Below are 115,343 nucleotides of genomic sequence, written 5' to 3' on the forward strand. Positions count from 1 at the left end.
AGCGTTCAATCTGAGCCAGGATCAAACTCTTCAGTTCAATTCCTGTGCTAGTTTAAAACCAGCTTCTTTACTTCTTTATACTTCTAAGCACTCAAAGGTTATTCAAAGTGCCCACACAGTTTGTCTTCTCTCTTCTTAATGAACCTGCCCCGAAGGCGTGCTGCGTATTCTACTGATTTCACCCTCAGTGTCAAACACTTTTTTCATTTTTTTTAAAAAAAATACCAGGTGTTCTAGTTCCGTTCGAGAGAGGAATATATATTAATGAGTGATAAATTAGTATTTATTATCAATGAGAACTCATAATTTGATTTACAGCGTTAATACTTTTTAATTTCTTCCCATTCCTCACACCAAGCTTGTACACTCTATTTGACTCGAATTAAAACCTGGACAGAGGACTCTATAAATTCTCTAGATGATATTATTAAACATAGTTATGGTAGAAAAGCAGGTTATGGCGAACGAACTAAATCTTCATTAATTGAATTAGGATAAGTTACTGAGGGCAAAAATGGAATATTGAGCCCTACCTTAAGCTCCTGCCGATTTTCGTGAAGCACTAATCAGATATGATGATTTTGCTAAAGTTGAACAATTAATAAAGTTATCTAAAGAAAAAACTAGTTTTCTTTCTCTTAATGCACATCATTTTTTTGATGATAACCCAGATTATGAGACCGCTGTTCAGCGACTTAAAGATCAAGCAAAACGCAATCCTAATGGTGCATCAGCAAAAGTTCTTAGCGACATAAGTGACGCCCCCTCTGTTGATGATTATAGGCCTGAACTGAAAAGAGGCCGTGAATTACAAAGAGAACGTGAGAAAATACCATTAAAAGAAGATAGTGAATTTGAACAGTCTAAAACATACCCAAAGCGGCTTGCATAAAACTATTTGGTTTCACATTTCGCAGAGAACACCGGATTCTTTAATTAAGATATTATTCTTATGACTCCTCTAGGTATCCCTAATACATACATTTTTAATAAATTATTTTTTGCCAAGTCTGGCTAATCCTCCTTTTTTTTGTTAATCTTCGCGATTCAACTATGGTGGCTCTATTGGTCCCTTCGCGGCGATAGATCGTGAACCCCGTCAGGCCCGGAAGGGAGCAGCGGTAGCGATTGATTCGAGCGCCGGAGTGTGGCTCTTAGAGCTGCCGCCCAACTCGTGAAAACATGTATGAGCTATCTGGCACTTGCCCGTAAATGGCGACCACGCACATTTTCCCAACTGGTTGGCCAAGACCATATCAATAAGGCATTGATAAATGCGCTGAATCAACAGCGATTACACCATGCCTATCTATTTACCGGCACTCGCGGTGTAGGAAAGACCAGTATTGCTCGAATTTTAGCCAAGTCTTTAAATTGTGAGAAAGGCATTAGTTCAGAACCCTGTTTGCAGTGCACTATTTGTAATGCAATAGAACAGGGACGATTTATCGACTTAATCGAAATTGATGGTGCATCTAAAACTCGAGTTGAGGATACCCGTGATGTATTAGATAACGTCCAATATGCACCCGCTATAGGTCGTTTTAAAATCTATTTAATTGATGAAGTTCATATGCTCTCGCAGCATAGTTTCAATGCGCTGCTCAAAACGCTGGAAGAGCCCCCGGAACATGTCAAATTTATTTTAGCTACAACAGATCCACAAAAGCTTCCTGTAACTGTCTTATCTCGTTGCCTACAATTTAATCTGAAGCATTTGGCGACAGAGTTAATCAGTCAGCATTTGCAGCTGATTCTTAAAGAAGAACAACTAGGTTTTGAAATTGAGGCTGTTGATATATTAGCTAAAGCTGCGCGCGGCAGCATGCGCGATGCATTAAGTCTTTTGGATCAAGCTATTACTGGTTGTGATACCCAATTATGTGCAAATGATGTCAAAATGATCCTGGGTTATACCCAACAAGATTATGCCCTGCAATTAATAGATGCCTTAGCAGAACAAAATGCAGCTGCTGTATTAAAAATTAGTCAATGGATTTCAATTGAAGGCGGACATTTTCAGTATGTATTAGATGAATTACTTAACTATCTTCATCAAATAGCTGTATATCAAGTCATTGGAGACAATAATCCTCTAATTAGTCCTTCATCACAAATCAGGACTCTAGCGCAACACATTTCAGCCGAAGACACTCAACTTTTTTATCAAATTGGTCTTAAAGGGCGCGAGGAAATTCATCTTGCTCCTACGTTAATCATCGGCTTTAATATGACCCTGTTGCGTATGCTAACGTTTAGACCTGCCCTTAAAGAAGCCCGCCCTCCTTTAGCACCTTATAAAACATTGTTACCCTCTGAGCAGCAACAACCACCTCTTTTGCTACAAGAGATTCCGGAGAAGGTTTCAGAACAACAATCTCAGGATTTATCGAATCTTCCAGCAAATCTAGATAACCAAGTAAAAGAAGAACAACCGCAGGTTACTCATCAAGAAGCAAACGATTGGGCGAGTATTATCCCGCACCTAAAGCTCACTGGTTTAGCACTCAATGCAGCAGAAAATGCTGAATTAGTCGCTAAAGATGGACGAGAGGTAACTTTACGTGTGGCCAAAGGACATCAATCTCTGTTTACACCAACGATACTCTCGCGCATTGAAACAGCACTGAGCCAATATTACCAAAATCAAGTAAAAATTATTTTAAACAGTGATGAATCAGTTCAATCCTCTCCTGCACAGCAAAAAGAGCAGGCAACTCAACAGAAACAACTGAAAGCAGAAGCTGCATTAAAAAATGATCCTATGTTCCAACAACTTCAGCAAGAATTTTCAGCAGAATTGGTCAAAAATTCTATTGTCCCGCTGAAAGATGACTTATAATATATCGAATTTAAATCTAAACATATGAGGCCTTAATAATGGATATGAATCAAAATCTTGGCAACCTGATGAAAGAAGCGCAAAAAATGCAACAACGTATGCAAGAAGCGCAACAACAATTAAGTCAATTAGTTGTTACAGGTGAAGCTGGTGGTGGCATGGTAGTTATTAAAATGAATGGCCGACATGATGCCACTGAAGTTAAAATCAAACCTACTATGATGGAAGAAGATGTAGAAATGTTGGAAGACTTAGTTGCTGCAGCAATCAATGATGCTGTACGGAAAATTGAAAAAGCATCTAAGGAAAAAATCAGTCAATTAACAGCTGGTCTAAATATTCCAACTGATTTAATGGGCGGCGACAAGGGTGATAAGGAATAATCCTAACGATGGATATGCTAAACCGCCTGGTAGAAGCGCTCCGCTGTCTACCAGGCGTAGGTCCAAAATCAGCACAACGCATGGTGTTTCACTTGCTTCAGCATCAAAGACAGAGAGGATTAAACCTTGCATCATGTCTTGAGCAAGCAATGAATAACATTCACCATTGTGAGCGTTGTGCTAACTATACAGAACAAAAAATTTGTACCCTTTGCCAAAATCCAAATCGGGATTCTTCCTTGCTTTGTGTTGTGGAAAGTCCAGCTGATGTATCTGCTATAGAACAAAGCAATGCTTTTCAAGGTAAGTATTTTGTTCTCATGGGAAAAATATCTCCGCTTGATGGCTTAGGCCCAGAAGATATAGGGTTACCCCGACTAAAAAATCTCATCATTCAAGAAGAAATTAAAGAAGTTATTTTAGCGTTAAGCCCCAGCGTAGAAGGACAAACTACCATTCATTTTATCCACCAGCTTTTGCGTGATTTATCAATAAACATTACTCAATTAGCGCATGGAATTCCCTCTGGAGGAGAATTAGAGTTTTTGGATGGAAATACTATAGGGAACGCCCTTCGCAATAGAGCAATAATTCATGTTTAAAACAGTGTACCGCAATAAATACATTTTCATATTAATGCTTCTCATTTCCGGACTGGCCAATGCCTCTTTTTATAAAAGTTTATGGCCCAAATGGGAGGTAAATAGCCCGCTATCAAAGGAAGTTATTTCGCATCAACTTTGGCAAAATTTCCTTAATCGACGTATTGTGACCAATGAAGAAAACATCAACCTAGTTGATTATGCTCATATGACACAAATAGATTTAAACTTGCTTAAAGACTATTTAAAAAACATGGCTGAAATTGATATTAATAATTACAACCGTAATGAGCAATTGGCCTATTGGATTAATCTATACAATGCTTTGACGGTTCAAGTTATAGCCAATTATTACCCAGTAACTACAATTCAAGAAATTAATATCTCCCCAGGATTATTCAGCATAGGCCCCTGGGGTGCAAACCTCATTACTGTTAAAGATACTTCTTTAACCTTAGACGACATTAACAATCGCATTATTAGAGCGATTTGGAATGATCCGCGTACTCATTATGCTCTAAGCAACGGCACCATTGGCGCTCCCAATTTAAGTAGAAAAGTCTACCAGGGTAAACTTATTGAAGAACAATTAAACCAAGCTGCCGCAAATTACATTAATTCTCTTAGAGGAGTAAGCGTCATTGAGGGAAAACTGATCATCTCTAAATTATATGATTGGTTTGAAGAGGATTTTGGTGGCACCAAGCAGGATATCATTTTTCATTTATTGCAATTTGCAAAAGAGCCGTTGCAAAGTCAACTTAAGCACATAAATACCATTGATAGTTACATCTATAATTGGCATATAAATAGCCCATCCACTGATCACGAATAAAAGCATAATAAAAAATTTTGGAACTCCTAAACCGAGTAAAACAATAGTATACTCACCCATTTATCCTAAGGGTTAGAATAATGAATCGTGGTGGATTTTCATGGAAAAGACTTATTGGAATCTCTGCTCTTAAAGCTAAAATTTCACGAAAGATCGGCATTCCATTGACACAATCGGGAAGAGAACGAAAACTCGGTGCTTTAATCATTAAACATTTACGCTCATTCCTTTTAGAAGGGAAAAAGAAAGAGCGTTAGCTTAATCAACTAGTCTTCTACAGACTGGAATAACTGCTCAATAGCATTGCCATGGATTACATGCGTGGGCTTATAAAGTGTCATCACTCTAAATACTGCATCTCGATTACGATAACTTATTTCTATGTTTGAAATCGCTAAATCATACATATAGGGTTCAGTGAGAAAATGCCTATTCCCTAATTCGATACGCAAAGCATCCATAACACAGCGCAATGCATCAAAAACCTCTAGAACTGCTATTTTTTCGTCATCATTAAGTAAAGGTAACCAATCAAAAGTACCCCCACCGGTGATATTAAAGAAAGTATACAGTAAATTGTGCGTATCATTGTTGGCAAAGTAGCCATATAAATCTAAACATTCGGTGGTCGTAAGCTGATTGTATAATGCCAACATTTTTACTTGGAAAAGCATTGGATTCTTTTCTTGCTCTACTACACCTGACAACATATTTTGTTGAAGTACCATCACCGCATCAATTAAACGATTCGGGTTAAACCAGAATTTGTAAGCGCGCTTCAAATCCGATATGTAATCAACGTTATTTCGTTTTGCGGAGATTGGATTTGAGTTAAGTTTTAGGCTTTTTACTGCTGATTGAATCATTTGTCTAAACACTTCATTGGTTTCAATCCTAATACCCTGAGGTAACTCTTCATCATGCAAAAAATAGTCCACCCCTAACTCTAATTCTTTCTGTAAAGCAATCTCATACAGTTTTTGTTGCATTAATTCGATATAAGAATGCAATATCTCTAGACGCATCTGCACCGAAACTAATTTTTCAGGATGAATTACATCCGCGAATAATTTATCTGGATGTATCTTATAGAGGAAAATTGCATTCACCAAATCAGCAAATTGAGGATTAGCAAAAAAATCCAATGCAACTTGTTGTTGTTGAACATTCCAGTCATAAAAAAATGCTACCCATGCACACTGCCCACTATCACTTTTATTCACAAAATCAACGAATCCTTCCAGCCATAAATTCAATTCTCGCTCGGAAAATAATTGTTTTAATTGTGACTGAAGATGAACCTGACTAGACACTGAAGATTCAATAGATGGAGCACATTGATATAAAGAGATAATTTGCAATAAAAGCTCTTTTTGTTCTTCAACATCTAGAGACGAAGCCAATTTTTGTTCTAAAAGAGTGATCTGATTAAAACGTTCAGACCAAGATAATTCACGCTCTAGTTTTTTTCGGGTATACGCTACTGCTTTCTGATCCAATAATTGCAAATAATCTAGATATTTATTTGCTATAGAGCGACACAATAACTCAACTTTAGGATGCATTTCTAACTCGTAAGAATCTTCTATATATCCATGAAGATCATTTTTCATCAATTTAAGTTCGTGTTTGACCAAGGTTTTTGCTCGATCATTGTCTGTTACAAACCAACTTGAAAACTGATTTCTGTTTTGAGTCATCCCTACTCCTCAAGCATCGTCCTGGTATAATTGTATTCGCTGGAGAAATTGTATCCTACCTATATGTTATAAGATTAAAGATAGTCATGGTTCCGCGAAAGACAGCAAATAAATATCAATAACTCATAGAATAATATCGAAAATAATTGCAAGTCGATACTAATCTTGCCAAAATTATGACGAATACTGCTCAAAAAAATGGGAATAAATTAATGCCACAACCCAGTTATCTTTTATTCATTGATAACGATCCTGTGAGTGAGGATCTCAAGAAATATTTTGCACAATTTAACATCAACATTGTACAGCAAAACCAATTAGTTACACCCATTCAAAGTGGGGTAGGGAAACCTATTGCCATTCTCATTCATTGGTCAATTTTAAAAAATGACCTTCAATCAATTCACCAATTTTATACAAATTATCCTGTACCTTTATTGATTTTAAACGACACGCCGGATGAAGATGCCTGCATTAAAGTCCTCGAAGCGGGAGCAGATGATTTTATTGTAAAGCCCTTATTACCCAGGGAGCTACATGCTCGAGTCAGTGCAATAAACCGACGTGTCTTACGTGCAAAACCACAATCTGATCATGAAAAGGAAGTTCTAGTTTTCTCCAACTGGAAGCTCTATCCCGCTTCCAGGCAAGTATTTCATGATAAGACCCATGAAGAATTATTATTAAGTGCAGGGGAATATGATTTGTTACTTACTTTTGTACTGCAACCCCAGCGCATCCTAGATAGGGAGCTCCTGTTACAAATCACTAAAAATAGTGATCTGAATCCATTTGACCGAAGAATCGATGTGCAAATAAGTAGACTACGTCAGAAAATTGAAGTGGATGCAAAAAAACCGGCATTAATCAAAACCATTCGCAATGGAGGTTATATGTTTACCGCACACGTATCCACTTTAAAAGAAAGCGATACAAAATAGACTTATTTGCGCTTCTTACTTATTTTGAACATCTTGACACTTTTAATTGTGTTGTCGCCGACTTTTAATATTTCCATCCGATAGTTTTCTATTGTCAAGCAGGAATCAGCTGGCGGAATATAACCAAGATGTTCAACAATTAATCCACTTAACGTTTTTGGCCCTATCATAGGTAATTGCCAACCCATTAAGCGATTTAGATGACGTAATGTTAAACTTCCATCAACAATAACTGAACCATCGCTTTGCGGGGTGATATCTCGACTTAGAGCAGCCACATCAGTAGTAAACTCGCCTACTATTTCTTCAAGTATATCTTCCATTGTCACTAAACCCTGAATATCGCCATATTCATCCACAACAAAAGAACTACGTCGCTTCATTTTTCTGAAATTTAAAATTTGAATATTAAGCGACGTAGCCTCAGGAATATAATATGGTTTATCGGCTGCTTTCAGTAGACTATCAAGATTTAACTCATTTTCTATAGCCAGATTTAGCACATCACGTACATGAATCATTCCAACCAGATCATCAATTGAATTACGGTATAATGGCAAGCGTGTATGTTTTGCTGTTTCTAATTGATACAGAATTTCTGACCAAGGCTCTTCGATATCGATACCAACAATATCCGATTTAGGAATCATTATATCTTCTACAGTAGCTTGTTCTAAATCCAGAAGACTAATCAGCATACTTTTATGCTCGACTGGTAATAGCCCCCCTGCTTCATGCACCACTGAGCGTAATTCTTCATTCGTTAACAATTCCTTTTGTATTTTGTCAATTGAGATTCGAAATAAACGTAGTACGCCGTTAGACATAGAACTGCTGATGTAAACCAAAGGAGCAAAAATCAATTGGAGTATTTGTAAAGGTAATGAGGTAACAAATGCAACTTGTTGTGGATAAATTGCTGCAAATGTTTTAGGTATCATTTCAGCAAAAACCAAAATCACCAGCGTCAAAATGACGGTGGCTATCGCAATACCTGCATCACCATAAATGTGCTGGCCAATCAAAGTTGCAATTGTTGACGCAAGAATATTAGCCAGAGTATTACCGATTAAAACAACACTCAATAGTCGATCAGGTCGAGAGAGTATTTGATTCACTCGCGAAGCTTGTTTATTCTCTTTCTTGACTAAATGTTTTAGCTTATAACGATTGATCGACATCATACCGATTTCAGTGGCTGCAAAAAACGCCGCCAACAGAATTAAAAAAAATAGTATGATAAACAATGTAGAAAGATGGTATGTCACCGAATTTCCTCAGCTTTTATAACACGAAATAAAGTATCATATGGTTTCAAAGAAAGCGAGAGAGGGACAACCTTGAACGTCTTAAAGATACAATTCGGATAGTACAACAATGGGCTTAGTTGTAGGCTTTATGCCTTTCTCCCAAGCCCAGAAATTTTTCAACAGAATGAAATTTATCTATTTTTGTTCTTTATTATAACGAGCTACGCTAGACTTAATCTCTTCGAATGCAGCTTCTGGACCAACCCAACCATCCAGTTTAACCCATTTACCTTCTTCCAAATCTTTATAGTGACTGAAAAAGTGTTCTAAAGAATTTAATAGATGCTGCGGCAAATCTTCATGTGACTCAACCGATTCATAAATTTTAGTTAGCTTATTCGTTGGAACAGCTAATATTTTAGCATCTATGCCTGACTCATCAGTCATCTTTAACATACCAACTGGTCGGCATGGGATAACCGAGCCACCAACAAGAGGAACAGGAGTCACCACGAGAACATCAACAGGATCCCCATCCTCAGATAAAGTATGAGGAACATAACCGTAATTGACAGGATAAAACATGGGGGTTGTTAAAAAACGGTCAACGAATAATACTCCAGATTCTTTATTTACTTCATACTTTACAGGTTCGCTATGCATAGGGATTTCAATAATTACATTAATTTCTCTTGGTAAATCACGACCACTACTAATTCTCATTAAACTCATTTATTCTTCTCCCCTCTTAATCGAATAAAAATACATGTAAAACGCTAAGTATATAAGCCTTTAAAACTCAACAACCTTTCTCCCTTAAGGCACAAGCCTTCTATAGGAACATACAACTCTCATCAATATCACTTTATTTTAAATAATAATCTTGGCTCTAATGCGAAATTACAACATAAAGCCGCTATTATGCGAAAAAACACATTAAAAGGCAAAGAGAAGCTGTCGCATTATAAGCAATGCAATGTATAATAGCCTTTTTTAATCAAAATGAGATTGCTTATGAATTGCTTGTTTTGCAAAATTGCACAAGGTGCGATCCCTGCATCAGTAGTTTTTGAAGACGATGAGATAATGGCTTTTCGTGATCTCAACCCGCAAGCTCCTAAACATCTGCTGATTATTCCGAAGCAACATATTGCTACGTTGAATGATGCCAGCGATGAAGACCAGGCCCTGTTGGGAAAAATGATTTTAGGGGCAAAGAAAATTGCTCAAACTGAAGGAATAAGTGACGCAGGATATCGATTAGTTTTCAACATTAATCCCGATGGTGGCCAAACAGTATATCATATTCATTTACATTTACTGGGCGGACGTCGTATGACATGGCCCCCTGGGTAGGAAAAAACAATGGAAAAACTATATAAAGAACTGCTAATACAATTAGGCGAAGATGTAGATCGACAAGGGTTGCTTGATACTCCTGCACGTGCTGCCAATGCCATGCGTTATTTAACTAAAGGGTACAATGAGAGCTTGGAAGATATTATTAATGACGCGCTTTTTGATTCGGACATGAGTGAAATGGTTATCGTCAAAGATATTGAAATGTATTCCATGTGCGAACACCATTTACTTCCATTTCTTGGCAAGTGTCATGTTGGATACATTCCTAATGGAAAAGTAATAGGATTATCGAAAATAGCCCGTATTGTTGATTACTTTTCGCGACGTTTACAAATTCAAGAGCGGTTAACCTCAGAAATAGCAACCTGCTTAGAATCAATTACCGGAGCACGTGGTATAGCTGTAGTCATTGAAGCAAAACACTTATGTATGATGATGCGTGGTGTCGAGAAACAAAACTCAATAATGACCACCTCAGTAATGCTTGGTGATATGCGCAATAGTCCAACGAGTCGAGCCGAATTCTTAACCTTAACTCAGAATAAGTAATCCTGCCTTTCCGTCTCCATTTTTAGCCTAATTGCCTGGGTGAAGTAGCGTGTAACCCGGGTAAAGTATCTTTTTCTCACCCAGGTTAACAACTAAAATCCTTCTTCCACACTATGCATGTGGAAGAACGATTATTCCTTATTCTTCTTCTCCGTCACGAATACTCTTTTCTGCTTCATTATGTTCTTCTTCATGATGAGCTTCCTCAGCAGGAGCAGCTGTTTCTTCTGCTTGGGGTTTATCTTTCCACTCAAGCTTCACACGACCTTGCTTATCGATACCAGCAACAAATACGGCGATCTCTTGACCCTCTTGAAGCACCGACTCGACCTTTTGTGATCGATCGCTGCAGATTTGAGAAATATGGAGTAATCCATCTTTACCAGGCAAAAGATTTATAAAGGCACCAAAATCAACGATTTTACTTACTTTACCTTGATAAGTTTGGCCAACCTCAATTTCTGCAATTAATGCCTTAATTTGTTTTTGCGCTTCTTCTAAAGCATTCATATCGGGAGAAAATAATTGAACAACACCCGTATCATCTATATCAATAGAAACACCCGTGCTATCAATTAATCCTTTAATCGTTGCGCCGCCTTTACCAATAATTGTACGGATTTTGTCTTCAGCAACTTTCATAGTAGTAATTCTTGGTGCATGCTGGGATAATTCTTCTCGATGCTCTGATAATGCATTATTCATTACACCCAGGATATGTAAGCGACCAGCCAATGCTTGGTCTAAAGCTTGCTCCATAATTTCATTAGTAATTCCCTGGATTTTAATGTCCATTTGTAATGCAGTGATTCCCTGCTCGGTACCTGCTACTTTGAAATCCATATCACCTAAATGATCTTCATCACCTAAAATATCCGTTAACACCGCATAACGATCGCCTTCTTTAATTAGGCCCATTGCGACTCCAGCTACAGGTGCTTTTAATGGAACACCAGCATCCATCAACGCAAGGCTAGTACCACATACTGTTGCCATCGAGCTTGAACCATTTGATTCAGTGATTTCAGAAACAACTCTTAGTATATAGGGAAATTCGTTGGCTTCAGGCAAAACAGCGATGATTGCACGTTTTGCTAAGCGACCATGCCCAATTTCTCTACGCTTGGGACTACCAACCATGCCTGTTTCCCCTACTGAATAAGGAGGGAAGTTATAATGCAACATGAATCGATCTTTTGATTCACCAGTAATGTTATCTAGGATTTGTGCGTCACGCTCATTACCCAAAGTAGCAACAACAATCGCTTGGGTTTCGCCGCGAGTAAACAACACAGAGCCGTGTGTTCTTTCTAAAAGTTTTGTGCGAATGGAAATTGGGCGAACTGTTTTGTGGTCACGGCCATCAATTCGAGGCTCGCCATCAAGAATTCGATTTCGTACAGTAGCACGCTCTATTTCAACAAACATATTACCAATAACATCAGCTTTTAACTCATCATTTTCTGCTTGCAAAGCTGATATTGCTTGTTCTTTTAACACATCTAAACGTTGATAACGTTCTTGCTTGTCTTTAATCAGATAGGCTGCCTCAACGTCTTGTTTCACCATATCAGAAACGCGTTCTTGTAAAGATGTATCTACTTCAGGCGCGGTCCATTCCCACCGAGTTTTCCCACCTTGTGCTGCGAGATCTTCTATTCCTTTGATCACATTTTTCATCATTTCATGACCAAACATAATAGCGCCGCGCATAATGTCTTCACTTAATTCTTTAGCTTCTGACTCGACCATCAAAATAGCATCTTTAGTGCCTGCTACGACTAAGTCAAGTTTGGATTGCTCCAGTTCCTTACGGCTTGGGTTTAATAAGTAAATGCCGTCCTTATAACCTACACGAGCAGCGCCAATGGGACCATTAAAAGGGACGCCCGAAAGAGCTAATGCTGCAGAGGATGCAACCATTGCAACGATATCTGCAGAAACTTCTGGGTTTAAAGAAAGAACGGTAACAATGACTTGTACTTCGTTACAAAATCCATCTGGAAATAAAGGACGAATAGGGCGATCTATAAGTCGGGAAGTTAACGTTTCATTATCTGATGGCCTGCCTTCACGTTTATTAAATCCACCAGGTATTTTACCTACTGCGTAAAATTTTTCTTGGTAATTTACCGTTAATGGGAAAAACCCATTTTCATCGCCACCTTCTTTTTTACCAACTACTGTAGCTAATACTTGAGTGCCATTCATACTGGCTAATACTGCTCCATCCGCTTGTCGCGCAATTTCACCTGTTTCCAATATAAGCGTGTGGTCACCGAATGCTATTTCTTTTGTAAACTTAGCCACGTAATCTTCCTCATTAAGTAATTATAACGAAAAAAAGGCGCAGAAAATTGCGCCTTTATTTAAAGTATTTTTTTGTAAAGTACATTCGTAAAGAAATGTATTTGCTCAGCAATCAATAAGAATCTCTCAGTTCCAAACTTTGGATCAATGTTTGATAGCGAGCTTCATCGTTACGCTTTAAATATTTCAACAGCTTACGACGCTTATTAACAAGTTCTTGCAGTCCACGTCGAGAATGAAAATCTTTTTTGTGTTCTTTAAAGTGCTCAGTTAAATATTTAATACGACCAGTAATAATAGAAACCTGAACTTCAGGCGAACCAGTATCTTTATCGGAACGCTTGTATTCTTTAACAATTGCTGCTTTATCTGCGCTGCTTAGCGACATTATACACTCCCGGAACTACTAAGTATTCATTTAAAGGCGAACATTCTACCAAGGCATGTCCAACGAAACAAGTACTGAAAATTATTTTTGTGCAAAAAATTTCATATTTTACGTGCTCACACCTTTCTTATGTGAAAATGATCAAAAAGAAAGTAATCGTTTCGCTTTAATATCACCCTGGATATTTCGTTCACCTAACCCAATAAACTGTGCTTTCTCGTCATAAAGACGAACACAATCTGCTTTTTCTACATCTATTTTATTTGTTACTACTCTACCTTGACGAATGCTAATAATTTCATCATTCAGAAGAGTCACTTTCTCCAAATGACTGACGGCTCTATCCATAGGAATCAAGCAAGCTGTTCGTTCGGAACTAGACATTGCCTCTAATTCATCTAGAGAATACATAGGCATATTCTCTAAGCCTGAGGTATAAACCCGATGTAAGCGAGTTACATGAGCCCCAACACCTAAAACATCGCCAATATCTTCAACCAAATTGCGAATATAAGTTCCCTTACTGCAGGTTACTGTTAATGAAAATCGAGTACCGTCAAATGCATCAAGTTGCAAAGTACGAATCAGAATCTCACGTGCCTTCCTCTCAATGTGGATCCCTTCTCTAGCCAAACGATAAAGAGGTGTTCCATTATGTTTTAAAGCGGAAAACATGGAGGGAATCTGCTGTATATGACCTGTATGTTCTTTTAATACATCAAGCAAATTTGTCTCAGAAACTGTAAATCCTTCAACACGAGCAATTATTTCACCTGTTGCATCAGAAGTATTCGTTTTAATACCTAACAAACCCGTAGTTTGATAACACTTATCTGCATCAAGCAAAAATTGACATACTTTTGTGGCTTCGCCGAAGCAAAGAGGCAACATACCTGTAGCGAGCGGGTCTAAACTTCCAGTGTGACCAGCTTTCTTTGCGCCTAACAACCTTTTTGCTTTCTGCAACGCCGTGTTGGAAGTCATTCCCTCTGATTTATTTAGTAATAAAATTCCATCTAATGCTAAAAGATCAATTGCTTTCATTATCATCGGAAACTGGCGGATTTACTTCATCAATGAGACGACTTAAACGTTGCCCATATTCTATTGACTCATCATATACGAAATGAAGCTGAGGAACTGTACGTAAAGTAATACTTCGTGCCAAAGCGCTACGCAAATAGCTCGCAGCAGCATTTAAAATAGTCGCTGCAGTTTCTTTATCATCATTCAGCACAGTAAAATATACCTTAGCATGGCCCAAATCAGCAGCAACTTTTACAGCAGATATAGTGACGAACCCGGTTAAGCGCGGATCTTTTACTTCCATAGGTATTATCTGCGCTAACTTTCGCTGAATCATCTCAGCGACTCGATCTGTACGTTTAAAATTATGACCCATCTTTATAAATCACGCTTAATTTCAACTGTTTCATATACTTCAATTAGGTCGCCTGGTTTAACATCATTGTAATTTTTAACTCCAATTCCACATTCAAACCCTTGGCGAACCTCAACCACATCATCTTTAAATCTTCGTAGTGATTCCAAAGTTCCCTCATAGATAACCACATTGGCACGCAGGACACGAATAGGATTATTACGTTTAATAACTCCTTCGACAACCATACAACCTGCAATCGCGCCAATTTTAGGTGATTTAAATACATCACGAACTTCAGCAATACCAATAATTTCTTCTTTAAATTGCGGAGCAAGCATACCCGTTAAAGCGCCTTTAATCTGATCTACAATGTCGTAGATGACGCTATAATAATGCAGCTGCACTGACTCATGCTCTGCCAATTTCTTAGCGCTGCTATCAGCTCTTACGTTAAAGCCTACCAAAATAGCATTAGATGCTATGGCCAAGTGTACATCGGACTCAGTAATACCACCCACACCGCTTGAAATAACTTCAACTTTAACTTCATCAGTCGATAACTTCACTAAAGCATCTGAAATTGCTTCTAAAGAACCTTGAACGTCTGCTTTAAGTACCACATTAAGTACTTTAGATTCTCCAGCTGCCATATTTTCCATGATGCCTTCAATGGTGGATTTCTGGCGTCTGGCAAGTTTCACATCTCGGAATTTACCTTGACGGAACAAAGCAACCTCTCTTGCTTTTTTCTCATCAGGAACAACAACCGCTTCATCTCCGGCATGAGGAATAGCTGATAAGCCAAGTACTTCAACTGGAATTGATGGGCCTGCAAAATCAACCAGATCACCATTATCACCAACCAAAGCACGTACGCGACCATACTGGAACCCAGCAAGTAAGATATCGCCTTTATGTAGTGTTCCACTTTGTACTAATACAGTAGCTACAGGACCTCTTCCTTTATCCAAACGCGACTCGATAACTACACCTTTCGCAGCACCGTCAGTTACTGCGGTTAACTCTAAAACCTCAGATTGAAGTAAAATTGCATCGAGAAGCTCATCAATACCCATGCCTGACTTAGCCGAGATATTGATAAACATAGTATCTCCACCCCAAGCTTCTGGAATTACTTCATGTGTCGTTAATTCATTCATGACACGATCAGGATCTGCATCGGGCTTATCCATTTTATTAATTGCAACAATAATTGGCACTTTCGCTGCCTTGGCATGTTGAATTGCTTCTACAGTTTGTGGTTTAACCCCATCATCTGCAGCAACGATCAACACCACGATATCAGTGACCTTCGCACCACGCGCTCTCATTGCGGTAAACGCAGCGTGACCTGGAGTATCTAAGAATGTAATCTCGCCTTTAGGAGTACTAACATGATAAGCACCGATATGCTGGGTAATACCACCTGCTTCTCCAATAGCAACTTTGGTTCGACGAATGTAATCAAGTAACGAAGTCTTACCATGATCTACGTGCCCCATAATCGTGACAACAGGCGCTCTAGATTCTGTACGACTACCCTTATTAATCGACTCGCCTAATCCTACTTCAATTGCATCTTCTTTAATAATACGTGCCTTATGGCCCATTTCTTCAACAACAATAACGGCGGTTTCTTGATCGATAACCTGGTTAATGGTTGCCATTGCTCCAAGAGTCATCATTACCTTAATTACTTCAGCAGCTTTAACAGACATTCTTTTTGCTAATTCAGCGACCGTAATCGTTTCAGGTATTAAAACTTCTTTTACTACAGGAGCAGTTGGCAATGCAAAACCATGTGTTAGAGACTCTTCAGCTTCTTTAAGCTTATCTGATTTCTCTATACCCTTACGCTTTTTAAATTTGCTACGCCCACCACGTCTATGGCCTTCTTGATCTTCTTCGTCACGATCATAAGAAGTTTGTTGATATTTGGGTTTTTTCTTAACTTTTCTAAAGTCTCCAGCATCCGATTCAATTGTTTGCTCTACATGTTTCTTTTTAGGTTGCTTTTCCAATTTATGCTCTTCTTTTATGGAAATCTCTTCCATAACTTCAATTGCACTTGTACTTTCAGGAACTTCTGTTGCTAAGCTTTCAGGGGCTTCCTCAGTTTTTTCATCCTGTGGATTGGCTTCGACTTCAGACTCTTGATTTTCTACTATTATTTCAGAAGGTTCAGCGATTTGCTCCACTGATTCAGTAGGTGTTTCAGATACCTGTTGGATCTCTGAAGCAACTTCCGCAGAATGCTGATCAGGAATGTCCTGATTTTCTTCAGATAGAATAGGTTCTTCAGCATCAGGCAACTCTACTATTGGGGTACGTTTTACAAAAACTTTTTTCTTACGTACCTCAACACTTACAGTTTTGCCACTATGAGCATCATGGCCAACGGTGACTTGCGATAAGCTTTTTCGCCTTAAAGTAATTCGTTCAGGCGAAACATTCACATCACGCAGAGAGGTTCTCTTCAAATGATTGAGTAGGATCCGCTTTTGCTCTTCATTCACAGTCTGTTGGTCATCAGTAAAAGACAACCCTGCTTCCTGTAACTGGTTCAATAAGCGTTCAACCGGAATACCAACGACTTGAGCTAATTGTTTAACCGTCACATCCGCCATATTTTAATCCCCTTTCAGCAGTTATATACTTTATCTGAAGATAACTGCGTATTTGCACTACATTAATTTATAATAAATCCATAGTCTTATAAAAACCATGGTTCTCTGGCCTTCATAATTAAAGCACCGGCCTTTTCTTCAGTCATTCCTTCAATTTCTAACAGCTCATCTACAGATTGCTCAGCTAAATCTTCCATGGAAGTAATTCCTTTTGCAGCTAATTTGTTAGCTAACTCTTCGGTCATCCCTTCCATTGAGAGTAATGTTTCATCAGGTGAACCAGATAGCCCTTTGCCTGAAGAAAGAGCCATTGTGAGTAATTTATCGTTTGCTCTATTTCGTAGTTCTTCAACAATTTCTTCGTCAAATTCCTCGATAGCCAGTAATTCTTCTTTGGGAACATAAGCAATTTCTTCTAGAGAAGAAAAACCATGCGCTACGAGTAATGTAGCAATTTCTTCATCAATTTCCAGTGCAGAAGTAAATAACTTAACAATTTTACTAGATTCTTCCAAATTCTTATTTTCGAACTCATCTGTAGTCATAACATTCAATGTCCAGCCAGTTAATTGACTTGCTAAACGAACGTTTTGACCATTGCGACCAATTGCCTGGGATAATTGATCTTTTTCTACAGCTAAATCCATAGTATGACTGTCTTCATCTACAACAATAGAAGAAATTTCTGCAGGAGCCATGGCATTAATCACCAATTGAGGTGGATTATCGTCCCATAAAATAATATCCACACGCTCACCACCAAGTTCGCTAGAAACAGCTTGAACCCGAGCGCCGCGCATACCAACACAAGCCCCAACAGGATCAATTCGTCCATCATTGGTTTTGACTGCAATTTTGGCCCTATTACCAGGATCTCGTGCCGCAGCTTTCACTTCAATCACATTCTCACCAATTTCAGGTACCTCAATACGGAACAGTTCGATGAGCATTTCATTACGAGTACGGCTTACAAAAAGTTGTGGTCCACGTGCTTGCGGAGTGATTTCATATAAATAAGCACGGACTCTATCATTCGGGCGAAACATTTCATGTGGAAGCATTTCTGTACGGGGCAAGAAGGCTTCTGCTTTCCCACCTAAGTCAATTATAATATTATCACGGGTAACTTTCTTAACAGTTCCATAAATTAATTGACCTAACTTGCTTCGGAATTGATCAATTACTAGCTCACGTTCCGCTTCTCTAACCTTTTGCATAATCACTTGGCGAGCTGCTTGTGCCTCAATTCTTCCAAATTCAATTGAAGGAATTGACTCTTCTATACGATCATTAATTTTTGCAGCTGGGTTGCGTTCTTTTGCTTGTTCAACAGTTAATTGGCGATCTGGATGCTCTATCTCATCTTCATTGACTACATCCCAATATCTAAACGTTTCATAGTCGCCTGTGCGGGAATCTAATTTTATTCGTACCCCTATATCTAAACCAAAGATCTTGCGAGTTGCGGACTCCAATGCAGCCTGAATGGCAAGTATAATAACATCTTTACTTACACCTCTTTCGTTTGATAACGCCTCTGCAACCAGTAACAATTCTTTGCTCATTGTTCGCCTCTCTATACTGTCAAACTTGCTTTCACAATATTTGAAAAAAGTAATTCTTGATCTTTATTATTTATTTTAAGTACTAAAGTTTCCTCAGATGCTGAGACAATAGTACCAAGTAATTTACGCTTACCCTCAATTGGCTTAAAAGTTTTTACTTGTACTTCATGGCCTATGTAACGCTGATATTGCCAATTTTTAAATAAAGGTCTTGGTATACCTGGTGATGATACTTCCAAGCTATAATTTCCTGAAATTGGATCTTCAACATCAAGCAAAGCACTGACTTGATGACTTACTGCTTCGCAGTCTTCAATCCCTATTCCATCAGCCTTATCAATGTATATGCGCAATAACGAATGCTTACCCTGTGAAAGATATTCACATCCCCAAAGCTCATAGCCCATGTCATTAAGTGTCGGAGCTAATAAATGTTCCAATTCATCTTGTATCATAGTATTAACAAACTAAAAAGGGCACGGATGCCTAATACAAATACGGTACAGTAACCTAAGTTCGGGCAAGAGCTGAAACTCTGAAAGTGATTTCTATAAAACAATTAATTCCGAGCGCGATCTTTGCTTCACTGGCTACTACTATCTTTAGTGCAGTTACAAATTATACATAATAAAAAACCCCATAAATGGGGTTCTTAATAAGTGGTAGCGGGGGCAGGATTTGAACCTACGACCTTCGGGTTATGAGCCCGACGAGCTACCAGGCTGCTCCACCCCGCGTCAACTGATGGCAAGTATACTGAGAGTCAGTACGCTTAGCAAGTACTTTCGCTTAAGAATATAAATAAATATGTATTCTGCATAAGAAAAATGGGTGATTTTCTAGTGCAGAACAAAGATTAATCTATCTTAGGAACCGAAAGCATTCATACACGCTACAATTAAGGCACCTGGAAATATACCTAAATACAGTAACGATAAGCAATTAAGAGAAAGTACTATGACATTTCCCTTATTCATAACAACTGGGTCAACATGTGTTGGTGCATCAAAATACATGATTTTAACAATTCTTAAATAGTAATAAGCGCCAATCACTGTAAACAATAAGCCCAGCACGGCAACCCACATCATTTGAGCATCAACTAAGGCCTTTAGTACAAGCAATTTAGTAAAGAAACCAACTGTAGGCGGAACACCCGCGAGAGAAAACATAATGATTAGCATCAAAAATGCGAGCCAGGGATTTCTTTTGTTAAGCCCTTTTAAATCATCAATGCTATCTATTTCCATCCCATGGTTGGACATTAGCACAATTAAACCAAAGCCTGCGGCTGAGGTTATTGAATAGACGAGAATATAATAAAGCGCTGCAGAGTATCCCGAAGCGGTCGCCGCTAAAACACCAAATAAAGCATATCCAATATGCGATATTGCAGAATAAGCTAATAACCGTTTAACACTGGTCTGTACTACTGCAAATAAATTCCCCAAACCAGTAGAAAGTAAAGTCATCACCAATAAAATATGTTGCCACTGCGAACTAACATCGACGAGGCCAATAGTCAGTAATCTAAATGCCATTCCTAAGGCAGCAACTTTTGGTGCAGCACTAATGAATAAAGTAACTGAAGTTGGTGCTCCCTGGTATACATCAGGTGCCCACATATGGAAAGGTACGGCTGCTAATTTAAATGCTACTCCACATAGGATAAAAACCATAGCAAATGCGAGTAGCGTACTTTGCTGTTGCCAGTTCGCAGCTATGACATTGGCCACTTCGAGTAAATCTAATTTTCCAGTTGCTCCATAAATTAGAGAAATACCATATAAAAGCATGGCAGAAGCAATTGAACCCATCACAAAGTATTTCATTGCTGCCTCAGAAGCATCACTATCAGTTCTACGAATAGCAGTCATAGCATATAAAGGTAGTGACAATAATTCTAAGCCAAGGAAAATTGTAAGTAGTGAATGTGCTGAAACAAGAAGCATCATTCCTAAAGTAGAAAATAATCCTAAAATATAGTAATCACCTGAAGGCATTTGACGCTCATCTATATAATTTTTTGAATAGATAAAGCTAAGCAGCACAGTAATGTATATAAAGAATTTCATTAAATTGGCTACATCATCACTAATGAATAAACCATTGAGTGTAATAACCTTATACATACCAATATAAAGAAAACTTACAACAGCAGCTAAAACTAAACCGAAACAGGAGATAAAATAAGAAATTGATTTATAGCGATGCCGTAAAAATAGGTCAGCAAGCAATGCAATGCATGCGGTGGCGAGCACAATCATTTCCGGAATGGCTACATGGATATTTTCAAGTAATGCTGTCATATTGATTAACCTTGATTACAATTTTGATTGACTTGCTAATGCTAGAGTATGGCTTACTGTTTGATGAATGTACTCTAAGAACGGCTTAGGATATACACCCATAGCGATCACCATCAAAGCAAGTAAAATATAAGCACTTAACTCATAGCCCGAAAGATCTTTTAGTTCCGCAACTTTTTCATTTGCTATAGGTCCAAAAATTACTCGTTTATACATCCAAAGATTATAACCTGCTGCGGTTATAAGTGTGGTAGCAGCCCAAAATGTCACCCAAAAACCGGCTTTAAGTGATCCAAGAATGACCATGAACTCACCAACAAAACCTGAAGTACCTGGTAAGCCAGCATTCGCCATGCAGAAAAGCATGAAGAATGATGCAAAAACAGGCATTGTATTCACTATCCCACCAAAATCAGCTAAACGACGGGTATGCATACGGTCATAGATATAACCCACACCGGCGAAAAGTGCACTTGAGACAAAAGCGTGCGAAATCATAACTACAATAGCACCTTCTAAGATTAGGCCAGCGGCGCTTAATCCTGATTGTTTTGCAATAGCAAAGATGGCAAAACAACCTAATGTCACAAATCCCATATGTGAAATTGAAGAGTAAGCAATTAAACGTTTCATATCTTTTTGAATAATTGCGACTAAAGCAATATAAACAACTGCAATTAAAGATAAGGCAATCATAATCCCGGCATAACGACTACATGCATCCGGAACTATGGGTAAGGAGAAACGGATAAACCCGTACGCTCCAAGCTTTAGTAAAATTGCTGCTAATACAACTGAGCCACCAGCTGGAGCCTCAGTATGTGCATCAGGCAACCAAGTATGGACTGGAAACATCGGAATCTTAATTGCAAAACCGAGGAAAAATGCGATAAAGATCAATGTTTGTGCTGTCATGCTCAGTTTAATGGCATAAAAAGCTTCAATACTAAATGTACCTGCAATGTAGCCCATGTATAAAAAGCTAGCTAACATGAGTACTGAACCTAAAAAGGTATATAAGAAGAATTTAATCGCTGCATAAACACGATTATCTGATCCCCAAATACCAATAATTAGGTACATGGGAATTAGCGTGGCTTCCCAGAAGATATAAAATAAAATGGCATCTAAGGCCGAGAAAACTCCAACTAATAGTCCCTGCATGATCAAAAATGCAGCTAAATACTGAGAGACTCTGTTAGTAATACTTTCCCAAGTTGCTAAGATCACCACTAAATTCGTAAAAATGCTAAGCACAATTAGGAGTAACGACATACCATCGATACCTAAGCTATAGCTAATGCCTAGTGACGGCATCCATGAAAATTCCTCCAAATATTGCATTCCTAGAACTTTAGGATCGAAGCCTGCAACAAGAGGGATACAAAGTAGTAAACAAAGTATTACCGTAAATAATGCCAAATAACGCGAAATATTCGGGCTACGATCATCTCCAGAGAGAAGAACAAAAACACCGCCTATTACTGGCAACCAAATTAGTAAATTGAGCAAATAATGCATACCTTCACCCTATATTCAGCCGAGTATCAACCAGCATAAAAATCCAAGCAATCCAAAAATCATTACTGTAGCATAATGATACAGATAACCACTTTGTATAGCGCGACCTTTAGCTGATAACCATCTAACTAGTCGACTGCTGCCATTCACAACCATTCCATCGATCAACTTTTGATCACCCACACTGTAAAATACAGTTCCTATACCCTTAGAGCCTTTTACAAAAACTATATTGTTAAACGCATCAAAGCCGTATTTATTGACGAGTATTTTATAAATGAGTGAAAAACGTCGTGCCAAATAGCCTGGAATTGATGGAACAGCTATATAACAAATCCAAGCAATCGCAATTCCTGCCAAAGTAATCCAGAACGTAAGCGAGTAGACTGAATGCAACATACTTGCAAAAGGAGACGTAATTTCATGTGCAAGCTCTGCCAATACATTATGCTGAGGAAGAACAAATAAAGAAGGACTTAAAATAGTTGGATTATCAAAAAGCATAGGCATGTACAATACGTAGCCTAATATAATTGAAGGAATAGCAAGGAGAACGAGTGGCAACCAAACTACCCATGGCGACTCATGAATATGGCTTAGAGTATGTTCGTCCATGCGAGGCTTTCCATGGAACGTCATAAACAAAGATCTAAAGGTATACATGGCAGTGACACCAGCTCCAAGAACTACACAGAAATAGGAATAACCACTTCCAGGGATCTGTGACAATTGGACCGCTTCGATTATTGTATCTTTTGAATAAAACCCTGCGAGCGGAGGAATAGCACAAAGAGCTAAAGATCCAATTACAAACGTTATATAAGTAATGGGCATTTTATTCCATAAGCCACCCATTTTTCGCATGTCTTGTTCATGATGCATTCCGATAATTACAGAACCAGCCCCTAAGAATAAGAGGGCTTTAAAACATGCATGAGTCAGAAGATGAAACATGCCTGCACTATAAGCTGATGCACCCATCCCAACCATCATATATCCCAATTGAGACAATGTTGAATAGGCGACAACCCGTTTAATATCGTTCATTGTGAGTGCTAAAATTCCTGTAAAGAGTGCACCTGTTGCACCAATCACAAGAACTACACTTAATGCTGTTGTGGAAAATTCGATTAGAGGTGAAATACGTGCAATCATAAATACCCCAGCGGTAACCATGGTTGCAGCATGAATCAATGCAGAAATAGGTGTCGGACCTTCCATTGATTCAGGTAACCACACATGTAACGGTACTTGTGCCGACTTACCCATGGCACCAACATATAGGGCTAAACAAATTACTGTAACTAAAGACCAAGGATGACCTTGAAATAGTTCAATATTTTGGGTTGTAAGATAGTTAACGCTTTTGAACACAGTTTCGTAATCAATACTACCCGTGTAGGCAAAAACCAATGCAATACCTATTAGAAAACCAAAGTCACCTACGCGGTTGACAATAAATGCTTTAAGGCTACCTTCAATAGCTGATTCTTTTTGATACCAGAAACCGATAAGTAAATAAGAAACAAGACCTACGCCTTCCCAGCCAAAAAATAATTGTAAGAAATTATTGGCACTTACTAACATCAGCATCATAAAAGTAAACAAGGAAATGTAGCTAAAAAAACGTTGGTATCCATCGTCATCAGCCATATATCCAATACTATAAATATGCACCAATAGAGAGACGAAATTAACAGTCACTAGCATCACGGCACTTAAAGGATCAATCAGAAAACCGATATTAAATTCAAACGGAAGAATTAATCCACCAGTTGCCCAATGGTAAAGCACCGTACTCTCAGTGGGCATGGCGCCAGAAAAGACTTGCCAAGCTACATACAGCGAGGCAACAAAAGATATTGCAACGCCTAAAATAGTGGCTGAATGTGCCCCGACTCGTCCTATTTGATTACGGAAAAAACCAGCAATTATGGAGCCAGCCAAGGGAGTTAAAACGATTATTAGACAAAGTTGTTGAATACTCACAATGTTAACCTTTTAAATGATTCATCTTATCTACGTCAATGTTACCTCTATTTCTGAAAAGCAACATCACTATGGCTAATCCTATTGCTGCTTCTGCCGCAGCAACCGTTAAAATAAAAAAGACATAAACTTGACCGCTAATTTCGTTATAATAATGTGAAAATGCGATAAAATTTGTATTCACTGCAAGTAACATCAATTCGATACAGACCAGCAATAAAATGATATTTCGACGATTCATCATTATGCCAATAAGACCAAAACCGAATAAAATGGCCCCCAGAATTAAGTAATTATTAACAGGTATCATTTAGAATTCCCCAACCTTATTTTTCTGCTTTCATATTAATTAATTCAACCCGATCATTTCTACGTGTCAGGATCTGTTGTTTGATATCCTGTCTTTTCGATTTTCTGGGACCTCTATGTACTAAGGTAATTGCTGAAATAATTGCAATTAATAACAGCACTGCTGCAATTTCAAAAGCCAGTAAATAATCTGTATATAGAACCATACCTAAAGCTTCAGTATTAGACCGAGGTGCATCAGGATTGTTTTGGTTTCCATCCATTAACTGTGTACTAATTACAGTATTGCTTTGGGTCTCAACATTCGACTTAAAAGTACCTGCTGGAATAGATACCATTAAAAGACCGGTTAACAGAGCAACAAGAATTAAACCAAATGGTAAATAACGACGGTAATGATTTTTAACCACTTCCACATCAATGTTAAGCATCATTACGACGAACAGGAACAGTGTCATTACCGCACCCACGTACACCAGTACCAAAATTAGTGCAAGAAACTCAGCTTCTGCAAGGATCCATAATCCTGCGCTTGCAATGAAGGTAAGTACAAGAAATAAGACGCTGCGTACGGGATTATCTTGAACAATAACCATAAAGGCAGCACCAACGGCTATTGCCGCAAAAATATAAAAAATAGTTTGAACTAATAATTCATGCATGCTGCACCCCGTTATCGGTATTTTTCATCAGCAGCTCTATCTGCTGCAAGTTTAGGCTCCAATAAATCACCAAGGGCAAGGAGCTTTTCTTTCGTCATAATATTTTGACCGCGTTCACTGATATGATAATGATGCACCGGTGTTACTACGATGGAATCTACAGGGCATGATTCTTCACATAAGCCGCAATTAATGCATTTAAATACATCAATATCATATCTCGTTGTGCGACGAGATCCATCTTCACGTGGTTCTGATTCGATGGTTATAGCAAGTGCAGGACAAACTGCTTCACATAATTTGCAAGCAATGCAACGTTCTTCACCATTTGGATAACGTCGCAAAGCAAGTGCTCCTCTAAAACGAGGTGAAATTGGAGTCTGTTCTTCAGGAAACTGTACAGTTATTTTTTTCTTAAAAAAATATTTACCAGTTAACTTTAAACCCTGCAATAATTCTATAAAAAGAAAACTGCGTACGTAGTATCTAATAAATTGATATGCTTTTTTCATCGGCTTCTCTATTAATCATTAAAACCAAGGTTTAACATGTGTAACAACCATTAGCGCAGTTACAATAATCCAAACAATGGTGACCGGAATAAGTACCTTCCAACCTAAACGCATAAGCTGGTCATAACGATAACGAGGAAAAGTGGCTCTTATCCATAAATATACATATAGGAAAAAGCAGACTTTCACGATTAACCAAACAAACCCGGGTACAATAAAAAATATATTTTCTAAAAATGGAATACCTTCAAATGGCGACATCCACCCACCCAGAAACAGGATACTGAGCAGTATAGAGATAAGAATCATACTCGCATATTCTGATAAGAAAAATAATGCGAAGCCTATTCCTGAATATTCCACATGGAAGCCAGCAACAATCTCGGATTCCCCTTCGGCCAAGTCGAATGGTGCTCGGTTGGTTTCAGCAATGCCTGCAATCCAAAATACGAAAAACAGAGGAAGGAGAGGAACAAACCACCAATGTAAAATTCCGCCTCTTTGTGAGTTCACAATCTCTGTAAGGTTCATACTTCCAGCAGCCAACAGCACTCCCACCAACGCAAACCCCATTGCAATTTCATAGGATACGGTTTGTGCTGTACTTCTTAATGCACCAAACATTGCGTATTTGGAGTTGGATGCCCATCCTGCGATGAGCACTCCATAAACTCCAAGAGAACTCATTGCAAAAATATAAAGAACCCCTGCATTAATGTTTGCTAAAACCATTCCTTCCTGAAAAGGAATTACCGCCCAGCCTGCCAAAGCAGGAACTAAAGCGAATAACGGAGCAGCTATAAAAAGGTATTTATTCGAGCGGGTAGGGATAATAATTTCTTTAGTAATTAGTTTAATCAAATCCGCTATAGGTTGAAGCAACCCGCGTACACCCACACGGTTGGGTCCTATACGGACTTGTATATATCCAATAACTTTACGCTCTGCATAGATTAAATATGCAACACATAATAGTAATGGGACTACGATTACTAATATTTTAATGATGACCCAAATTAATATGCTAATATCTTGCAGCATTTTTTTACCTGCCTAGCGCTTAATAGTTATTGCAGCAAATGAATGGCCCAAATCCACGGTTTCAGGCATCGCGTTTGCTACCCATACAACATCTGCCGCAATGCGTTCATCACGTTTAAGCGGCAATGTTATCTCAATATCTCCCTGAGATACAGTAGCAACATCTTCTAATTTCAATCGATCAGCTGTTGTAGGATTAATACGTATACATGCTACTTCCGCCGCAGCGCATAATTGTAACTCTTTGGCATTCCTAACAATTGCATCGCTACGATAAAGTGGCCACTCACCAACACGAATTAATGATTGATTAATTAGAGGCAGGCTCTCAGGATAATAAGGCTTATATTCTTGCTCCATAGTGATTGCAACACTATTTTTAATTTCTGACAGAATATCTTCAGTCGATAAATATTCAAAACCTTCACAATGCAGTAAATTAGCAAGAACCCTCAATACTTTCCAGGCTGGTCGAGCTTCTCCGTGAGGCGATAACGCGCCTTTTACTGTTTGCCATGTATTATCAACATTAATGTAGGTTCCTGACGTTTCAGCATATGGGGCTATTGGTAAAATCACATCTGCATAATCGAGCATTGACTCATGATTGAAAGCAGACATTAATACAACAAATTCTGCGCCGAGCATTGATTGTCTTGCACCATAAGGATTTGCAAAATCAAAACCAGGTTCTACTCCCATTAAGAAATATGCTTTGAGTTTGGCATTTAGAGCTGCTTGTACATCCATTCCTGGTGTTGAGTCTGATTTGCCTGCAGTTGTTCGATGCGGCACCATTCCTGCGATCCAAGCACCAGCAGAGTTTGCCCCATGAGTCAGGCGCAATACTTTAGCTCCACTTAATTTTTCAATATGGAACATTAAGGTACGTAATAAAGCTGCGTCAGGATGATTTTCACAAAGGGCACCAGTAATTAAACATGCTTTTTCTTCTTTTAATGCTTTGGCAACTCGTTGAGTTGCTTTATCCAACTCAAGACCTATTAATAATTTTTGCACTTCTGCGGGTAAAGTTTTAATGTCACTAGTCAGTGCTAAAGCAAGCTTGGCAAGTTGCATTGGCATTTCTAAAGGTGAAACAATGAAGCGCTCTTCAAGATCAAAACGATATTCAAAATCTACAGGATTTATAGCATAAATTTTTGCTCCATTACGGAACGCCTTACGAACCCGAACTCCTGCTAGAGGAACTTCACGATCAACATTACATCCGATCAGGACTATGGCATTTTGATGCTCTACTTCGGCATATGGCAAGGAACTTATAGGAGTAGTTGCTTGATTTTCTTGATCTCTAAAATCTACCTGTTGCAATCTGTGGTCGATATTATGGACACCAATTTCACGCATTAATTTTTGCAATAAATACAGCTCTTCTAATGTAGAAGAACTTGAGGCAAAAGCCGCAACTTGCTCAGCACCATTTTGCTTTATAACTCGAGCTAGCCCTTCTGCTGTAAATTTTAATGCAGTCTCCCAATCCACAACTTCCCATTGTCCATTGCGCTTAATCTGTGGTTGACTTGCTCTTAACGGACTATTTAATCCTAAATAGCTAAATCGATCTCTGTCAGCCAACCAGGTTTCGTTAATTGTTTCATTCTCTTTAGGAACAACACGCATTAACTGATTTCGACGTGTATGTAGATAGATATTTGAACCGAGGCAATCATGTGGTGCAACACCATCATGCTGGGTTAGTTCCCATGCTCTAGCGGTAAAGCGGTAGGGTTTTGAAGTTAATGCCCCAACCGGACATAAATCAATAATGTTACCGGATACTTCTGACTTCATGCTGTGTTGCACATACGTCCCAATTTGCATGTGCTCACCACGGCCAGTCGCACCTAACTCTCTCAGTCCAGCAATTTCTTCACCAAAGCGGACACAACGCGTACAATGAATACAACGGGTCATTTCAGTTGAAATCAGTGTACCTAAATTATCATCATCCACTGAACGTTTGTTTTCTGTATAGTGGGATTCATCTTCCCCATAACCCATGGATATGTCTTGTAATTCGCATTCTCCACCCTGATCGCAAATTGGACAGTCGAGCGGATGGTTAATAAGAAGGAATTCCATAACTACTTTTTGTGAATGTAGCGCTTCCTTCGATTTAGTAAATACCTTCATGCCGTTGGTAATTGGAGTTGCACAAGCAGGAACTGGCTTACGGCCATTTTCAACTTCAACTAAGCACATGCGACAGTTTGCCGCCACAGATAATTTTTTATGGTAACAAAAACGTGGGATATGAATCCCCGCTTCATCGGCAACTTCAATGATCATTTTGCCGTTTTCTGCTTCAAATGTTTTACCGTCGATTTCAATAGTAGTAGTCATGGGTCAAACCTTTTAATTATGCTGCGACGATTGAGCGTTTATGCTTCACGAAATATTCAAATTCATCGCGGAAATGCTTAACAAAACTTTGTACCGGCCAAGCAGCTGCTTCACCTAATGCACAAATAGTGCGTCCTTCGATATTGTTCGCAACATTGACTAGTTTCTCTACATCTCCAGGTTCACCATGGCCATCCTTGATGCGATGTAATAAACGGACTAACCAACCGGTACCCTCACGACATGGGGTACATTGTCCACAGGACTCATCCATATAAAACTCGGAAATGCGATATAGTGCATCAACCATACAGGTTGTCTCATCCATAATAATCACAGCCCCAGAACCTAATCCTGAACCTGCTTTTTGAATACTGTCATAATCCATATCAAGGCCCATCATTACCTCACCAGGTAAAACAGGCATTGAGGTACCTCCGGGAATTACTGCTTTAATTTTTCGACCTTTTGTAACCCCACCGGCTAATTCGAGAAGGGTTTTAAACGGTGTTCCCAAGGGAATTTCAAAATTTCCGGGCTTATTGACGTGACCACTTACACTAAAACATTTAGCCCCGCCATTATTAGGTTTGCCTATTTTTAAAAACCACTCGCCACCCTTTTCCATGATGACTGGAACAGAGGCAAAAGTCTCTGTATTATTTATTGTTGTAGGCTTCCCGTATAAACCATAGTTAGCAGGAAATGGGGGTTTAAATCTGGGTTGTCCTTTTTTTCCCTCAAGGGAATTAAGCAATGCAGTCTCTTCGCCACAAATATATGCACCAGCACCTAAATGATTATATAAATCGAAGTTAATGCCTGAACCTAAAATATTCTTACCCAACAAACCCGCCTCGTAAGCTTCTTTTAATGCGGCTTCTGTGCGCTCATAGGGCAACCAAAACTCGCCGCGAATGTAGTTATATCCCACAGTAGCACCCATGGTATATCCAGCAATTGCCATGCCTTCTATTAGTTGGTGTGGATTTAATGTAAGTATTTCTCGGTCCTTACACGTGCCTGGCTCACCTTCGTCCGAATTACAAACTACGTATTTTTGTACTGGAGTATTACGATTCATAAAACTCCATTTTAATCCAGTTGGGAATCCAGCTCCCCCTCGACCACGTAAGGCAGATGTTTTTAATTCATCAATTATTAATTGTGGAGAAGTTTGCTCTTTTAATATTTTTCTCCATGCACTATATCCACCAACACTTTCATAAGCAGATAGTGTCCAAGGCTCTGGTAGATGAAATGTTCGATAACAAACTTGATTTAATTCAACCACGGCAACCACCTCTATCTTTTATTGGTATTGTTCCAACACTTTATCTATAGATTCAGGAGTCAGATTCTCATGATAATCCTTGTCCACCTGCATCATTGGTGCATTAACACAAGCACCTAAACACTCAACGGATCGTAATGTAAAGCGCCCATCATCTGTGGTTTCACCTATTTTTATACCTAACTTTTTTTCCAAGTGTTCAACGACCGCAGCTGAATCACGCAGCATACAAGAAATATTGGTACATACATTTACAGAATGTCTGCCGATCTGTGTGTGTTCGTACATAGTATAGAAACTTGCAACCTCATATACTGAAATGGGAGGCATCTCAAGGTAATCAGCTACAGCATCCATTAATTCTGTAGTCAGGTGACCATGCTCTTCTTGGACTATTCGTAGCGCACTCATTACAGCTGATTGCTTTTGATCTTTTGGGTATTTTGCTATCCAATGATCGATGTCCTTTATTCTCTGAGCTGACACCAACTGATTTAATATTTTTGCTGAATTATCAGACATTTCTAAACCTTCATTAATTTAAATTGCAATTTTCTGGAATGTCATTTTAAAAATCATAAATTGACAGATCAAAAATTAACGATCTATTTCACCAAATACTATATCCTGACTCGCTAAAATCGCGACACCATCAGCGATCATATGTCCTTTAGTCATTGCATCATAGCTCGACAAATGAGCAAATCCAGGAGCACGAATTTTCATTCTGTAAGGTTTATTCGCCCCATCAGATACCATATAAATGCCAAACTCACCTTTAGGAGCCTCAACGGCACTATATACTTCACCACGCGGCAAACAAAAACCTTCTGTAAACAGTTTAAAATGATGGATTAATGATTCCATATCTTCTTTCATTTCTACGCGGCGTGGTGGTGTAATTTTGTGATCATCAATACGTACTGGACCAGGATTTGCTCTGAGCCATTCGATACATTGCCTAATAATTCGATTTGATTGCCTTAACTCTTCAACACGAACCAAATAGCGATCATAACAATCTCCAGTTTTGCCTACTGGGATATCGAAATCAACGCGATCATATGCTGCATAACTCTGTTTTTTGCGTAAGTCCCACGCTACTCCAGAACCACGAAGCATTGGCCCTGTAAAACCCCATTGCAATGCTTCTTCTGGTGAAACAATACCAATGTCTACTGTACGTTGTTTCCAAATTCTATTATCGGTTAATAATGTTTCATATTCGTCAACACAATGAGGGAATCGCTCAGTAAATGCCCAGAGGAAGTCCAACAGACTGCCACTGCGTTCCTCATTAAGCTTTTCTACTTCACGTTCATTATGCCATCTTGAAGCCTTATACTTAGGCATACTATCAGGCAAGTCCCGTGCAACACCACCCGGTCTATAATAGGTAGCATGCATTCGAGCACCAGATACTGCCTCATAGCAATCGAATAAATCTTCACGCTCTCTGAAGCAATATAAAAATACGGTCATTGCACCGATATCTAATGCATTAGCTCCCATCCAAAGCAGATGATTTAAAAGACGCGTTACTTCATCAAACATTGTACGGATATATTGAGCTCGTATTGGCGCTTCGATACCTAAAAGTTTCTCAATTGCACGTACATAAGCATGCTCATTGCACATCATGGACACGTAGTCCAGTCTATCCATATAACCAATATTTTGGATATAAGGTTTTGTTTCTGCTAATTTTTCAGTTGCTCTATGCAGTAATCCTATATGTGGATCGGCACGAACGATGGTTTCACCTTCAAGCTCAAGAACTAAACGTAATACCCCATGTGCTGCAGGATGTTGTGGACCAAAGTTTAAGGTGTAATTCTTTAATTCAATCATTCTTCGCCCCTTTTATCACCAATATACCGGTTATCATTACGAATAACCTTGGGCACCAAAACTCTGGGTTCAATATCTACTGGAGCGTATATGACCTTTTGTAATTTTGCGTCATAGCGCATTTCAACATGACCACTGAGTGGGAAATCTTTACGGAATGGATGTCCGATAAATCCATAATCAGTCAAAATACGTCTTAAGTCTGGATGGCCTTCAAATAAAATACCGTATAAATCATAAGCTTCGCGCTCAAACCAATTCGCGCCTTTCCACAAATGATGCACTGAAGGAACAATTAAATGAGACTCATCAAGGAATACCTTGACACGTAATCGATGATTCAATTTTGTTGAGAGTAAATGATAAACTACAGCAAAACGAGGTTTATTTAGAGCGTAAACTTTTGCTTCTTGGCGTTCTACACCTCGAGAAAACCCACTTTCAGTTGCTGAATCTGTTTCCCAATCATACTCACCATAAAGCAAATAATCCACGGCGCAAAGATCAATCAGCTGGTCAAAACAAAAAGCTTCCAGATCACGTAGTTCCAACATTATTGCTTTTAAATTTGATACGTCACACTCAAGAGTTACTTCATTGTAAGCGACACTAATATCATTAAATTGATTCGCCAATTCACGTTTGAGTTGTTCAACCAAATAATCATTTTTTGTTGTCATCTATTTGCACCTTTGATGATCTTAAGCTTCTAGGATTTTTTTGTGCCTGATTTTATTCTGCAATTGAATAATGCCATACAGTAGGGCTTCAGCAGTTGGCGGGCAACCTGGTACATATACATCTACTGGGACAATACGATCACATCCACGAACTACGGAGTAAGAGTAATGATAATACCCACCGCCGTTCGCACAAGAGCCCATAGAGATAACCCAACGAGGGTCAGGCATTTGATCATAAACTTTACGCAAAGCAGGAGCCATTTTATTGCACAAGGTTCCCGCAACAATCATTACGTCTGATTGTCGTGGACTTGGACGAAAAATAATTCCGAACCGGTCCAAATCATAACGTGCGGCACCCACATGCATCATTTCTACAGCACAACATGCCAATCCAAAAGTCATAGGCCACATAGAACCACTACGTGCCCATCCGAGAAGTTTCTCGACTGAAGTCGTTACAAAGCCACTTTTTTGCAATTCTGCAACCGCCATAGCTAGCCTCTAAGCAGTTAAATATTAATAAAAAAGGTACCACCTCTGTTTGTTTTCTTCTTTTGAAGTAACAATCAGAAGTGAATTTATTGCGCACACTTAAATTATTCCCACTCTAGTGCGCCTCGTTTCCATTCATAAATAAAACCGATAACCAATAATCCTAAAAATAACATCATTCCAGCAAAACCAAACCAACCAATTTTACGTAATGCTAATGCCCATGGAAAGAAAAACGCAGTTTCCAAATCGAAAATAATAAATAAAATGGCAACTAAATAAAAACGAACATCAAATGGGATATGAGAGCTCTCGAATGCACCAAATCCACATTCATAAGGAGAATTCTTAGCGCTATCAGGATTATGCTTTGACAAAAGGGAACCAGCCCCTATCATTGCTACGCCCAATGCCAATCCGATAATTATGAAAATAAGAACAGGTAAATATTGAGATAGCATTTTTTCACCTTGCACGGATTAAAATGGTGCCGAAGGCCGGACTCGAACCGGCACGGCTTTCGCCACCGCCCCCTCAAGACGGCGTGTCTACCAATTCCACCACTTCGGCATATTCTTTTTATTAGTAATTACTTACTTTTCCTAATCTTCTCTCTGTACTTAAGCACGGAGATAGGATGTTTATTTATTTCTTATTACTGTTATCAACAGGTACTGGAACTGAATTCGCCGGTACACTAGTTTGTTGAGGAATTATTTGCTGATCTGCTTTTTGATATTGGACAGACACCAAATAAGATAACAATAAGCTGGTGATAAAAAAGGTTATTGCCAAACCACCAGTTAATTTAAATAAAAATCCACCTGTCCCTTGGCTTCCAAATAAAGTATTCGAAGCGCCTGATCCAAAAGCAGCACCGATATCGGCACCTTTACCATGTTGGATAAGAACTAAGCCTATTAAGACTACAGCAACGATTACATGAATCATTAATATCAATTGATACATTTCACAATTTCCACAAACTGTTTCGCGTTCAACGATGCGCCTCCTACCAAGCCACCATCTATATCAGGCATGGTAAATAATGCTCTGGCATTTTTTTCATTCACACTTCCCCCATATAAAAGGGGTAAACGTGCAGCATCGCTATGATTTATCTCTGCAACCAGCTTTCTAATAAACTGATGTACTTCCTGTGCTTGTTCAGGTGATGCAGTTTTTCCTGTGCCAATTGCCCAAACCGGTTCGTAAGCTACAATACAATCACGAAAACAATTTTTGTCTTGTTGACTTACTGCGAGCAATTGTTTGGCAATTACTTGCTCTGTCTGCCCTTTTTCACGTTCAACTAGCGTTTCACCGACGCAAAGAACGGGTATCATATCATGTTCTTTTACATGGTGGAATTTTTGCGCCACAAAATTTTCATCTTCATGAAAACAATGTCTTCGCTCGGAATGTCCCACCAAAACAAAGCGACAGTTAAAATCTTTTAACATAGGCGCAGATATTTCTCCAGTGTATGCTCCAGAGTCCTTCGGATATACATTCTGGGCACCTACGCCAATTTTACATTCAGCAAGTATGTCTCTAACTTGTGGAATATAAATAGCTGGAGGCATTACTATAACTTGGACATTATTAATAGTATTAAGTGCTTCTTTAAGTTCATTACTTAATTGAATCACTTGCTGCAGCTGACCATTCATTTTCCAGTTGCCCGCAACTATCTTGTGTCTCATTAGTACACCCCCTCGCTTTCAACTGCGGACTATACCCAAACTCATTGCCGATGTGTAGTCTTATCGCGATTTTTTTATTAAAAGGTTCTGTAGAACAAAAACCAAACGTTTAACTTTATTGCTGAGCGCCCAAACTTCTCTCAATTTGACTAATATCATCGCATAGCTTTTTTGCATGCTGTTTGACTATACTCTCATCCATGCCTTCTACCATGACACGTAATAAGGGTTCAGTTCCTGAAGGTCTGAGTAACACTCTTCCTTCACCTTTTAAACTTGTTTCTAAAGCCCTTACAATTTCGATTACTTGTGTATGCTCAGCAAGTAAGGTGGCATAATTAGTTTTTAAATTCATCAAACTTTGGGGTAATAAATTTATTCCTTCAATTAATTGCTGTAAGGTTTTACCTTGCTTGACCATAATTGACAATACTTGCAATGCAGCAACAATCCCATCACCGGTGGTAGTTTTATCCAGGCAAACAATATGTCCTGAGGTTTCGCCACCAATCTTCCAATCCTTTTCTCGTAAAGCCTCTAAAACGTATCGATCCCCTACGCGTGTTCTAACAAATGGGATACCCAGACTCTTTATAGCCATTTCCAGGCCATAATTACTCATTTGCGTACCCACGACCCCACCATTTAAAACGCCTCGTTGATGTCTGTCTTTAGCGATAATATAAAGGATTTGATCTCCATCAAGTAAACGGCCATCTGAATCGATTAATACAACACGATCTCCATCACCATCTAGACCAATACCAATATCTGCACCAGTAGTTATTACTTTCTGTCTTAACAGTTCAGGAGATGTTGAACCACAATCTTCGTTGATATTAAACCCATCCGGACGATTACCAATTGCAATTACTTGGGCTCCCAATTCAGCAAATACATTAGGGGCAATATGGTAGGTTGCACCGTTTGCGCAATCAACTACAATTTTTAAACCGGATAATCGTGTTAGTGAAGGAATTGTTGATTTACAAAATTCGATATAACGCCCACTGGCATCATTAATTCGTGTTGCTTTACCCAAATTTTGCGACGGCACTGTTTGCATTTTCTTTTCCAGTTCCGCTTCAATTGCTAATTCGACGCTATCGGGTAATTTCCCCCCATCGGAGGAAAAAAACTTAATTCCATTATCTTCAAACAGATTGTGCGATGCACTAATCACAATGCCGGCATTAGCTCTCAGTGTTTGAGTCAAATAAGCAATGGCTGGTGTGGGCATAGGACCTAACAAAGCGACATCAACACCAGCAGCAGATAAACCCGCCTCCAGAGCAGATTCCAGCATGTAACCCGAAACTCTTGTGTCTTTTCCAATCACTACTTTTTTGCGATGACCATTAGCCAGTACTCGGCCTACTGCCCAACCCAACTTCAACACAAATTCAGGATTAATATTTGATAAACCTACGTGTCCTCTTATACCATCAGTACCAAAATATTTACGTTGACTCATCCTTAACCACCTCTATCAAGAATTTTAGCTTGCGTGAGCTGATATACATCGGCCTGACTAATCATGGTAATCATGTGCAGCGCTTGATTTGTTTCATCTACATCATGCGTTCTGATGATTCCCACCCCTTTCAGTGCTGCATAAACAGCTGCCGCTATACTTCCTATCAAACGCTCACCCACCTCTTTAGCAAGTACCGTCCCTATAGTACTTTTACGTGATACCCCTAAAAGTAAAGGCATCCCCAATGATGCAAAACTATCAAGATTCTTTACCAAGAGCAAATTATCTTGTACTTGTTTTCCAAATCCAAATCCTGGATCCAGAATTATATTGTTTCTTTTAATGCCTCCACGCTGACACTCAGTAATACGTTCCATAAAAAAACGAGTTACTTCAGAAAGTACACCATCTGGATAATATGGAGCATGTTGCATCGTGTGTGGCTCTCCTTGCATGTGCATTAAGCAAACAGGAACAGCCAGTTTTGCTGCCATTTCAAGAGCCCCTTCAGTGCGTAAAGCATAAATATCATTAATTACGTTAGCACCTGCACTTATAGCAGCTTCCATGACTTCAGGCTTATTTGTATCAATCGAAATACAAATATCTGAAGTAGCCCTGATTTTTTCAATAATAGGTATAACTCGATTCAGCTCCACTTCGAGTGAAACATCTTGTGCACCTGGTCGGGTTGACTGCCCGCCAATATCGATTAAATCAGCACCTTGACTTATTAATTCATTGGCATGTTCGCAAGCCTTATCAATGGATAAAAATTTGCCACCATCAGAAAATGAATCTGGAGTGACATTTAATATCCCCATAATTAAAGGCTTGTGGAACGAGTTACCTAAGGAAGGTTGGCATTGAAGCTCAAGCCAACCTGAAAATTGCGTTGGATTCACCTGCTTTTCTCACTAATAATCTCAGTGCTCTTCAGCAGGATTTACAATAACCTCATGCTCTGTTGGCTTTTCTGATGGGTGATTACTCACCTCAGCGCCATCCAGAGGCTTAGACGAATCCCAATCTTCTGGTGGCGAAGGTTCCTTACCAGACATAATTTCTTTTATTTGATTGAGGTCTATCGTTTCATATTTAATTAAGCTTTGTGCCATTAAATGCAATTTATCCATATTTGAGACCAGAATTTCTTTAGCTCGCTTATAGTTTCGGTCAATAATCGCACGTACTTCATCATCAATTTGCTGCGCTGTTCTGTCTGACATTTCTTTATGTTTATTCATTGAACGCCCTAAGAACACCTCTTCTTCCTCTTCACCAAAAGTAAGTGGGCCCAAAGTTGAAAGTCCCCAAGTTGTAACCATTTTACGCGCTATTTCAGTAGAACGCATGATGTCATTAGATGCACCCGTCGTCACGCTTTCAGGACCAAAAATGAGCTCCTCAGCAATACGGCCACCAAACAAACTAGATAATTGGCTTTCAAGACGACGCTTACTATGGCTGTAGCGATCCTGCTCCGGCAAAAACATCGTTACACCAAGAGCACGCCCACGTGGGATAATAGAGACTTTGTACACCGGATCATGTTCGGGTACACATAAACCAACAATCGCATGACCTGCTTCATGATAAGCAGTCAACTTTTTCTCATTATCATCCATCACCATGGAGCGTCGTTCAGCTCCCATCATAATTTTATCTTTTGCTTTGTCCAACTCGCTCGTATTGACTTTACGTTTATTTGCACGTGCAGCAAATAAAGCCGCTTCATTCACTAGATTGGCGAGATCTGCTCCAGAAAACCCTGGAGTTCCCCGAGCAATTGCCATGATGTCCACATTGCTATCTACTGGAACTTTTTGCAAATGCACTCTAAGTATTTGTTCACGACCACGAATATCCGGTAATGGAACTACCACCTGACGATCAAAACGACCTGGGCGCAATAGTGCCGGATCTAAAACATCTGGACGGTTCGTAGCTGCAACAACAATAACTCCTTCACTCCCCTCAAACCCATCCATTTCTACAAGCAATTGGTTTAACGTTTGCTCACGCTCGTCATGACCACCCCCGAGACCAGCGCCTCGATGACGACCTACTGCATCAATTTCATCGATAAAAATAATACAAGGAGCATGCTTTTTCGCTTGTTCAAACATATCACGGACTCGCGATGCACCAACACCGACAAACATTTCAACAAAATCAGATCCCGAAATAGTGAAAAATGGCACTTTCGCTTCACCAGCGACAGCTCGAGCCAAAAGGGTTTTACCTGTTCCAGGAGAACCAACTAATAATACACCCCGGGGAATACGTCCCCCAAGATTTTGGAATTTGGTAGGATCCCGAAGGAAGTCAACTAACTCTTTAACTTCTTCTTTAGCCTCATCGACTCCCGCAACATCAGCAAAAGTCACTTTTACTTGATCTTCGCCGAGCAAGCGTGCACGCGAACGGCCAAAAGACATGGCACCTCGACCACCCCCGCCTTGCATCTGACGCATAAAAAATACCCAAACCCCGATTAAAAGCAGCATTGGGAACCAATTGATAAATAAATGGAGAAGGAAACTTTCTTGTTGTTTTTCTTGGCCGCTTACTTCGACTTTACTTTTTAGTAACTCGCCTAACAAAGCATTATCTTGCATAGGCATGTACGTTACAAAACGCTTATTATTTTTAGTCATCCCCTTGATGATTTTATCGTCCTCAATGGTGACTGAATTAACCATACCTTGATCGACTTCTTTCAAAAACTGGCTGTAAGAGAGCTTCTCAGCAACCGAGTTTCGAGGGCCGAAATTACTGAAAACTGAAACAAGCACGATCGCTATAATCAGCCATAAAAATAAATTCTTAACCATGTCGTTCAAAGTATTAACCTCGTTAGTGACGTACAGCTTTTATATTATGATCGAATTCTTAAATCATAAAGTTACTATAAATTGTATCCCTTTGCCAGCAAATAGGTTTCTTTTGAGCGAGAGCGAGAAGCTGAGGGCTTTCGAATCACTACTTTCTCAAAAGAAGCTCTTGCTTGTCTTACTAAATCATCAAAACCAGCGCCATGAAAGATTTTAATTAGCATGGAACCTCCTGGTTTTAGCATTTTTTCTGCAAAATCAAAAGCCAATTCAACTAAATACATCGCTCGTGGAATATCAATTGCAGTTGTACCACTCATATTTGGGGCCATATCTGATAATAACAAGTCAACACTATGTTCTGGGATTAAATCTTTTAACTTTTGCAGCACTTCATCTTCCCGAAAATCCCCAAGAATAAAATCCACATCAGGTAAGGCATCCATAGGCAAAATATCGAGGGCAATGATACGCCCGCGACCTTGCAACCGCTCAGAAACATACTGTGTCCACCCGCCAGGAGCTGCCCCTAGATCAACTACAGTCATCCCTGGTTTGAGCAAAGACTCTTTCTCGTCTACTTCTTTTAACTTGTATATAGCGCGACTACGATAGCCCTCTGCTTGTGCTTTCTTAACATAAACATCATCAAAGTGCTCTTGCAACCATCGCTTACTGCTTTTAGTACGCTTCATAAATTTATATAGAGTATCAATTTGACCTATGATACTGAATTTCACTACCTTTTCCCAGCAAAACGTGCAATAATTTACCATTTTATCATTCAGTCTCCAAATAGCTATGTTATTGGAGTGTATTTAAGGAACATTACAGTGGATACTGCACTCAAAAAATCGCTTAAAGCCCAAGCACATCATTTAAAACCCGTCGTGCTTCTTGGAGCGAAAGGATTAACTGAAGCCGTTATTGCGGAAACGGATATTGCATTAATTTCGCATGAACTAATAAAAGTGAAAATTAACGGGGCAGAAAGGGAAGACAGAATTATTATGGCAGATGAATTATGCCAGCAATTACAAGCCGAACTCGTACAAATGATTGGCAATACATTAATTATGTATCGTAAAAATGAAGAGAAACATAAGTGACAGAACTACGAGTATTGTATACACTAGACTTTACAGTTTAGCAAAAACATATATCCCCTTCTAAGCCATTCACCTATTTAAGGTGCTGAGCAAATGAGGGTAATTAAATCATCGTATGGCCTATGATCCTAAAATACATACCAAATGCTCTAACTTTATTGCGTCTATTACTAATCGCACCTTTCCTATTTTATTTATACCGTCATGAGTACGTTATCGCTTTTTATTTATTTATATTTGCCGGATTAAGTGATGGCTTGGATGGCTTTTTAGCCCGTAGTTTTAACTGGCAAAGCTTTTTTGGATCTTTTGTTGATCCGCTGGCAGATAAATTATTAATTGCTTCCAGCTTTATCTCTTTAGCTTTAATTGGTCTGTTGCCTTGGTGGCTTGTCATTTTGGTTTTCCTAAGGGATTTAACAATTTCTTTGGGGGTAGTTGCCTGGTATCAATTTGTTCGCCGCAAACTTGATTTTCAACCCACATTGCTCAGTAAAATCAATACTGCATTACAACTCATTCTAGTTACTTCCTGTTTATTTGAATTAGCTTATTTTGAATTTCCTTCTTATTTGCTCAATGTTCTAATCATTTTGACAACGTTTACAACAGCGATTACTTATATTGATTATATATGGACTTGGGGCAAAAAAGCGTATCCCAAAAAAGAACCATCATAATGAATAAGCAGTTGGCATTAGCGATAAAATTAAACGATGAGGCAACCCTTGTTGATTTCAATTGGGGAAGTAATAAACTGCTGCAACAGCAATTACATCACATGCTCACTCATAGAGAAGACCGATTGCTTTACCTTTGGGGAAATTCAGGGAGCGGCAAAACCCATTTATTACAAGCGTGTTGTCAAGCCATAGATTCTCAATCTGCAATCTATCTCCCTTTGACTTTTCTCAAAGAATGGGGTCCACAAGCCATAGAGGGCGTTGAAGACCAAGAGCTGATCTGTATTGATGATATAGACGTTATAGCCAAAGATCCTGAGTGGGAAGAAGCTTTATTCCATTTGTATAATAAAATCAAGGACATGGAAAAAAGTATTTTAATCATCTCCGGAAACCAATCCCCTACCACCATTCCGATTCAACTGGCTGACTTACGCTCGAGATTAAGTTGGGGTTTGGTAATTCAATTGATGGAATTAAGTGACGAAGATAAAATTAATACTTTGAAATTGCATGCACTAAAAAGAGGATTTGATTTACCAGAAAGTGTGGGTCAGTTCCTGCTGAATAGATGCTCTCGAAATATGCATGACCTACATCATTTGCTTAATCGCTTAGATGACGCATCTCTTGCTGCACAGCGAAAAATAACCATCCCCTTTGTAAAAGATATCCTGAATATTTAACTTTAAAAAGTCGACACATTCAATATTATCTATATCGATTATATATTACATAAAACAGCACGACGGATCTATATGTTCCTGCTCACAAGAAATTTTCGGTCGTACGGCGGAAGGCTCCTGGGGTTTAAGAAAAGAATAATAATTTCCACTGGTTCGTATATCGATAGCAATTCGCTCATGAACAGAATCATCAATAACCAGTTCCTCATCAACATCCATGTGCCCTCCAGCTTGAGTTAATCTCTTAGCTAATCGAGCAGCATCAATAACTTTTGTTTTTAGACGCTCTAATTTATGAATTTCTCTATTTATTAAACTCTTATCACATAATTTCTGGATATTCTCTTCATTTAGACCAAACCAACTGCTTACTAATTTGTCCAGTCCAGGACGCTCAACATACCAATAAATGCTAAATGCCGCTAATCCAACCAAGGCACTAAAAAGTATTACAGGCCAAAAAGCAGGAGTTAATGGGTTTATTAGAAGACCAGACATGAAAAGAGCTACTGATTGGCCCGCGAAGAACCCTCCACCAAAGAACAAAATCCCCGAAACGCCCGAAATAAGAGCCTTAGCTATACTCATGTTCTCACTTGTGAGGGCCAACTCAAATTGCTTACTTTCTTCAGTGAGAAAAGTAAAACGATTTTCCAGCATAGAAATGATGTATTCCAGTTGTTTTAAATTGTCTGGAGATAAATCTGAAAGTGAATATTCATTTATTTTTTTTCTAATGGATTTAATCATTTTTAATTGCAAAAAGTATGCATCTAATAACTTATAGGCTTCACTAAGTTTAACTCCAAAAGCTTTCGAGACTTTTACTAAGTCAAATCCACAAAAAACAATTACGGAAAGAAAGGAGAATGCAAATCCAGCGGCAAGAATCATTGAGGAAGATAGGTTGAAAATACTCAACATCGTCACAATGCCATCAAATCCCTGGCATGCTGCGACCAAAATACCTGCCATAGTGAGCAAAGTGAATTTAATTTTGTCGATCGGAGTATTATGCTCCTCTTTTTGAGGAAGCTTAACATCATCCCCTTTCATAGCAAGAAATAAATCCTGCATTAATGCCGTTCGTAATGATACAAGAATAAACTCAATTTTTTGGTGTTGTTCCTTTGATTTCCTGGGGTATTTGGGCTCTTTATTTAACCAAGATATCAACGTCAGAAGATCACCAGATGTAGCAATAGTTCTAAGCTCACGTGAGTGAACTTGAGCCTCTGATAAATATTTCTTTATTAATTTTTGAGAATGCAGATTGATTGGGATACTCATTTTTCGTAACTGCTTTCAACTTTACTCCATAATTACACTGCATAGTACAATAGAACTCTCCGAGATGAACATAGTTTATCCAAGCCATCTTAAAAAATGTCTTAATAAATAAACAACTTACCCGATGCCATTTGCAATTGAAATTCTTTTTGATCAATTTATATTCATATCGTATAATTAATGTGCGAACATTGAGTAAGGAAGCGAACATGAAAAAAATTATTATCGCAGTATTAGTGTTTGTACCTACACTTTTTTTAAGTGGTTGTTATGTCACTGCAAATCCCAATAATGGCTACTACTATTCAGGCTATTATCCAAACAACTATTATTATTCAGGATATTACCCTAGTCGTTATTATTACCCTGGACGTTACTATTATTCTGGTTTGGGCTTAGGACTGGGGGGTATAGGTTTGGGCTATTGGGGTGGTCGTAGCTGGAACAGAGGCTGGCATGGCAATTGGCATCGAACTGGTTGGCACGGTGGTTGGCGAGGGGGTCGCGGTCACTGGAGGTAAATAAATTTCGTCAACCTAAATTCTGTACGGATTTAGGTTGACGCATCTTCAATAACTAAGACTTAAATGAAATACGAATTCTAAAAATCCTGTCTCTTAATGTTGTTCAAATCCTGACTGAATCATAAAACATTTAGATACAGAGTATTCAGCCTCTTTTGCCTCTTGCTGCACGTCTGTTTTTTTTCCTGAAATATAACGACTTAGTCGTGGTGACAATAACCACATAAGGAAAGCAATAATTAGGGTGACAATACCGATACAAGCAAATACATGAGTATAAATCATTAATGAGCCGACTCCAGGTTTAATTTGCTCAGGGAGTGCGGTATAGGATGCGACGGTAGCACCAATAAATCCGGCGATTGCAGAGGTTAAAAACCACATCCCCATCACAAATCCAGCAATTTGGGGAGGTACCAATTCTGCAACCATAGCCACCCCCAGTGCTGATACCAATAATTCACCAATACTTTGAAATAGATAGCTAATAATTAACCACCAAGAAGAGACCATCCCCTGATCGGTGTAAAAATAGCGCGCAAAAAAGAGCATTAAAAAACTAATTCCGCACATCGTCATTCCTAAAGAAAATTTATAAGGAATAGAAAACTCTATGCCTTTTCTATGAAGGAAACTATAAAAATAGGCCAAAACAGGACTCATCAATACAATCCAAATAGGATTTAGCGCTTGGAAGCTTTGGGCATCAATCGTAATTCCAAAGAAAACGGGAATTACATTATGCACTGCAAACAAATTTAAAGATGTTGGCATTTGTTGATACAAAGTAAAGAAAATGATGGCTTCTAACATCAAGGCCAAAGCAACCAACATACGCATCTTAATCATTTTGCTTTCATTACGAATCATGAATAAGTAATAAGCGATTACCACAATGGTAATAAACCAGAACAAATTTTTTGTAAGCATCACATGTTGTAATAAATAAGCAGACCCCTCGGTGAGACAGACTATCCCAATCAATATCAACAACCAGTGGACAAACGAAATTCTTCGTTTGTCCGCATCAGTATTGATATGAGCAACAAATTGATGTTGAAGCCAATAATTTGCCAAACCAATTAATAAACCAATCGCACTCATCAAATAAGCATAAGAATAACCATAACGACTTGAAATTGCTGGGCCAGCAAATAATGCAATCATACTTCCCAAATTGATTGCCATATAGTACAAGGTAAAACCACCATGCAAACGCGGATCATTTTCCTCATAACACTTAGCGAGTAAATTCGATGGATTTGCTTTAAACAAGCCATTTCCAACACAAATTAAACCCAGTGCAAAAAATACATGCTCTTTATCAGTAAGTGCCAAAGAAAAATAACCTGCTGCCAAAACAATAAGCCCCAGAACAATGGTACGTTTGGTGCCTAATACTCTATCCCCTAAATACCCACCAATAACTACCATACCGTAAACTAAAGCTGAATAGGCACCAAAGGTATAATAAGAAACCATATCGCTGTAACCCAAATAGCGAATAAAAAATAAAGTTAAAATCCCTTGCACAGTGTAAAACCCAAACCGCTCCCATAATTCCAACATAAAAATCATGTGAAATGCACGGGGTTGCTCGCGAAGTATATTCACCATGAGTTTTTCCTTTTGGGGGGTAAATTTTTAAGTTAAAGGAGTTTTTAGTTTTTTGCAATGAACTTCGGATTAAAAATAAGTGTCTCCAAAATCTCATGATAAAAGAAAAAGCTATTTATTAATAGGTACTTATCTCGTGCTGTGAAAATCAAGTTTAAGATGAATAGATTTAATTCAGAACTAATCGATTTTCCTTTTCGACTTTATTTAGCGAACTTTTCATAGGCTGAAATAGTGGACTTGTACTTTTGAATGATAAATCCGCATCGTCTTTAGATACATTTTGCGCGGACTCATTTGCCTCTTTCCCCCCCCCAAAAAAACATCCTAACATCAAATCGGTTGAGTACTCTTCCTTAGGCTTATACGTTTGCGTTAAATCATCGACGCTATCGCTAACTAAAGAGCTAATTTTGTTAACTACCCATTTTCCTAATTGTATAATCGGTACAATCAATCGCGCTACAAGGTATGCAAGTGAAATGACGGATACTGCGGTTAATATCCCCAATCCTACCAGCGGAAAATATAAGGACACAATTAAGCCGATTAAAGCCAATGCAGACAAACTAAAACCAACTCCCTTATCCATGATTTGTACAAATCCTGCATTTTTTATTTTGTTGTTCAAATCCAACTCTTTTAACTTAAGTTTAATCAGATGATCTTTTTTTGGATTAAAACGAGCTTGTAACGATGAAATCTGGTCACATAAAAAGATAAGCTCCTGTTCATTAATTCCATCACTTAATGCATTTCTCAGCGTTATTGCTTCTGTCTGAATCAATTTTATTTTCTCTTCAGCCTCGACAATTAATTTTCTAGTTGCTCTTCGTTCTTTACCCAAACGCCAACGTTCCTGGATTGTTCTACCTAATAAAAATATGCTTAAAAGAAATGCTATTGACGATGAAGTAAAGCCAATTGCTAATGCAATAGGAGGAACAGCTATCGAAGTGATCGTCAGTGCTAACAATACTGCAGAAGCAAACCACTTCGCATTATTGTTCCTATCAGCAGGAATTTTTTCACCTAATAGGTAACAGGTAAGATAAATAAAAGGGATAAGAAGAAAATCCAATACTGCAAAAGCAATTGAACCGATACCTAATCCAAGCTTCAATGAGTCAGTAGGAGCAATATTATTAAAAGTTCTTATAGAAGAACTAATCTGCATTATTGCCTTTCCTGAACCACCTGTGGTTTTGATAAGTTGCGATAAAAATAATACTTTCTTTAAGACTTTTTCAGGATCTGCCTTAGAGAATGAGAGTTCGACCCCATAATCAATTGGGCGTTGTATTTCTTCAAGGACTACAGTTGCCTCGAATAGAGCATTAGTAATCTCAAATTCTCTCAACGTGACCACCAATTATACATTTTGTTCAGGACAACATAATATACTATTTCACCACGTTTTTGGTAATTTTTTTTCCAATATAAACGAGAACTTGCTAATCCAGTATAAACTCAACTATATTTCCTCATAGAGACTAAATAAATGCGATAAAAAAAATCATTATGTCTAAAAAAGCCCTTTATTTGGCAGGTGGTGGTGCTCGAGGCGCTTATCAAGCCGGTGTTTTGAAAGCCATTGGCCACATATTACAAGTTAAAACTTTACCCTTCGAAATGGTCAGCGGCGTAAGCGTGGGAAGTATGAATGCAGCAGTGCTTGCGGAAAATGCCGATGACTTTCCAACGGCACTTGATAAACTCGAGACTATTTGGAGTGAAATTCATTGCCAACACGTCTATAGAGCCAGTAACTTTGCATTAAGTAAATCAGTGATGCGCAATATGAGCACAATGATGATTAAGCAACGGCAAGCGGCGCATTTACTTGATACAACACCTCTGAAAGAGATGATAACAGATGGCCTTGATTTCAATAAAATTGCACAAAATATAAGTGGAGGCTATCTCGATACTCTAGAAATAATCAGTAATTGTTACGAAACTCGCCAGACTATTTCTTTTTACGAACACAATAATCCTGAATTTATGGACTGGAATTATCCACGACACGGTAGCAAACGTGTTAGTTTCCAGGCTGAGCATATTTTAGCATCGAGTGCCTTACCTTTATTTTTTCCCACAGTGTTACTCGACGGTTTTCACTACGGTGACGGTAGCGTGGGTCTGGCTGCGCCACTTCGAGGCTCTATACGTTTTGAAGTTGATAAAATTCTAATTTTAGGAACCCGAGCCCTGCCTACCTTTGTTGAGCAGGAAACGTTACGTAATCATGATGACATTCCTTTTTCGCATATTTTTGGGAACATGCTCAATGCGCTGTTTTTGGACAATCTTGACCGTGATATTGAAATGGTCAATCGAATGAATGAAATTGCGATGTTACTGGGGATGTGGAAAAAGCGTCGCTCTCCATGGCGGCCGATTACGACCTTACATTTACGTCCAAGTAAAGATTTAGCTCCTTTAGCACAAAACCATTTTAAAGCGCTTCCTACTTTGCTCCGTTACCTCCTCAATATTTTAGGAGAGAAAAAACATTCTGGTGATCTGTTAAGTTTTGTTCTTTTTGAACGGGACTACACGCGCGATTTGCTTGAGCTAGGTTTTCAAGACACCATCAATAATGCCAAAGAAGTTATGGCCTTTTTTGAGTAATTTCCTCAATTACGAAGCAGACCCCTGATGCAGCACATCCGGGGTTAATCTTCAAGTTATCCTGGAGTACGCAATAAGGTCAGGACTTCTTCAGTTTCGGGCATCATTCCGTGCCAAATAAAAAAGGATTCAGCAGCTTGTTCTACTAACATGCCTAAACCATCCACTGCCTCACAGCCAAAATCACGAGCATATTGGACAAAAGCCGTAATATTGTTTTGTTTATAAGACAGATCATAACAAAATGGTTTTGCTGACATACATTCTGTAGGTAACGCCACAAACTCGCCCGCCAAACTGGCAGAAGTTGCATTAATCACCAAATCAAATGGTCCTTCCACCTCATTGAGACTCAAACATTTTGTTTGCGGGAAAGCTTGTTGGAAGTCTTTCGCTTTAGCTAAAGTTCGATTAGCGATGATAAGCTCCGCTGGATGATATTCTAATAGAGGATAAACTATTCCACGAGCAGCTCCTCCAGCCCCTAATATTAATACCCTTTTGTCATACAATGAGATATAGCGATGCAAATCACGAATAATCCCAACACCATCGGTATTGTCCGCATGCAATTGATTTGCTTCCATCCATAACGTATTTGCAGCTCCAGCATTTGTACAACGTAAGCTACATTGTTGCGCCATCGCAAAAGCTCTCTGCTTGAATGGCAAAGTAACATTAAGTCCCTTGCCTCCTAGAGTAAAAAATTCAGATACTTGTTGTTCAAAAGATGAATCATCAGCCTTAATTTTTTCATAGGTCAATTGCACATCCAGCTGTTTGGCAAAGCACTGATGAATTATCGGAGATAAACTATGCGCAATGGGATTACCCATAACTGCAAAACGCTGAGACATTTTACACTCCTAATCTGTTTAATTTGTTGCCTTGTTACTCATACTTTTACAATAAAAACTTATCGATAAACGTTTATCAGACAAATTATCAAGGAGCGAGTCGTATTTCCAATAAAATAGTACAAAATTTAATTTTTCTTGAAAAAAATTCATCTCTCTACAAATAATTAAAGTAACCGAGCTTTTTTGTCTATCAAATCCCTTCCAATGATTGAGAAACAAAGGAGCGTAATAAAATACTCTATTGAGTTAAGGAAAATTCAATGAGCGACTTTTCCGAAAATGAGAAACATATTCTAAAAAACAGTCCCTTATTAAACTCTTTATCCGAGGAAAACTATCAAGCATTTATGGGGATTTCATCACGATCTACCTTTGGAAAAAGCAGTGTTTTGCTTAAAGAAGGTGAGCTAAATGATGATTTTTTCATTATTGTTTCCGGGACTGTTGGACTTTATAAAAAAGAAAATAAAACTTCTGCTTCTGAATTGATAGGGACTCTGACTGCTGGAGAAACCATTGATGAAATGAGGGTTATTCAAAACCGCACGTGTGCCCTGACGGTAATTGCAATGGAAACAACCGTTGTATTACAAACGTCTATCAGCAAATTACATGCTTTGGAAAATCATCAGTGCCATGATGCAATTGTAGCGTCCGTCATTAAAATAATCAGCGACCGTTTGTTTCACAGCAATGAAACCCTTCTCGATAAGATCCATGAAAAAAAGAAAAAGAATAAACAAATGCTTTGTGTCTTATTCGGTGTACTTGTGCTGTTTATTTTTTTATGTGAAGTGGGTTTAGGTCTGTATTACACGTTAAAACCTAGTAATTTTTGCAATGATTTAAATTCACTTCCAGCTGAAAACTCTAAAATAGAACTCTAACCATACGATTAATGTACATTGTAGCCTGGGTTAGACGAAACCGTAACCCAGGCTATAAATTACTCGTTAACTTACCATCAAACTTTTAGAAACTACTTCCGCCAAATCGCGTGATAATTCCAACTTAGCCAACTGTTCTAAGTGATTGCGCATCAAAGCCTGTCTCGCTTTATCGTAGCGCTTCCACCGAGTGAATGGATTAGCCAAACGGGCTGCAATTTGCGGGTTAATTTTATCTAAGGTCACTAACATTTCAGCTAAAAAGGAATAACCACTTCCATCTAAAGCATGAAAATTACGCGGATTTCCCATACAAAATGCGCCGATTAGGGCACGAACTTTATTTGGGTTCTTAATGCAAAATGCAGGGTGTTTTAATAACACGTTCACATGAGTTAACGTTTCCGGTAACTCACAGGTCGCTTGGATAGCAAACCACTTATCCAAAACCAAATCATTTTTAGACCATTGCTTATAAAAATCATCAATTGCTTGTTCTCGTAAGCCTTGATTCGTGCAATTAACTAATAAGGAAAAACTGGCAATTTGATCGGTCATAGTCTGTGCAGCCATAAATTGCTGTTGGCATAGGTCTAAAGTTGAAACTTCCTTAGCTTTCATCATGAGCCATAAGCAAACATTGCGCAATTTTCTACGTCCATATGCCGGACCATTCATACGATGATCCTCAATTTCCCATAACTGCCCATAGAGAGAATGAGCCGCTTCATACAAATACCAACCCAATTGCTGGTGGAAAAAATCACGGACATTTTCTACAGCACTCACATCCACACTTTCTAATCGTGTAGCAATATCCTCAAATCCTGGAGGAGTTAGCAATTCTGCGCGAAGATCAGCATCAAGTGAATCATCAAGTAATACATGTTGAAACGCAGAAATTAAATCAGATGGAATGTTCCATTGACTCGATGGTTGATTCAAGCATTCCTTAATGCAATTCAAAATAAGATTTTGTGCTGCATCCCATTTAGCATAACCATCTACTTCATGGCGCAATAAAAAGAGCAACTCGTCCTGACTCAAATCGTGTTTCAATTTAATCGGGGCAGAAAACTCGCGTAATAACGAGATGACCGGTTTTTCATTCAAGCCAGTAAAAGTGAAACTTTGCTCCACTTCCTTTAACTCCAAAATATCGTGCCCCACCGACATTTGATGTCCATTAGTGTCAAATAAGGCAATTTTAATGGGGATATGAAATGGTTTTTTATCATTGCATTCAGGAGTTGAAGGACAACTTTGTTTCATTTTTAAGGTCAGTTGACCTTGTGCATACTCACTAGTAACGGTTACTTCGGGAGTTCCTGCCTGGCTATACCAGCGTTTAAATTGAGTTAAATCGATCTGATTGCTTTCTTCCATTGCAGCTACAAAATCATCGATAGTGACAGCTTGACCATCATGACGTTTAAAATATAAGTCCATGCCATGACGAAAGCCCACCTTGCCCAGCAGCGTATGCTGCATACGGATGACTTCAGCCCCTTTGTTATAAACGGTTGCCGTATAAAAATTATTTATTTCCTGATAAGACTCGGGTCGCACAGGATGTGCCATTGCTCCTGCATCCTCGGGAAATTGAGCACTTCGTAATACCCTGACATCCATAATGCGATTCACATCTCGTGAATTCATATCCCGGGAAAATTCCTGATCCCTAAATACCGTTAGTCCTTCTTTCAAACTTAGCTGAAACCAATCACGGCAAGTCACTCGATTACCGGTCCAATTATGAAAGTATTCATGGGCCACCACACCCTCGACATCTGCAAAATCTTGATCTGTTGCGGTATCAGGGCGCGCAAGAATATACTTGGAGTTAAAAATATTTAATCCCTTATTTTCCATGGCCCCCATATTGAAGTCACTAACCGCTACGATCATAAAAATATCCAGATCATATTCACGACCATAAACTTCTTCATCCCAGCGCATGGATTTTTTCAAAGACTCCATCGCATGACCACATTTATCTTCATTTCCAGGTTCAACGTAAATACGTAAGTCAATAGTACGACCCGAACAAGTAGTAAACCTATCCTGAACACAAGCCAAATCTCCTGCGACTAAAGCAAATAAATACGATGGTTTTTTAAAGGGATCATTCCAAACTACCCAATGGCGCCCATCGTTAGTGGCGCCAGATTCAATTAAATTACCATTGGATAATAAGATAGGATATTGCTTTTTATCTGCAGAAATACGTGTTGTATAAGTAGCCAAAACATCAGGTCGATCAAGAAAATAAGTGATGCGTCGAAATCCTTCTGCCTCGCACTGCGTACAAAATAGATGATTGGAGCGATAAAGCCCTGATAATTGGGTGTTATTTTGAGGATAAATCCGCGTTACAATATTTAATATCAGTTCATCGGGACAATTTTCGATAATTAGCCCATCATCATCGAGGGTATAAGCGGATGGTTCCAGCTTTTGGCCATTCATATGCACGCTTATCAATTCCAACTCATCTCCATATAGGTGCAAAGGACCTTTATGTTGACGGATTAACTTAAGTTCACTATTAACCAAAGCATGATCATCATACAAGTCAAAATTTAAATTTACAGTCTCTACTGTAAAAAAAGGGGGCTGGTAGTTTTTTAAATAAACGGTAGTGTTAGGCATGATCATTACATCCTACGCAAAATGCGATTAAGTTTATTGAGTTATATAACAATTTTCTTAGTTTAGCCTATAATGATTATAAAGGGGTAACTTCTCAGGTCAATCTTTATAAATAGAACGAAGTTAGCTGAAAATTCATTATTGCATTTACCCGTAAAATGCAATAAATGTAAATGTAAAGAAACACAAATATATCCTTATATAAGGATAAAAGGGGATGGCATATGAACACTCAAGACTTTTTAACTGGTTATACCAAACGCTTTGTAGATAACAAAGAAGAAGAGATGAGTTTGGAAGAATACCTGGAGTTGTGTAAAAATGACCCGTCTGCTTATGCTAATCCAGCGGAGCGCTTATTAATGGCTATAGGCGAACCAGAGATGATTGATACACGCCATGATCCTGTTTTATCAAGGATTTTTTCCAATAAAATCATCCCTCGTTATACTGTATTTGAAGATTTTTACGGCATGGAAGAGCCTATTGAGCAGATTGTTGGTTTCCTAAAACATGCAGCCCAGGGACTGGAAGAAACCAAACAAGTACTTTATCTCTTAGGACCGGTTGGTGGTGGTAAATCTTCTATCGCTGAAAAATTAAAAGATTTAATGGAAAAAACACCCTTTTATGCCATTAAAGGTTCCCCAGTATTTGAATCTCCCTTGTCTTTATTTAATCCAATAGAAGATGCTGAATTACTCCAAGAACGTTTCGGAATTCCCTCCCGCTACTTACGATATTTAATGTCACCATGGGCCGTTAAACGCTTACATGAATATAATGGAGATATCAGTAAATTTAGGGTAGTTAAAGTCAAACCCTCTCGTTTAAAACAGATTGCCGTTGCCAAGACAGAACCAGGCGATGAAAACAATCAGGATATTTCTTCATTAGTAGGTAAAGTTGATATTCGTAAATTAGAAGAGTTTTCTCAGGATGATCCTGATGCATACAGTTATTCTGGTGGCTTATGCCGAGCAAACCGCGGTCTTCTAGAGTTTGTTGAAATGTTTAAAGCACCAATCAAAGTGTTACATCCACTATTAACTGCGACTCAAGAAGGCAATTACAATGCCACTGAAGGATTATCTTCCATCCCATTCGAAGGAATTATTTTAGCGCATTCGAATGAATCAGAATGGCAAACATTCAGAAACAATAAAAACAATGAAGCATTTATAGACCGTATTAACATAGTCAAAGTGCCTTATTGTCTGCGCGTTTCTGAAGAAATTAGAATTTACCAAAAACTGATTGATAATAGTTCGCTGACTCATGCACAATGCGCCCCCGGCACTTTGGACATGTTGGCGCAATTTTCAGTCTTAACCCGTTTAAAAGAGCCACAAAACTCCAGCATTTACTCCAAAATGCGCGTGTATAATGGCGAAAGTTTAAAAGATACCGACCCGAAAGCAAAATCATATCAGGAATACCGTGACTTTGCCGGTGTCGATGAAGGAATGAGTGGTGTGTCCACCCGCTTTGCTTTCAAAATTCTATCTAAAGTGTTTAATTTTGATCATAGTGAAGTAGCAGCGAACCCCGTACATTTAATGTATGTTCTAGAGCGTCAGATTGAACAAGAACAGTTTCCGCAAGAGGTACAAGAATCTTACTTGGCATTTATCAAAGAATATATGGCACCCAAGTATGTTGAGTTTATTGGCAAGGAAATTCAAACAGCGTACCTGGAATCCTATTCTGAATATGGTCAAAATATCTTTGACCGCTACATAACCTATGCTGATTTCTGGATTCAAGACCAAGATTATCGAGATCCAGATACTGGTGAAATTTTTGACCGTGCTTTATTAAACCAAGAACTAGAAAAAATAGAAAAACCCGCAGGAATATCAAATCCCAAAGATTTTCGTAATGAGGTGGTGAATTTTGTTTTGCGCGCTCGTGCTAATAACCGAGGCAAAAATCCTGTGTGGAACAGTTATGAAAAACTAAGATCTGTGATCGAGAAAAAGATGTTCACCAATACGGAAGATTTATTACCCGTTATTTCTTTCAATGCCAAAGCATCTGAAGATGATAAGAAAAAACATGAAGAATTTATTTCTCGAATGATCGATAAAGGTTACACACGCAAACAAGTACGCTTGCTTTGTGAATGGTATTTGCGAGTACGTAAGTCACAATAATAAAAACGGTTCTCTCATACCTATGAGAGAAATACTGGCTATTTGTAGTTTAGGTGAACGCGGATGCTGTAACCCGGGACCTATGATAAACGCTTCTTTGAGCTAAGGCGTTTGCTTTCGCCCTAACTACAAATAGGTACAGAATATTTTATGTGGGGCTAAATTATGTCGCAATTGATTGATAGACGACAAAATGCGGGGAAAAAAAGTACGGTTAATCGCCAACGCTTCCTTCGCCGCTATAAAAATCAGATCAAACGGGCTGTCTCTGATGCCGTTGGCAAACGAAGTATTACCGAAATTGACCAAGGCGAACAAATTACCATTCCAGCCAAAGACATTTCTGAACCTAGGTTTCATCGAGGTCAAGGCGGACACATTGAACGTGTATTACCAGGTAATGATAATTTTATTACCGGCGATCGAATAAGAAGGCCCAGTGGCGGTTCTGGGAGTGGCGGCGATGGTTCTGAAGCCAGTGACAGCGGTGAAGGTGAGGATAATTTTGTTTTTGAATTATCTCGAGAAGAATTCTTGGACCTATATTTTGAAGATCTGGAATTGCCGGACTTAGTTAAAAAAGAATTGGCACGTATTAGCACCTTCAAAACTGTAAGGGCGGGAGTAACTACCAGCGGCATCCCGAACAATATTAATGTTCTTCGTTCGATGAAACAAGCAACTGGACGTCGAGTTGCTTTGGCCTCCCCTTATAAAAAGCAATTAAGAGAAGCGGAAGAAGAACTTGAACAACTACAAGCACAACCCGTTCCAGATGCTGAAGCATTAATAAGTTTAAAGAAGAGAGTTGAGTATCTAAGAAAGAAAATTCAAACAGTGCCATTTATCGATACCATTGATCTACGCTATAACTTTCGCGTTCGTGTACCATCACCTTCAACTCAAGCAGTCATGTTTTGTGTGATGGATGTATCCGGTTCAATGGATGAAGCCAAGAAAGATATTGCAAAACGCTTTTTTATCCTCCTCTATATGTTTCTTACCAAAAATTATGAAAAAATTGAACTTGTATTTATCCGACATCATACCTCAGCTAAGGAAGTGAATGAAGAAGAGTTCTTTTATTCTAGAGAAACGGGGGGGACTGTAGTTTCCAGCGCTTTGGAACTTCTGAGTTCCATTATCGATGCGCGATATCCTCCTGAAGCATGGAATATTTATGTAGCCCAAGCATCCGATGGGGATAACTGGAATGCCGATTCACCCTATTGTCAGGAGCTATTGCAAGATAAGATTATGCCCTTATTGCAATATTTTGCTTACATTGAAATCATGCCGCGCCATCATCAAAGTTTATGGGAAGTCTATCAACTGGTCAAAGAGCGCTATCCTAATTTTGCTATGGAGAATATTGATACGGTAGCAGACATCTACCCCGTATTTCATGAGCTATTTAAAAGGAAGACTGCATGAAAAAGAAGAAGCCATTATCAACTGGTGCAGAATGGACCTTTGAATTAATACAGGACTATGATCGTGAAATTGCACGAATAGCCAAAGATTTTAAGTTAGATACCTATCCCAATCAAATAGAAGTCATTACCGCAGAACAAATGATGGATGCTTATGCTTCCGTAGGCATGCCTATAGGCTATCATCATTGGTCCTTTGGAAAACATTTTGTCAGCGTGGAAAAAAGTTACAAACGAGGACAAATGGGTTTGGCTTATGAGTTGGTGATTAATTCAAATCCCTGTATTTCCTATCTCATGGAAGAAAATACCATGGCGATGCAGGCGTTGGTAATTGCTCATGCTTGTTATGGACATAACTCTTTTTTTAAAAACAATTATTTATTTAAAATGTGGACATCGGCTGATGCCATCATTGATTATTTAGTATTTGCAAGAAAATACATCAGTGAATGCGAACAACGTTATGGTATTAACGAAGTAGAATCAATCTTGGATGCATGCCATTCCTTGATGAACTACGGTGTGGATCGTTATAAACATCCCGCCCCTTTATCCATTCAAGAAGAAAAAATTCGCCAACAAAATCGCGAAATTTACATGCAATCTCAAGTTAACGAATTATGGCGAACCATACCTCAAGGTCGACAAGTCGCCGAACAAGCTCAGAAAAAACGATTTCCAGAAGAACCCCAAGAAAATATATTGTATTTTATTGAAAAAAATGCACCCTTATTAGAGCCCTGGCAAAGAGAAATCGTGCGTATTGTACGCAAGATGGCGCAATACTTTTATCCTCAAGGGCAAACCAAGGTGATGAACGAAGGATGGGCCTGCTTTTGGCACTATACTATTTTGCATGCATTGTACGATGAAGGTCTGGTTACCGATGAATTTATGTTGGAAATCTTACAAAGTCACACCAATGTCATCATGCAACCACCTTACAATAGCCCATATTACAGCGGCATTAATCCCTATACTTTGGGTTATCATATGATGCAAGACATCAAACGGATTTGTGAAAATCCTACTGAAGAAGATAAGGCATGGTTCCCTTATTTGGCCAATACTGACTGGTTAAGCAGTCTGGATAATGCGATGCGCCATTTCAAGGACGAAAGTTTTATTGCCCAATATTTATCACCTAAATTAATTCGCGATTTAAAATTATTTCATGTTGTTGACGATGATCGCAGTCCCGATCTGTATGTTAATGCAATTCATAATGAGCCAGGATATCAAAAAATAAGAGAAGCATTATCTAGACAATATAATTTAGGTTATTTGGAACCCGATATTCAAATTTACTCTGTTGACGTCCAAGGCGATCGCTCTATGACCTTAAGGTACACGCAACAAAATAGAATACCTTTAGGGAATACTACCGTGGATGTATTGAAACATCTCTATTCTTTGTGGAAATTCCCGATTGTTTTGCAAGCAATCAATCCTGAAAATGAGAGCACCGAAGAGTATCATTGTCCACCGTTGAATAGTGCATCAATTTAACGATGAAATCCTTCAATCTCAGGAAAATGAATTTTTTCTTTTTTGGGAGTCCGTAGTATATGAACACTTACACTTAAACGGTATGACTCTTCATCAGGATCTTCAAGGGGTTCTAGGTTGAGCTTCCAAGGATTTAGACAATGGCTTATGTTTATCTTGGATATAAACAATATCATTGATCAAACAATTCAAACAATTATGCGATGTAGCTCCATGTGCTCCCAGCTTAGCTAGTCTTAGCTGAACCTTTGCTGTTTCAAAATCGGGCGGTTCTTTATTCAACTCCGTTGTTACCAGATCTAAGGCATTATCTATAATTTTTTTATTTGCACTACCCATTCGAAACTTAGAAAACCATTGCCCCTTTATGTGGGCCGCATAAGCTTCCTTTATACCTATAACGGCTTCTTTTAGGGTATTCAAGTCTCTTTTATCTACACTGGTTCCGCCTACACTTAAATTTTTTACCGCCTCAGGAAGAACTGTCCTCATCGCCCTCAACGGATGGGCCGCTAACCTACCTTTTTCGGTACAAAAAGAAAAAGTATTTCCATAATATTGTTGAACGGGTGTCTGACTGACTACATCTCTATCCAATCTATAATTACAAAATTGACTAAAATGAGAAGGGTGTTTATCACTCAACCAACGACCATGAAGTGAATCGAGAGGCGCCGTATTAAAAGTTCGAACATGTAGGCTTCTTGATTCTCTTAAGTCTTGATCTTCGGCATAAGCTTTAGCTCCTACATATTGAGCTAAGTGTCCACCCAGAGAATGTCCTACTAATATTATTTCTCTATTTGGAAATTTCTTTTTGGTTTCTGCATAAAAATCAAAAGCCGCTGCCTGTAATTCTATTCCCACTGTACCAGTCAATATTAAATTCATATTAGAAAACATATCTCTAATTGAATCTGTTCCTCGGAAAGAAATGATGACTGGTGATTCATCATCGTTTGGTTCAAGACGAACGGCGGTTAAACCTCTAGAATGTTTTACATCAGCATTGGTTTTCGCGGTAATGCAGTATCCCGAACTATTAATATCAGTTTTTAATTGCGTTGTAGAAACATATCCCTGACGATGCTCTATTCGCAGAGAATTGTCCTTTCCCACAATGCGATAAGCAATATGTGCTGCACTGAGTAATAATCCAATGGTACATTTTGACATAACATCTTCCGAAATATATAAAAGGTATCGTTAGTGGGCAAAAAGACAACTAGATGTCTTTTATATAGTCTAACACATTGGTAACAAATTAATCAAAGCTCGCACAATTTATGAATCAATTTTAAGATGGATAACGAATATCTGAATCCCAGGTTAGGATACGTATTTACCTGGGATATACAATTTTTTATTTATTTTTATCTTCTTCGATAATTTCGGTGCTGGCGTACATTTTAATCGCACCCTCAATATATGGGTCTATATTAAACACAGCCCCAAAAGCTTTAGCCGCTACTTCATTCTTATTAAGATACCAATCACTTGTGTCATCAGCATAATATTGCACAACCATGGGTTTAAATAGTGCATAGGCAGTCCCATCATGTTGTCGTGTGCCAAGTCCTGCACCCACAAAATATTCATTCCCTTTGAGGGCTATATTAATCAGTTCCACAGCTTCATCTGGAGTACTGGGTGTATTTGCTTCGACAGGAATAGAATCAGAATAAACTTTGACCGTAACTGCTAATTTATCTCCATATTCATGCACACGGTTGATAAAAGAGGCTAATGCACGTGCTTTATCCTCATTACAAACTGTAACTTTAATTTCCATTTCAAGCCCATCACCAGCTAAATTACCTACGTGTACACAAGGATCTGCATTTAAGGTGGCACTTAACTGATTGTTTAATAAGTACCAAGGAGGGAGAAGCTTCCCCGCATTCACAACGAAGCTCATACTGCTTAAAAATATACCCAGAAAAAGCCCTACTTTATTTATTGCTCGATTCATCATTACATCTCACATCATTAAAGAAAAACAATCACCTCTATGAACTATATCTTACCCATATCTCAGAAACTCCATCCTTGACTCAGTGTCCCACCGGCCTACCACGAATGAGCCGTGGGAGGCAGGTGAACTAGTAAGCAATCTAGATTATTCTGATGCCATTTCAATAGCAAAAGCCAATGCCAACTTAGAGAAATTAGTCATATGTTCAAGACTTAATCTGTCCATGGTATCTTGAGAACTATGAATGTAGGGGTTGTGATCTTCAAAATTAGACTCACATGGGAATGCAGCTGGAATACCTACTTCATCCCAAGAAGCATGGTCACTGCAACCATAGCCACACTCTGAATAGGCAACGGGAACTTGAACATAATTGTTGATTAATTCGGCTACGAAATTACTTAAACTCTTATTGGTGTAATCAGTAAATACCCACATTGTTGGGTCTTCGGAATCCACTCGATATCCAGTCATATCAAACTGAATGGCCGCTTTTACGGGAATCGAATTATCCATAAAATGCTCAACTACATATTGAGAACCGACCAAACCTCGCTCTTCAGCTGCATACCAAATAATATAAATTGGGCGCTTAAAGGTTGTTTTAGAGGACAGCAAAACCCGAGCCATTTCCATAATTGATGAAGAACCACTACCATCATCTCCAGCCCCTGGCATACGGCCATCCAGTGTATCCATATGCGCGCCAATTACAACAGCTGGTGCATTAATGTCTTTACCAATCACGGTCACTAATGAAGGTTGCTTATAATAAGTGCCTGTTTTCACAAAAAATGTGGCTGTATCAGTGCGACCGTTGGCTTGGGCCATGTCTTCAAAAGTCTTTTTTAGCCAACGTGCAGCATCCACGCCTGTATCTTTGGTAGCGGAACGGTTATGAAACGAAGTAAGTTTTGTCAAAGTATTCCAAATATTAGCTGGAGTTACATCCTGTAATGCCGCATTGACTTCATCCTGGTGTTTAATTTCATAAACTGTACTTTGTGGCTGTAATTTTTTAATTGTTTTTTTCTGTAGAACTCGTTGCGCAGATTGTTTTTTTGCTTGCAGTAAAGAACCAATTATATGGTGGCTGACATTCACAAAACGGCCACAATTTGCTTCATCTGCCAAATGAGTCAGGGCATCTACATCAGCTGCAGCGATATCAATAATCTTAAATTGTTTATTTTCTGCTAAAACCTCATAAGGAGTAGCAATTTTTGCAGCAAGACATTGAGGCACTTGTAACTGCTCATGAACAGGGGCATTAGCTGCCAAAACATTCGCACTTGCAAGCGCTGAGCCCAGTGCAATATAGGTCATCCATTGATTCAAACGCATTTCTACTCCTAAGTTAAAATTAAATTTTAAATATATTTACAGCGTGAAAACTCACTTTACCTAAATTCGGCAGTTGAATCCACTGTTTAATTTAAGTTTTCTTCACTAAAAAAATAGCCACATGTCTTTTTTTTAAACTTATCGCTATTGATAATCATTTTCATTTGGGATAGAGTTGAACCCCAATCCATTAATTGAGCAAATAAATGGCAGTAACAAAAAAAAGATTCAAAAAAATTCCTCGTTACCTTGCTCTGGCTTCTCTTACTGTAGGCGCCAGTTTAATTCTTGGTTTTTTAAGTTTTGGAGGGATGTATGCCTTATATCCCGCTTTATCTCTGGCATTTGCTGCCTTTGGGCTCTCAGTTGCCTATGAAGGTGAAGTTTATTTACAAAACATAAAAGGATCATTCAAAAAACTTTTTAAAAGTAATTACCTGGAGAATCATTTAGCTAAAGAGTATTTGCTTGAACATTTTCCAGAAAATACCGATTCTAAAGAATGCCCTCAGTTTTTCAAAGATTATGAGACTCAACTCAAACTGCTGAGCGAGTTTAACCACAAACACCTCGATAAAGAGAGCAAAAAACACAAAAAACAAATCGAAAAAACTTTGTCGGACATGGAAAAATGGTTCGCATTACAATTATTTGCGACCAAGAAAAAGGAAACAGAGAAATTATCCGTTTATACAGAGCGACTAAGAGACTGGCTTAAACAACGGGGACAAAGTGAATGGCAAGAACGCCTAGAAAAACGCCAATCCACTTTTAATTTTGTTAAAGGCTTTAGTCTTCTTGCTGCAACGTTTATGGGACTTGGTAGCACCTACCTCATTGTTGAAGCCTTTAGCGTGATTCCTTTAATGGCCATGATTCCTTTTGCTTTTTGGCCAATCCTGGTTGTTCCTATGGCAGTAATTGCTGGGGCGGCTTATGGGATGTTGACTTATAACACGATTACCGATCTCATTAACAATGACACCATAAAAAAATGGTACACCAAACTAAGAGATGATCTGAGCGAAGGCTTAACAACCCGTAACCTCTTTATGGCTGCCCTAGCTATATTCTTAGTTAGTTTAGCCATTGCACTTACTGTTTGTACTGCAGGTACTTGGTGGACGGTGGCAACAAGTGCTCGCCCTTTATTTGAGTGGATGAAAAAAATTCCCAGTTTTGTTATGGGTGTAATTAACCCCTTTATCACGGGCTTATCCGCTATTTCTTTTAATGTACAAAACTCTTTTGAATCACTAGAAATGATGTATGAGGCATTGAAAGCCGATTCTGAAAATATAGTGAAGAGTACTTACAAATCACTTTCTTCTGGACTTACCCATATGTGGGAGACAGAAAATTGGCTGCAGATGCTTAACCCATTTCGTATTCTATTAAAATTAACAATTACCCCCTTACGCATTCTCCTTTTCTTTGGTCATTTAGTCAGCGTTGCGCTAACCTCAGATCGCATGCCTGGGGTTCCTCAAATAGTGGCTGCGCTAGTAGCAATTATTAGTGAAGGTTTTGAAGATGCCCACTATTTCGTTGGATCTAATTCTCATAAGAAGAAAACCCTGCTGGAGGAGCGCCTAGATTCTGAAGCGGAAAACGAACATGGGACTGACATTCCAACACTACTTCTTAAATTTCTAGCCTCTCCTATATATTTTCTTGCAGCCAGCTGGGATTACTTAGGAAGTAAAATGAACCCAGCTCCGATTGACTCAGAGCAGGATTCACAACCCAAGGCACTCAGTTTTTCTCAAGCATGGAATAAACAATTAGGAATTCCAGCGGAAAACGAACAGGATACCGACATTCCAACCAAATTTCTTAAATTTCTACCCTCCCCTGTATATTTTCTTGCAGCCAGCTGGGATTACTTAGCAAGCAAAATAAACCCCGCCCCGATTGAATTTGAGCAGGATTCACAACCCAAGGCATTAAGCTTTTCTCAAGCATGGAATAACCAATTAGGAACTCCAAAAGGGGTCCATATTTCACTGGAAAAAGATGCAAAACATCCTTCAAAAGAATGGAATATTGAACATACTGTGTCACTCATAGAAAAATATGAGCGCAAACACTTAGACACTGTGAGTATTAATCCTAAAGTAGCAGCGGATAAAAAAGAACAATTAAAACAATTAAAAAGTAAAATTCGTGCCACTCTTTCTGATAATTCTTCAGTAAACGATGTACTTAATCAGGCCAAAGATAATCCTATTTATGCTCAACCTCGACTATTTGCTTTACGAAAAGGTGGTAAAACTACAACCCAAGAGTTCATGGATGCATTACCGGAACGCATTAATGCAATGTAATAGTTGATTCATAATCCAATGATCCTCCGTGTATCGCCCTATCTTCTATAGATAGGGTGGCTCAACAGCTCTAATATTAGCTATTGGAACTATCGCGTTTCTATGCAAACATAGTCACCTGATATCGAGTTAGTTCGGTTTAACAATTAACCATAACGTTTTACCAATACCATGTTTGGAGTACTATTTTGAAAAAAATTCTGTATCATGCTATTGCTGTATTTTTCCTATTTGCTGGGGTCAGCTTTGCTGAACAACGGAGTGTTGCAATTACCATTGATGACTTACCTCTTATTAAAACACCCTATGAAACTTTTGAAAAAATGGTTAACAGCCTTGTAAAACATCAAGTTCCAGCAATAGGCTTTATGATTGGTAATCGGGTTAATGACGAAACTATAAAACAATTTCAGGTATTTAAACAAAATGGATTGGAATTAGGAAACCACAGTTACGCCCATTTGAAATTAAAACGGGTTTCTTATGACGATTACATTAACGATCTCATTAAGGCTGATAAAGTCCTTGCCCCATTTATGTCACAGCCAAAATATTTTCGTTACCCCTATCTTTCGGAAGGCAAATTTTGGAAAAAAAGTGTTATTCGCCACTATTTAAGTAAAAATGATTACACTATTGCTCCAGTGACCATTGATAGTAAGGATTTCGAATTTAATTCGAAATTAATAATGCTATTGAAACAGAATCCAAATGCCTCATTAACTGAGTTTAAACAACGCTATCTTGAATATGTCTGGCAACGCACATTATCGGCCGAAAAAAATACACCCGGAAAACAAATTTTACTCATCCATGCTAATTTGCTGAATGGTTATTTTTTAGATGATTTACTGCACATGTTTGAAGAACATGGCTACCACTTTATTTCACTTAGTGAAGCATTGAAATCGGCATAAAGATGTACGGCTGGGCTCACTGGTCAACTTAAGAGTGTTGCCAGGGTAAAGTGAAGCGAAACCTGGGCCCCTAGCACATCCCGAGTTACGGCTTACGCCTTCATACAGTTGACGAAACTAAAATTTTTGTCATTCCCTCACGGGAATGACTCCATATATTCAACAGCTCTTAGTTACTTTGTAGTAGCAGTTCTTTGGCATGGGAGCGAGTTTGCTCTGTTATTTTCAACCCCCCCAACATGCGTGCTATTTCATCAATTTTTTCGGTAGATTGCAGTAACGAAATATGGGTAAACGTCTCTTTATTATCACTTCGCTTTTCAACCATAAAATGGTTATGAGCGGCAGCAGCAACCTGAGGTTGGTGTGTCACACAAAATACTTGCAAACGCTCACCTAATTTACGCAGCATTTGCCCAACTAAAGCAGCGGTAGCCCCACCAATACCAACATCAACTTCATCGAATAATAAGGTAGGGGTAGTACCTTGTTGGGCAGTAATCATTTGGATGGATAAACTAATTCGCGAAAGCTCACCACCTGATGCCACTTTACTTAATGAATCCAGCTCCATCCCCGGGTTAGTACACACCTTGTATTCCACTTTATCCAGGCCATGGAGTTGCATTTTTTCTAAAGGAGATAGTTCAATTTCCACCCGGCCTTTAGGCATACCAAGCTGTTGGATACTGGCTGTGATTTCTTTCGCCAGTTTTTTTGCCTGTGCTTGCCGCACTTCTCTTAATTTAAATGCAGCTTTTTCATAGGTTGCAACTAATTGACAATGGTCTATTTTTAATTTTGCTAATCTGCTTTCGCCATCTTGCAGCTGATCTAATTCGTTTTGTAAGTTTCGAGCATGCTCATGGAGTTGACTGCTATCAATATGATATTTACGCGCGAGCTGATGTATGGAACTCATACGGGTTTCGATTTCATGTAATCGCTCTGGATCCAGGTAAATACGCTCCGCAAATTGTTGCATCTCATCAATCGCTTCCTCGCACTGAATTAGTGCCCCATTAATCAACTCCACAGTATTTCTGATTTGAGCTTGTTCTTGTGGTAATTGACTCAGGGAGTGCAAAATCTGATTTAAACTGGTACAAATGTTGGGTTCATCCTCAGAATTTAATAATCCATTAATTTGCTGACTTTTTTGCAAATAATCTTTTGCATGATGCAACATTTGATGTTCTTGATATAAAGTCTCAATTTCATTTTCTTGCAAATTCAACGCTGATAACTCATCAATTTGAAACTGTAGTAATGCAATTTTATCTACTTGTTGTTCCTGGCTTTGCAATGCCTCTATTTCTTGATGTATTTTGTGACATTGTTTGTAGAGTTGGGCTACTTCTTCAAGTAATGGATGATTTTTGCCATATTGATCCAACTGCTGACGATGTGTTCCATGGTGCATTAATGTTTGATGCTGATGTTGTCCGTGAATATGGACCAGCTTTTCACTGAGTTCTTTTACTTTTTGTAATGGAAATGGTTGGCCATTAATATAGGATTTGGAACGACCTTCGGCATAAATCACACGCCGCAAATATATTTCACCATCATCACAAGGAATATCGTGTTCAGCAAGCCATTGGGCAGGTTCCGAACCTGGCCCCACAAAAAATCCGGCGGTGATGTCGCATTTTTCCTGGCCAGGTCTAATAACCGAAGCATCTGCTCGATCACCTAAAGCAAGCATCAAAGCATCGATCATAATGGACTTACCTGCTCCTGTTTCACCAGTGAAGGCAGTCATCCCTTGAGTAAAATCCAACTCCAAGTGTTGTACAATTGCAAACTGTTCAATGCACAAAGTGGTGAGCATGTTCAATCCTATCCTTGATGTTTAGATTCCCAACCAAGTTTTGATCGTAATGTATCATAATAATGATAATCAAGAGGGTGTAGCAGACGTAATTGATGATCATTTTTTTGAATAGCAACTTTTTGTCCGGGTTTGACCATTCTTGATTCATGACCATCACAACTCACTCGCAAATCGGCCTCATTAAATTGGCTGATATGCAGTTCAATTTTAGCTTCGCCGTCAATAACCAATGGACGTGAACTCAAACTATGGGAAAACATAGGCACAAGCACGATGGCATTCAATTGTGGATGCATTATTGGACCACCCGCAGATAGCGCGTAGGCAGTAGAACCAGTCGGTGTCGATAGAATCATACCGTCGGAGCGATAATGACTCACCAATTGTTGATTGACATGTACTGAAAATTCAATGAGATGTGTTTCTTGACCACGACCTAATACTACGTCATTGAGTGCATCACCCTCAAAATAAGTATGATGTTCATCGTAAATTCGAGTATGTAAAAGAAAACGCTTTTCTTCTTCATAATCGCCTCGAAGAACTGCACCGAGCTGCTTTTCCAGTTCATGAGGCAAAATGTCGGTAAGGAATCCCAGGCGTCCGCGGTTGATTCCTATTACGGGTGTATCCACTTTAATCGCCATGCGGGCCGCTGACAGCAAACTTCCATCACCCCCGACAACAATGATCAAATCATTTTTTTTCCCCATATCTTCTCTGGGCAACACGGGAATTTTCACATCAAAGCCCGAAGCGGTATCAATGTCTTGATAAATTTGCACGTCTTGCTTTTCCAGAAACTCAATCAAACGGCCTAAACTTTCATTTACCCCTGGATTGGCTCGGTGCTGACGTGCATACAAAACGATCCGTTTAAATTTATTCTTCAATGTTTGCTGTTCTTGATGCTTTTTTTCGTTCATGTTCTTTCAATGATTTTTTTCTTATTCGAATCGAATCAGGAGTAACTTCCACTAATTCATCATCATCAATAAATTCCAATGCCTGCTCCAAAGTTAATTTGACTGCAGGAGTTAATATAATGTTTTCGTCGGAACCTGAAGCACGAATATTAGTTAATTGCTTTTCTTTAGTCACATTCACAACTAAATCATTATCACGGGCATGGATTCCAACAATCATCCCTTCATAACAAACTGTTTGCGGCTCAACAAATAACCTACCACGATCTTGCAGGTTGAACAAAGCAAAAGCACGAGCCATTCCTTGACAATTGGCAATCAAAACGCCATTTGCACGCTTCCCAATTCGTCCTTTAATGGCCGGACCATAATGATCGTAAACATGATACATTAAACCTGTACCGGAGGTAGAAGACAAGAATTCATTATGAAAACCAATAAGGCCTCGGGTAGGAATCATATAGTCAAGGCGTACTCTTCCTTTGCCATCAGGAACCATATTTTGTAGTTCACCACGACGCTCACCCAGCTTTTCCATAATCGAACCCTGGTGATTTTCTTCGACGTCCACAGTCAAATGCTCATAAGGCTCTTGTTGCTCACCATCGACTTCGCGAATAATCACTTCTGGTTTACTAATCGCTAATTCATAGCCTTCACGACGCATCGTCTCGATGAGAATGGATAAATGGAGTTCACCACGACCAGATACACGGAACTTATCAGGATCGTCACAATCCTCAACACGTAAAGCCACATTATGCAATAATTCTGTATCTAAACGCTCACGAATTTTTCGCGAGGTCACAAATTTTCCTTCCTGGCCTGCAAAAGGCGAATCATTCACTTGGAAGGTCATGCTAATTGTTGGCTCATCAACAGAAAGCACCGGTAATGCTTCGACCTGATTAGGATCACAAATCGTGTCAGAAATTTTAATGCCTTCAATACCTGTAATGGCAATAATATTGCCCGCACCGGCCTCTTCAACTTCAGTACGCTCAAGGCCTTTGAAACCTAATAATTGCAATAATCGACCAGCACGAATGTTGCCGTCTTTATCAATAATCTTCACTGCGGATTTTGCTTTAATTTGTCCTCGAGTAATACGACCTATGCCAATCGTACCGACATAAGATGAATAATCGAGAGAACTAATTTGCATTTGGAAAGGACCATTCGCATCCACTTTTGGTGCTTCAACTTCATCAATAATGGTTTGTAATAAAGCACTCATGTCGGTCGCTTCATCTTCCAAATTCAACTTAGCATAACCATTTAATGCAGAAGTATAAACTACAGGAAAATCCAATTGTGCATCTGTTGCACCCAAATTATCAAAAAGATCAAATACTTGATCCATAACCCAATGTGGTCTTGCTCCCGGACGGTCGATTTTATTAATCACTACAATAGGATTTAATCCACGGGCAAACGCTTTTTGAGTCACAAAACGTGTTTGTGGCATAGGTCCGTCAACTGCATCAACCAGCAACAACACACTATCAACCATCGATAAAATACGCTCAACTTCCCCACCAAAATCAGCATGTCCTGGGGTATCAACAATATTAATTTGATGCTCTTTCCAATATACACATGTATTTTTGGCAAGAATGGTAATGCCTCGTTCTTTTTCTAAAGCATTGGAATCCATTACGCGCTCAACTTTAGGCGCTCTCTCATTTAATGTACCTGTTTGTTGCAGTAATTTATCTACTAACGTGGTTTTACCATGGTCAACGTGGGCGATAATAGCAATGTTGCGAATCTGATCAATCATAAATAACCTTTGAAGGAAAAAGCAGAGTATTTGTTCATAGTTTTGACATTATACATCAATAAGCAGCTAAAACCTATCAGCTTCTTGTATTTTAGTATAGCAAACTCAAATTCCCCCCCCTATTAATTTGTAGCCGGGTGCCGAGTAGCGCAAGTAGGGAATACCTATTGCAACTCAATAACTTGCTTTATAACCTACCAATTTTTTTTTAGCTGCTAAAATAAAAGAGAGGGGTAAAAAATAGGGAGTAATTATGAAACAATTAATTTTACATCCCACTGACATTAGCCAATGGCATGCTTTGGTTAATGAGGCGCAAGCTGCGACACAGCTTATGCTCACTGAAAATACTGAAAGTTATTTGGTATTTTTATTAATGCGTTTTTCTCAAGGACCTAAACTCATCGAATCCATTGTTGCACTCGATTTTCTTGAATCCATAAATAGGCCCAAAACCCTGCAAATGGAATTACTACGCGATGTAGGGGATAAAAGCCTACTCTGTTGCGGTCTATTTCCCGGAATTGCAAAAAGGAGACACGTCAGTCTTGAGTATTTTTCGGAAATGGGACAAGCCGCCTATTTGACTATTGGTGAGTTAGAAGGGAAACACTCAACGGATCTATACACTCAACTCAGCGAGCAATTTATTAGATTACAACATGTACTGCAAGCCATGCGTGGGGAATGTGTGGAGCTCATTCAAGCGGATAAAGGAATGCTATCTTCAATAAAATTTACTTTACAATAATTGAATTCGTAGCCTAAGGCAGCCCGGGTTGTAGAGAATAATTCTACTTGGGGTACGACTTCACACCCAGGCCACCCATCATCATCCCTTATGAAATAACATCGCTACATCAATGGGATCAAACGTATATTTTTTATTGCAAAAATCACATCGAATCGCCACTTCACCTTCTTCTTGTAACAATGCTTTTGCATCGTCCTCACCTAAAACGGCCAATACCTGTTTCATTTTCTCCAGACTGCACCGACACTTGAATTGAGTTTTACGGCTATCAAATATCCTCAACTCCGTTTCATGATAAAGACGATAAAGTAATGTCTCATTATCCAATGTAAGTAATTCATGCTCACTCACTGTTTGGCCTAATTGCACTGCATATTCCCAGAATTGCTCTCTTTGTACGGTATCTTCACCCGGCATTAACTGCAGCAACATCCCAGCTGCGGCATTATCATTCACGGCCAACCAAACTCGTGTGGATACTTGCTCGGATTGAGCAAAATAACTCATTAAATTTTCGCTCATGGAGGTTGACTGAATGGGAACCATACTTTGATAGGAGCTTGTTTGATTGTATTGATTAATGGTGATTACCATCTGGCCTTCAAGGAAAGCTGTGGCATATTCCTTGGTTTCCAAATGCTCAATAAATTGGGCAAAAGCCCTCACATTAAACTCATGGTCACACTGAACCAATAATAAAGGAAGCCGCTTATCTCCCTGAAATTGTAGATTTAAACTGCCCTGAAACTTAATACTGGATGCTAACAGAAGACAAGAAACAATCGCTTCTCCTAACAAATTTTTAACCATGGGTGGATAATCCCGCTGGCTCATAATATTTTGGTACGTATTTTCAATATGAACAATTTCACCACGAATATTGGCATGTTCAAAAATAAAGCGTTGAAGCGTGTCGGATTCTTTCATAATGGGCTCAAATAAAATTACGGCAAACGAGGGTCAGCTATACAATATTCTAGATTGAATCACCCTCTTTATTTTTAATCATCGAAGCACAGCATACATACACGGTATGAGAGTGTGAGAGCACAAAAAATAAGGGATGCGCCAAAATAGGGAGTGAAACTGACCCTAAATAAAATCTCGTGACTGTGCAAAGTATATCATAATTTTTTTGTATTTTTTCCTGGAGAAAAAATGATTTTGAACTATGCTTTTAAAACCTCCCTCCGAAAATATTAAAGGATTAATCATGAGAGATAAAAATATTCTAGCCCCTTTATTTAAAACGATTGATAAAGTCGTTTTTGGTATCGAAGAACCTAAGGAACCAGAAACTAAACCTGAATTCATTGAAATTGATACTGAAGAAGAATTTGACGTCGAACGCTCTATAAATTAGTAGTTGATTCACAATGCCTAAGCGGGCAATAATCGCTCTTTTTTGAGCGAGTCCTTTTAAGATGTTGAATAGCCAACAAATGGCAGCGGTACGCTATATAGATGGACCTTTATTAGTTCTTGCTGGAGCTGGAAGCGGTAAAACACGAGTAATAACGCAAAAAATCGGCTATTTAATTAACACATGTGGCTACGCCGCCAATACAATATGTGCCGTAACTTTTACGAACAAAACAGCCAATGAAATGCGTGCTCGCGTTGCCGCCGTTCTGCCCGCAGCGAATCGTCGCGGTTTAAAAATAGCAACGTTCCATACTTTGGGATTAAGCATTCTCAAACGTGATTATGCCTTATGTGAACTGAAAAAAGGATTTTCTATTTTTGACAGCGAAGATTGTTTGCAAATCTTACGCAGTTTTTTACCCGCAAATAAAGCAACCGAACGAGAATTCATTTTCCAAATCCAACAGCAAATTTCGCGCTGGAAAAACGACCTTCTTACGCCAGACCAGGTTATCAAAAACAGTCCGGACACCCCTTTTTATGAAGAAGCCGCTCTATTGTACCCCCGTTATCAGCAGGCGCTTAAGGCATATAATGCCGTTGATTTTGACGATTTAATTCGTCTCCCTGTCAGTCTTCTTAATGAGCATTCTTCCGTATTAGATTTTTGGCAAAACAAAATCCGCCATTTACTGGTGGATGAATACCAAGACTCAAATACAAGCCAATACCTTTTGGTAAAAAAATTAACTGGAATCCAAGCCCGCTTTACGGTGGTAGGCGATGATGATCAATCAATTTACGCCTGGCGAGGTGCTAAACCTGAAAATTTGAAACAATTGCAGCATGATTATCCGCAATTAAAAATAATAAAGTTAGAACAAAATTACCGCTCGACCAATATTATTTTACACACGGCCAACCATCTTATCGCTAATAACCAACACCTATTTGAAAAAAAACTATGGAGTGAACTTGGTCATGGTGAACTCTTAAGAGTGATCCGTTGCAAAGATGAGAATGACGAAGCAGAACAGGTAGTTGCTGATTTAATAAGCCACAAACTACGAACCAGAACGGAATATGGAGATTATGCAATTTTATATCGTGGCAATCATCAGTCACGTGTATTTGAAAAAGTACTCCGCCATTATAGTATTCCTTATACTATTAGTGGAGGACAATCATGGTTCGCCAAAGCAGAAGTTAAAGACGTGTTTGCCTACCTAAAACTTTTGTGCAATGAAGCTGATGACGCTGCTTTTTTAAGAGTAATTAACACCCCAAAGCGTGGCATTGGCGAAACCAGTCTTGATTCACTGGGGCACTATGCACAAAGCCGAGGGATTAGTCTTTATGCCTCCGCAGACCATCTTGCGCTTAGTGAACATGTTGCAGAAAAGCCTCGAGCGGCATTACAAGTTTTTAAATCATGGATTGAAGAAACAAAAAAACGATTAACCATGGGCTCGATTATAGAGCACTTAAAACAGATGGTAGAAGACAGCGGTTATGAAGCCCATATCTATGAACAATGTGATACTCCTGCAAAAGCACAAAAAAAGATGGACAATGTCTGGGAACTAATAGAGTGGGTCGGGCGTTTATTAGCAAAAAAACCCGAGCAAACATTAGCCGAGGCGATTAATAAATTAATTTTGATCGATATTCTTGAACAAGCAGATGAGCAGGATAACGAAACCTTGCAGCTAATGACCTTACACGCATCCAAGGGCTTGGAATTTCCTTACGTTTATCTGGTCGGCATGGAAGAAGAATTATTGCCGCATCGGGTAAGTATTGATGAAGACCAAATTGAAGAAGAAAGACGCTTAGCATATGTAGGCATTACCCGTGCCCAAAAGGGATTATGTTTTACCTTAGCCAAACAAAGACGTCGTGCGGGCGAATTACAAGATTGCTTACCCAGCCGCTTCCTGGAGGAACTACCCCCAGAACATTTGGAATGGTTTGGTAAAAATGTGGAACGTTCTGAAGAACAATCAAAAAATTTGGCCAAATCTCATTTAGCCGGATTAAAAAATTTGTTAGGTGAGTCCTGATTTGTATTTATAGAATCAGTGACGAGTAACCTAGAATAGTTATCCTTGAAATTTGATCTTCTTGTCCGCAAGATCTAGGAATGAACTAAATCACTTGATCCCGCGGACAAGCCGCGGGACGTTGGAAGAAAGTTAAGAAACCTTAATTTAAAAATGCTGCGGCGCCCACTCCAACGCTACCATTGACTCATCCCTATTTGCTATACTGAACTTATGAAAAAAAATATCATCTTGTTCATTATTTCGTTTGCTATGTTTATGGAAGCGGTTGATACCACCATTATTAACACCGCAATTCCAGTGATGGCGCAGAGTTTAAATGTCAATCCCATTGACTTGAAATTAGCACTAATCAGTTACCTTTTGAGCTTAGCAATCTTTATTCCGATTAGTGGTTGGATTGCCGATAAATTTGGTATGAAAACTGTTTTTATCGCAGCCATCGCTGTATTCACTTTAAGTTCAATTTGGTGCGGGTTTACTAATAACTTAGGACAATTAATCTGTGCACGAATCCTTCAAGGCTTGGGGGGTTCTCTCACCATCCCTATTGGCCGACTCATTATTTTACGAACTTGTGAACGACATGAATTAATCGCCAAAATGAGTATCGTGGTGATGGTTGCCTCATTGGGCATGATGCTTGGACCATTGTTAGGCGGAATTATTACTTATCGCTTTTCTTGGCGTTGGATTTTTTGGGTTAATATTCCTTTCGGAGTACTTGCTGTAATTTTATCAAGCAAATTATTACCCTCTATGCCCCCTCGCCCAGTTCCTCCACTTGATAAACTAGGCTTTATTCTTTTTGGCAGTGGATTAGCTACCTTAACCTTTGGTTTATCCATGGTTAGTGAGTCAACTGCTTCAACCGTAGAAATCTTTACTGCCTTCATGATTTCATTTCTTTTATTGGGTGGATATACCAAACACTCCTATAAAAGAAAGCACCCTATCGTTAAAGTAGAGCTCTTACGTACCCGTACATTTTGTATTTCGGTTGTGGGCAATATATTAGCTCGCCTGGGTTTTGGCGGCGTCCCCTTTTTATTGCCTTTGCTGTTACAAATTGGACTCGGCTATTCGCCCCGCCTATCTGGCCTGCTGCTCGCGCCGATCGCTTTGGGCGTTTTATTAGTAAAACCTTTATCCTTTTCTATACTACGGTGGTTTGGTTATAAAAATTTATTAATTTTAAATACCATCCTTGTGAGTCTTTCTCTTTGGTCTTTTTTCTCCATCAATCAACATTCATCCACATACAGCATCGCATTTTTAACTTTTCTATATGGATTTCTTATTGCACTACAGTATACGGGCATGAATTCTTTGGCCTATGCCAACATTACTGAAAACAATATGAGTGCCGCAACCAGTATTATGAGCACCATTCAACAATTAGCCCAAAGTTTCGGTGTTGCCATATCAGCAATCTTACTTGGTATTTTTACCTCTATGTATTCTGTAGATAATGCGCTATCCGTTGAGATATTCCATGATACGTTTCTTATGCTAGGAGCTCTTACTTTTTGTTCAGGAATTATTTTTACTTTTCTAAAAAAAGAAGATGGTCTTGAGCTCATTGAAATCCCTGGACAATGAGTCCTTCTAATTACTTTAATAAGTTCTGCAAATCCACTGACTCACAACAAAAGGCTAAAAGATTCCAAAGTATTAGAATTTTTAGTCAAAATGCTCTATGATGTGGTAGCATTATTTGCTGTTTTTGCATTAAATGTAAAAAAATTTAAAAATATTTAATAAAAAAACAGCACAATTAATAAAATAATGCTACAATGTCCTGGTAACAATTTAGGAAATTAACATGTCAGAAAAAATTCGCGGTACAGTAAAGTGGTTTAATGAGTCCAAAGGTTTCGGTTTTTTAGAAAGTGGCGGTAAAGATTATTTTGTGCATTTCAGTGCAATTCTAGGCACCGGGTTTAAAACTCTTGCTGAAGGTGCAACAGTAATGTTCAAGCCAAGCAACGGACAAAAAGGTCCTCAAGCTGAAGAAGTTGAAGTAGTCTAATTCATTTACTGAAACTCCCTATTCACTTAAATATGAGAATATTTTAGAGGATAGGGAGTTTTTTATTTAAAATTTACCCCATTAAGTCAAACTCCCCCGATAATCAATATCTTTGCCCAATATTTTTTGCTGGTTTTTCACTCACTATGATACACTCTCGCAAAAATTGTGTGATTTATTATGTCCTTATATTCTCAACTTTGTACCCTGATTGATGCACAAGAACCCAATCAATTAGTGGAGTTTTTATCTGAAAATCCTCACCTCGACTTAAACCATATAACCCCAACAGGTTGTTCTGCTTTATGGTTTGCAATGTACCCTAAAGAAAATAAACAACCATCTGAAGAAATCATTAGACTTCTTATTGAAAGCAAACGCGTTGATACAAGTCAAATGCTGTATGCTCAAACTATTCGCCATGTAGCCAAAGGTTCAATTCTTGAAACAATTGAAAACTTAGGAAATCCCTGGCAAGCATCCGAACAGCCATTAGAAAGTAATGCCGAACCCGTAAGCAACGTCATGAAAGAATACCAGACATTTAGTGCCCAGGTTCTAAAAAATTTGATGCAAGAGAATATCGTTTTATTTAATAAATATCTTTATTTTTATCAACTTAAAGGAACACCTTTAGGAGAGGAAGAGACAGCCCCTGTCGATGAAAAATTGAAGGAATGGGTAACCGAACAACATGAGATTTTTAAAAAAAGTTACCCTTTTAATGATAATCTGCCCTTTGGTCCTGAGAAAGGTTTAAGTGATGCATTATTTCCCTCACTTAAAGCATTAAGTGCTCTGGCGAAATCGTTACAAAAAGGTGCAATATCCTACTATAGTTGTTTGTTACAATATGAAAAACAACCCTATATCGATCTCTTTCATTATCAATCAATCGATGATTTGATCGAAATCATCTGCAATCAATTAAAAAATAAACTCGCCACAAAGCAATACTTGGCAGTATTACAAGACTATCCGTTGATTTATGAGTATATAGAACCGTTTTTAGAAACAGAAAGAAAGGATTTTTTAATAAAACTTTGGGCCGAAACGCTCACTCTTGTAAAAGAAATTCAAGAAATTAATAGTGAGTATGCTTTTCTAAATATTTTGGGAGCCGAATTTTTGGCCCTATGCCCAACCTTGCAGCAATGGTTCATGCATCTTAATAGAGAAGAACGGTATCAATTCCTTAATGATTATGTGCTTAAAATTGGAAGACTGCAGAAAAAAGAACTCATTAATTTTGCATGTTATTGGAGCATCGCAAATCAACATCTTACGCATTTTGATTTGCAGTTACCGATTCAATTGCACCATCTGGATTTGCGTGGACTTGATCTCTCAACTCTTGATTTAACTCATATTGAATTAAGTCATTGTGATTTACGTATAACTAATATCGCTGACAATCCTACGCTCAAAGAGTCTCATCTTGCCAACAGCAATCTGATAGAAGATGAACTTTGGGTGTATGCGTGCTTGCAGCAAAAAATGCCCCTTATTCATTATTTTTTAAACAAAAATCATAACGACGCCTTTCTTACCACCCCCCTTGGCGATTCAAGATCTCCACTATTAATTCGCTTAGCCGCGGCGGGGTGTACTGAAAGTATAAAAGCAATTTTAGCGAAAAATAACTCGCTTGCCGTATTAAATGCTGAAAACGAGGAGCATGAAACCGCCTTGATGGCAGCTGTTCGTGAACACCAAGCTTCAGCGGTAGCAGCCCTACTTGCAGTCGACCACAATCCTGAAACAATTAAACCAAACCTATGTCCTGCATTTGATTATGCACTACAACTTGGTAATCAAGACGTGATTCGTGAATTTTATCGAATCAACATGATTTATCCGAATTCATACAGCCAACTCTATCAGGCTGAAGATGACGACCTAAGCAATGCAAAACGCTTACTGCTTGACTATACTAAGAACGACCATTTACTTTTACGCTGGTTGCATGGGCATTTTATGCGAAATCATGTAGCCAAGGTGACTGCAATAATAAAAAAAATCAGTGATAATGAAATTACCAATATCAATGAGTTATTAAATGAGTTAAAAACCATCGAACTGGTCCGACACGATGGATCATTGGCCCGCAGAATTATGTTTATTGAAGAAAGTAACAAGCTCATTCCTGAAGAATCTTCTTGTTTAATAAGAAGTTGGGGTTGTTTTTGATAATCAATCAGGTATAGCCTAAGTAAGGCTGAACATACAAGGAGTCGTAAATATGAGTAAAAAAATCGCAGTTATTGTAGGAAGCTTGCGCAAAGAATCCTACAATAGAAAAATGGCAAAAGTACTTATTTCTCTGGCACCTAAATCTCTAAACCTTCAAATTGTTGAAATTGGTGATTTGCCCCTATATAACCAAGATCTAGATGACGAAAACAGACCGCCCGTAGCTTGGGTCCAATTTCGTGAACAAATGAAAACCTACCAAGGTGTGCTCTTTGTTACCCCAGAATACAACCGCTCTGTTCCTGGAGTGCTTAAAAATGCAATTGATGTGGGTTCTCGACCCTACGGTAAAAGCATTTGGAGCAAACTCCCTGGCGCAGTGATAAGTGTTTCTCCAGGTGCGATTGGAGGATTTGGCGCCAACAATCATTTAAGACAATCATTTGTCTTTTTAGACATTCCAACCCTTCAGCAGCCTGAAACCTATATAGGAATGGCTGGAGATTTGTTTGATGCGCAAGGAAATATTACCAAGGAAGACACTCAAAAGTTTTTGCACAAATTTATGGAAGCTTATGCCAATTGGGTTGAACTCAATACCAAAGGTTAATACACAAGAAATTGTAGTCCTGGTTAAAACACGAAATTTTGGCAGCGAGTTATCCCTGCCAACGTGTTATTCCTACATCAATATTAAACAGATCAAGTATTCGACCTACGCTGTAATTAATAATGTCATCAATTGTTTCTGGTTTGGTATAGAACGCAGGCGTTGCTGGACACATAATCGCGCCCTGTTGGGTCAAAGAGACCATATTTTGTAAATGCCCCAAATGTAATGGTGATTCACGAGGCATGAGTACTAATCTTCTACGTTCTTTTAAAGTCACATCTGCTGCCCGACCAATAAGATTATCACTCGTTCCATGCGCAATTTCTGCCAAAGTTTTCATCGAACAAGGAGCAATGATCATTCCCATGGTCTGAAAAGAACCACTGGCAATACTTGCACCGACATCATTCCACGAATGATAAACATCAGCTAATGCCTTTACCTCGGTAAGTGACAAGTTGCTTTCATATTTACGCGTCAGTTGGGCTGATTTACTCACGATCAAATGAGTTTCAATTGATGTAGGGCGTAATAGTTCTAAAAGGCGTATTCCATAAATCATGCCTGAGGCACCAGTAATTCCAATAATTATTCGCGGTGTGCTCATAAATAGTTCCTCGTAATTGAATCCTATTAGGTTCTCAGACATAAAAATAGTATAATTATTTCACATAATAGAATCTTCACAAAGTAAAATAAGTGGAAAATACTGGCATAAAGAGGTACATTGCAGGGACTCTATTCTTTTTGGTGTATTTACTACAGATAACGGAGCAGGCATATAATCCATGACGAATAATTATGAAGAGTTTGAGCAACGCAAACAAGATCACATCAAATTAGCCTTAATGCCTGAAAATCAAACCGCAGAACTCAGTACTTTCGAACGCATCAATCTAATCCATGACGCCCTTCCTGATTTAAATTTTGATGAAATCAGTATTAAAAGTTCCCGATTTGGCCAAGCAGTAGAAAAACCCTTTCTCATTAGTTCCATGACAGCAGGCCATCGCCGAGCAAAGCACATCAATCACAACCTCATTGAAGCCTGTGCGTTGAATGGTTGGGCTATGGGAGTAGGCTCACAAAGACGAGAACTCACGGATCCCAAAGCAGCTTTTGAATGGCACGGTTTACGCCGGGATTTTCCTCAAGTCCACTTATACAGCAATCTAGGAATCGCCCAATTAATCACCACATCACTATGTGATATTCAACGCTTAACTGATGCTTTGCAAGCGAATGGATTAATTATTCACTGCAACCCCTTACAAGAGTGCATGCAACCTGAAGGAACAACAACCTATAAAGGAGGCTGGCAAGCCTTAGCTGAATTAGTTAAAAAACTACCTTTACCCATTATCGTTAAAGAAACTGGTTGTGGATTTTCTCAGGCCACGATGACCCGTTTGAATGATATTGGCATTGCCGCAATTGATGTAGGAGGCTTGGGAGGAACTCACTGGGGACGAATTGAAGGACATAGAGCAATCCATGACCCTATTCGCCAACAAGCAGCGATTACATTTCGTAACTGGGGAATTGATACTGTAACCTCTGTTAAACAAGCTGCCGCCCTAAAACCTACTTTCGAAATTTGGGGTTCAGGCGGTGTTACAAACGGCTTAAACGCTGCCAAGCTTTTTGCACTGGGCGCCTCAACCGTGGGTTACGCAAGACCCTTGCTTGAAGCCGCATTGGAATCTTCGGAACAGGTTAGTCTATGCATGCAGACAATTGAGTATGAATTAAAAGTTGCAATGTTTTGTACTGGGAGTAAGAATTTAAGTGATTTGCCCCAAAAATTGGGTTAATACAGTGATTTATATTCCCCTTTACAAAATTTAGCTCTGCTATTAAAGACAGGAACTCGTGCGCATGTCATTCGGAGAGGCCTGAATCACGTCCTCCTGAGGAGTGTACGATGGATCTCCTGATTGTCGGATTAATTTTATTCTAAAGCTCATACGCTACTAATGATTGCATACTTCAGATCTATGTTCTTCATGACAATAAGTCTTCCTTAATCTCTAAAATTTTGACCTGCTCTGAGGCATATATATCGTAAAATTGCCGGCTGGCAATCTTCGTGTAATGAACCCCTTCTAAATAATTATTTAAAACCTCAGGAGGAAATCGCCAAAGTTTCGAAAAATCAAATACATAGTTGGGCGTCCTAATTTTTTCTCCAAAATGATTTTGACCAGGAGCAGAATATAATACATATTCCCCAGGCTTTAGTTGCGTTGGAAATAAATAACCCGCAGAAAATAAACCAAAATAAACGAATCCTTTGGCAAAAGGAACATCCAATACGTGCAGATCCTTTTGTAGTTCAGTAACAATTGTATAACACTTAGGGGTTACATACAGACCACTGAAAGGACCCGGCACATCCACTTTTATCGAATTTTTATAGAGCGCGACCCCGGTATAATTTGCTCCATAAATAAAATTCCATTGAAAAAAAGCAAGCTCCATGAGTCCAAAAATTAAGACCGCTCTTGTTGCAAAATAGTGTAATGAATTTACGGCATTGAAATATTTTTGGAAAATAAAAAAGATAAATAAATAGGTTAATAGAGTAGCAGGGAAAAAACCTATAATCCAATTCATATCAAGCATGTGTGCCGTTACACTAGTTAAAATACCGGCTGCTAAAGAAGGGAGTCCAACAAAGAAGAATAATTTTCTAGCTTCTACATCTTTTCTTAAAAAGATTAAAAAGATAGGGAAACTCAAAAATCCCGTGTAGTTTAGAACAAAAAATGTATCCGTATGGATAGCGTGTTGAATATTAACTTTAAATAAAGGAATTACGAGGATACTGAAAAAACACGTTAATAAAATGAACCAATATTTTCTACCCATATAAGCAATAAATAAGATACTTAACGCAATCAGAAAACTGATTAAATACTTAGAAATTATTCGATGAGTCAACTCGAGAGATTTATCAAATATATTTTGGTTAGAAGATAAACTAAGACGATGTAGAAAATCTAAAAAATTATGCAGATCTTGGGTTGAAACCTCAAAATGATAAAAAATAATCCAAGCCATTGCCAAGCCTGCAAGACTAGAAATCAAAAAATGAAAAAGGAAAATTTTTTTTGAATGCTGACTGAACAAGCAGAAAATCAGATAAAAAGGAATAAGGAAAAAAAGAAATGTAGGATAAGCCATACAGAGAATGAGATTAAGTAATGAGAAAACGACTAAATGGCTTTTTCTTATGGGCTCAATAAATTGAAAACTAAAAAATTGAAAAAGAATATTTGCCCATAGCAGCGTAGCCAAGGTATCGTAATGAAAATTATTTATACCAAAAGGATGAAATATACTCATCCCAAAAAAGATAAAAAACGATAAAATAAGGGGTAAGGTTTTTCTTATTAGTATGAAAGTATAAGCACTAGTAAAGAATACAAAAACAATATAGCTATGCCTTAAAAACAAAATAAGTTCATTATTTCCATGATGCAACCATAAACTTAATTTTACTAAAGGATATAACAGTAATCCAAAGGGAATAAATGCAGAGAAATCATCAATAAAAGGACGTTGACCTTTAATAAAACGAAGTGATGTGGCTATAGGCAGACTTTCATCGCTTAGAGGTCCTACAAAATAACTAATAAAAATGAGCAATGCGCAAAAAAATAAACCGGTAACGAGTATCAAGTAATAATCCATAGTTAATTTTTTTTGCATTGGTTCTCCTTACAATGTCTCCTCTCCCACACTTGAGTGTGTATCATATAATTGACACATCTCAAAGAAAAGCGATTTTCTTTTTTGTTCATAGAGACGAATACTACTGAATGAACTTCATTAATAATTGCCTATAAAATAGGCTCGTGTTAAATTACTACAACAAAAATGCACTGACTTCTAAATTAACTCAGATTATTTATCTTGTTATTATTTTGGAATGTATAAATTGATCCAAAGGTATTTCTCATGGAACTCTATCAAATAGATTGAATGCCTTTTAAGCTACTGAATTTCAATTACAGGATGTAGAGAGAAAATGAAAGGAATCGTTTTAGCTGGCGGTAGTGGAACCCGTTTATACCCTTTAACTAAAAGTGTATCCAAGCATTTGCTACCTGTTTATGATAAGCCTTTGATCTATTACCCTTTATCAGTTCTCATGCTTGCGGGACTTAGGGATATTCTCATCATTTCTACTCCCCAGGACATTCAAAATTATATGAATTTATTAGGCGATGGAGCTGATTTTGGCATCCGTTTACAGTATGAAGTCCAGCCTAAACCTGAAGGCATAGCTCAGGCATTTATAATTGGTGAAGATTTTATTGGCAATGATGGGGTTTGCCTCATTTTAGGCGACAATATTTTTTGGGGCCAGGGATTTACTTCAAAACTCAAAGAAGTAGCCTCACGCACCATAGGCGCAACGGTATTTGGGTATCAAGTTAATGATCCGAGCCGCTTTGGTGTTGTAGAGTTTGATGAAGACTTAAAAGTAAAATCGATAGAAGAAAAACCAGAATATCCCAAATCACATTTTGCTGTCACTGGATTATATTTTTATGATAATAATGTGATACAAGTCGCTCATGATGTACGACCTTCTCTTCGCGGGGAACTAGAAATTACCAGCATTAATCAAACTTATCTTGAGCGTAATATGCTGAATGTTGAGTTGCTTGGTCGTGGTTTTGCCTGGCTCGATACAGGCACTCATGATAGTCTTCTTGAGGCTGCCTCATTTGTAGAAACAATTGAAAAAAGACAAGGATTTAAGGTTGCATGCCTTGAAGAAATTGCGTGGAGAAACGGTTGGTTAAACGATCAAGAAATCTCCAAAGCTGCTTTTGCTTTATCAAAAAATAGTTATGGAGAATATCTCTTCTCTTTGTTAAGAGAGCCTTAGATGATCCAAAAAATTAATCTAAATTGGATTGTTTTTTGCACTATTTTTTTGATTTTGCTCACGTGGCTTTTTCTTCACTTCATATTTTGAGCTTTGATATTATGGACTATCCAGAGTTAAACAAGAGCGTACGATTGCCAAAAAAAATTGCTATTCTGCAATCTAATTATATCCCTTGGAAAGGGTATTTTGACATGATTGCTGCTGTTGATGAGCTCATTCTTTTTGACGATATGCAATTTACTCGACGTGATTGGCGGAACCGTAATCAGATCAAAACATCACAAGGTCCCCAGTGGTTAACTGTTCCTGTGAAAGTTAAAGGCAAATATTTTCAAACCATTCGGGAAACTGAAATTGATGGTAATGATTGGGCACCAAATCATTGGAAATCATTAATGCAAAACTATAAGCGGGCACCTTATTTTGATGAAATTGCTGCTTGGCTTGAACCTCTTTACTTAAGCAACTCATATACGCATCTTTCGGTATTAAACCACCAATTTATAAAAGCCTTATGCCATTATCTAGGGATAACAACCGTTATTAGCAATTCATGGGATTATAATATAGTAGAAGGGAAAACGGAGCGATTAGTCAATTTATGCCTGCAAGCGGGAGCTGCTGAATATATTTCAGGACCCGCCGCCATGAATTACATCGAAGAAGATGTGTTCACTGCACAAAACATTAAACTTACTTGGTTTGACTACTCTGATTATGATGAATATCCTCAATTATGGGGTGACTTTATCCATCAAGTGAGCATCCTCGATCTGCTATTTAACTGTGGTAAAAATTCATCAACTTACATGAAGCATTTAAAAACATGAAACTTTCAATTGTTACTACCCTCTATAAATCTGAGGCATTTATTCATGAATTTTATCAAAGAGTATCGCATATCGCGCAGAAATTCGCGGATGATGATTATGAAATTATTTTTGTAAATGATGGCTCACCTGATAAAAGCTTGGAACAAACAGTACTACTTTCAGAGCGTGATAATCATGTGGTCGTTGTCGATCTTTCACGTAATTTTGGCCATCATAAGGCCATGAGAGCCGGACTGGAATACTCCAAAGGAGACTATGTTTTTCTAATTGATAGTGATTTGGAAGAGGAACCCGAGTGGCTAATCCCGTTTTCTGAACAAATGTCAGTTGCACAATCTGATGTAGTTTATGGTGTGCAGGAACATCGTAAAGGGGGTTGGTTTGAACGGTGGAGTGGGGAAATTTATTATGTATTCTTAAATTGGTTAATCAATATTGATCATCCTAAGAATATAACCACCGCTCGGTTAATGACAAGACGATATGTGAACGCTTTGTTAAGTCATAAGGAAATCGAATCCGTTATTTCCTGTTTATGGGTTATCACTGGATTCAAGCAGTGTGCTTATACAGTAAATAAACATACAAAGAGCACGACCACCTACAGCTTTTTTAAAAAAATTAATCATATGATCAATGCAGTCACTTCTTTTAGTGCAACACCGCTGCATATGATTTTCCTATGCGGTATTTTCGTTTTTTTCGGAGCTATTTGTTACGCATCCTTTCTGATTATCGAACGTTTTTTGATGGCAACTCCTCTGAATGGTTGGACCTCCATCATGGTTTCCATTTGGTTATTAGGGGGGATGATTATCTCGTTTATAGGAGTAATAGGAATTTATTTGGCGAAGATATTTTCTGAAACCAAACAACGCCCTTATGTAATTATTAGGAATATATATGGAAAAAGTGATTGAGGATATTAATACAAAATATGAACGGTATTACGCGAGCAGAAGCAGTTTAAAAGTTTATCCAACTGAGTTTGTGGTGAGGACCATGCTCGCGAATTACCCGGGTTTAAATTTTATAAAACCAGTACCAGGAAATAAAATTCTAGACGTTGGTTTTGGCGATGGAAGAAACACTACTCTTCTTTGTGATCTCGGATTAAATGTGAGTGGCATCGAAATAACCCAAGGAATTGTCGAGCAAACGCAAGCCAGACTAGCAAAAATGGGATATAACCCCGATTTGCGTGTTGGCAGAAATTCCTGTATTCCGTTTGCTGATGCTGAATTTGATTATATTTTAGCATGCCACTGTTGTTATTATTGTGATGAAAATCAAACTCTGCTCGATAATCTTAATGAATATTCTAGAGTATTAAAGAAAGATGGTTATCTAATAGCATCTGTTGCCAATAAGGCCTCTTATATCTTTGATAATGCTCAAGAACTTGAAGATGGAACATTAACTATTGCCCAGGATCCTTATAACAATCGCAATGGGTATCGATTACAAGCTTTTGCAAATAAACATGAAATTGAAGCCTATTTCGCCCCCTTATTTAAAAACTTCTCTTTCGGCTCTGCTGATAATGATTATTATGGGATTACTGAACGTGTATTTTGGGTAGTATGTCAAAAGAGGTAATAAATGAAAAAAAATTTCCACTATTGCTGTCCTGAGTTTCAATGTGAGCGTGCGATTCTATCCAGTCAAAACGATGGATTACATTGTCCTAATGGGCATTTTTTCCCGTATATTCAAAATACAGATGCACCTATTTTTGCGTGTGATGCAGATAATGCAAATGATTACTCCCAAAATGATGCAGTAACGATTCATGACAATTCGTTCCAGTGGGTTTTTCAAACTTTTGGGACAGATGAGTCAACTTTAAGAAAAAATTTGGTTTCTCGTTTGAATTTGTCACCAGGCCAGACCATTCTTGTGACTGGAGCAGGCTCTGGTAATGATATTCCCTTTCTTGCCAAAAACCTTAGTGGAAAAGGAACAATTTATGCGCAAGATATTTCCAAACAAATGCTCATTGCAGGCATAGAAAAATACAGCTCAAGCCTCAATGAGTTTGGTGTGGAAGTATTTTTCTCAGCAAGTGATGCGACGAACCTCCCTTTTGAAGATAATTTTTTTGATGCGGCTTATCACTTTGGCGGCCTCAATTTATTCTCTGATATTCAAAAAGGGATTTCGGAAATGGACCGAGTGGTTAAGCCTGGTGGACAAGTACTCATTTGTGATGAAGGAATAGCTCCTTGGCTTAAGAAAACCGAGCTTGGAAAGATGCTCATTAAAAATAATCCACTGTATGCCTATGAAGCCCCTTTGGCTCTTATTCCCCCCAATGCCAGAGCTGCTAAATTATCATGGGAGCTTAGTCATTGCTTTTATGTCATTGAGTTTACGGTGGCAGATACTCCACTCCCCATTAATATCGATGTCCCTCATATGGGTAAAAGAGGGGGTAGTATTCGATCACGCTACCTGGGACAGCTTGAAGGTGTGGACCCAGTTTTAAAAGATAAAGTGTATGCGATGGCAGAAAAACTCGGCATAAGCAGAGTGGAATATTTAGAACAATTACTTAAAGCGGGTTGTGAGTTGTAAATTGATTTTGGAGAAAAAATGAAGGATCGTCTCAAACATGCAATACCATTTAATTGGCAAAAAACAGGATTAGTTTTTCAACCAAATATGCCAGGTTATACTCATGGATCACATCCTTGTGCAATTCACTACAAAGACGACATTTTTATCATTGCATTTACATGTCGTGATTCAAAAAGCCGCTCAAATATTTTCTTATCTTATGCAACTGTGTCAGATGGACACATGTCGCTTATCGGCACACCTAAATTAGCCCTGACTCCTGGAGCCCCCTGTTACTTCGACTGCGATGGAGTAATCAGTGTTTGTTTTGTGACTAATAAGGACCAACATTATTTATATTATGTAGGATGGCAAAACCTTCCAGAAGAATTATGGATTTGTGATACAGGCAGAGCAATTCTAAATAAAGAGAATCTCACCCTAGAGAAAGAATTCTTAGGGCCTGTTTTAGGCCGAGATAAACATAACCCTCTTTTTGCAGCAGCAACCGCCTTCCATATCACAGGAGATATTTGGCATACCTGGTATAACTCCGGCATTAAATGGGAAAAATTGGAAAATGGGTGGCACCATCATTATGGTATCCATCATGCTCAATCGCACAATGGCATCGACTGGGTTTGTGACCCAGGAATGTGTATTCCATTTGCAGATGAATATGAGTATGCTTTTGGCCGCCCCAGCGTTTATTACAACGAGGGAATCTATTACATGTGGTTTGCTCATCGCGCCACAAAAGATATTGCGACTTATCGAATCGGTTTTGCTTCATCCTCTGACGGATTGAAATGGAACCGTAACGATAATTTAGCAGGTATTGATGTATCCTCTGATGGCTGGGATAGCGAAATGATTTGTTATCCTTATATTTTTGAGCATCGAGATCAGCTCTATATGCTTTATAATGGCAATGATTACGGAAGAACCGGGTTTGGCCTGGCGGTACTGGAGGATCTACAGTGAAAAAAATTATTTTTGCTGGTAATGCAATTACAGCTAACATTCTGCATGGTTACCTGTCACAAGATGCACGCTATGAAATTGTAGGGCTTACAGTCGATGATGAGTTCATTGAAAGTAATGGAGTTCATGGAATTCCCTCAATCCCTTTATCTAATCTTGCTTCTGCTTATAACCCGCAAGACCACTCTGTCATCATGGCTATGGGATATAACGACATTAATCGTAGTCGTGAGTCAATGTTTCATCGTCTTAAAGCAATGGGCTATCGAATCGAGTCTTATATTCATCCGGATGCTAAAGTTTATACCCAGCAACCTATTGGAGAAGGATGTATTATTTTACCCTCAGCGGTTATAGAACCCCACGTCAAAGTAGGAGCAAATAGTATGATCTGGGCTAATGTAACTCTGGCTCATCATTCCAGCATAGATGAGCATTGTTGGGTTGCATCTGGAGCGGTGATTTCTGGGCAAGCCCAAGTGAAACGCAATACATTCATAGGAGTTAATGCAACGATTGTTAATGAAATAGTGGTTGATGAGTACTGCATTATTGGTGCTGGGGCTTTAATAACCAAAAATACAAAACCATCAAGTGTTCATTTAGCACGTTCTGGTGAGGAACTCCGCTACTCGTCCCAGGACTATGTGAAATTTTTTGGAGTTTAAAAACATGAATAAGCGTTTAGTTTCAGTTTTAGCCAATGTCTTTGGTTTACGTGCGGATGAAATAAAAGTTGAATTGACTAAAGCAAATTTAGGAAGTTGGGATTCGCTAAAACAGATGGACTTAGTAGTATCGCTCGAGCGAGAGTTTAATATTGCTTTAGAAATACCTGACATTATTAAAATGGATTCTGTTGGACAAATCATTGACGTTCTCGCAAATAAAGGAGTCGATCTTGGAGCTTAAAGGTGCGATTGCCCTGGTTACCGGGGGTGCAAAAGGACTAGGACTGGCAATCGCTACTTATTTACATGAGTGTGGTACAAAAGTTGTTATCGCGGATCGAGATACCCAGGCTCTAGCGGCTCTGCCCCAAGGTATGGAAGGATATGTTCTGGATGTGACGCATCCCCTCGAAGTAAAAAATGTGATACAAGAGATTATCACCCGCCATGATCGCATTGATATTTTAGTTAATAATGCGGGCGTGATCTTTAGCAAGCCGATGGTGAACATCATGAATTCGCCTGAAATCATGCATGATTATGAGAGCTTTCGTCAGTGCATCACAATGAACTTGGACTCGGTATTCATTATGACCTCTGCGGTAGTCGAGCACATGGTAATGAAAAGAGTAAAAGGAGCCATCGTAAACATTAGTTCAATTAGTGCATGCGGTAATGAGGGACAAATTGCTTACTCTGCCGCAAAAGCAGGAGTTAATGCGATGACTGTCACCCTGTCTAAAGAACTGGGTCGACTGGGTATTCGTTGCAATGCAGTGGCACCAGGTTTTATTGATACCGAATCCACGCGCCAGGCACTTAACGAATCCATAATCAAACACATTCAAGCCAATACCCCACTGCGAACACTGGGGCAGGCAAATAATGTAGCTCAGGCAGTTGCCTCGCTCATCACTAATGATTTTATGAATGGTGTGGTGCTGGATGTTAACGGTGGATTGACCATTTAAATGATCCGATTAGAAAAAAAAGAGTACGCTCCAATATATCAACTTTATTTAAGTAGCCAATTTTTTTTCCCATTAATTGCAGCGGTACTCCTTGATGAACAAGATGGGGTGGTCTATGTTAATGATCAAGGCACCCCCTCCCAAGTTTATGTGGAACATGCTTTTGGGTTTGCTCAAGTATTTGGTAACACTGATCCACTCTTTGAGCATAAATTAGAGCACTATTTACTCCTCGATAAAAATTTTCATTCCGATAAAGTTCGTCTGTATGCTCCTTATGCTCCCGAGTTTATAGTACAACCTCAATACGAGTCGCTGAGATCTTATAGACAACGTTTCGTGCTCGGCGCTGAATATCAAATGGATAAGCCAATCCCCTTGAACCAATCAGACAAGATAAGTTACTCAGAAGTGAATCAAACGAATATTAATCTTATTGAGAGTACATTTGGTTTGGTATCGCGATTTTGGCGGAATGCTAATGATTTCATTCAAAAATCAAATGCTATTGTTATTTTTTATGAGGGAGAAATGGCATCAATATGTTATGGCGCCGCGCAGGCGAATAACTGTACTGAAATCGATGTATTGACCTTAGCTCATTATAGAAATTTAGGGCTTGCAAATAAGGCGGTTGTTTGTTTTATTACTCATTGTTTAGAAGCAGGATTAACTCCCTTGTGGGATTGTTTCACTAATAATTCTGGTTCCATGATGCTCTGTAAGTCAGTAGGTTTTAATGGTATGAATGATCCTTATCTCTTTTTTACCATCAATAAATGAGAGGGTAAAAATGATACAGCGCTCGAAAAAGGACTCTTACGATTTTGAAGAGAAGATATGAATAAATATTACCATAATTTAGGTGTGTTATTTGATGATGTTGTATTAGAGAATGCAACGCAACCCGCTCTTCGTTATCCCGAACAGTCGATTAACTATGCAGAATTAATGGACTGTGCTCAACGATTAGGTGCTTTTTTACTTTCCAAAGAAATGCGGCCTGGTGATGTAGTTGCAATTGGGAGTAGTAAACACTTTTTGACCTATGCACTGATGATCGCATCAATTCGATTAGGTATTGCTTACGTCAACATTGATATTGCAGCACCTTTAGCTCGCAATTTACCTATTCTCCAAGTGAGCCAAGCTGCATTTTTATTCTATGATGATCCGGCTTGCAGCAACCAGATGCACGACTTAGCTAATGCAAGTAAAATTCAAGCGATTGAACTTAAACCGGATATCCTTCCATCAGTTACTCCGAGCGCTCGAGAACAACAAATACAGTTAATGAAAAAAATTGATGGCTCCACTATCGCCTATGTTATGTTCACTTCAGGTTCTACTGGAATTCCTAAGGGTGTTGCGGTAACGCATCAAAATGTACTGCATTTTATCTCTTGGGGTAATCAGTATTTTCAAATAAACAATCACGATAATTTTGCCCATTTAAGTCCCTTGTACTTTGATAATTCAGTCTTTGATTTTTACGTAGGATTATTTTCTGGCGCTTCATTAAGTCCGGTGCCGCGTGAGTTATTGACCAAACCTTATGAACTTGTCACTCATGTAGGCAATATGGAATGCACCATTTGGTTTTCAGTCCCCTCCTTATTAATCTATCTGGTCACCATGAAGGCAATGGAAACCAAAACACTTTTAAAATTACGTCATATTATTTTTGGTGGCGAAGGTTATCCCAAAACAGAATTAAAAAAACTTTATGATTTGTTTTCCAGACAAGCAACATTAGTAAATGTTTATGGACCTACTGAATGTACGTGTATTTGTAGCGCTTATAAGTTAAGTGCGAATGATTTCACACAGCTCAATGGGCTTCCTCCCTTAGGTACCCTCAATCCAAACTTTGACTATCTTATTCTTGATGAACACGATAAGGAAGCGACGGAGGGTGAACTATGTCTTTTAGGACCTAATGTTGCGGCGGGTTATTTTAACGAATTGGAGCGCAGTGCAAAATCGTTTATTACGCTTTCCGAACCACAACGTTTTATGAAACGCATGTATCGCACTGGAGATCTTGTTCAAGAAATAGATGGAGCTTTACATTTTATTGGCCGAAAAGACAACCAGGTGAAACACATGGGGTATCGTATCGAATTAGAGGAAATAGAACATGCTCTGGTAAAGTTTACGCAAATAAATCAAGCGGCTGTTGTTTATCATCGAACCAATGTTGCCTATGGCAAACTGATTGGTTTCGTAGCCAGTGCTGACGATGTTGATGAACAAGCCCTTTTAGTGGATTTAGGTGAATTACTACCAACATATATGATCCCAAGCCGCATTATTGTAAGAAAAGAATTACCTAAAAATCCAAATGGGAAAGTAGATCGCCAACAACTTCTTTTACAATGTGCGGATTAAGAATGAATCGATTAATACAAAAATTTCCGGGCCTATATCAATTCATTCGATACGGTGTTGTCGGCGTGATTAATAATCTCATTGGTTATCTCATTTATTTACTCGTCACTTTTTTTTGGCTTGAACCCAAAGTAGCCATTACTCTTTTTTATCCCATAGGTGCGTTAATAGGTTACTTTAGCCACTTCAAATATTCATTCGCTTACCAAGGAACACATCGGTTTGCCTTAATACGATATGGGATCGCCCATTTTATAGGCTACGGGATCAATTTTATCATGCTGCTACTTCTTGTAGATAAACTTAAGTTTCCGCATCAAGCAATTCAGGGGATCGCTATTTTTGTAGTAGCGTGTGCCTTGTTTCTGATGTTTCGATATTTTGTTTTTCCACAGGTACGTTATCAAAAAGTAAAGCCTCGAAATTTTGAGGTTGTATCGTAAATTAAAGATGAACAGAAAATTACCCTATTATTTGTTCAAATGCCCATTTGAATCTCATCCTTTCCTTGTGAGTCTACTTTTGTTTGGCCAATATATTCACCTAATGCTTAGACCTCTTTGGCTAAAGAATTAGACGCAGAATAAGAAACGGATGCCGGAACTTCTGCTGAGGATTTTTTCCGTTTAAGCCGCATAATGGGTTCTTCAAAATATTTAAATGATAAACCCGAAATACCAATAGTTAGAGCGGCGCATAATACATAAATAAAAGCAACATACCAAGCATTATCATGCGGTACATAATTTCGAATAAACCATATAGTCAAAAATACCACGATGGGATGGAACATATAAATTCCGTATGAAATAGTTCCTAAGTAATTAAATATCTTATTTTCATATTTAAAAAAACTTCGCGGATTACATGAAACATTAAGAATTAACGATAAAAATACGAAAGGGACAAAGGATGCTTCAATGAAGTGGGATACACCCTTAGTGTTACAATAGATTAACCAAGCAATGGATATATAAGTACATAGTTGTGTCACGGGATTAAAAATAATATTTAGTACTCTTTTTTTCTGGGTAAACAATAGCCATGCCCCTAATGCACCAACGGCCATATTTTCAATTGGGAAAAGGCGAACAAGAAATCTCGCAAATAACGTCGTGAATTGATTTGAATAAATATGAGCAATAAATGAGGGTAAAACAAATAATTCCAAAACTAATTTTATTAGAATAAATAAAACAATCATCACCAGTATCGATCGTCTGAATCGGATAAGAAGTAACGGCCATATTAAATAAAATTCATTTTCAACACCCAAAGACCAGATATGAGAGGCTCCATTCACAATATTGTCTACTAACCCAGCAATATTAGGAATAAATAATAGAAGTAGAAATGTTGATAGCGGATGAATGGGTTCATGGTATGAGGGAATCAATCCATAAAAAACTAAAAACATTAGAAAACTTAGCCCTACTATTAAGATCTGTAAGGGGGCTATACGTAATATACGACCACGGTAAAATTTTTTTAAATTAATTTGATCAGTCTGGTTTTGTTCTTCGAGTAGACGGTAGGTAATTAGAAAACCACTCAATACAAAAAATAGTAATACAGCCTCATGTCCGGATAATAATAAATGATTATATTTAGCAGCATTTTGAAAACCAAATAGGCTTAAAAACACTCCTGTATGCTGAATAAATACACATATTGCAGCAATAGCCCGCAACCCATTAAGCCCTGGAAAAAAGCGATGTTGTCCTTGTATCTTCATTGATATTCCATAACTGTTGATTATTTTTTATATACATTATTAAACATCTTGCTCTGTGAAAACGGTAACCGTTTCAAATCATAATAAAAGAGATGTTTGTCGAATAAAAAAACTTCCCAACAAAAAACATCCCGATAAAAAATGAACACCGAATACCGTGTAGGCCACTTTAGCTTTCCAATCTATGGGTTGATTCAAAAGACAGACTGCCGAAAATAAGAATAAAATATAACACGATGAAATTAATCCCCAGCCGTAATTACCGTTAGCCCAGTTAGGATATTCGGCTAGAAAAGAAAAAGAAGCTACTGCCAAAAGGAATGTAAGCCAAGCTAAAGTTAAGTAAAAATCAATTTTATTAAAATAAAAGAACAGTACACATAACGGAAATGCAATTGATAAAATTAGTGAGATCATTATATGTGGGGAAAAATGCGACCAGACTAAAAAAGGGGCAATTATTGTTTTAGAATTGTGTAAAGGAACACTGCTATCTACAAAAGTAAAATACCATTGGTATAGTAAAATGAGGATCGAGGGAATGGCAACCAAAGCGCATTTAACAAATGCTCTAAAATAATGGTATGACTTCAGGTTTAAAATCAAAATAGTCATACATAAAATCGGTAAATAAGCCAAAGAATAATTTGGTTTGCACAATATACTGATGAGACTAAGAACACCCATTATCAGAAATGAAGTTAAACGTTCTGAGCGGATCTCTTTAACGGAATAATAAAATAGTAATAAATTAAAAGGCATAGCCAAAATCAAAGTAGAATTATGCCACTGATTAGGTACAATATTCCCAATCACAACATGATAATTATTTATGCAAACTGGCACTTCTTTACAATTATAATAACTAAGTACTGGCATAACAAAGATTAAGCCCAAACAAATTAAAGCACATACTTTTGGTGGGGCAGGACAATTATTCTGTAAAATTTGATAAGAAATAATATACTTAGCGGCTGTCAGCAGGGCAAGCATCAGAATTGATGCGTAAGCAATATGAGCATACTGCTCTGAAAAACCACTTACAATATAAATCAGCCTGTACCAAAGCGAGTACACTGGAAAATGATGTGTTGTAGCTGCATCTACAACAGCTTGTGCATGCACATGTAGGTCACTTACCCAATGAATATTGCTTCCTTGCCAAACTGCAAACAAAAAGGCACAGTAAAATACTAAAATGCTAACCATGAATATGATAAAAAAACCGAAATACAGATCTTTATTCTTTAAAACTGGAGAAGTACAAACCAATCCGTTGGCACGATAATTCATAAACTATCCTGAATTTCTAGATGATGAGAAAACGCTCTACTCTAACATAAGTAACAAGAATCCCACAAAAAATAATCACAGTCCGACTTTATATTTGGTTCTGGGATTTTAAATATATGTGTGACAAAATACGTTTTAGGCAATTTTTTAGCATAAGTACTGAAAGGCTTTAAGGATTTTATGAACGACATCGGATTCAATCGACCATACAAAACTGGTAAAGAGTTGCAATATATAGCAGAGTCTCACCTTAATAACCAGCTTTCTGGAGATGGACTGTTTACCAAACGTTGCCATACCTGGCTTCAAGAACAGACCGGCAGCTCCAAAGCCCTGCTAACTCATTCCTGCACGGCCGCGTTAGAGATGGCCGCTTTATTACTGGATATAAATCCTGGTGATGAAATCATCATGCCCTCTTATACGTTTGTATCCACCGCCAATGCATTTGTGTTACAAGGAGGAAAACCGGTCTTTGTTGATATCCGTGAGGATACACTGAACCTTAATGAGAACCTTATTGAAGCGGCCATTACGTCACGAACTAAAGCAATAGTCCCGGTGCATTATGCCGGTGTTGCCTGTGAGATGGATGCCATCATGGATATTGCTAAGCAATATGGTTTAATGGTGATTGAAGATGCTGCCCAAGGAGTAATGGCGAACTATAAGGGTAAAACTTTAGGGGGTATTGGTGACCTGGGTGCATATAGCTTTCATGAGACTAAAAATATCATCTCTGGAGAAGGTGGCGCTCTTTTAGTAAATAACCCAGATATGGTTATGCGAGCAGAGATCATTCGTGAAAAAGGAACCAATCGCAGTCGATTTCTCCGTGGAGAAGTTGACAAATACACTTGGCAAGATGTTGGCTCATCCTTTCTACCAAGCGATATGATTGCGGCATTTCTTTGGGCTCAGCTTGAAGATGCAGAACACATTACCCAACAACGTTTAGGGGTTTGGAACTATTATCACCAGCTTCTTGAGCCATTAGAGACAGCAGGTATTCTTCGTCGCCCTATAGTGCCCGCTCATTGTCAACATAATGCACATATTTACTATGTACTTCTCTCTCCTGGAACCAACCGCCATACAATTCTTGCTAAGCTCAAAGAAAAAGGTATTTATGCGACATCCCATTATGTGCCATTACACTCCTCACAAGCAGGTCAGCGCTTCGGTACAACCCATGGGAACTTGACTCTTAGCGATTCGCTCTCGGAGAGAATACTTAGATTACCATTATGGATTGGCCTAACATCTGCTCAACAGGAGATGATTGTTGAGCAGCTTCGTTATGCTATAAATAATTAAGTTTTAAGTGTTCCAGATACCATTGAACAGTCTTTCTTATCCCTGTTTCAAATGACTCTTGAGGTTTCCAGTTCAATTGTCTGGTTATCTTGGTCGCGTCAATGGCATATCGTTTGTCGTGACCCGGTCTGTCTTCTGTAAATGTAATTAAATCTTTAAATCGAAATCGACTAGATCCCTTCATTTCTTCTAAAGCATCACAAATAGCGTGTACAACCTGGATATTTTGTAATTCGTTATAACCTCCAATATTATAAGTCTCTCCCACTATTCCACAACTCACAACTTCTAATAACGCTTTAACATGGTCCTCAACATACAACCAATCTCGTATTTGATTTCCTTTCCCATAGATAGGAATAGGTTGTCCCGTAAGTGCATTTTGAATTGTTTGCGGGATTAGTTTTTCTGGATGCTGGAACGGTCCATAGTTATTGGAACAATTAGTAATCAGGACAGGTAAACCATAAGTTTTATGCCACGCGCGAACCAGATGATCGGAACTTGCCTTACTTGCAGAGTAAGGTGAACTTGGTGCATATTTCGAATTTTCGCTGAATAAAGGTAACTCTATATTGGAGCTTTGGTGATCCTCTGGATGAGGTAAATCACCATAAACTTCATCCGTAGAAATATGGTGAAAACGAAAACTATTCTTTTTATCTGGTGTCAAAGTTTCCCAATATTCTCTTGCTTGCTCCAGTAAATTATAAGTACCCACTATGTTGGTTTGAATAAATTGAATGGGGGTTTTTATGGAGCGATCCACATGAGATTCTGCAGCCAAATGCATGATAATGTCTGGCTTAAATTGAGTGAAAATTCGTTTTATCGCAGACTCATCACAGATATTTTCATGTTCGAATCGGTAACGAGGATGATTCTTTACTGAATAAAGAGCCGCGGGGTTAGCTGCATACGTTAAAGCATCGATATTAGTGACAAAGTGCTCAGTATGATGGATCACATGTCTAATAAGCGCAGAACCAATAAATCCACTACCTCCAGTGACTAAAATCCTTTTATTGTTTGACATGAGTGAACCAATTTTTTAAAAGTAAATGATACAATTCTACAGTTAAAAGAAGTTCAATTGAAAGCTTAAACTGCTATTAAAGGTAGCCTGGGTGCACAGTTCAAGAGATCACTTTTAATTACGCTGCTTTTTCTTCATGTGGCACGATAACTATTTTTTTATTAATGCTGCCATCGGTAATTGTTCGACCAATTTTTTGATTATTATACAGGGTAAACGCATGGTCTTTATCAATATTTTTGAGCAATACTTCATTTTCAGCGAGATAGGATAAAACATAACGGAACAGATTATGGGACGATTTTATACGGCTGTTATATTTTCCATCATATCCGTCACCCCATAAAATTGATAAAAACGCCCCTTGTCGTTCGATAACATCTTCTGGATTTTGGATCCCCTCTCGAGTACATTGTTTAAAAATATAGGGACCATGATCGCCTGCAATAATAATTATCGCGTTCTTATCTCTCGCGCGAATTGTATCCACCATAGCCAATACAAATTGTGACGTAGATGTGATTCGTTGACTGTATTTTTGTATTTCTTCTGCTTCATTACAATGATTAATTGTCTCAGAATTAGTGTCTGAATGAGCAGGAAAAGTAAAGGCATGGATATAAGTAAAATTAGGATGGTCTAGATTCAATTGCTTTAATTTTTGAATGGTTTCTGTAATGAACGCATTTCTGTCATTATAGGCAAGCTCGTTTGGGTCAAAGAATAAAACCTTTTTTTCTTCTTTAAATAAAGCACTAACATTTATAGGAGATAAAAAACTAATTATTGATAAAACCTTTTCTTTGATGCTGCTAAGAGAAGGTCTTAATTTATTGGTAACATTAAAATAGCAAAGGTCTGCTGAACAATTATCTAATAAAAATACGTCCAACTCATGCATGATATTTATTTTATAACCATTATCTCTAAAAATATCGTACAATTTTCCATCATTTAATATGTGACGCAAACGTAAAATAGGATCCACCTGATACCCATGTAGCTCTTGATATTTATAGCTTAGGTTAAAATACGTAAATAAAGCATATTGGGTTGCTTGCAAGGAAGTATAGAAATCCGGGTAATGAACGAACCCTTTTTGTTCTAATTCGCCAAGAAATTGATGATGATCATTTTTTATGCCCAACGTCTTTAAACCATTAATACTAGTTAAGCTGTCTGTCAGGATAAAATATATATTCTTTTTATTTTTTAATACGATTTGTGCTTGATTGTTGCTCTTTTCTTTAGAAGCCTCAAAAGTTAATTTTGGCGTAATAATTTTCCCTAAATTAAAAAGATTAAGAATCAAAAAAATCATAACAAACATTTTTCCCTGCTTTTCAAATAGAAAAAATCCCAGGCAAAAAAATGCTGCACCAAAAAAAGAATAAAGAAGCCATTTTGAATAAACCGAATTATTTTGCAAATAAACCAAATAAGGTAACTCTGGATTATTAAAAACAGAATGCCTCATCATGATTAAAAACAATATCAGCAAGATTCCATAGGTTATTTTTAAACTCAGGTGCTCATTAATTCTCAAGACATTTTCGAGAAGAAACTTTGAGAATAAAAGTCCAATTCCATTTACAAATAATAAAATTAAAAATGAGATAAATATCTCAAATAGAGAAAAACTATTAAAGTTATTTGATGCATAAAACAGTAAAGGGTAAAGAAGCACCAGTAACATTAGTGCATATAAGTTCGAGCTTTTTTTCAAAAAATTGCTCATGATCTTAAGAGTTCACTGCTTTGAGTAAATACAACGTTCGGTGAGAATTTTGGATTTGTTTTTTATTTAAAATATCAAAATTTTTCAAACATTCTTCTTCAAAAGCCTGTTGATTATAAAATGCAAATAAATGTTCAAAACCTCTTTTACGAGCCAATAACTCCTTAACCCAAGAGTCTTCAGGAGAAATGAATTCAATAATTAAATAATTAGACATTTTTTTGAAATAATTTAACACCATTGAGAACGTACAATTATTCGATATGCACAAATGATGAATCAATGCCAATGCCATAATGCAATTAATTTCTTTATTGATAATGCGGCTTGAAAAAGAATCTCTCTCTTGATTATCAAATCCAATACTCGGAGTGGGATTAGTAATATCAATCACTAAAGGAATTATGGAAGAGACATTGGTTGCCCTGTTGATTAAATAATTTTGATCAACCGCTATAGGATCGATATCGGTACTAATAACTAAATCCTTTCCTTCAGCTATTAACCTTGAAAAATGACCATTATTTCCGCCCACATCCCAGATTGTTTTCGCTTCAATAAGCGATATCCATTGAGAAATAATTTCATTTTTTTCTTTAAATGCATCTTCAGAATAATTAGTTATTTGATAATAATTGCTCCATTCAGTCTTTTTTTCCAAATAAGTTAAAGACTTGATAAAGCTTTCCATGTAGTTTAACAAACCGATCAGTTTGGATTTACTCAAGGATCTAACGTTTTCCGATTCTACAGAAGTATTATTAAATCGCTTAAGATTTTTAGCATGTAAATGCACATTTAATTTAATAAATGGTGAGAAATGAGTACTCATGGGAAGCATGCTGCTCACCAAGTCTAAAGGAAATCCATCGATGTAATTGCTTAATGCCTTAGAAAAATTAAGCGATTTATATTTCATTAAGAGTAAAGGCGCTAAAAAATGACGACAGAATTGCCCATATGCTCCCCAAGGTTGATTTTCCTTATAAAACTCAAAAGACAAGGTATCAATGAAAATTGGCTTTCCATTTAATAACTGAATATTAAAACTGGAAGCATCTTTTAGGCACATACCATAAGATAAAGCACGTTTTGCAATATCTAAAGTTAACAAAGCAGCCTCTTTCAATAAATGAAATGGCCATTCATAAGGGTACGTAATAAATGGTATTTCTTGGGGATTAATAATAATCCTCTGTTCTGAATTCTCTACGAGTTGATGGCTGATGAGCTTATTACTTTCACAGAGTTCAGCATATAAACCACTTTCCATTAAGTGCGAATATTGTTGAAAATACACAGGGAAAATAATTCGCTGGATTTTTTTTAGTTCATTATTAAATAACACAAAACCACTTGGGTCGCGGAATGAAGAAGGAACCTGAGTGGCTGCTTGTGGAATCTCCATGATTTACATCCAAAAATTAAGAGTTTTCAATTTCCTTTTTAGGAGCGGGTTGTTTTTTTGAGAATAATTTGCGAAAAAACGCCAGAACCAATTCTTTGATTCGATTAAAGAACATAGCGACCACGCCAAAAAATGCAACAAGTGATTGGATCAATAAACTTCCAGTTCCATAATCAAAATAAGCATAAGCACCTTTAATGACAAGAAGATTCAATATCATTACTTGAGTGATCAAAAACATTACTTTTTTTATTTTACTTATCTTAAATGCTTGCATTATTGACTAACTATACTTTTAAAAAACGCTACTTTAGCTTTGGCTTCTTCTTTTGTCAAACAAATAAACTTTCAATGTAACGTCAACTATGGGATCTCATAGTTCATTCCATCCGGAAAATCTTTTACTGTTTAAGCCTTGTAAGAAATAGTTCAAAAATTTATGATCTATTGACCCTTCTAAGTATAGGACTACTGGAGAGATTATTGTGCTTAAGCGTATTTTCGATATTATCTTATCAGGTGCATTATTAATAATGTTCATGCCGATATTAGTTATTGTTGCATTATTAATACGTTATCATCTAGGCTCACCGATCTTTTTTTATCAAAATCGTCCAGGATTACATGGAAAAACATTTCGACTGATCAAGTTTAGAACAATGAAGGATTCATTTAATAAAAATGGCGAATTATTACCCGATAAAGATCGCGTCACTCACTTGGGTCATGTTTTAAGAGCGTGTAGCTTGGATGAATTACCCCAGTTATGGAATGTTTTTAAAGGTGAAATGAGCTTTGTAGGTCCTAGACCTCTATTAATCGAATACCTCTCCCTTTATAATAGCGAGCAAAAAAGACGTCATGATGTAAAACCTGGCATTACTGGTTTAGCTCAAGTTAATGGCCGTAATACCCTAAATTGGGAAGGAAAATTTGCATTAGACTTATGGTATGTGGATCATCAGTCTTTTTATTTGGATATTAAAATTTTAATGATGACCATAAAAAAAGTATTGATGCGAGAAGGAATTACAGGTCAAGGGAGTGTCACCAACGAAAAATTTACAGGTAATAATCCATGAAATCTCTTGCTGTTCTTGGTGCTGGTGGACATGCTAAAGTTGTTGCTGATGCAGCTCTGTGTTCAGGTTGGCAGAATATTGTTTTTTTTGATGACCGGTGGCCGAACATTGACCGAGTTGGGGCATGGAAGATTAATGGGAATACTCAATCCTTTCTATCCCAGGCCTCTGAATTTGATGGCCTAATTGTTGCAATCGGCGATAATTCCATTCGCATGGAAAAAATGACGTATTTTTTAAATGAAAAAATTCCATTAGCTACAATTATTCATCCCTCAGCAATAATAAGTCCTTCAGCTAAAATAGCAGAAGGAACAGTCGTTTTTGCCAGAGCAGTATTAAATCCTGATTGCACGATTGGGGCCGGCACGATTATTAATACAGGGGCAATTATTGAGCATGACTGCACTATTGGGCATGCAGTACACATTTCGCCTGGAGTCAGTTTAGCAGGGAATGTGAGTGTAGGTAATTTAAGTTGGATTGGTATTGGCTCTTGTGTACGACAATGTATTAAAATTGGCTCAGAAGTAATGGTAGGGGCAGGTTCGGCTGTCGTTAATGACTTACCAGACTATTGTACCGCATTTGGCGTACCCGCAAAAATTTATAAAAAAAATTCAAAGGATTAAATATGTTAAATACAGCATTTTCACCCTGGCCTAGTTACTCTGAAGAAGAAGCAGAGCGAATTCATCAAGTTCTTCTCTCAAATAAGGTAAATTATTGGACTGGAAATGAATGCAGGGAATTTGAAAAGGAATTTGCTGCTTGGGTAGGAACAAAGCATGCTGTAGCATTAGCAAATGGCACTGTGGCACTTGATGTCGCCTTAAAAGCGATTGACATAAAAGCAGGGGACGAAGTCATTGTGACCTCTAGAACCTTCATCGCTTCTGCTTCATCTATAGTAACTTGCGGTGGCACTCCTGTATTTGCAGATGTTGACGAAAACAGTCAAAATATTACCGCCGAGAGTATTCGTGCTGTGGTTACTCCAAAGACTAAAGCAATAATCTGCGTTCATCTTGCGGGCTGGCCTTGTGATATGGATCCAATCCTTGAGTTAGCAGAAGAATTTAATTTATATATTATTGAAGATTGTGCCCAAGCTCATGGGGCTCAATATAAAGGTCGTTCAGTTGGTTCAATAGGCCATATAGGCGCCTGGTCATTCTGCCAAGATAAAATTATGACTACTGGCGGTGAAGGAGGCATGGTCACAACCAATGATGAACAACTCTGGTCATCCATGTGGTCGTATAAAGATCACGGAAAATCTTGGGATGCCATATATAATGAGCCTATTGAACCTGGTTTTCGTTGGGTACATCGAAGCTTTGGTATGAATGGGCGAATGATTGAAATTCAAGCCGTTATCGGACGCTTACAACTCAAAAAAATGCCCACATGGCAGCAACAACGACTAGGGAACTTAAAACAAATCTATGAAGTAGCATCAACTTTAAAAGGATTAAGAGTTCCTCAGATTCCTGATGAAATTGTTCATGCAGCTTACAAATGTTATGTATTTGTAGAGGAAAGCCAGCTGGCCGAAGGCTGGGATCGTGATCGCATTATAAAAGAAATTAATGCGCGCGGGGTTCCTTGTTATCAAGGTTCCTGTTCGGAAGTTTATTTAGAAAAAGCGTTTGATAATACGGGTTGGCGTCCACATAACAGACTACCCGTAGCATCCAAATTAGGTGAAACCAGCTTGATGTTTTTAGTACATCCAAGTTTATTAAAATCAGAAATTGATAAAACCTGCCAAGTTCTTACTGAAGTGATGGAACAAGCAACCCAGGTGTAAGGTGTATGGTGTATGAACGAATTAACTGAAACTATTGATATTAATATACCCTCTCATGAAATAAGAAGCAGTCAATTTAAGCTTGCTGCTATTGACTTATTCGATGCCATAAAAAAGTGGAAGCTATGGACCTATTTAGGCTGGAATGACATAAAAATCCGTTATCGAGGTTCCGTATTAGGTCCTTTTTGGATCACGGCGAGTATGCTGGTTATTATTGTAGCTTTTTCAGTGGTATACAGTCAGCTGTTTCATCAATCAATAGCAGATTATGTTCCTTTTTTCACAACCGGATATCTAGTATGGGTTTTGATTTCAGCAGGACTTGCAGAGAGTTGTAACACATTTGTGGAAGCATCTCTGCTTATTAACGAAATCAAGCTGCCCTACATTTTATATGTATTAAGGTTAACTTGGCGTCATGTCATCATATTTTTTCATAATGCCTTAGTCTATTGTGTTGTTATACTTTATTTTCAAGTACCGCTCCATTGGGCGATCCTGTATGTGGTTCCTGGCTTATTTCTAATTATCTTAAATTTAATTTCGGCCGGCTTAATCTTGTCGATATTGGGTACAAAATATCGTGATATTCCTCCCATCATTAATAGCTTAATTCAAGTAATGTTTTTTATTACTCCTATTTCTTGGAATGCAAATTTACTTCCAAACTCCGCCATCATTGTATTCAATCCATTAAATTATTTTATTGATTTAATTAGAATGCCTTTGCTAGGACAAGCTCCTAATTTGGTGACATGGAATACCTGCATTTCAATCACTATAGTTTTATCTTGCATTTCATTTGTCCTGTTTGCTCGATTCAGAAGAAATATTCCTTTTTGGATTTAATTACGGAGTGCGTTGTGTCTTTTATTGTTTGTAAAAATCTTTCACTCACATATCCTGTTTATGATATTGATGCACGTTCTTTAAAAAGAGGTATTGCCAACATTGCAACTGGGGGCCTTTTAAGTAATGGGAAAAGTGGCAAACTGCAAGTGCAGGCTTTAAATAATATTTCTTTGAACTTAAAAAAAGGAGATCGTTTAGGATTAATAGGTCATAATGGGGCAGGAAAATCCACCTTACTTCGAGTTCTCTCCGGTGTTTATGAACCATTGCAAGGAACGATACACATTAAGGGAAATATTGTTTCGTTAATCAATATCAGTGTAGGCATGCAACCCACACTTACGGGTTATGAAAACATCCGTATGCGAGGACTAATTCTTGGCTTATCCAACGATCAAATAAAAAGCATTATTAAAAACGTTGAAGAATTTACAGAACTTGGTGATTTTCTTTCAATGCCCGTTAAAACCTACTCCAGTGGGATGATGATTCGCTTAGCATTTGGTTTATCAACTGCATTAGTTCCCGATATTCTACTTGTAGATGAAGTAATTGGGGTAGGCGATGCAAGCTTTATTGAAAAAGCAAAAAATCGTATGAATGAATATGTAAATCAATCCAATATAATGGTACTTGCATCTCATTCAAATGAAATCATCAAACAATTTTGCAATTGTGTACTGTGGCTAGAGCATGGAAGTGTAAAAATGTTTGGTGACGTCAATTCAGTTATGGATGTTTATGAAGGAAAAGTACAACCCGCTTAAATGGGTTTTGTAACCCGGGTGAAGCCCCAGGCCGTAACCCTGGAACTATTTGCAAGGAAAACGCGGATTCCTCGCTTCATCCAGGCTACAATCTAATATGTCTTTATTTATCAACTATGAACTATTTAGGGTTCGTTTTATCTTTATTTATGTTGAGTCAATAATGAACAATTCGTTTTGGTGAGACCCAACAATAAATAAAATGGATTAATTCTAGTCTTTTGATTTAAGAGAACGCTTCTCAGCCATCCGCCCTATGCGAGAATAAACTCGATAGAGCAACATCTTTGATCGAATGACTATTTGTTTCCATGGGCGCCATCCCAAATCCCATCGAGGAAGAAGCCAAATATCCAGAACAAAAAAACGTAGGGAAACAAAAGAACCTAAAATACTTAATAAGAGAAAACGATAAATGGTTTTATAGAGCCGATAACCCGTTGGCGTTCGCTCTATATAATATTGATAAAGTTTATTTAAATCACTCACCGTGGAATTTAGTGTAAACTTCTCAAGCATATAGGCTCGCCCTGCCTCTCCAAGTTTTTTTGCTGTTTTAGGATCTCGCAATAAACTTAAAACTCCTTTTGCTAAATCGACAGGATCGGCAACATGAACCTGGACACCTGTTTTTCCATCAATGACGGTATCAACCAAACCACCTACCCGAGTTACCACGGTAGGACACTCCATCAACAAAGCCTCGATTGTCCCACCGAGGTTCTCATTTAATGAGGCTTGTATTGATACATCCAAATCCCGATATATACGAGGAATATCCTGGCGATGTCCTGTAAAAATCACGCTATCTTGTAATCCAAGTTCTGCAACCAATGCTTGCATGGATTGCAGCACTTCCTGTCCTGTTTCTCCCCAGCCACTGCCAATCAAAAGCAATTTTGCATTTGGAAATTCTTTAAGAATCAGTGGAGCCGCACGAATCACATCCTCATGGCCTTTAATTGCTTTTCCATGTAAAAAAGGTGGCGTCCATCTATTTTTTCCTAATTTTGGATAAAAATAGGCAATCATTCCAATTAACGGTGTTTCTTCTGGCCAACCAAATTCTTCTCTCAGGCCTGCAGGGAGTGTTGCTTCTGCATCAAAACGTCGCTCATCAGGACTGTAATAAATGACATGAAGTCGATGTTCTGGAACACCCATTTTCAGATAGAGTTGTTTGGAATAATTACAAGAAGGTATCACAGCCACATCCATCCAGGAGGTTGTTTTATCAATCCATCGAGGTGTATCAGCTTCAAGATGAAAAGGACCGGCAATCATGGAAAGTCGAATAGGCACATCTGCAATCCAGCTCGCAATTCGACCAATAACCATTGATGGAAAAAGATGCGTTTGGATTACATCAAATCTTTTTTGTCTTAATAATTTAACTAATTTTAAGATCTTTTGAGGTAAAAAGAATATGTCAGTGGGACGCATGAAATCGAAATCTGCGGTATAGACAGGAATGTTTTCTGATTTAAAACGGTCAACCAAGGTGCCTGAATCCCCGCTTAAAATTACAGAAACCTCATACTGATAAGTATTCCGAAGCTCACGTAATTGTTCAAAAGCCCATGTTCCTCCTTCCGTGGTTGAGAGCACATAGCAAATTTTTAGTGGAGCCATTCTAAAACATACCCTATTTCTTTTACTAAAATTTGAAAAAAGCCATTATCAATGATAAGCCTCTATTGTGTAAAGAACTTTAAGAATAGGGGCCGTACTACACGCTATAGACTTTCCGTCTATCTCTAGCTATCGGTGTTTCTTGATTGGAAATCAATGCACAGAGGATAGGTTGTTTCCAATTTCCGAAAATTACATAATCTATTGCCAGAGAAGGAGCTGATAAAATACTTATCCAAAACTAGTTGTTCCGCCCAGATGTAGGTCTCTCAATTCTGTTTACTTGCCATAGTAACTGTATTATTTGTCGTGTTACCGGTTTGCTCCAAAACATACTCTTTGATAAAAAAATTGCTATTCAAATTCAATGGAGTATGGTATTTTTACGAGTGGTCAAAAGACCGCTAAATACGCGATTAGGATGCGTGCGCTGTTAATGTTAGTGTTATAGATTTCGACAATGTTTAAATGGATTTTTTCATGACTGTAAATACTCTTTGTGTTTTTGGAACCCGCCCTGAAGCCATCAAAATGGCCCCTTTGGTTCAAAAGTTAGAAGCATCGAAAATTATTCAAAATAAAATATGCATTACAGGCCAACATCGACAACTGTTAGACCCACTGCTGGCACTATTTCACATGAAACCAGATTTTGATTTGCAGGTAATGACAGCGAATCAGGATTTAAGTAATCTCACATCAAGGATCCTAACAGGTCTGACCGATGTGTTTAAAGAGTATCAACCGCAATTAGTACTTGTCCATGGTGATACGACTTCCGCTTTGGCGGCTTCATTAGCCGCTTATTATCAGCGTATACCAGTAGCGCACGTCGAAGCAGGATTACGAACTAAAAATATTTACTCACCCTGGCCTGAAGAGGCCAATAGAAAATTAGCGAGTTGTTTAACACATCTACATTTTGCACCAACCAAACTTTCGCGTAAAAACCTTTTAGAAGAAGGGATTCCTGATGAGTGCATTTTTGTCACAGGAAATACTGTAATTGACGCCCTTTATCAAATTACGAACCAATTGGATGCAGAACCGGTTCTAAGTTTGCTGCTCAAAGAAGAATATTCATTTTTGGATACTGCAAGAAAAATGATTCTCGTAACAGGCCACCGACGAGAGAATTTTGGTTCAGGCTTTAAACGAATTTGTCAGGCCTTGGCAGAAATAGCGAAACGATTCCCGGACGTTGATATTGTTTATCCAGTCCACTTAAACCCGCAGGTTCAAGCCCCAGTTAATTCGTTATTAACCGGAATTAATAATATTTATTTAATTCCCCCCGTAGATTATTTACCTTTTGTATATCTGATGCGTAATGCCTATTTAATCCTCACAGATTCAGGAGGAATCCAAGAAGAAGCACCTTCTTTAGGCAAACCAGTACTCGTTATGAGGAAAACAACTGAACGACCTGAAGCAGTTCTTGCAGGGACTGTAAAATTAGTAGGCTCAGATGTAGATGAAATTATTAATGGTGTAGAGCAGCTTCTTTTAAATGAAAACCTGTATAAACAAATGAGCCAAGCACAAAATCCATATGGGGATGGAAATGCTTCTACTCGAATTGTCGATATTATTACCCAAGTTTACGGTAATTCCACAAACCCAAATTTAAATAGTAAGGAAATGAATTATGCTGGATGAAAACTCTAATAAACTTCAGCCATTTAATCAACAATATTTGCTTATGCATCAACCAACAGATGACCGATCTCATATTGATTTTTTTAATTTATTCTCAGCTCTGTTCAAAAGGAAAGCTTTTATACTCGGGATTACAGGCCTCTGTACTCTTGGTGCTATTTTAGCTGCTTTTTTACTTCCGAAGACCTATGAAGTTAGATCAAATTTAATTGAACCTTATCCATATCAATTTCAAAAAATAATACTAAATACTGATTTAGATATTAAGGGAGGCTTATTATTTAAAAAGTTTGTCAAGCGCTTATCGCAAAAAAGTAATATCATTTCTTTTTTGCAGGAAAATAATATAGTAATCCCTAAAGACAAAGAGTCCCAGATATCCAAAGAAAAACGCGCTCATTTGTTGAACAAGGCAGCCGAAAATTATAAGGTATTTATCATTAATCACTTTAAAGGAGACATAAAAGACAACTTTAAAGATAATAGCCAAGAGGCTGAATTAGTCACTCTTTCACGAAGCCTCGATTTACAAGGGAAGGATAATAAAGCATATCTGGCCTATACGAATCAAAAAGTATTAGAAAATCTTATCTCCACACAACAAGAAGTCATTCAAAGTAAAGTGACCAAATTAACAGAAAAGATAAATACCCGTATTGGTAATGTGACTGCAAGCCGAAACAATGAGATCAAACGACTCATTGAGCAACAGAACTTATCCATTGCTCACTTAAACAACAATATCAATGCGCTCACTAAACGTGACCAACGCGATCGGCAAATTCGCTTACAGGAGTTAAATCAAGCATTACAGACGGCTCAACTTCTGGGAATTAAGTACCCTAACCAATTTCAAGAAATAAAAAATCAAAATGTGGTGGTCGATGTGGCGTCGAATCATAATGATCTTTATTTAAAAGGATCTACCTATCTGAAGAAACAAATTGCTCTTCTAAAAGAAAATACTCATACATTGAAATATGAAAAAAAGCTTTCTGCACTTCAGGAACAATTAGACATTTTGAAAAATAACGCGACAATTGCTGCATTACGCGAACGCAAAGATGATACCCCCTATACAAATAAAATCGAAAAGCTCCAAGCCGAACTAAACCATTTAAACACATTAAACTTCGATGTGAGTGGCGTAACGCTATATGCTATGGATGGTCAACCCTTGATTGACTCCAAACCCATTAAACCTAAGAAGGGATTACTTATCGCCTTAGGATTAATGATGGGATTCTTATTGTCATGCGTGATTGTACTTTTTCAGGATGCAGTTAACAGACGCAATAGCATGAAACTAGCATCCTAGTCCTTCCAAATTAGATTCTGTTCATTTCGATGATACAGAATCTTTATTAGGTATGCTCTTAAATCAGGTGTCTGGTGACTACAATGAAATACAATGCTGACTTTTCTGCGAAATATTTAGAGTTTATTTTATGGATCTTTTTTTTAGTTGGGGTTGCCTCTGCTCTTATTTCTTATGGGTTCGAGTTAAATTCTGAGGTAATCATTTCCTCGTTTTATTGTTTTATTATTGCTACCTTCCTCGCAAGTTATAAGTCAGGTAGTGGTTTCTTCTCTGCTTCAGTCGTTTGTCTCCTTGCTTTTTTCTTTTATTCTATGGCAGTTCCTCTGCATCATCTGTTTTATGGTGATTATAATGAAAGCGGTGTTTCTTTCGTAACAACAATGTGTGTAGTGGGACTTTTAGGACAAATTTTTGGCTATTATGCTATTGGAAAACCCCGTTTTATCGGGATTAACAATGGCAAATATGAATCATTTTTTGGTTTTTTTATACTTTCCCTTGGCATAGTAATACTAATTGCTGCAATTGCGGGCACAGTAGGATTTTCTGCTTATTTTAATGCTGGATATGCAGGTCGAGCCCTTTTAAAACGCGAGGCAGGCCCCTTGGAGTTGGGTTTATATTATTCAATTATTGGTTATCTATTTATGGTTCATAGCTGGTTTTATCAGCCTTCCAAGAAAAGAATAGTATTAGGCCTCTTTTTGCTATCCTTTTTATTATGTTTTGTTGCTTATGTTAGTTTTCTAGGTATTCGAAGACCCAGTTTTTTCATGGTAATTTCCTTTCTATTCATTTATTTTCTGAAAGTCAAAGGTAGAGTACCGTTACTCATTGTATTAACATCCTTGTTTTGTGCTTTTTTATTTGGAATATTTGCAAGTTTCAGACAAGTTTTATCCGATCACGGCGCCTCATCAGCATTGTCTTATGTCTTAGAGAATTTTAATCTGGCATGGTTAGACCTATCAGCCAGTGAACTCGGCGCGCCATTTAGATCAATGCTCGATGTAGACCCCTGGTTTTCTGACAGCTTTTTGTGGGGCCGCAGTTATGTTGATGCGGTTATTAATCTGCTTCCTTCTTCTATAGGAAAATTTAGCGAAAGTTTAAGCGTTAAATACACTCATGAGTTTTTCTCCCCCGAATATATTGCAATTGGTGGCAATATGGGATTTTTCCCAGTCGCTGAAGGCTATTTAAATTTTGGGGCGGTAGGGGTATTTTTAGAGTTCTTCTTTGTGGGAATGCTCATTAAATACATCGAAAATCAAGCGATAAGAAAATCAAATGTCGTGCAAGTAATTGTCTATGCAATCATGGTACCTTGGTTTTTCTTCTTTTTAAGAAGTGATCTTGCTTCTTTTTCAAAATCATTTTTTTATTCTGTAATGCCAGTCTTTTTTGCTTATGGCTTATATTGCCTTATAAAGAAAAATCCGCAAAAGCATAATTCAATTGAGGTATCAACATGAAACAATTAATCCAGGATATGAGTCATGGTAAATCATCAATAATAGAAGCTCCTGCTCCAATGATGGATGATAATAGTATATTAATCGCTACATCAACCACACTGATTTCTGCCGGAACAGAGCGCATGCTGCTTGATTTTGGTAAAGCATCTTATTTTGGAAAAGCGCGTCAGCAGCCTGAAAAAGTAAAAATGGTTTTGGACAAAGCAAAATCCGAAGGCATTTTAACCACTTTAGACGCTGTTCGCTCCAAGCTATCCCAACCAATTTTACCTGGATACTGTAATGTAGGTGTTATTGTTGAGGTAGGTAAACATTGTAAGGGATTTAATGTTGGGGATCGCGTTGCTTCAAATGGCTCTCACGCTGATTTAGTTAAAGTACCTGCAAATCTATGTGCCAAAATTCCTGATAATGTAGATGATGAGACAGCTGCCTTTACTGTCTTGGCAAGTATTGGCCTACAAGGTATACGTTTAGCACAACCAACTTTGGGCGAAGCGTTTGTAGTCATTGGCGCAGGGCTTATTGGTATGCTGACGATTCAATTGCTTAAAGCTCATGGCTGCCGTGTATTAGCAATCGATTTTGACGAAGAAAAATTAAAACTTGCGCAACAAATTGGTGCCGAAACCTGTAATCCAAGTAAAGGAGAGGACGCCGTCACTGCAGGAATGGCATTCAGTCGAGGTTTTGGCGTTGACGGAGTAATTATTACTGCATCTACAAAATCAAATGAGCCACTACAACAAGCAGCACGAATGAGTCGTAAGCGGGGTCGCATTGTTTTAGTTGGTGTTATTGGTCTTGAATTAAATCGAGCTGATTTTTATGAAAAGGAATTGAGCTTTCAGGTTTCTTGTTCTTATGGTCCTGGTCGCTATGATCCGTTGTATGAAGAAAAAGGATTTGATTATCCAATTGGTTTTGTACGTTGGACAGAACAACGTAATTTTCAAGCCGTCCTTGATATGATGGCAAGTGGCCAATTAAATGTGAAACCATTAATCAGCCATCGTTATACCTTTGAGGAAGCATTACAAGCGTATCAGGTTTTGACGGAGAATAAATCGGCATTAGGTATTCTAATGCACTATCCAACTGATAAAAATCAACCCATTAAAAACGAAGTCCAATTAAAAGCTAATCCTGTTTTTCATGCGAGTAAACCAATATTAGGTTTTATAGGCGCAGGAAATTATGCCTCACGAGTGCTAATTCCGGCTTTCAAATCTGCAGAGGCCCAATTACATACCTTGGTTACAGCAGGAGGAGTAAATAGTGCGATTCACGGTGAAAAAGCAGGCTTTTCTTTTGCCTCTACTGACACAGAAAGTATATTCAACAATGCAGAAATTAACACAATGGTTATTGTGACTCGCCATAATACCCATGCTGAATTGGTAACTAAGAGCTTAGCTGCTGGTAAACATGTTTTTGTTGAGAAACCTTTAGCACTCAATTTAAATGAACTTGCAGAAATTGAAGCCACTTATCATACCGCTCATTTATCAAATAAGAAGCCACATTTAATGGTAGGCTTTAATCGTCGTTTTGCACCACAGATACAAAAAATCAAATCGTTATTGCAATCGGTCAATGAACCAAAAACATTTCTCATGACGATGAATGCCGGCGCAATTCCTGCTGAACATTGGACTCAAGATAAACAAATTGGTGGTGGTCGTATTCTCGGTGAAGCCTGTCATCTGGTTGATTTAATGCGATTTTTGGCCGATTGTGAAATTACTTCCGTACAAGTCCAATGTATGGGTGAAAATCCTGCAGTAAAAATTACTGAAGACAAGGCAGCAATTATCTTGGGATTTGCTGATGGATCTTTTGGGACAATTCATTATTTAGCCAATGGAGCTGCAAGTTTTCCCAAAGAGAGGATTGAGGTGTTTGCGGCAGGAAAAATTCTGCAACTCGATAATTTTCGCAAATTGACAGGATATGGTTGGCCAAACTTTAAAAAGCAAAACCTGTGGAGGCAAGATAAAGGACAAGAACAATGTGCCCGAGCATTTTTAACTGCCATAGAAAAAGGTCTCCCAACCCCTATTCCTATAGAAGAGATTTTTGAAGTCTCTAGAGTAACCATCAACATTTCTGACTTATTATCTACAAAATGAGAATGATAGGAATCAAAGCGAAAACACTTTATGCATTAGGCGTTATCAATTTTTTACGGGTAGTACATTATCGATTTCGTAAAAAATTGATTCGTCATGATGCACAAACCATACTACCTCAAGGTACGTTTTTCTCCGAAACTGTCCCTTCCGAGAGCCCTCTTATCGCTACTAAGAGTTGGCAACAACAGGCACACTATTTTGGTTATCAATCAATTCCCATTACGGATAATGCACCAGACTGGCACTTAAATCCGTTCACTGGTATCCGTATGGATGCAACTAAACCATGGTGGAAAATCCCAGATTTTGCTGCACATTGTGGCGATATCAAAGTTATCTGGGAAGCCTCGCGTTTTGATTGGGTATTAGCATTTTCACAACAGGCAAAATTAGGCGACCAAAACTCCTTAAAAAAATTAAATGAATGGTTGAATAATTGGTGTCTACATAATCCGCCTTATTTCGGTGTGAACTGGAAATGCGGACAAGAAGCTGCAATTCGAGTGATGCATTTGGCAATTGCCACCTTAATTGTTGAGCAAATCCAACAACCTTCCCAAGCACTAATTGACTTAATCCATGTGCACCTCCAACGTATTGCATCTACTTTGAGCTATGCAATTGCGCAAGATAATAACCATGGGACTTCAGAAGCAGCGGCTCTTTTTATTGGAGGTAGTTGGCTGGAAATGCTTGGTATTAGCAATGGGCAGAAATGGAACCAATTAGGCCGCAAATGGTTAGAAAATCGAATATCGCATTTAATAGAAGCAGATGGTAGCTTTAGTCAATACTCGGTGAATTATCATCGAGTACTTATGGACACCCTTTGTATGGTTGAAGTTTGGCGACGAAAACTTGCTTTACCTACCTTTTCTGAAAAATGGCAAAGTAAATGTTCTGCAGCTACTTTTTGGTTGTTTCATATGGTAGATGAGCAAACTGGAGATGTACCCAATATTGGCGCTAATGATGGTGCGAGGTTATTACCTTTAACAGAAAGTGACTATCGCGATTATCGGCCCTCTGTACAGTTAGCCATGGTCTTGTTTAATCATCAACAAGCCTATACGAAGAATGGGACATGGAATTATCCACTTCAATGGCTACAAATTGCCATTCCCAACAAAAAAGCGGAATCATTGGAAAGTAAACTCTTTAATAATGGAGGTTATGCCCTACTAAAACGTCCTTCCATATTTCTTTTGATGCGTTATCCGCGATTTCGTTTTCGTCCAAGTCATGCAGATGCAATGCATGTCGATTTATGGGTCAATAGTGTCAATTTACTTCGTGATGCGGGGACCTATAGCTATAATACTACCAACGAATGGCTTAATTATTTTCCTGGTACAGCGAGTCATAATACCATTCAATTTGATAACCGAGATCAGATGCCTCGCCTAGGTCGTTTTTTATTTGGGAATTGGTTAAAAACCTACTCTCTTAAACCCATAACAGAAACAGAGCAATGCAGTACTTTTGAGGCAAGTTATAGAGACGATTTTGGTGTAACACATAAGCGTTCCATCGAACTTAATGACCATTGCTTAAAAGTAAAAGATATCATACATGGCTTTAAAAAAAGCGCAGTCATTCGGTGGCGGTTAATCCCCGGAGATTGGCAGGTTCACAACCGCTCTCTAATAAACAAAACGCATATAATTAAGGTAAATACCAATATCCCTATTAAACGTTTTGAGTTAGTAAATGGGTGGGAGTCCCGTTATTATCACCAAAAAGCGAACCTCCCCGTTTTGGAGATTGAAGTAGAACAATCAGGTGTCATAGAAATGGAATACAACTGGTATTGAAAGTTATATTCGATATATGTTAGCTTAATCATGTTAATGAATAACAAACATTTTTTTAAACTGGATGGTATATATCCCATCAGGTAGATATAAAAGATTTGATATTGTAAAAGGATTTTGGAATTGAATCATATCCCTACACATTGTACACAGAAACGAATAAGTTGTGGCTTTCTTCCAATGCGTAAACCTATCCTTCATCCCTTTTTCCAGAGAGAACTCCAAGATCGGTGTATTCTTATATCTAGAAAAAGCAACAATACGATCAAAAATTGCTCTTGGTTGAATTTATTTAAAACACGTAGACAAATGGCATTGTAAACGAGTGATGAATACTAAAAATATTGGAATCTTTAGAGATCCAAAGTTTACCATTGATTTTGAGGTGAATTGATATGCATGTTCTTTATTTTCATCAACATTTTTCTACTCCAGCTGGCTCAACAGGAATTCGCTCCTATAAAATGGCCAAAAAGCTGATTGAGCATGGACATACGGTGACTGTTGTTTGTGGTAGCTATAAAGGGGCAAATACCGGGTTACTCAACCCTTTTAAAAATAGGGTACGCGAAGGTAATGTTGATGGGATCCACGTAGTAGAGTTTGATTTGGCGTACGCCAATAAAGATTCCCTTTTAAAACGAACTGTCACTTTTTTAAGATTTGCTTATTCAAGTATGAAGTATGCTTTAAGGGCAAAATATGATTTAATTTTTGCCACATCAACACCACTAACAATTGCCTTGCCAGGTTTAGTAGGTAAATGGCTTCGCAGAAAACCTTTTGTTTTTGAAGTTAGAGACTTGTGGCCTGAGTTACCTCGTGAAATGGGGGTCATCACTAATCCTGTCATTTTAAAATTAATGGGCTTAGTCGAGTGGATGGCTTATAAAAGTGCTGACGGGCTAATTGCATTATCACCAGGCATTCAAAAAGGGATTTTAAGATTTAGAAAAGATGAAAAACGCGTCACCATAATCCC

General features: G+C 38.2%; 100 protein-coding genes, 2 tRNA genes, 1 other RNA gene and 3 pseudogenes (1 of these 106 running past the window's edge). 52 read left to right on the forward strand and 54 right to left on the reverse strand.

The window, feature by feature from the left end; genetic code table 11:
* The first annotated feature begins 1,063 nt into the window (after positions 1–1,063).
* The 6 genes from ffs (at position 1,064) to ACWTEW_RS08665 (ending at position 4,919) form a co-directional block, all read left to right on the forward strand.
* An RNA gene (ffs, locus tag ACWTEW_RS08640) (signal recognition particle sRNA small type) lies at positions 1,064–1,160 on the forward strand.
* A 26-nt stretch (positions 1,161–1,186) separates the two neighbouring features.
* Positions 1,187–2,842 carry a DNA polymerase III subunit gamma/tau gene (gene dnaX / locus ACWTEW_RS08645; RefSeq protein WP_454781287.1) on the forward strand — a complete coding sequence of 552 codons (1,656 nt, stop codon included), beginning with the start codon at positions 1,187–1,189 and terminating at the stop codon, positions 2,840–2,842.
* Positions 2,843–2,880: 38 nt separating this feature from the next.
* Positions 2,881–3,225, forward strand: coding sequence for a YbaB/EbfC family nucleoid-associated protein (locus tag ACWTEW_RS08650; protein ID WP_019232941.1), 345 nt, complete (start codon positions 2,881–2,883; stop codon positions 3,223–3,225).
* Between the two features lie 8 nt (positions 3,226–3,233).
* Entirely contained in the window at positions 3,234–3,827 is a 594-nt protein-coding gene (gene recR / locus ACWTEW_RS08655; protein ID WP_454781288.1) for a recombination mediator RecR, read from the forward strand.
* Complete coding sequence (locus tag ACWTEW_RS08660) at positions 3,820–4,662, forward strand: DUF547 domain-containing protein (protein ID WP_454781289.1); 843 nt, start codon at positions 3,820–3,822, stop codon at positions 4,660–4,662. The genes recR and ACWTEW_RS08660 overlap by 8 nt, the downstream gene beginning before the upstream one ends.
* A gap of 80 nt (positions 4,663–4,742) precedes the next feature.
* Positions 4,743–4,919, forward strand: a complete 177-nt coding sequence (locus ACWTEW_RS08665; protein WP_454781290.1) for a hypothetical protein — start codon at positions 4,743–4,745, stop codon at positions 4,917–4,919.
* A gap of 9 nt (positions 4,920–4,928) precedes the next feature.
* On the opposite strand, the gene ACWTEW_RS08670 is transcribed toward ACWTEW_RS08665, so the two are convergent.
* The gene (locus ACWTEW_RS08670) at positions 4,929–6,362 is read right to left on the reverse strand and encodes a hypothetical protein (RefSeq protein WP_454781291.1); all 1,434 of its coding nucleotides are present in this window, start codon (positions 6,360–6,362) and stop codon (positions 4,929–4,931) included.
* 212 nt (positions 6,363–6,574) lie between these two features.
* Between ACWTEW_RS08670 and ACWTEW_RS08675 the strand changes: the two genes are divergently transcribed.
* Positions 6,575–7,303: a winged helix-turn-helix domain-containing protein gene (locus ACWTEW_RS08675; RefSeq protein WP_454781292.1), complete on the forward strand. Its 729-nt coding sequence runs from the start codon at positions 6,575–6,577 to the stop codon at positions 7,301–7,303.
* A gap of 2 nt (positions 7,304–7,305) precedes the next feature.
* Here the strand turns inward: ACWTEW_RS08675 and ACWTEW_RS08680 are convergent, their stop codons facing one another.
* Positions 7,306–8,571, reverse strand: coding sequence for an HlyC/CorC family transporter (locus tag ACWTEW_RS08680; protein ID WP_454781293.1), 1,266 nt, complete (start codon positions 8,569–8,571; stop codon positions 7,306–7,308).
* A gap of 177 nt (positions 8,572–8,748) precedes the next feature.
* Positions 8,749–9,285, reverse strand: a complete 537-nt coding sequence (gene ppa, locus ACWTEW_RS08685; protein WP_454781294.1) for an inorganic diphosphatase — start codon at positions 9,283–9,285, stop codon at positions 8,749–8,751.
* 282 nt (positions 9,286–9,567) lie between these two features.
* Here ppa and ACWTEW_RS08690 point away from each other — a divergent pair, with 282 nt between their 5' ends.
* The gene (locus tag ACWTEW_RS08690) at positions 9,568–9,909 is read left to right on the forward strand and encodes a histidine triad nucleotide-binding protein (RefSeq protein ID WP_454781295.1); all 342 of its coding nucleotides are present in this window, start codon (positions 9,568–9,570) and stop codon (positions 9,907–9,909) included.
* Positions 9,910–9,918: 9 nt separating this feature from the next.
* On the forward strand, positions 9,919–10,464 hold the full coding sequence (gene folE, locus ACWTEW_RS08695; protein ID WP_454781296.1) for a GTP cyclohydrolase I FolE: 546 nt from the start codon (positions 9,919–9,921) through the stop codon (positions 10,462–10,464).
* Positions 10,465–10,602: 138 nt separating this feature from the next.
* Here folE and pnp read toward each other — a convergent pair whose 3' ends face one another.
* The 30 genes and pseudogenes from pnp to rlmE all read right to left on the reverse strand — a co-directional run bounded on the left by pnp (position 10,603) and on the right by rlmE (position 40,486).
* Positions 10,603–12,774 carry a polyribonucleotide nucleotidyltransferase gene (gene pnp / locus ACWTEW_RS08700; RefSeq protein ID WP_454781297.1) on the reverse strand — a complete coding sequence of 724 codons (2,172 nt, stop codon included), beginning with the start codon at positions 12,772–12,774 and terminating at the stop codon, positions 10,603–10,605.
* 112 nt (positions 12,775–12,886) lie between these two features.
* Positions 12,887–13,162: a 30S ribosomal protein S15 gene (rpsO, locus tag ACWTEW_RS08705; protein ID WP_454781298.1), complete on the reverse strand. Its 276-nt coding sequence runs from the start codon at positions 13,160–13,162 to the stop codon at positions 12,887–12,889.
* A 141-nt stretch (positions 13,163–13,303) separates the two neighbouring features.
* Positions 13,304–14,206, reverse strand: coding sequence for a tRNA pseudouridine(55) synthase TruB (gene truB / locus ACWTEW_RS08710; protein ID WP_454781299.1), 903 nt, complete (start codon positions 14,204–14,206; stop codon positions 13,304–13,306).
* On the reverse strand, positions 14,193–14,564 hold the full coding sequence (rbfA, locus tag ACWTEW_RS08715; RefSeq protein ID WP_454781300.1) for a 30S ribosome-binding factor RbfA: 372 nt from the start codon (positions 14,562–14,564) through the stop codon (positions 14,193–14,195). Before rbfA ends, truB begins: the two co-directional genes overlap by 14 nt.
* A 2-nt stretch (positions 14,565–14,566) precedes the next feature.
* Positions 14,567–16,588, reverse strand: a pseudogene (gene infB / locus ACWTEW_RS08720) (translation initiation factor IF-2); the annotation flags it as partial.
* Positions 16,589–16,863: 275 nt separating this feature from the next.
* A pseudogene (locus tag ACWTEW_RS08725) lies at positions 16,864–17,173 on the reverse strand (translation initiation factor IF-2 associated domain-containing protein); the annotation flags it as partial.
* A gap of 86 nt (positions 17,174–17,259) precedes the next feature.
* The gene (gene nusA / locus ACWTEW_RS08730; protein WP_454781301.1) at positions 17,260–18,738 is read right to left on the reverse strand and encodes a transcription termination factor NusA; all 1,479 of its coding nucleotides are present in this window, start codon (positions 18,736–18,738) and stop codon (positions 17,260–17,262) included.
* Between the two features lie 11 nt (positions 18,739–18,749).
* Positions 18,750–19,193, reverse strand: a complete 444-nt coding sequence (gene rimP / locus ACWTEW_RS08735) for a ribosome maturation factor RimP (protein WP_454781302.1) — start codon at positions 19,191–19,193, stop codon at positions 18,750–18,752.
* A gap of 205 nt (positions 19,194–19,398) precedes the next feature.
* Positions 19,399–19,475 (reverse strand) — tRNA-Met (locus tag ACWTEW_RS08740).
* A 129-nt stretch (positions 19,476–19,604) separates the two neighbouring features.
* Entirely contained in the window at positions 19,605–21,047 is a 1,443-nt protein-coding gene (gene nuoN / locus ACWTEW_RS08745; protein ID WP_454781303.1) for an NADH-quinone oxidoreductase subunit NuoN, read from the reverse strand.
* 15 nt (positions 21,048–21,062) lie between these two features.
* Positions 21,063–22,568, reverse strand: a complete 1,506-nt coding sequence (locus ACWTEW_RS08750; protein ID WP_454781304.1) for a complex I subunit 4 family protein — start codon at positions 22,566–22,568, stop codon at positions 21,063–21,065.
* Positions 22,569–22,583: 15 nt separating this feature from the next.
* Entirely contained in the window at positions 22,584–24,557 is a 1,974-nt protein-coding gene (nuoL, locus tag ACWTEW_RS08755) for an NADH-quinone oxidoreductase subunit L (protein WP_454781305.1), read from the reverse strand.
* 4 nt (positions 24,558–24,561) lie between these two features.
* Positions 24,562–24,867, reverse strand: coding sequence for an NADH-quinone oxidoreductase subunit NuoK (nuoK, locus tag ACWTEW_RS08760; protein ID WP_058476995.1), 306 nt, complete (start codon positions 24,865–24,867; stop codon positions 24,562–24,564).
* Between the two features lie 16 nt (positions 24,868–24,883).
* Positions 24,884–25,528, reverse strand: coding sequence for an NADH-quinone oxidoreductase subunit J (locus ACWTEW_RS08765; RefSeq protein ID WP_454781306.1), 645 nt, complete (start codon positions 25,526–25,528; stop codon positions 24,884–24,886).
* 11 nt (positions 25,529–25,539) lie between these two features.
* Positions 25,540–26,040 carry an NADH-quinone oxidoreductase subunit NuoI gene (gene nuoI / locus ACWTEW_RS08770; RefSeq protein ID WP_454781307.1) on the reverse strand — a complete coding sequence of 167 codons (501 nt, stop codon included), beginning with the start codon at positions 26,038–26,040 and terminating at the stop codon, positions 25,540–25,542.
* An 18-nt stretch (positions 26,041–26,058) separates the two neighbouring features.
* Complete coding sequence (gene nuoH, locus ACWTEW_RS08775; protein WP_454781308.1) at positions 26,059–27,081, reverse strand: NADH-quinone oxidoreductase subunit NuoH; 1,023 nt, start codon at positions 27,079–27,081, stop codon at positions 26,059–26,061.
* A gap of 12 nt (positions 27,082–27,093) precedes the next feature.
* Positions 27,094–29,448 carry an NADH-quinone oxidoreductase subunit NuoG gene (gene nuoG / locus ACWTEW_RS08780; RefSeq protein ID WP_454781309.1) on the reverse strand — a complete coding sequence of 785 codons (2,355 nt, stop codon included), beginning with the start codon at positions 29,446–29,448 and terminating at the stop codon, positions 27,094–27,096.
* A gap of 16 nt (positions 29,449–29,464) precedes the next feature.
* Positions 29,465–30,742 (reverse strand): NADH-quinone oxidoreductase subunit NuoF, encoded by a 1,278-nt coding sequence (nuoF, locus tag ACWTEW_RS08785; RefSeq protein WP_454781310.1) that lies wholly within the window; start codon positions 30,740–30,742, stop codon positions 29,465–29,467.
* A gap of 18 nt (positions 30,743–30,760) precedes the next feature.
* On the reverse strand, positions 30,761–31,264 hold the full coding sequence (gene nuoE, locus ACWTEW_RS08790) for an NADH-quinone oxidoreductase subunit NuoE (RefSeq protein ID WP_454781311.1): 504 nt from the start codon (positions 31,262–31,264) through the stop codon (positions 30,761–30,763).
* Between the two features lie 75 nt (positions 31,265–31,339).
* A complete protein-coding gene (locus ACWTEW_RS08795) occupies positions 31,340–32,593 on the reverse strand; it encodes an NADH-quinone oxidoreductase subunit D (RefSeq protein WP_454781312.1) in 1,254 nt (417 codons plus the stop codon).
* Positions 32,590–33,273: an NADH-quinone oxidoreductase subunit C gene (locus tag ACWTEW_RS08800; RefSeq protein WP_454781313.1), complete on the reverse strand. Its 684-nt coding sequence runs from the start codon at positions 33,271–33,273 to the stop codon at positions 32,590–32,592. Before ACWTEW_RS08800 ends, ACWTEW_RS08795 begins: the two co-directional genes overlap by 4 nt.
* A 21-nt stretch (positions 33,274–33,294) precedes the next feature.
* On the reverse strand, positions 33,295–33,771 hold the full coding sequence (locus ACWTEW_RS08805) for a NuoB/complex I 20 kDa subunit family protein (protein WP_058467432.1): 477 nt from the start codon (positions 33,769–33,771) through the stop codon (positions 33,295–33,297).
* Positions 33,772–33,875: 104 nt separating this feature from the next.
* Entirely contained in the window at positions 33,876–34,232 is a 357-nt protein-coding gene (locus tag ACWTEW_RS08810) for an NADH-quinone oxidoreductase subunit A (RefSeq protein WP_454781314.1), read from the reverse strand.
* Positions 34,233–34,256: 24 nt separating this feature from the next.
* Positions 34,257–34,341: transfer RNA gene (locus ACWTEW_RS08815), tRNA-Leu, on the reverse strand.
* A 75-nt stretch (positions 34,342–34,416) separates the two neighbouring features.
* A complete protein-coding gene (gene secG, locus ACWTEW_RS08820; RefSeq protein WP_454781315.1) occupies positions 34,417–34,740 on the reverse strand; it encodes a preprotein translocase subunit SecG in 324 nt (107 codons plus the stop codon).
* Positions 34,728–35,477 carry a triose-phosphate isomerase gene (gene tpiA / locus ACWTEW_RS08825; RefSeq protein WP_454781316.1) on the reverse strand — a complete coding sequence of 250 codons (750 nt, stop codon included), beginning with the start codon at positions 35,475–35,477 and terminating at the stop codon, positions 34,728–34,730. The genes secG and tpiA overlap by 13 nt, the downstream gene beginning before the upstream one ends.
* A 115-nt stretch (positions 35,478–35,592) precedes the next feature.
* The gene (gene glmM, locus ACWTEW_RS08830; protein WP_454781317.1) at positions 35,593–36,951 is read right to left on the reverse strand and encodes a phosphoglucosamine mutase; all 1,359 of its coding nucleotides are present in this window, start codon (positions 36,949–36,951) and stop codon (positions 35,593–35,595) included.
* Between the two features lie 2 nt (positions 36,952–36,953).
* On the reverse strand, positions 36,954–37,859 hold the full coding sequence (gene folP / locus ACWTEW_RS08835) for a dihydropteroate synthase (protein WP_454781318.1): 906 nt from the start codon (positions 37,857–37,859) through the stop codon (positions 36,954–36,956).
* 21 nt (positions 37,860–37,880) lie between these two features.
* On the reverse strand, positions 37,881–39,791 hold the full coding sequence (ftsH, locus tag ACWTEW_RS08840; protein ID WP_454781701.1) for an ATP-dependent zinc metalloprotease FtsH: 1,911 nt from the start codon (positions 39,789–39,791) through the stop codon (positions 37,881–37,883).
* A gap of 74 nt (positions 39,792–39,865) precedes the next feature.
* Positions 39,866–40,486, reverse strand: a complete 621-nt coding sequence (rlmE, locus tag ACWTEW_RS08845; protein ID WP_454781702.1) for a 23S rRNA (uridine(2552)-2'-O)-methyltransferase RlmE — start codon at positions 40,484–40,486, stop codon at positions 39,866–39,868.
* Between the two features lie 138 nt (positions 40,487–40,624).
* On the opposite strand from rlmE, the gene yhbY reads away from it, so the two are divergent.
* From yhbY to hda, 3 genes are all read left to right on the forward strand, one after another.
* Entirely contained in the window at positions 40,625–40,900 is a 276-nt protein-coding gene (gene yhbY / locus ACWTEW_RS08850) for a ribosome assembly RNA-binding protein YhbY (protein ID WP_454781319.1), read from the forward strand.
* Positions 40,901–41,022: 122 nt separating this feature from the next.
* Positions 41,023–41,580 (forward strand): CDP-alcohol phosphatidyltransferase family protein, encoded by a 558-nt coding sequence (locus ACWTEW_RS08855; protein WP_454781320.1) that lies wholly within the window; start codon positions 41,023–41,025, stop codon positions 41,578–41,580.
* Entirely contained in the window at positions 41,580–42,269 is a 690-nt protein-coding gene (gene hda, locus ACWTEW_RS08860; protein ID WP_454781321.1) for a DnaA regulatory inactivator Hda, read from the forward strand. The genes ACWTEW_RS08855 and hda overlap by 1 nt, the downstream gene beginning before the upstream one ends.
* A 45-nt stretch (positions 42,270–42,314) precedes the next feature.
* On the opposite strand, the gene ACWTEW_RS08865 is transcribed toward hda, so the two are convergent.
* Positions 42,315–43,559, reverse strand: coding sequence for a hypothetical protein (locus ACWTEW_RS08865; protein WP_454781322.1), 1,245 nt, complete (start codon positions 43,557–43,559; stop codon positions 42,315–42,317).
* A gap of 209 nt (positions 43,560–43,768) precedes the next feature.
* Between ACWTEW_RS08865 and ACWTEW_RS08870 the strand changes: the two genes are divergently transcribed.
* Positions 43,769–44,080: a hypothetical protein gene (locus tag ACWTEW_RS08870; RefSeq protein ID WP_454781323.1), complete on the forward strand. Its 312-nt coding sequence runs from the start codon at positions 43,769–43,771 to the stop codon at positions 44,078–44,080.
* A 96-nt stretch (positions 44,081–44,176) separates the two neighbouring features.
* On the opposite strand, the gene ACWTEW_RS08875 is transcribed toward ACWTEW_RS08870, so the two are convergent.
* Both ACWTEW_RS08875 and ACWTEW_RS08880 read right to left on the reverse strand, forming a co-directional pair.
* On the reverse strand, positions 44,177–45,700 hold the full coding sequence (locus ACWTEW_RS08875) for an oligopeptide:H+ symporter (RefSeq protein WP_454781324.1): 1,524 nt from the start codon (positions 45,698–45,700) through the stop codon (positions 44,177–44,179).
* 169 nt (positions 45,701–45,869) lie between these two features.
* A complete protein-coding gene (locus tag ACWTEW_RS08880; RefSeq protein ID WP_454781325.1) occupies positions 45,870–47,069 on the reverse strand; it encodes a hypothetical protein in 1,200 nt (399 codons plus the stop codon).
* Positions 47,070–47,221: 152 nt separating this feature from the next.
* Between ACWTEW_RS08880 and ACWTEW_RS08885 the strand changes: the two genes are divergently transcribed.
* Complete coding sequence (locus ACWTEW_RS08885; protein WP_454781326.1) at positions 47,222–48,334, forward strand: patatin-like phospholipase family protein; 1,113 nt, start codon at positions 47,222–47,224, stop codon at positions 48,332–48,334.
* A 56-nt stretch (positions 48,335–48,390) separates the two neighbouring features.
* Here ACWTEW_RS08885 and aroE read toward each other — a convergent pair whose 3' ends face one another.
* Positions 48,391–49,191, reverse strand: a complete 801-nt coding sequence (gene aroE / locus ACWTEW_RS08890) for a shikimate dehydrogenase (protein ID WP_454781327.1) — start codon at positions 49,189–49,191, stop codon at positions 48,391–48,393.
* Positions 49,192–49,454: 263 nt separating this feature from the next.
* On the opposite strand from aroE, the gene ACWTEW_RS08895 reads away from it, so the two are divergent.
* Complete coding sequence (locus ACWTEW_RS08895; protein WP_454781328.1) at positions 49,455–50,081, forward strand: cyclic nucleotide-binding domain-containing protein; 627 nt, start codon at positions 49,455–49,457, stop codon at positions 50,079–50,081.
* 66 nt (positions 50,082–50,147) lie between these two features.
* Here ACWTEW_RS08895 and pepN read toward each other — a convergent pair whose 3' ends face one another.
* On the reverse strand, positions 50,148–52,733 hold the full coding sequence (gene pepN / locus ACWTEW_RS08900; RefSeq protein ID WP_454781329.1) for an aminopeptidase N: 2,586 nt from the start codon (positions 52,731–52,733) through the stop codon (positions 50,148–50,150).
* A gap of 224 nt (positions 52,734–52,957) precedes the next feature.
* On the opposite strand from pepN, the gene ACWTEW_RS08905 reads away from it, so the two are divergent.
* From ACWTEW_RS08905 to ACWTEW_RS08915, 3 genes are all read left to right on the forward strand, one after another.
* Positions 52,958–54,889: a PrkA family serine protein kinase gene (locus ACWTEW_RS08905; protein WP_454781330.1), complete on the forward strand. Its 1,932-nt coding sequence runs from the start codon at positions 52,958–52,960 to the stop codon at positions 54,887–54,889.
* Positions 54,890–55,054: 165 nt separating this feature from the next.
* Positions 55,055–56,323 (forward strand): YeaH/YhbH family protein, encoded by a 1,269-nt coding sequence (locus ACWTEW_RS08910; RefSeq protein WP_454781331.1) that lies wholly within the window; start codon positions 55,055–55,057, stop codon positions 56,321–56,323.
* On the forward strand, positions 56,320–57,834 hold the full coding sequence (locus ACWTEW_RS08915) for a SpoVR family protein (protein WP_454781332.1): 1,515 nt from the start codon (positions 56,320–56,322) through the stop codon (positions 57,832–57,834). Before ACWTEW_RS08910 ends, ACWTEW_RS08915 begins: the two co-directional genes overlap by 4 nt.
* A gap of 102 nt (positions 57,835–57,936) precedes the next feature.
* Here the strand turns inward: ACWTEW_RS08915 and ACWTEW_RS08920 are convergent, their stop codons facing one another.
* The 3 genes from ACWTEW_RS08920 to lapA form a co-directional block, all read right to left on the reverse strand.
* Positions 57,937–59,010 (reverse strand): lipase family protein, encoded by a 1,074-nt coding sequence (locus ACWTEW_RS08920; RefSeq protein ID WP_454781333.1) that lies wholly within the window; start codon positions 59,008–59,010, stop codon positions 57,937–57,939.
* Positions 59,011–59,197: 187 nt separating this feature from the next.
* Complete coding sequence (locus tag ACWTEW_RS08925) at positions 59,198–59,809, reverse strand: group-specific protein (protein WP_454781334.1); 612 nt, start codon at positions 59,807–59,809, stop codon at positions 59,198–59,200.
* A gap of 144 nt (positions 59,810–59,953) precedes the next feature.
* Positions 59,954–61,153, reverse strand: coding sequence for an aminopeptidase LapA (gene lapA / locus ACWTEW_RS08930; protein WP_454781335.1), 1,200 nt, complete (start codon positions 61,151–61,153; stop codon positions 59,954–59,956).
* Between the two features lie 206 nt (positions 61,154–61,359).
* On the opposite strand from lapA, the pseudogene ACWTEW_RS08935 reads away from it, so the two are divergent.
* Positions 61,360–62,985 (forward strand): annotated as a pseudogene (locus tag ACWTEW_RS08935) (hypothetical protein); the annotation flags it as partial.
* Positions 62,986–63,668: 683 nt separating this feature from the next.
* The gene (locus ACWTEW_RS08940; protein ID WP_454781336.1) at positions 63,669–64,397 is read left to right on the forward strand and encodes a polysaccharide deacetylase family protein; all 729 of its coding nucleotides are present in this window, start codon (positions 63,669–63,671) and stop codon (positions 64,395–64,397) included.
* Between the two features lie 169 nt (positions 64,398–64,566).
* Here the strand turns inward: ACWTEW_RS08940 and recN are convergent, their stop codons facing one another.
* From recN to typA, 3 genes are read right to left on the reverse strand one after another with little or no spacing between them, the layout of a single operon-like run.
* Positions 64,567–66,231, reverse strand: coding sequence for a DNA repair protein RecN (recN, locus tag ACWTEW_RS08945; protein WP_454781337.1), 1,665 nt, complete (start codon positions 66,229–66,231; stop codon positions 64,567–64,569).
* Positions 66,232–66,239: 8 nt separating this feature from the next.
* On the reverse strand, positions 66,240–67,127 hold the full coding sequence (locus ACWTEW_RS08950; protein ID WP_454781703.1) for an NAD(+) kinase: 888 nt from the start codon (positions 67,125–67,127) through the stop codon (positions 66,240–66,242).
* Positions 67,117–68,943 carry a translational GTPase TypA gene (gene typA, locus ACWTEW_RS08955; protein ID WP_454781338.1) on the reverse strand — a complete coding sequence of 609 codons (1,827 nt, stop codon included), beginning with the start codon at positions 68,941–68,943 and terminating at the stop codon, positions 67,117–67,119. The genes ACWTEW_RS08950 and typA overlap by 11 nt, the downstream gene beginning before the upstream one ends.
* Positions 68,944–69,196: 253 nt before the next feature.
* Between typA and ACWTEW_RS08960 the strand changes: the two genes are divergently transcribed.
* The gene (locus ACWTEW_RS08960) at positions 69,197–69,694 is read left to right on the forward strand and encodes a hypothetical protein (RefSeq protein ID WP_454781339.1); all 498 of its coding nucleotides are present in this window, start codon (positions 69,197–69,199) and stop codon (positions 69,692–69,694) included.
* Positions 69,695–69,775: 81 nt separating this feature from the next.
* Here ACWTEW_RS08960 and hslO read toward each other — a convergent pair whose 3' ends face one another.
* Entirely contained in the window at positions 69,776–70,624 is an 849-nt protein-coding gene (gene hslO, locus ACWTEW_RS08965) for an Hsp33 family molecular chaperone HslO (protein ID WP_454781340.1), read from the reverse strand.
* A gap of 286 nt (positions 70,625–70,910) precedes the next feature.
* Between hslO and ACWTEW_RS08970 the strand changes: the two genes are divergently transcribed.
* The 6 genes from ACWTEW_RS08970 to ACWTEW_RS08995 all read left to right on the forward strand — a co-directional run bounded on the left by ACWTEW_RS08970 (position 70,911) and on the right by ACWTEW_RS08995 (position 77,960).
* Positions 70,911–71,060: a hypothetical protein gene (locus ACWTEW_RS08970; protein WP_454781341.1), complete on the forward strand. Its 150-nt coding sequence runs from the start codon at positions 70,911–70,913 to the stop codon at positions 71,058–71,060.
* A 61-nt stretch (positions 71,061–71,121) separates the two neighbouring features.
* A complete protein-coding gene (locus ACWTEW_RS08975) occupies positions 71,122–73,125 on the forward strand; it encodes a UvrD-helicase domain-containing protein (RefSeq protein ID WP_454781342.1) in 2,004 nt (667 codons plus the stop codon).
* A gap of 213 nt (positions 73,126–73,338) precedes the next feature.
* On the forward strand, positions 73,339–74,727 hold the full coding sequence (locus tag ACWTEW_RS08980) for a DHA2 family efflux MFS transporter permease subunit (RefSeq protein ID WP_454781343.1): 1,389 nt from the start codon (positions 73,339–73,341) through the stop codon (positions 74,725–74,727).
* Between the two features lie 223 nt (positions 74,728–74,950).
* Positions 74,951–75,157, forward strand: a complete 207-nt coding sequence (locus ACWTEW_RS08985) for a cold-shock protein (RefSeq protein WP_131778180.1) — start codon at positions 74,951–74,953, stop codon at positions 75,155–75,157.
* 180 nt (positions 75,158–75,337) lie between these two features.
* On the forward strand, positions 75,338–77,347 hold the full coding sequence (locus ACWTEW_RS08990; protein WP_454781344.1) for a DUF5617 domain-containing protein: 2,010 nt from the start codon (positions 75,338–75,340) through the stop codon (positions 77,345–77,347).
* A gap of 52 nt (positions 77,348–77,399) precedes the next feature.
* A complete protein-coding gene (locus tag ACWTEW_RS08995) occupies positions 77,400–77,960 on the forward strand; it encodes an NADPH-dependent FMN reductase (protein ID WP_454781345.1) in 561 nt (186 codons plus the stop codon).
* A gap of 49 nt (positions 77,961–78,009) precedes the next feature.
* Here the strand turns inward: ACWTEW_RS08995 and ACWTEW_RS09000 are convergent, their stop codons facing one another.
* Positions 78,010–78,570 carry a UbiX family flavin prenyltransferase gene (locus ACWTEW_RS09000; RefSeq protein WP_454781346.1) on the reverse strand — a complete coding sequence of 187 codons (561 nt, stop codon included), beginning with the start codon at positions 78,568–78,570 and terminating at the stop codon, positions 78,010–78,012.
* Between the two features lie 181 nt (positions 78,571–78,751).
* On the opposite strand from ACWTEW_RS09000, the gene fni reads away from it, so the two are divergent.
* Positions 78,752–79,777 carry a type 2 isopentenyl-diphosphate Delta-isomerase gene (fni, locus tag ACWTEW_RS09005; protein ID WP_454781347.1) on the forward strand — a complete coding sequence of 342 codons (1,026 nt, stop codon included), beginning with the start codon at positions 78,752–78,754 and terminating at the stop codon, positions 79,775–79,777.
* Between the two features lie 190 nt (positions 79,778–79,967).
* On the opposite strand, the gene ACWTEW_RS09010 is transcribed toward fni, so the two are convergent.
* Positions 79,968–81,677: a hypothetical protein gene (locus ACWTEW_RS09010; RefSeq protein WP_454781348.1), complete on the reverse strand. Its 1,710-nt coding sequence runs from the start codon at positions 81,675–81,677 to the stop codon at positions 79,968–79,970.
* Positions 81,678–81,996: 319 nt separating this feature from the next.
* On the opposite strand from ACWTEW_RS09010, the gene rfbA reads away from it, so the two are divergent.
* The 12 genes from rfbA to ACWTEW_RS09070 are packed head-to-tail and all read left to right on the forward strand — an operon-like array spanning position 81,997 to position 91,721.
* Positions 81,997–82,866 carry a glucose-1-phosphate thymidylyltransferase RfbA gene (gene rfbA, locus ACWTEW_RS09015; RefSeq protein ID WP_454781349.1) on the forward strand — a complete coding sequence of 290 codons (870 nt, stop codon included), beginning with the start codon at positions 81,997–81,999 and terminating at the stop codon, positions 82,864–82,866.
* Positions 82,867–82,901: 35 nt separating this feature from the next.
* Entirely contained in the window at positions 82,902–83,699 is a 798-nt protein-coding gene (locus ACWTEW_RS09020) for a WbqC family protein (protein WP_454781350.1), read from the forward strand.
* Complete coding sequence (locus ACWTEW_RS09025) at positions 83,696–84,622, forward strand: glycosyltransferase family 2 protein (protein ID WP_454781351.1); 927 nt, start codon at positions 83,696–83,698, stop codon at positions 84,620–84,622. The genes ACWTEW_RS09020 and ACWTEW_RS09025 overlap by 4 nt, the downstream gene beginning before the upstream one ends.
* Complete coding sequence (locus ACWTEW_RS09030; RefSeq protein ID WP_454781352.1) at positions 84,606–85,301, forward strand: class I SAM-dependent methyltransferase; 696 nt, start codon at positions 84,606–84,608, stop codon at positions 85,299–85,301. Before ACWTEW_RS09025 ends, ACWTEW_RS09030 begins: the two co-directional genes overlap by 17 nt.
* Positions 85,302–85,304: 3 nt before the next feature.
* The gene (locus ACWTEW_RS09035; RefSeq protein WP_454781353.1) at positions 85,305–86,279 is read left to right on the forward strand and encodes a class I SAM-dependent methyltransferase; all 975 of its coding nucleotides are present in this window, start codon (positions 85,305–85,307) and stop codon (positions 86,277–86,279) included.
* A gap of 18 nt (positions 86,280–86,297) precedes the next feature.
* Positions 86,298–87,245, forward strand: coding sequence for a glycoside hydrolase family protein (locus ACWTEW_RS09040; RefSeq protein ID WP_454781354.1), 948 nt, complete (start codon positions 86,298–86,300; stop codon positions 87,243–87,245).
* Positions 87,242–87,913, forward strand: a complete 672-nt coding sequence (locus ACWTEW_RS09045; protein WP_454781355.1) for an acetyltransferase — start codon at positions 87,242–87,244, stop codon at positions 87,911–87,913. The genes ACWTEW_RS09040 and ACWTEW_RS09045 overlap by 4 nt, the downstream gene beginning before the upstream one ends.
* Positions 87,914–87,917: 4 nt before the next feature.
* Positions 87,918–88,157 carry an acyl carrier protein gene (locus ACWTEW_RS09050; RefSeq protein WP_454781356.1) on the forward strand — a complete coding sequence of 80 codons (240 nt, stop codon included), beginning with the start codon at positions 87,918–87,920 and terminating at the stop codon, positions 88,155–88,157.
* Positions 88,147–88,887: an SDR family NAD(P)-dependent oxidoreductase gene (locus ACWTEW_RS09055; RefSeq protein WP_454781357.1), complete on the forward strand. Its 741-nt coding sequence runs from the start codon at positions 88,147–88,149 to the stop codon at positions 88,885–88,887. The genes ACWTEW_RS09050 and ACWTEW_RS09055 overlap by 11 nt, the downstream gene beginning before the upstream one ends.
* Positions 88,888–89,670 carry a GNAT family N-acetyltransferase gene (locus ACWTEW_RS09060; protein ID WP_454781358.1) on the forward strand — a complete coding sequence of 261 codons (783 nt, stop codon included), beginning with the start codon at positions 88,888–88,890 and terminating at the stop codon, positions 89,668–89,670. It abuts the gene before it with no gap.
* A gap of 57 nt (positions 89,671–89,727) precedes the next feature.
* A complete protein-coding gene (locus tag ACWTEW_RS09065; protein WP_454781359.1) occupies positions 89,728–91,278 on the forward strand; it encodes an amino acid adenylation domain-containing protein in 1,551 nt (516 codons plus the stop codon).
* A 2-nt stretch (positions 91,279–91,280) separates the two neighbouring features.
* On the forward strand, positions 91,281–91,721 hold the full coding sequence (locus tag ACWTEW_RS09070) for a GtrA family protein (RefSeq protein ID WP_454781360.1): 441 nt from the start codon (positions 91,281–91,283) through the stop codon (positions 91,719–91,721).
* A 107-nt stretch (positions 91,722–91,828) separates the two neighbouring features.
* Here the strand turns inward: ACWTEW_RS09070 and ACWTEW_RS09075 are convergent, their stop codons facing one another.
* Both ACWTEW_RS09075 and ACWTEW_RS09080 read right to left on the reverse strand, forming a co-directional pair.
* Entirely contained in the window at positions 91,829–93,013 is a 1,185-nt protein-coding gene (locus ACWTEW_RS09075; protein ID WP_454781361.1) for an acyltransferase family protein, read from the reverse strand.
* A 78-nt stretch (positions 93,014–93,091) separates the two neighbouring features.
* A complete protein-coding gene (locus tag ACWTEW_RS09080; protein WP_454781362.1) occupies positions 93,092–94,306 on the reverse strand; it encodes a hypothetical protein in 1,215 nt (404 codons plus the stop codon).
* A 180-nt stretch (positions 94,307–94,486) separates the two neighbouring features.
* Here ACWTEW_RS09080 and rffA point away from each other — a divergent pair, with 180 nt between their 5' ends.
* Positions 94,487–95,623, forward strand: a complete 1,137-nt coding sequence (rffA, locus tag ACWTEW_RS09085; RefSeq protein ID WP_454781363.1) for a dTDP-4-amino-4,6-dideoxygalactose transaminase — start codon at positions 94,487–94,489, stop codon at positions 95,621–95,623.
* Here the strand turns inward: rffA and rfbB are convergent.
* The 4 genes from rfbB to ACWTEW_RS09105 all read right to left on the reverse strand — a co-directional run bounded on the left by rfbB (position 95,610) and on the right by ACWTEW_RS09105 (position 100,082).
* Positions 95,610–96,659 carry a dTDP-glucose 4,6-dehydratase gene (gene rfbB / locus ACWTEW_RS09090; RefSeq protein WP_454781364.1) on the reverse strand — a complete coding sequence of 350 codons (1,050 nt, stop codon included), beginning with the start codon at positions 96,657–96,659 and terminating at the stop codon, positions 95,610–95,612. The genes rffA and rfbB overlap by 14 nt on opposite strands.
* Before the next feature lie 118 nt (positions 96,660–96,777).
* Positions 96,778–98,139, reverse strand: a complete 1,362-nt coding sequence (locus tag ACWTEW_RS09095) for a sulfatase-like hydrolase/transferase (RefSeq protein WP_454781365.1) — start codon at positions 98,137–98,139, stop codon at positions 96,778–96,780.
* A 262-nt stretch (positions 98,140–98,401) separates the two neighbouring features.
* Positions 98,402–99,805, reverse strand: coding sequence for a class I SAM-dependent methyltransferase (locus tag ACWTEW_RS09100; protein ID WP_454781366.1), 1,404 nt, complete (start codon positions 99,803–99,805; stop codon positions 98,402–98,404).
* Positions 99,806–99,821: 16 nt separating this feature from the next.
* Positions 99,822–100,082, reverse strand: a complete 261-nt coding sequence (locus ACWTEW_RS09105; RefSeq protein ID WP_454781367.1) for a hypothetical protein — start codon at positions 100,080–100,082, stop codon at positions 99,822–99,824.
* A gap of 208 nt (positions 100,083–100,290) precedes the next feature.
* On the opposite strand from ACWTEW_RS09105, the gene ACWTEW_RS09110 reads away from it, so the two are divergent.
* The 5 genes from ACWTEW_RS09110 to ACWTEW_RS09130 are packed head-to-tail and all read left to right on the forward strand — an operon-like array spanning position 100,291 to position 104,322.
* Positions 100,291–100,887 (forward strand): sugar transferase, encoded by a 597-nt coding sequence (locus ACWTEW_RS09110; RefSeq protein WP_454781368.1) that lies wholly within the window; start codon positions 100,291–100,293, stop codon positions 100,885–100,887.
* Positions 100,884–101,519 (forward strand): acetyltransferase, encoded by a 636-nt coding sequence (locus ACWTEW_RS09115; protein WP_454781369.1) that lies wholly within the window; start codon positions 100,884–100,886, stop codon positions 101,517–101,519. Before ACWTEW_RS09110 ends, ACWTEW_RS09115 begins: the two co-directional genes overlap by 4 nt.
* Positions 101,520–101,521: 2 nt before the next feature.
* Complete coding sequence (locus ACWTEW_RS09120) at positions 101,522–102,700, forward strand: DegT/DnrJ/EryC1/StrS family aminotransferase (RefSeq protein ID WP_454781370.1); 1,179 nt, start codon at positions 101,522–101,524, stop codon at positions 102,698–102,700.
* A 12-nt stretch (positions 102,701–102,712) separates the two neighbouring features.
* Positions 102,713–103,552 (forward strand): ABC transporter permease, encoded by an 840-nt coding sequence (locus ACWTEW_RS09125; protein ID WP_454781371.1) that lies wholly within the window; start codon positions 102,713–102,715, stop codon positions 103,550–103,552.
* A 14-nt stretch (positions 103,553–103,566) separates the two neighbouring features.
* Positions 103,567–104,322 carry an ABC transporter ATP-binding protein gene (locus tag ACWTEW_RS09130; RefSeq protein WP_454781372.1) on the forward strand — a complete coding sequence of 252 codons (756 nt, stop codon included), beginning with the start codon at positions 103,567–103,569 and terminating at the stop codon, positions 104,320–104,322.
* Positions 104,323–104,535: 213 nt separating this feature from the next.
* Here ACWTEW_RS09130 and ACWTEW_RS09135 read toward each other — a convergent pair whose 3' ends face one another.
* The gene (locus tag ACWTEW_RS09135; protein ID WP_454781373.1) at positions 104,536–105,954 is read right to left on the reverse strand and encodes a glycosyltransferase; all 1,419 of its coding nucleotides are present in this window, start codon (positions 105,952–105,954) and stop codon (positions 104,536–104,538) included.
* Positions 105,955–106,434: 480 nt separating this feature from the next.
* On the opposite strand from ACWTEW_RS09135, the gene wecB reads away from it, so the two are divergent.
* From wecB to ACWTEW_RS09165, 6 genes are all read left to right on the forward strand, one after another.
* The gene (gene wecB, locus ACWTEW_RS09140; protein ID WP_454781374.1) at positions 106,435–107,613 is read left to right on the forward strand and encodes a non-hydrolyzing UDP-N-acetylglucosamine 2-epimerase; all 1,179 of its coding nucleotides are present in this window, start codon (positions 106,435–106,437) and stop codon (positions 107,611–107,613) included.
* Positions 107,603–108,931 (forward strand): Wzz/FepE/Etk N-terminal domain-containing protein, encoded by a 1,329-nt coding sequence (locus ACWTEW_RS09145; RefSeq protein WP_454781375.1) that lies wholly within the window; start codon positions 107,603–107,605, stop codon positions 108,929–108,931. The genes wecB and ACWTEW_RS09145 overlap by 11 nt, the downstream gene beginning before the upstream one ends.
* A gap of 83 nt (positions 108,932–109,014) precedes the next feature.
* Positions 109,015–110,409 carry an O-antigen polymerase gene (locus ACWTEW_RS09150; protein ID WP_454781376.1) on the forward strand — a complete coding sequence of 465 codons (1,395 nt, stop codon included), beginning with the start codon at positions 109,015–109,017 and terminating at the stop codon, positions 110,407–110,409.
* Positions 110,406–112,544, forward strand: a complete 2,139-nt coding sequence (locus ACWTEW_RS09155; protein ID WP_454781377.1) for a bi-domain-containing oxidoreductase — start codon at positions 110,406–110,408, stop codon at positions 112,542–112,544. Before ACWTEW_RS09150 ends, ACWTEW_RS09155 begins: the two co-directional genes overlap by 4 nt.
* Before the next feature lie 2 nt (positions 112,545–112,546).
* A complete protein-coding gene (locus tag ACWTEW_RS09160) occupies positions 112,547–114,361 on the forward strand; it encodes a heparinase II/III family protein (RefSeq protein WP_454781378.1) in 1,815 nt (604 codons plus the stop codon).
* A 395-nt stretch (positions 114,362–114,756) separates the two neighbouring features.
* On the forward strand, positions 114,757–115,343 hold the 5' portion of the coding sequence (locus ACWTEW_RS09165; protein WP_454781379.1) for a glycosyltransferase family 4 protein. It continues 628 nt past the right edge of the window; only the first 587 of its 1,215 coding nucleotides appear in the window; the start codon lies at positions 114,757–114,759; its stop codon lies off the right edge, out of view.

This window comes from Legionella stuttgartensis (assembly GCF_977063405.2).

What these genes read in the sequence shown, in the direction of transcription:
- rimP (WP_454781302.1), bottom strand. Translation starts at nt 19,193, where the DNA reads ATGATACAAGATGAATTGGAACATTTATTAGCTCCGACACTTAATGAC.
- ACWTEW_RS09135 (WP_454781373.1), bottom strand. Translation starts at nt 105,954, where the DNA reads ATGGCTCCACTAAAAATTTGCTATGTGCTCTCAACCACGGAAGGAGGA.
- ACWTEW_RS09070 (WP_454781360.1), top strand. Translation starts at nt 91,281, where the DNA reads ATGAATCGATTAATACAAAAATTTCCGGGCCTATATCAATTCATTCGA.
- tpiA (WP_454781316.1), bottom strand. Translation starts at nt 35,477, where the DNA reads ATGAGACACAAGATAGTTGCGGGCAACTGGAAAATGAATGGTCAGCTG.
- lapA (WP_454781335.1), bottom strand. Translation starts at nt 61,153, where the DNA reads ATGCGTTTGAATCAATGGATGACCTATATTGCACTGGGCTCAGCGCTT.
- ACWTEW_RS08975 (WP_454781342.1), top strand. Translation starts at nt 71,122, where the DNA reads ATGTTGAATAGCCAACAAATGGCAGCGGTACGCTATATAGATGGACCT.
- rfbA (WP_454781349.1), top strand. Translation starts at nt 81,997, where the DNA reads ATGAAAGGAATCGTTTTAGCTGGCGGTAGTGGAACCCGTTTATACCCT.
- truB (WP_454781299.1), bottom strand. Translation starts at nt 14,206, where the DNA reads ATGAAAGCAATTGATCTTTTAGCATTAGATGGAATTTTATTACTAAAT.
- ACWTEW_RS09100 (WP_454781366.1), bottom strand. Translation starts at nt 99,805, where the DNA reads ATGGAGATTCCACAAGCAGCCACTCAGGTTCCTTCTTCATTCCGCGAC.
- ACWTEW_RS08925 (WP_454781334.1), bottom strand. Translation starts at nt 59,809, where the DNA reads ATGATGAATCGAGCAATAAATAAAGTAGGGCTTTTTCTGGGTATATTT.
- ACWTEW_RS08885 (WP_454781326.1), top strand. Translation starts at nt 47,222, where the DNA reads ATGTCTAAAAAAGCCCTTTATTTGGCAGGTGGTGGTGCTCGAGGCGCT.
- hslO (WP_454781340.1), bottom strand. Translation starts at nt 70,624, where the DNA reads ATGAAAGAATCCGACACGCTTCAACGCTTTATTTTTGAACATGCCAAT.
- ACWTEW_RS08660 (WP_454781289.1), top strand. Translation starts at nt 3,820, where the DNA reads ATGTTTAAAACAGTGTACCGCAATAAATACATTTTCATATTAATGCTT.
- ACWTEW_RS08795 (WP_454781312.1), bottom strand. Translation starts at nt 32,593, where the DNA reads ATGATTGAATTAAAGAATTACACCTTAAACTTTGGTCCACAACATCCT.
- ACWTEW_RS09145 (WP_454781375.1), top strand. Translation starts at nt 107,603, where the DNA reads ATGCTGGATGAAAACTCTAATAAACTTCAGCCATTTAATCAACAATAT.
- nuoH (WP_454781308.1), bottom strand. Translation starts at nt 27,081, where the DNA reads ATGCTGCAAGATATTAGCATATTAATTTGGGTCATCATTAAAATATTA.
- ACWTEW_RS09030 (WP_454781352.1), top strand. Translation starts at nt 84,606, where the DNA reads ATGGAAAAAGTGATTGAGGATATTAATACAAAATATGAACGGTATTAC.
- ACWTEW_RS08905 (WP_454781330.1), top strand. Translation starts at nt 52,958, where the DNA reads ATGAACACTCAAGACTTTTTAACTGGTTATACCAAACGCTTTGTAGAT.
- ACWTEW_RS08920 (WP_454781333.1), bottom strand. Translation starts at nt 59,010, where the DNA reads ATGTCAAAATGTACCATTGGATTATTACTCAGTGCAGCACATATTGCT.
- rlmE (WP_454781702.1), bottom strand. Translation starts at nt 40,486, where the DNA reads ATGAAGCGTACTAAAAGCAGTAAGCGATGGTTGCAAGAGCACTTTGAT.
- ACWTEW_RS08665 (WP_454781290.1), top strand. Translation starts at nt 4,743, where the DNA reads ATGAATCGTGGTGGATTTTCATGGAAAAGACTTATTGGAATCTCTGCT.
- nuoK (WP_058476995.1), bottom strand. Translation starts at nt 24,867, where the DNA reads ATGATACCTGTTAATAATTACTTAATTCTGGGGGCCATTTTATTCGGT.
- ACWTEW_RS08970 (WP_454781341.1), top strand. Translation starts at nt 70,911, where the DNA reads ATGAGAGATAAAAATATTCTAGCCCCTTTATTTAAAACGATTGATAAA.
- ACWTEW_RS09050 (WP_454781356.1), top strand. Translation starts at nt 87,918, where the DNA reads ATGAATAAGCGTTTAGTTTCAGTTTTAGCCAATGTCTTTGGTTTACGT.
- ACWTEW_RS09060 (WP_454781358.1), top strand. Translation starts at nt 88,888, where the DNA reads ATGATCCGATTAGAAAAAAAAGAGTACGCTCCAATATATCAACTTTAT.
- ACWTEW_RS09065 (WP_454781359.1), top strand. Translation starts at nt 89,728, where the DNA reads ATGAATAAATATTACCATAATTTAGGTGTGTTATTTGATGATGTTGTA.
- ACWTEW_RS08675 (WP_454781292.1), top strand. Translation starts at nt 6,575, where the DNA reads ATGCCACAACCCAGTTATCTTTTATTCATTGATAACGATCCTGTGAGT.
- recN (WP_454781337.1), bottom strand. Translation starts at nt 66,231, where the DNA reads ATGCTCACCACTTTGTGCATTGAACAGTTTGCAATTGTACAACACTTG.
- ACWTEW_RS08855 (WP_454781320.1), top strand. Translation starts at nt 41,023, where the DNA reads ATGATCCTAAAATACATACCAAATGCTCTAACTTTATTGCGTCTATTA.
- typA (WP_454781338.1), bottom strand. Translation starts at nt 68,943, where the DNA reads ATGATTGATCAGATTCGCAACATTGCTATTATCGCCCACGTTGACCAT.
- ACWTEW_RS08800 (WP_454781313.1), bottom strand. Translation starts at nt 33,273, where the DNA reads ATGACAACAAAAAATGATTATTTGGTTGAACAACTCAAACGTGAATTG.
- rpsO (WP_454781298.1), bottom strand. Translation starts at nt 13,162, where the DNA reads ATGTCGCTAAGCAGCGCAGATAAAGCAGCAATTGTTAAAGAATACAAG.
- ACWTEW_RS08750 (WP_454781304.1), bottom strand. Translation starts at nt 22,568, where the DNA reads ATGCATTATTTGCTCAATTTACTAATTTGGTTGCCAGTAATAGGCGGT.
- ACWTEW_RS08985 (WP_131778180.1), top strand. Translation starts at nt 74,951, where the DNA reads ATGTCAGAAAAAATTCGCGGTACAGTAAAGTGGTTTAATGAGTCCAAA.
- rffA (WP_454781363.1), top strand. Translation starts at nt 94,487, where the DNA reads ATGAACGACATCGGATTCAATCGACCATACAAAACTGGTAAAGAGTTG.
- dnaX (WP_454781287.1), top strand. Translation starts at nt 1,187, where the DNA reads ATGAGCTATCTGGCACTTGCCCGTAAATGGCGACCACGCACATTTTCC.
- rbfA (WP_454781300.1), bottom strand. Translation starts at nt 14,564, where the DNA reads ATGGGTCATAATTTTAAACGTACAGATCGAGTCGCTGAGATGATTCAG.
- ACWTEW_RS08980 (WP_454781343.1), top strand. Translation starts at nt 73,339, where the DNA reads ATGAAAAAAAATATCATCTTGTTCATTATTTCGTTTGCTATGTTTATG.
- ACWTEW_RS08910 (WP_454781331.1), top strand. Translation starts at nt 55,055, where the DNA reads ATGTCGCAATTGATTGATAGACGACAAAATGCGGGGAAAAAAAGTACG.
- ACWTEW_RS08995 (WP_454781345.1), top strand. Translation starts at nt 77,400, where the DNA reads ATGAGTAAAAAAATCGCAGTTATTGTAGGAAGCTTGCGCAAAGAATCC.
- ACWTEW_RS09000 (WP_454781346.1), bottom strand. Translation starts at nt 78,570, where the DNA reads ATGAGCACACCGCGAATAATTATTGGAATTACTGGTGCCTCAGGCATG.
- ACWTEW_RS08810 (WP_454781314.1), bottom strand. Translation starts at nt 34,232, where the DNA reads ATGCTATCTCAATATTTACCTGTTCTTATTTTCATAATTATCGGATTG.
- nuoG (WP_454781309.1), bottom strand. Translation starts at nt 29,448, where the DNA reads ATGACTACTACTATTGAAATCGACGGTAAAACATTTGAAGCAGAAAAC.
- ACWTEW_RS09040 (WP_454781354.1), top strand. Translation starts at nt 86,298, where the DNA reads ATGAAGGATCGTCTCAAACATGCAATACCATTTAATTGGCAAAAAACA.
- ACWTEW_RS08670 (WP_454781291.1), bottom strand. Translation starts at nt 6,362, where the DNA reads ATGACTCAAAACAGAAATCAGTTTTCAAGTTGGTTTGTAACAGACAAT.
- secG (WP_454781315.1), bottom strand. Translation starts at nt 34,740, where the DNA reads ATGTATCAATTGATATTAATGATTCATGTAATCGTTGCTGTAGTCTTA.
- ACWTEW_RS08690 (WP_454781295.1), top strand. Translation starts at nt 9,568, where the DNA reads ATGAATTGCTTGTTTTGCAAAATTGCACAAGGTGCGATCCCTGCATCA.
- ACWTEW_RS09155 (WP_454781377.1), top strand. Translation starts at nt 110,406, where the DNA reads ATGAAACAATTAATCCAGGATATGAGTCATGGTAAATCATCAATAATA.
- pepN (WP_454781329.1), bottom strand. Translation starts at nt 52,733, where the DNA reads ATGCCTAACACTACCGTTTATTTAAAAAACTACCAGCCCCCTTTTTTT.
- ACWTEW_RS08875 (WP_454781324.1), bottom strand. Translation starts at nt 45,700, where the DNA reads ATGGTGAATATACTTCGCGAGCAACCCCGTGCATTTCACATGATTTTT.
- nuoE (WP_454781311.1), bottom strand. Translation starts at nt 31,264, where the DNA reads ATGTCTGATAATTCAGCAAAAATATTAAATCAGTTGGTGTCAGCTCAG.
- ppa (WP_454781294.1), bottom strand. Translation starts at nt 9,285, where the DNA reads ATGAGTTTAATGAGAATTAGTAGTGGTCGTGATTTACCAAGAGAAATT.
- ACWTEW_RS09080 (WP_454781362.1), bottom strand. Translation starts at nt 94,306, where the DNA reads ATGAATTATCGTGCCAACGGATTGGTTTGTACTTCTCCAGTTTTAAAG.
- wecB (WP_454781374.1), top strand. Translation starts at nt 106,435, where the DNA reads ATGACTGTAAATACTCTTTGTGTTTTTGGAACCCGCCCTGAAGCCATC.
- nusA (WP_454781301.1), bottom strand. Translation starts at nt 18,738, where the DNA reads ATGAGCAAAGAATTGTTACTGGTTGCAGAGGCGTTATCAAACGAAAGA.
- ACWTEW_RS09075 (WP_454781361.1), bottom strand. Translation starts at nt 93,013, where the DNA reads ATGAAGATACAAGGACAACATCGCTTTTTTCCAGGGCTTAATGGGTTG.
- ACWTEW_RS08895 (WP_454781328.1), top strand. Translation starts at nt 49,455, where the DNA reads ATGAGCGACTTTTCCGAAAATGAGAAACATATTCTAAAAAACAGTCCC.
- ACWTEW_RS09035 (WP_454781353.1), top strand. Translation starts at nt 85,305, where the DNA reads ATGAAAAAAAATTTCCACTATTGCTGTCCTGAGTTTCAATGTGAGCGT.
- ACWTEW_RS08870 (WP_454781323.1), top strand. Translation starts at nt 43,769, where the DNA reads ATGAAAAAAATTATTATCGCAGTATTAGTGTTTGTACCTACACTTTTT.
- ACWTEW_RS09025 (WP_454781351.1), top strand. Translation starts at nt 83,696, where the DNA reads ATGAAACTTTCAATTGTTACTACCCTCTATAAATCTGAGGCATTTATT.
- ACWTEW_RS09150 (WP_454781376.1), top strand. Translation starts at nt 109,015, where the DNA reads ATGAAATACAATGCTGACTTTTCTGCGAAATATTTAGAGTTTATTTTA.
- ftsH (WP_454781701.1), bottom strand. Translation starts at nt 39,791, where the DNA reads ATGGTTAAGAATTTATTTTTATGGCTGATTATAGCGATCGTGCTTGTT.
- ACWTEW_RS08650 (WP_019232941.1), top strand. Translation starts at nt 2,881, where the DNA reads ATGGATATGAATCAAAATCTTGGCAACCTGATGAAAGAAGCGCAAAAA.
- ACWTEW_RS09095 (WP_454781365.1), bottom strand. Translation starts at nt 98,139, where the DNA reads ATGATGAGGCATTCTGTTTTTAATAATCCAGAGTTACCTTATTTGGTT.
- ACWTEW_RS08865 (WP_454781322.1), bottom strand. Translation starts at nt 43,559, where the DNA reads ATGAGTATCCCAATCAATCTGCATTCTCAAAAATTAATAAAGAAATAT.
- nuoI (WP_454781307.1), bottom strand. Translation starts at nt 26,040, where the DNA reads ATGAAAAAAGCATATCAATTTATTAGATACTACGTACGCAGTTTTCTT.
- ACWTEW_RS09010 (WP_454781348.1), bottom strand. Translation starts at nt 81,677, where the DNA reads ATGCAAAAAAAATTAACTATGGATTATTACTTGATACTCGTTACCGGT.
- nuoN (WP_454781303.1), bottom strand. Translation starts at nt 21,047, where the DNA reads ATGACAGCATTACTTGAAAATATCCATGTAGCCATTCCGGAAATGATT.
- glmM (WP_454781317.1), bottom strand. Translation starts at nt 36,951, where the DNA reads ATGAGTCAACGTAAATATTTTGGTACTGATGGTATAAGAGGACACGTA.
- ACWTEW_RS09105 (WP_454781367.1), bottom strand. Translation starts at nt 100,082, where the DNA reads ATGCAAGCATTTAAGATAAGTAAAATAAAAAAAGTAATGTTTTTGATC.
- ACWTEW_RS08990 (WP_454781344.1), top strand. Translation starts at nt 75,338, where the DNA reads ATGTCCTTATATTCTCAACTTTGTACCCTGATTGATGCACAAGAACCC.
- ACWTEW_RS09160 (WP_454781378.1), top strand. Translation starts at nt 112,547, where the DNA reads ATGATAGGAATCAAAGCGAAAACACTTTATGCATTAGGCGTTATCAAT.
- recR (WP_454781288.1), top strand. Translation starts at nt 3,234, where the DNA reads ATGGATATGCTAAACCGCCTGGTAGAAGCGCTCCGCTGTCTACCAGGC.
- ACWTEW_RS09125 (WP_454781371.1), top strand. Translation starts at nt 102,713, where the DNA reads ATGAACGAATTAACTGAAACTATTGATATTAATATACCCTCTCATGAA.
- ACWTEW_RS09120 (WP_454781370.1), top strand. Translation starts at nt 101,522, where the DNA reads ATGTTAAATACAGCATTTTCACCCTGGCCTAGTTACTCTGAAGAAGAA.
- aroE (WP_454781327.1), bottom strand. Translation starts at nt 49,191, where the DNA reads ATGTCTCAGCGTTTTGCAGTTATGGGTAATCCCATTGCGCATAGTTTA.
- ACWTEW_RS09115 (WP_454781369.1), top strand. Translation starts at nt 100,884, where the DNA reads ATGAAATCTCTTGCTGTTCTTGGTGCTGGTGGACATGCTAAAGTTGTT.
- ACWTEW_RS08915 (WP_454781332.1), top strand. Translation starts at nt 56,320, where the DNA reads ATGAAAAAGAAGAAGCCATTATCAACTGGTGCAGAATGGACCTTTGAA.
- folE (WP_454781296.1), top strand. Translation starts at nt 9,919, where the DNA reads ATGGAAAAACTATATAAAGAACTGCTAATACAATTAGGCGAAGATGTA.
- ACWTEW_RS08960 (WP_454781339.1), top strand. Translation starts at nt 69,197, where the DNA reads ATGAAACAATTAATTTTACATCCCACTGACATTAGCCAATGGCATGCT.
- rfbB (WP_454781364.1), bottom strand. Translation starts at nt 96,659, where the DNA reads ATGTCAAACAATAAAAGGATTTTAGTCACTGGAGGTAGTGGATTTATT.
- ACWTEW_RS08765 (WP_454781306.1), bottom strand. Translation starts at nt 25,528, where the DNA reads ATGCATGAATTATTAGTTCAAACTATTTTTTATATTTTTGCGGCAATA.
- fni (WP_454781347.1), top strand. Translation starts at nt 78,752, where the DNA reads ATGACGAATAATTATGAAGAGTTTGAGCAACGCAAACAAGATCACATC.
- ACWTEW_RS08805 (WP_058467432.1), bottom strand. Translation starts at nt 33,771, where the DNA reads ATGGCGGTTGCAGAATTGCAAAAAAGTGGCTTTGTAACGACTTCAGTC.
- hda (WP_454781321.1), top strand. Translation starts at nt 41,580, where the DNA reads ATGAATAAGCAGTTGGCATTAGCGATAAAATTAAACGATGAGGCAACC.